Consider the following 86,499-nt stretch of genomic DNA (forward strand, 5'->3'; position numbering starts at 1 on the left):
GCTTACGCTTTTCTTATAAAAATTCACAACTATTCGGACAAGTATTGTTTCATTCCTGAAAATGTGATAAATTTAAAATACTGTTAAGTAGGTTTTATCGGGAGGTACGTCATGCATACATTTTTAACTGTTATATTAGTGATTGTCAGCATTGGGCTGATCGGAGTCGTTCTGCTTCAATCAGGTAAGAGTGCTGGTCTATCCGGTGCAATTTCCGGCGGCGCAGAGCAATTGTTCGGAAAGCAAAAAGCAAGAGGACTTGATCTGATCCTGCACCGCATCACTGTAGTTCTATCCGTTTTATTCTTTGTTATAACTATTGCCGTTACTTATTTCAAGCTATAATACACAGAACCCGGCTTCAGAAGAGGCCGGGTTTTGTTGTGCTTTGGCGCATTAACGCGCTGGGGGTCTGACCCCCAGCGCGTTAATGCAGCAGAGTGGTTTACATATTTCTCTTAATAATGGGTATTTACATATATAAAGGCTTTTTATTGGATTGTTCACTGGTGGTTTGTTAAAACTAAGGAAGATAATTTATCCATACTAAGATTCATAATATAGAGGGAGTAGGAAAATGAGAAAGTTAGTACCAAGACCTTTTACATTTAAAGCTGGAAAAAGAGCAGTTCTGCTGCTGCATGGCTTCACCGGCAATTCTGCTGATGTGCGGATGCTGGGGAGATTTTTGGAAGGAAAGGGATACACTTGCCACGCGCCCATTTTCAAAGGACATGGAGTACCGCCTGAAGAACTTATACATACTGGTCCTGAAGATTGGTGGCAGGATGCCATTGGCGGCTATGAATTCCTGAAGAACGAGGGTTACGAAGAGATTGCAGTAGCAGGTTTGTCATTGGGCGGAGTTTTCTCCCTGAAATTAGGTTATACAGTTCCTGTGATGGGAATTGTCCCAATGTGTGCACCTATGTATATCAAAACAGAGGAAATCATGTATCACGGTGTACTTGAATATGCAAAAGAGTATAAGAGGATGGAAGGAAAACCACCTGAACAGATTGAGTCTGAAGTCGATGCCTTAAGAAACGGATCCATGGTCACACTTAAAGCACTTCAGGGCTTGATTACGGAAGTCAGGGAGAATGTTGACATGATCTATGCTCCAACTTTTGTCGTCCAGGCTCGCAATGACCATATGATCAATCCAGATAGTGCGAATATCATTTACAATGCGGTAGAATCTGATAATAAAAAACTTAAATGGTATGAGGAATCTGGGCATGTGATTACTCTCGATAAAGAGCGTGACCAGCTCCACGAAGATGTTTATACGTTTTTAGAAACGCTAAATTGGAAAGAATAAAAGGATAGAAACTTTAATAAAGGGAGGGATTTTTAAATGGATGAGAATATTAAAGCCCATATAGACAGGCTTTTGCATTATATGAAAGACGAGGCTTACAAGCCGCTTACTGTCCAGGAGCTTGAAAGTGCATTCGGGATACAGGATTCTTCGACGTTTAAGGAGTTTGTAAAAGCTCTTGTTGTCATGGAAGAAAAAGGCCTGGTTGTCAGGACTCGCAGCGACAGGTACGGTCTGCCTGAAAAGATGAATCTCGTTCGCGGACGCCTGAGCGCCCATGCCAAAGGGTTTGCATTCGTCATTACCGAAGAACCTGGCATGGATGATATTTTTATACCGCCAAACGAAACTGGCAATGCAATGAACGGAGATACGGTTCTCGTAAGAGTTTCTTCTGACAGCTCCGGCCAGCGCCGTGAAGGTACTGTGGTGCGCATTTTGGAAAGGGGCGTATCACAAATCGTCGGTACATACACCGAAAGCAAACATTTCGGTTTTGTCCTTCCAGACGATAAGAAGTTCGCAAGCGATATTTTTATCCCAAAAGACGCAGGAATGGGTGCTGTGGAAGGACATAAGGTCGTTGTGAAATTGACTGCCTATCCTGAGGGACGCAAGAGTGCCGAGGGCGAGGTCATCGCTATACTGGGCCATAAAAATGACCCTGGAGTGGATATTCTTTCTGTTATCCATAAGCATGGCTTGCCGACTGAATTCCCAGAAGAAGTATTAAAACAAGCTATTGATGCTCCAGACCAAATCAATGAGAGCGAGATTGCCAACCGCCGTGACCTGCGTAATGAAGTGATCGTCACAATAGACGGCGCAGATGCAAAGGATCTGGATGATGCTGTCCAGGTGACAAGGCTTGAAAATGGCAACTACAAACTCGGAGTCCATATTGCCGATGTTACTTATTATGTTACAGAGGACTCACCAATTGACCGTGAGGCAGAGGACCGCGCTACGAGTGTGTATTTAGTTGACCGGGTCATCCCGATGATTCCGCACCGCTTGTCGAACGGAATCTGTTCTTTGAATCCTAAAGTAGACCGCCTGACATTGTCATGTAATATGGAGATTTCACCAGATGGCCAAGTAGTTAACCATGAAATCTATCAAAGCGTAATCAAGACAACAGAGCGTATGACTTATTTTGATGTGAACAGAATTCTTGTCGACAAAGACGAAGAAACACGTTCTCGTTATGAATCTCTTGTGCCAATGTTTGAAATGATGGAAGAGCTTGCTGCGATCCTTCGTAAAAAGAGGATGGATAGAGGTGCCATCGACTTTGACTTCAAGGAATCGAAGGTACTTGTTGATGAAGAAGGCCATCCAACGGAAGTAGTGCTGCGTGAACGTTCTGTAGCTGAAAAATTGATTGAGGAGTTCATGCTTGCAGCCAATGAAACAGTTGCTGAGCATTTCCACTGGCTTGATGTACCATTTATCTACCGTATCCACGAAGATCCAAAGGAAGATAAGCTAAGAAAGTTCTTCGATTTCATCACGAACTTTGGATATCTTGTCAGAGGATCTGCAAATGGAGTTCATCCTCGTGCGCTTCAGGAAATCATTGAAGAAGTCCAAGGGAAACCCGAAGAAATGGTTGTTTCCACCGTTATGCTTCGCTCCATGCAGCAGGCGAAATATTATCCTGAAAGCCTTGGTCACTTCGGACTTTCAACTGAATTCTATACGCATTTTACATCGCCAATCCGCCGTTACCCAGATTTAATTGTCCACCGGTTAATCAGGACTTATTTGATTGAGGGGAAATTGGATCAGGCAACGAAGGAAAAATGGAATGCGATGCTGCCTGATATCGCCGAGCATTCTTCAAACATGGAACGCCGCGCTGTTGAAGCTGAGCGTGAAACAGATGAACTGAAGAAAGCGGAGTATATGGAGGACAAGGTTGGGACTGAGTACGATGGTATTATCAGTTCAGTCACTAATTTTGGGATGTTCGTCGAGCTTCCGAACACGATTGAAGGTCTTGTCCATGTCAGCTACATGACGGATGATTATTACCGTTATGAAGAGCGGCAGCTGGCAATGATCGGTGAGCGGACTGGCAATGTTTTCCGCATCGGTGATGAAATCACAGTTCGTGTCATCAACGTCAATAAAGACGAGCGTTCAATCGACTTTGAGATTGTCGGCATGAAGGGAACTCCTCGCCGAGAACGTCCGGCTGCACCAAAAATCTTTAAGACAGGCAGCAACCAGAAAAAACCTCGCCACGGCAAAGAAGATGAAGGAAAATCAAGAGGCGGCAGAGGAGCCGGCAGCGGCAGGAATGGTTCCGGCTCAGGTTCAGGCTCTGGTTCTGGACCGAAACCAAAGAACAAAAAGAAGAAGTTCTTTGAAAATGCTCCAGCCGCAAAACGAAAATCAAAAAAGAGAAAATAAGCAACTCTGAAAAGAGAGCTCCTGTTAAGGGGCTCTCTTCTATCCTATAATGATCTGTCCTGATTTTAAGCCAGACTTTTAATACTGGTTTTTGCCTGAAGCAGAAATCAATCGTACAGAAACTTATAAGAAACGAACATGAAATACTTAGGTTCGGCTTGGAATTGTGGGAGATGAGGATGTTTGCTAAAATGAAAAGACAGAGAAGGGGGAAGTTTTTATGCCAAAAGGTGAGGGAAAAGTAGTCGCCCAGAATAAAAAAGCGAACCATGACTATTTTATAGAAGAAACATATGAAGCCGGTGTCGTCCTGCAGGGTACAGAAATTAAATCAATCCGCAACGGACGTGTTCAGCTGAAGGATTCTTATGCAAAGGTCCACAATGGTGAATTGTTTTTATACAATCTGCATATCAGTCCTTATGAACAAGGGAACCGATATAACCACGATCCGTTAAGGACAAGGAAATTGCTGCTTCACAAGCGCCAGATCAATCAGCTGATTGGTGAAACGAAGGAAGCAGGCTATGCCCTTGTTCCGTTGAAGATTTATTTGAAAAATGGCTTCGCCAAAGTTTTAATTGGTCTAGGTAAGGGTAAAAAGAACTATGACAAGCGTGAAACGCTGAAGAAGAAGGAAGCAGGCCGTGATATCGAGCGTGCATTCCGCGAACGTCAGAAAATGTAACCTTGTCAGCTGAGGAAGAGTGTACCAGTTGAAAAAAACACTCAATGTGATATAATAAAAACTGTCACCAGCGAGTGACAACATAACTTATGCTCGGCTTTCCGAGTTTTCCTAACGTCTGTATCACAGATACAGCAACCTTTTATATGGGGACGTTACGGATTCGACAGGGGTAGTTTGAGCTTAGGTGGCGAGTCGAGGGGATCGGCCTCGTTAAAACGTCAACGCCTATAACTGGCAAACAAAACAACAACTTCGCTTTCGCAGCTTAATACTGCATAGCGGTTCGCCCCTCCATCGCCCATGTGGTAGGGTAGCGGACTCACTTTAAGTGGGCTACGCCGGATTCCACCGCCTGAGGATGAAGGAAGAGAACAACCAGGCTAGCTGGCCGGCCGCCTGTCGGTAGGCAAAAGGACCAGCGAATCGCCAATATGCCGACTACACTCGTAGAAGCTTAAGTGCCAATATCTTTGGACGTGGGTTCGACTCCCACCGTCTCCACCAATACATATGTTGGTGGATTTTTATTTTTCTATATTAAATAAAGCATATAATTTCCGTTTGGAAATTTTATGCTTTATTATTTTTAGGAAACTTTTTGATTGATTTCAATTAATATAAAGTGGAAATAACTGTTTATCGTTGAAAATATTTAATTCTCTTGGAGACTATTAGACAGTCTGCCTTGATAAAGAGAAACCTATATGTGATAATGCAACTTCCATATTGCTCTTCACTAATACATCTGAAACCATTTGATTTGTTTCCACTAAAGTTTGGGCATGGTCTGGTTTAATACCAATTATGATAGGTGTAACTCCGATAAGTTTGAGTGTAGCAACTAATTTCCCAAGAAAATGACTCACCAGAGAATCCATTTTATGAATGCCTGATAAATCCATGATAATGGAACTAATATATTGAGATGTACACTGTGCTAGAGTCGAGTTTATTATGTAATCTACTCTATTTGTACTTATGTTACCAATAATAGGCAAAATAGCGATACCTTGAGTTAAAACTACTAAAGGTGCAGATAGTTTTTCAATTTCCCTATTTGCCAAATCCAAATCCAATACATAGCTCAAAAGGGAAGCCATTGTCCGAAAATGCTCTAAATGTTCATCGGTAAAATGGAATGGCTGGTCATCAAGTCCGCAAATTGTTCCATAGTTTTCACTGTTCCCATAATAAATGGGGATGCCAATGAATGAACCGCCACCCAAATTATGAGTAACAGCCATATCCTTTGTTAATTCATTACTAACTAAATCGTTTATTAGCAAAACTTGGTCTCCATAATCCACACTTAATTTGCAAAATGTATCTTTAAATGCTAAGGCATCTCCGCTACGTAAAAGAACTTTTCCTTTGTTAATCACCTTTTCTATTTGGTTTACCTGCTTATCATTTTTAGCAATAAATATGGTGTTTACAGGAATGACATAGTTCATAAAGGCAAGTATTTTTTCTGCTGCCTGATCAAAATTTTGAATAGAATCGTTCATGGTGACCCCTTTCCTTCAATCAATATTACTGTTGCGTTTAAAATGTTTGGAATGTAAATGGACTTTACCGCAAAGAGAATTACTCTTGATACTGAATGATAACAGTCGGGAATTTCCCACCCGTAAAGTCGGATAGACTGAAAAGAAAAGTTTCTGAAGATAAGACCATGGTAAGAAAAAAACCTTTTTAAGTCTAAAACCTATTCAGTAAAAATGTTCTGATATTGGATATGAAAACACCAGATCAACCCGCTCTTTCAACTGGACTATCTTATTGAATTGATAAGTATATCTTTTATTTTTTTACAAATGAAATACTTTTAGCCATTTTTGAACTGGGGATTCTATGACCTCTAATTTTTGCACAAAGTTTATATATACCCTTAAATGTGGTTCATAAACCCAATGACCTATACTGGAATTTAAGCGGTTAGATATGGAGATATACAGTCGCATAAATTTTGGCTCGATAGGATAAACGTTTAAATATTTTCTTTTTTATTACTACTGAAATAAGATCAGAATTATGAAGGGAAGGTTAGCTAAAAAATAAGGAAAAGGAGTTTTGGTCTGATGAAGTTTTGGAAAGCTGGGAACATTTGGTTGACATCCCCGAGACAATTTACTGGGAGATCTTAATGATCAAAAAACGTTCTTACCTTGGTATTTGAAACTGAAGGCTCCAAAACAAAGATTGCAGTAAAGTTAAGACAGCTACGTATTTTCTCAATTTTCATAGTATATTTGAGGATTAGTCTCAGGAGACCAGTTTTGACGAAAAATTATCAGTTACTTGTAGTGTGAATATGAGTAAAAAAACACTGCCAGCAGTATTAAATTACAACTGCAGGCAGTGCTTTTTCAAGGTCTACTAATACCCCAATGAAATCCTAATCAACTCATCTCCAAATTTCACTTCAATTTGCTTTTCAGGGTTTTTTGGCGTTTCAAAGCTTATGTGGTGAACGAGTACGTTTTCTTTAATTAGATCTTCGAATTGTTTTATTTTTTCTTTACTTTCATCTGTTGCTGAAATATTGATTGAGATATATTTTTCAATCGGTAGATCTAATTTTTTTCGAGTATCTTGTACAGCTCTGATTAATTCTCTAACTTGACCTTCTTCAACAAGTTGAGGTGTAAGTGTTACTTCTAAAACCACCTTAAGTTGTTCATCGCCGGCCATTTCAAAACCAGAAGATACTTCATATTCAACATTTACATGTTCCTTCTTTAATGTTACCGTTTGTTCCTTCACATTCACTTTTAGCTGCCCATGGTCTAATAATGACTTTTTATCTGTATCAGGAATTTGGTTAACATATTCCTTAACTGCGTTTACCAGTTTACCGAATGCGGCACCTGCAGTTTTAAAATTCATTGTAAAAATAGTTGATAGGTATGGTGAGAGATCTTCTGTGTAAACAACATCTTTAACATTTAGCTCGTCTTTGATGATACCTGAATAGGGATTTAAAACCCGAAGGCCTTTACTGCGCCATACAATTATTTGTTGTAAAGGCTGTTTAATCTTTAAATTCTTTGTGTTACGGATACTGCGACCAAGTTCAACTATTTTCAGGATCGTTTTCATGTCTGTTTCTAAATCTAGATTAATCAATGACTCATTCGCGATTGGGTAGTCTTGTAAATGAACACTATTTTGAGTTAACTTCAAATGAATATCCTCGGCCACATAAGGTACAAAAGGTGCTGCCAAGCGGCAAACTGTAGTAAGTGTTTCATATAGCGTGGAATAAGCTGCTCGTTTATCTTCTGAAAGTCCGAAAGCCCAGAAACGATTTCTTGAGCGCCTTACATACCAATTACTTAATTCATCAACTAAGGATGCTAGCTCACGAGTTGCTTGAGTAAATTGATACCGGTCCAAGTGATCATTAACAAGATTAACGGTACTATGCAGACGGGAAAGGATCCACTCATCCAAAATGGTTTTCTTGCCTGGCTGCTGGCCATCGTAAACAAAACCATCTATTTTTGCGTACATTGCATAAAATTTATAGGTATTATCCATTGTGTCAATCAATTTGGATTTTGCATCTTGCACAATCTTCTTTGAAAAGCGTTTTGGATTCCAGGGTGAACTATCCACTAAGAATGCCCAACGAAGCGCATCTGCACCGTATTCTCCGAGCAGTTCTACAGGTTCTAGAGCATTTCCTTTACTCTTAGACATTTTCTGGCCATTTTCGTCGAGTATATGTCCTAGTGATAAGACATTTTTATAAGAAGGTTTTCCGGTGAAAAGGGTAGAAACTGCAAGCAAGCTGTAGAAAAATCCTCTCGTTTGATCAATTCCTTCGATTACAACATCCGCTGGGAATTGCGATTCAAATTTTTCATTATTTCCGAACGGATAGTGATACTGTGCGAATGGCATCGATCCACTGTCGAACCAAACATCAATCACCTCGGACGTTCGATGCATGACCCCTTTACATTTTGGACAGGTGCACTGTACCTCATCAATATACGGTTTGTGTAACTCGATATCATTAGTAATTGGATTTGCGGCTATTTTTTGCAGCTCTGTGATACTGCCTGGAGCTTCCTCGTGATTGCAATCAGAACATACCCAAACATTTAGAGGTGTACCCCAATACCGGTTTCTGCTTATATTCCAATCGATAAGATTTTCAAGGAAATTTCCAAAGCGTCCATCTTTAATATGCTCTGGATACCAATTAACAGTTGCATTGTTTGCAAGCATTTTGTCCTTTAAAGAGGACATCTTGATAAACCAGCTATCTGTTGCGTAATAAAGTAAAGGAGAGTCGCATCTCCAGCAATGCGGATAGCTGTGTTCGTATTTTTCTTTGTTAAAAAGGATACCTTGTTCAGATAGCATTTTAATAATGTCCACGTCACAATCCTTAACAAATCTTCCAGTCAATTCAGTGACTTCGCTTGTGTAGCGACCTTGCTGATCAACCACATTGATAAAAGATAAGCCATTCTGCTGAACCGTTTTATAGTCATCTTCACCGTAAGCCGGGGCAATATGGACAAGACCCGTTCCGCTATCTTCAGTGACGTAATCTGCTAATACGATGTAATGTCCTTTCTCAACACTTACATAATTAAAAGGTGGGGCATAATGAACTCCTTCAAGTTCAGAACCAGTATGCTCACTTAAAATAGTTACATGATCACCAAGAACTTTTCCGACTAAGGATTTTGCAACAATATATATCTGATTTTCTTTTTGTGCACGAACATACGTTAAAGATGGATTCACAGCAAGTGCAACATTGGCAGGCAAGGTCCAGGGGGTTGTCGTCCAGCCTAAGAAATATTCATCATCTGCATCAAGGCGTTTAAATTTTACGGTTGCCGATAAATCTTTTACATCCTTGTAGCCTTGTGCAACTTCATGTGAACTTAAAGTGGTCTGGCAGCTAGGGCAGTAGGGAGACACACGGTGGCCTTTATACAATAGGCCATCTTTGTGGACCTTACTTAAAATGTTCCATACACTTTCGATATAATCATTACTTAAGGTCAAATATGGACTGTCCATATCTACCCAATAACCTAATTCTTCGGTAAAAGATCGCCATTTCTTCTCGTAGGTAAATACACTCTCCTTGCATTTCTTTATAAAAGGCTCCACACCATAGCGTTCAATTTCCTGTTTCCCTGAGATACCGAGCTGTTTCTCAACACCAAGCTCGACAGGAAGACCATGTGTATCCCAGCCTGCCTTTCTTTCAACCTGGAAGCCCTTCATGGTCTTGTAACGTGCGACAACATCTTTTATTGTTCGCCCGAAGGCATGGCCTACATGGGGAAGACCATTTGCGGTCGGCGGTCCTTCATAAAAAACAAACGGTTCCTTGCCTTCCCTAAGTTGTATAGATTGTTTAAATGTGTTTTCCTCTGTCCAATACTTACGGATCCGGTCCTCGCGCTGTACAACAGTTTCCTTACTCTCATCAGCCTTCATAGATATCGCTCCTATTTAACAATGATCAGTCTAAAAACATACAAAAACCCCGTCCCAAGTAAGGGACGGGGTTAACCGCGATACCACCCTAATTCTATTGATCCGGTCAATAGCACTTAGCAACGTACAATCATACGCGTTCCTTGTAACGGCGGACTCCCGTCCAAGCTTACTAAACATTCAGCCTGGCTTCTCAGAGAGGATTTTCACGTCAACACTCGAACACTGACTTGCACCAAAATGTCAGCTCTCTGTGGATCAAGAAGAAACGCTACTTTTTCTCATCAACGAATTTGTATGCTTTTATTGGAATTTATTGTAACAGAGTGAAAAATGTGCTGTCAACATATTCCTTATTGATTGTCTTTTTTCTGGGTCCTTCTATAGGAAAGTATATGTTTGGCAGCGCATTTCGCCTACGCTAATCCTTCAAACTAGGGATCGACCTCTTTGGTTATTCATTATTCTGGTTACAAATGTTATTTCGTATTAGGTGTATTTAAGACCAGCTTTGAGAGAGTCCAAGAAATCTTGGGAGTGAGTATTATTTTTTGGGGGAGAATGATCTGACTAAGTTATTTTCGCAAAGAGCCGTTATAAGAGCTAAATGAATGTTTGTAACACACGTGATACAAAAGTATGATTTAATATTATATTTATTTACAATTGTTCTATAATTACTTTACAAAATTTCTGCATTTTTTAAAAAATATTGACTTTTCAACAGAATTCTTTTTGTTAGGGTGATAATTCTTGAAATGGTAAAAAATATGCTTTATTTTTGTTCAAATTATCCTTAACATTTGTTCAATGTGTGTGATATATTTATAGTGCAATAATGATTTAGAAAATGAAAGCGTTAACGAAGTGGTGGTTAGAGAGGACGGATCAGTAGAACTTTTTGTATATCGTTCCTGCAAAAACTCATATTTATTGTAAGCCTTTTCGGATTAAAATGTTTATTTGAGTAAAGAGTAAATAGTAGCCATCAACTCACTAATATCCGCTTATGGAGGTAAAATATTATGTCTATCTTAATCGCAATTTTAGGAATCATTGCACTCATTGGTATCGCTTGGCTAATGTCAAACGATAAGAAAAACATAAACTATCGTGCAGCCGGAATCATGCTAGCTGTTCAGCTCTTTATAGCATGGTTTATGCTTAACACGGCAATCGGTAAAAAGGTTTTGCAAGCAATAGTCGATGTTTTTAACAAAGTTCTTTCTTTCGGTAATGAGGGTATCGCATTCGTATTTGGTGACTTGTCAACAAAAGGGTACTTCTTTATCAACGTACTAATGATGATTATTTTCGTATCTGCTCTACTTTCCATTTTAACTTATACAAGAATTTTACCATTAGCCATTAAATACATTGGCGGTGCAGTGGCCAAAGTTACTGGCCTTCCTAAGGTAGAATCATTCGTGGCTGTTAACTCAATGGTATTCGGGGATACAACCGCAATCCTTTCGGTTAAGTCATATTTGCACAAGCTTTCTCCAAACCGCTTGTTCATCGTTGTTACGTCATCACTTGTTGCTGTGTCTTGCTCGATCTTAGGTGCTTACATGCAAATGGTTCCTGCAGAGTTTGTATTGGTAGCATTGCCAATTAACGTATTCTCCGGCTTGATTCTTTCTTCCATCGTTTGTCCAGTAACGAAAGAAGAAGATGAGGATATTGACATCGAAGAAATGATTCCAGAAAAGTCTTTATTCGAAGCAATTGGTAACGGTGCTTTAATCGGTGGTAAAACAGCTTTAATCGTAGGCGCGATGTTAATCACATACATTGCTTTGCTTGCGATGCTGAACTTTATACTTGATAAATTAGTAGGAATGTCATTCCAGGAAATTGTCGGTTATGTGTTTGCTCCAATTGCATTCATGATGGGTATCCCTTCATCTGAAATCGTTAAAGCAGGTTCAGTGATGGGAACAAAGGTTGCTGCAAATGAGTTCGTTGCAATGATGGACTTCATGAAAATGATCCCTAAATTGGATCACAAGACAGTAGGGATCGTTTCATCATTCCTGATTTCTTTCGCTAACTTCTCTTCTATCGGAATTATCTTAGGAACTGTACAAGCGATCAATGGTGAAAAGGCAAGTCAGTTAGCTAAGGTTGGATTAAAGGTATTGTTGGTGGCTACAATGGGGTCGGTCTTAACTGGAACGATTGTAGGACTATTCCTTTAAAAAATAAAAAATCCTCTTTCTCAATTGCGAGTAAGGGGATTTTTTTAGGTTTAGACTAAGAGCAACCTTGAAGGCAGGGGCCTCCTGATTAAAAGAGGGTGGCTTGAGCAGTCGCCATTATCTTCTGACCGTGAGAAATTGTATAATCAAACGAACCTTTAGTTATAAGGCAATTACTTCTCCTCCTGAGGTAATGCCTTCTCATTTTTCTTCATACTCATCAGCCAAAAAGGAAGATACAGAATCGTAAAGGTCACCAGCGTAATTATCTCCAGAGATAGAATATACCAGGGCCAAGGGCCGAGATAATCGATGAGAGAGGGATTAACCGGTTTTTCAGAAATGTACATATAGTTTCCTTCAATCAGGAAGTTCACAATAAAGATAATCAAAGTGTACGCGTTTAACCATAAAAAAGCCCTCCAAAGCGACTTTCCCGTGGGCTTGAACCCCGCTGTGAATACCATGAACAGATTTGCTATGACCGTTCCTCCATGGGATACGAAAAAGTGAATATATCTGTAATGAGGAAAGGTGTAAAGGCTAATATCCGGAGTAATCATGGCCTGTAAAGCACTGCCTACTCCTGCAAAGTACGTAAATTCAAATAGTCGATAATTTTTTGTTAAAAGTAAGACCGCGGAGAGGATTAAGCTGATGCTGCTGAGATGTAATGGCAAGGAATATTGATAAGCCCAGTGACCGCTCCACCAATGCCAGACTTGCAGACTCACCTCGGATATGATTAAAATCAGGAATAATGCTATGCGAGCCGTTCGATTAGCATACTCCTTTCTTAATGTCTTGCGGAACAAGAACATAGACACAATCACTGCGGCAAAAACACCTAATGTCAAAAGATGTACATTTGAAAAAAGTTGAAAGACATTTTCACTGCCAGGCTCAAAGAATGCTCCCATCACCGCTCCTCACTCCCATTTTTTCACTGTTTTCCCTTACTCTAACATATTCAATAGAGGCATAGGAAAAAATTTATTTACATACATTTCATACGATTATATTTTGAGGGGGGGAGAATTTGCAATTCTATTACGGACAGCAGATGCCCTTGCGAATCTTGGATGAAGCAGAGTTCTGGAAGAGGACCTGCTAATAGAACTATGATCTGTTTTCTCGCATAACACCTTCTCATAACAACTCGACGTCCATTTTTCTGCATGAGTTGTTCTCGTATCTCCGCTCATAACAACTCGCAGTCCGTTTTTTCCGCCTGAGTTGTTCTCTGAGCTCCTCTCATAACAACTCGTAGTTCGTTTTTTCTGCCTGAGTTGTTCTCGTAGCTCCACTCATAACAAATCGACGTCCATTTTTCCGATTGAGTTGTTCTAGTAATTCCTCTCATAACAACTCGTCACGCCTTTCTTTCTTTTAACAGCCCCGCGTAAATTCTTTAACCATTATTTTCAAAAATCATGTAACAATCCATTTAAATCCTTCGTTAAAATACATAAATTATCATCACAAAAGGAGACAGCCAATGAAGTTATTCATTCATTACATAATAAGAGCTGCCTGCATTCTGGGAGGGGTTATCCTGTTCTTATCGATTCCCCGGCTTTTTTACGTTGATGGCAGTAAGCTGCTGTATGGTCCGGGATTTTTTATCCAATCAATGAGGGAAGTGAGCCAGCAAATTTATAATTTCGATGCTGCACCGATTATCAACCAGTGGCTGACGACAAGTATTGCTGATCGGTATGTGTACACACTGGATATATTGGGGCTTTCATTGCTGACGATGATCATAGGCGGAATGATGCTGACAGGGATTTTTATCATGACACCAAAAAAAGTCCAGTCGAAAGTGAAGGATTTTATTAATTTCAGTGAAGCTGTTCCTGATTTGTTGATTATTTTTGTCCTCCAGTACGTGGTCCTTTATTTATACAAAGAAACGGGGATAAAACTGTTCAGGCTTTATGGATTGAGTGAAAAATCCTATCTCATGCCTGTCGTAGCTGTTTCTCTTTTGCCGTCCTTTTTTATGGCGCAATTTTTGATCAAACAGATAGAAGAAGAGTGGGAGAAGGATTATGTGATTTTTGCAAAATCAAAGGGACTGCACAACCTGACCATCTATTTCATGCACATCTTGCGAAACATTTTTCCTTTGGCCGTCATTCAATTAAGGACCCTAATATGGGTGCTGCTATCGAATCTCGTATTGATTGAATATATTTTTGCCATGCAGGGGTTTACAAAGGATTTGAATACCATTTTTACGATGGATGCTCCTGAAGTCATCATCTTCTGCTTGCTGGTTGCGGCACCTATTCTTTTCATTGATTTGCTTGCAAGGATGACAACGAGCTTTTATCGAGGGAAAAATGGGGTCCAGCTTTGAAAAACTATAAAAAAACATTCATTGGTTTTGCGTTGATCCTGTTTCTTTTCTTTGTAAGTTTGGCGTATCCTTTATATGGCGACGAGGAATATAACGAAGAGTTTTTTCTCTATGATGAACAGGGGCAAGTCATTGGTAAGGCCCCAACACCACCAACGTTTGATCATCTTCTCGGTACAGACCGAAATGGGAATGACATGATGTACATTCATTTGTACGGTGCGAAATTCACCATTGCCGCCACATTTGTAATTACTTTATTTCGAGTAGCTACAGGAGTTCTAACGGGAATCATCATCTCTATCTGGATGCCGCGAATGAAAATATATTTTAAGGACTTTTTCCTTGGGTTCAGATATGTGCCAGCATTGATTATTGCTCTGTTCCTGATGTTTCCCGTTACCTACAAATACACAGGCATTCCAGTCTGGACAGCAGCTGCCTATCAGATTGGTGTCCTCATTTTGGTTGCCTTTCCTGCAGTAGTGCTGCTAACAATCGACTTTATTGAAGAACTGCAAAGCAAATCCTTTGTGGTGTCCTCCTATTTAATGGGAGGCAGCCGTTTTCACGTACTGAAAAAACATATATGGCCGTTCCTGAGAACAATTGGATTGTTGATGATCGTCCAGCAGATGCTCAGCACCATCATCATCATGATGCATCTTGGCATTTTCAATGTTTTTCTTGGGGGACAGACAAAGGGCGGAATCTTCAGCCCGGACCCTGGACCACCGAAGCCTGAAACGCTTTCGAATGAATGGGGAGGCCTCATTGGCCAAAATTTCAAAGTCATGATTCAATATCCATGGATTGTATTAAGTACCATGTTCTTTTTCTTTTTCCTCATTGCCGTGACGAACATGATGAAAAAAGAACTCGAGGGACATTTGGCATATAAAAGTATCGATTTTATTGGTAAAATAAAGAAAAAGAAGGAGAAGAAGACGCTTCTAAAAGAAGAGACGATTATCAATCCTTCCTTTCAATTTGTGAATAAGGAACAAAAAGAAGCTGGTTTCTGAAAGGATTCACCATGACCGTTTTAAACTATTCTTTAAAAAGAATTTTACTGGCTGTTCCGAGCTTAATCCTTACGTCGATCGTCGTTTTTTTTCTATTCATGATGATGCCGGGGATAATGGGCACAGGCTATGATCTGGCGATAATCTGGGTGGAGTATAAAAAATGGATTGTCCATTTTATTACAGGGGAGCTGGGGGTTTCCTCCTATTACCGTGTTGACGTTTCACTGATTTTAAAGGAAAAAATGTCGAATACACTTATTCTAGGGTTTACTTCCTTAATGATCACCTATGTTCTTTCATTTTTTATGGGCAAGTATGCAGGCTGCAACCCAAATAAACTCGGAGACCGTTTGATCAGCAGTGTGAATTATACTGGATTATCACTCCCAATCATTGTGGTATCCGTATATTCTATCTATCTATTTTCTTTTGAACTCAACTGGTTTCCATCCAATGGTTCAGTCGATATCACAGTTCCAGAGGGAACGCTTGACTATTGGCTTGATCGAATCCATCACCTGATCTTGCCGGCATGTGTCCTCGGTGTAGTTGGAACAGCAACCTATACGCAATTTTTGAGAGATGATATTGTTGAAAACAGCAGGAAGGAATATGTCCGCACAGCGCGTTCAATCGGCGTATCGGAAAAAAGGATCTACAATGTCCATATCCTGAAAAATTCATTGATTCCGATCGTCACCTTCCTTGGCTTTGATATGGTAAATATCGTGAATGGCGCCATCATTGTCGAGACCATTTTTACTTATCCGGGACTTGGCCAGCTCTTTATCAAGTCGATCAATATGAGAGATTTTGCGATGGTCATGAATTTGACGATGCTTTTTTCAACGATCATGATCATTGGCAACCTGATTGCAGATATTTTATATGGAGTCGTTGATCCCCGTATAAAAGTAGAATAGCAGGGTGAACTCATCCATGGTGATGGGTTTTTTACTGCTATTGTCCTAGTTTAAAATATTTAGTATACAGAATTAAAGTTTGATATGATAGAAATGAATTGAAATTAAGGAGGAATTTTCCTATGTATGATGTTGCAATTATTGGAGCAGGGCCTGCTGGAGGAAGTGCAGCCATTTTTACGGCAAAGGCAGGCAAGAAAACAGTCGTTCTTGACAGCAATAAAAGCGTAACGAAGCGTGCATGGATTGAAAATCACTACGGCACACCTGAAGTTACAGGACCAGACTTGGTTGAGACAGGAATCAGCCAGGCGAAAAAATTTGGGGCAGAGTTCGTAGAAACATCCGTAACGTCCATTACCAAGACAGACAATGGCGTTAAGATTGCAACTGAGAACGGCGAATTCGAAGCGAAGCATGTCATCCTGGCAACAGGCATGATGACCGATGTTGCGGAAGCTTCTGGCCTTTTAACAAAGGATGGCACAGAGCCAAGAATTAAGACTATTTTTGATGTCGATGCCGCGGGTAAAACAAATGTTGAAGGCGTTTGGGCAGCAGGAACATGCGCAGGCGTCAGCATGCATACGATCATCACAGCAGGCGATGGCGCCAAGGTTGCCATTAACGTCATCAGTGAACTGAATGGCGAACGTTATGTAGACCATGATGTATTAAAAGCATAAAAAGAAGCCTTGCAGTAATTGCTGCAAGGCTTCTTTAATGATAACTTTTAGCTGCGATAATTGAATTGCTTTTCGATCTTTCCGTCTTCATCATGAATGTAAGCAATCGTACCAGCTTCTTCAGCCATTCTCTTAGCTTCTGTTATAGCTTCAGACCTTGAGTCAGCAGTGAATTCTGGATTTTCTTGGCCCTCTTTTTTGACAGCCCAGCCTTCTTCATCATGGGGCACGGCGTGGAATCTTGCTTCATCCGTTCCAGCTCGGTCCTTAAAATAATCTTCCTGTTCCATTTCATTTTCGTTATTTTGTGCCATGATTTACCTCCTCTTGTACTGTGATCATTTTACATTATGAATTTACCCTTGCGTTTTTTGTAGAAACAAGAATTTTTCTTCTTTATTACCAGTTTTATCAAGTAGTTGTTTGAAATAACGACTGCCAGAAGATCACCATGAGCTTTCATGCAGATAAAAAATGAAGAGCCCATTCCTGGGCTCTAATTAAAAAGTGATTCATCATAATCGGCTGCAGATAGGTTTTCATTTTTTCGGGGGTAGGTGACCTGCACAAGCCCATCAAAGAAATGGACTTGCATATGCTGTGGATCTGTAGGTTCGGGCAGGGGAATCAGCCGTTCAAATTCACCGTAAAATCGTTCTTTTTTAATCGTCATTTCATCCGGGAAAAGTGGGACGGTCTTTCCCTTTACCACTAAAGTTGATTTCTGTCTCAAGGAAATCGAGAGATCGTTTTTGTTCATTCCAGAAATTTCGATGACTATGCAAACGGAGGATTGATTTTGATAGATATCATAGAGAGGAAATGCTTCGTCTGCTCTCAACATTTTTTCCGGAACAGAATGACTGAACAGATTCCGCCAAAATTCATTTTTCTGATATTGGTTTGTCAATTCAAGCCATTTCCTTACTTTATCAATATCCATGACGGCCCTCCGTTTTTTTAGAAATCCCTGTTTATATTTGGTTAGCTATTGGGGCAGAAGGGTTTGCGATCTGATCTTGGTCACTGAAATCAGGATCCAATATGGCAGTATTCAATAATGAGGACGATGGTGAAAAATCACCTAGTGAAAAATTGACACCAAAATTTTTACTGTTCGCGGTATGGCTATTATGGACGGTGGGGCCGATATCCAAGTTTCCATTTTGCGTTACACCATTCACCTTGATGTTGAAGACATTAATTTGAAAAGGCATCGGAAAACTCCTTAGTTTTTATAATGATGCTATCAGACATGCTGGAGGAATATTGAACCATCCGCATGCAGGATAGACAGATGCTGTTTTAAACAGCATTAAAGAATGGGTTCGTCAACTGGGATCAGGGGAACCCCTTGATAAGTAGAATCTGCAGTTGCGATGGCAGCCTGGTCATTTACATCAGGATCTATATAGATATTTTCCATCAATGCTTCAGCTGGGGAAGTATCTCCATAAGAAGAATTGATTCCTTGGGATTTATCATTGGCGGTATGACTGTTATGAATTCCATTACCTATCGTAATCGAACCATTTCCTGAGATACTGTTCACTTTGATGTAAAACAGGTTAATTGTGATTGACATGTTTTTTCATCCTTAATACGTCTTTGAAAGTACTATATGCATACCTTCGCCTATATGTTCATGCTGATGTATGGAGAAGTATCCCTGGAAGGCAGATAGACAAAACACCTGGAACTTGTGAATCAGTTGGATTTACATCGTTAGGCCGGAAGTGGGACAGCTGCTGTTTACTACGGGAAAATTAAATCAGTTATAGCCCGAGCTGTCGAAAAATAAGATGTAATAATAAAATGGTGGAGGTTATGCCATGGCAGTAGTAAAGCATACAGAGGCGGACTTGAATTTGTTGGCGCGGCTGTTGAGGGCGGAAGCCGAAGGTGAAGGCCAGCAGGGAATGCTGATGGTTGGAAATGTAGGAATTAACCGAATAAGAGCCAATTGTTCGGATTTTAAAAATTTGAGGACGATCCCGCAGATGGTATACCAGGAACACGCCTTTGAAGCGGTCCAAAAAGGATATTTTTATCAGCGGGCGAGGGAAGTCGAGAGAAGGCTCGCAAGAAGGGCGATCAGGGGCGAACGTCTGTGGCCGTCGAAATTTAGTCTCTGGTATTTCAGGCCGCCCGGTGACTGTCCGCCAACATGGTACAATCAGCCATTTGCAGGCCGCTTCAAACTTCATTGTTTTTATGAACCAACAGGTGCAGAGTGTGAAAACATTTATAATACTTTTTAAAGTTCAGGCTGCCTCAAAAGGGCAGTCTTTTCTTTTTCAAAAATATTGACACAAAAAACCAATCATATTAAAGTTAAAAAGGTTAATAGTTAAATAGTTGAACAGTTAAACGAATGAATAAGTTTTTTGCGAGGTGAATATATAAATATGTGTGAAAAATCGATCAAGGAATTAGTGGATCATTATATCAATGTTTCCTTTTCCGTTAACAAAATCGCCGAAGGCCTTGTAAAAGAGCAAATCGGTTCGGATTTAACGAATGACCAGCACTATACATTAAGGTATATCAACAAGGTTGGCACATGTACCTCATCCGAGCTTGCTGAAGTATTTGATGTAAAGAAAAGTGCGATTACAGCTATTATTACGCGAATGTGGGAAAAAGGGCTGATCCAGCGAACCCGTGATGAAAACGATCGCCGGGTGGTATATTTAACGCTGACTGACAAAGGAAATGAATTGTTCCTGAAAACAGAGGAGCGTATCCACTCACTGGTGGAATCCTTTATTTCAAAATTCGAGCAGAGCGAAATTGTCCAGTTCTTGAAGACGTATGACAAAGTGAATGAAATTTTACTAGAAAGAAAGAGTAAGGTGGAATAAACGTGAACCTCATAATAAAACAAAAATGGTTTGTGATCATCGCGTGGATATTAGTTGCCGCAGGACTGTTTATGGCAGCCCCGAACATGGCAGAATTAGTGCGTGAAAAAGGGCAGATTACCGTTCCGGATGAGTACTCATCAACGATGGCCGGCAAAATTATGGAGGACGTTCGCAAGCAGGAAGGCGGCGGGGATGAAACCAAGGTCGCACTAGTCTTTCATAATGAGAAAAAGCTTAGTGAAGATGAGGTCAAGGAAGCGGAGAAAGCAATCCGGAAGCTTGAAGAAAGTAGTGATGAGATTGGGATTACGGATATCCTTACTCATTTTAATGAAAAAAGCCTGAAGGAACAGCTAGTCTCTGAGGACGGTAAGTCGATTTTGACTCAGGTGACCGTCAGCTGGAATGACCGCGAACCAAAAGAAGTAAGCAAGCTTCTATATGACACAATTGAAGATGTGAAGGTCGATCACTACTATACTAGCCAGTGGCTGATCAACGAAGACTTGATGACCAGCTCAGAAGAAGGGGTAAAGAAAACAGAAGGAATCACGGTTGTCTTTATCCTCGTCGTACTTCTGCTCGTGTTCAGGTCGGTCATTGCGCCAGTCATTCCACTCGTGACAGTGGGATTTGCCTACCTCGTTTCTCAATCAGTAGTAGCAGTACTCGTCGATAAACTGGATTTTCCGTTATCCAACTACACCCAAATCTTCCTTGTTGCGGTGCTGTTTGGAATCGGTACAGACTACTGTATTTTGCTTTTAAGCCGTTTTAAAGAAGAGCTGGCACACCATGAAAGCGTGGGAACAGCCATTGTTGAAACCTATAAAAACGCTGGCCGCACGGTCTTCTTTAGCGGTCTGGCAGTAATGATCGGTTTCGCTGCGATTGGTTTCTCACAGTTCATTCTCTATAAATCAGCCGCAGCTGTAGCCATTGGTGTTGCGTTCCTGCTAATTGGATTATTCACCATCGTGCCGTTTTTCATGGCTGTATTAGGACAAAAGATTTTCTGGCCTTCGAAAAGCAGTGCCGAGCATGGTGAAAGTAAGCTGTGGGGCACTGTCGGCCGCTTTTCACTGGCACGCCCGTTCCTGGCATTGCTGGTTGTAGCAGCAATTTGTGTACCATTCCTGGTTGCCTATGATGGGAAGCTTAGCTACAACTCATTGGACGAAATCAGCGGCGATGTGAACTCCATCCAGGCGTTCAATGCCATTGCCGATAGCTTTGGACCAGGGGAATCCATGCCAACCCAGGTCATTTTGAAAAATGATGAAAGAATGGATTCTGCTGAATACATTGAAGTAGCAGAAAAAATCAGCCAAGAGTTAGAAAAGGTGGATTTAGTCGATACCGTGCGCTCCGTAACAAGACCGACGGGAGAACCAATTGAAGACTTCTTCGTTTCCAAGCAGGCTGAAACACTGGAGTCTGGTCTTGGTGAAGGAAAAGAAGGCCTGAATAAAATCAGTGAAGGCCTGCAGGAAGCGGAAAGCGAGCTATCCAAATCCGAGCCTGAGTTAAGCGGTGCTGCAGATGGCATCAATGAACTGATCAATGGTACAACTGAAATTAAATCAGGGCTTGGGGAAATCCAGAACAACCTTGCGAAAATTGAAAATGGCATTCGTCAAGGTTCAGCCGGATCAGACCAGCTGAAATCCGGCTTAGGTGAGGCGAAGGCTGGTGCAGAGAGACTTTTAAACGAATATAAAAAACTGCAAGCTGGATATATAGAGGCCCATGGTGGTTTAGTTTCGCTTGAAGGCCAATACGCTGGTGTGAGCAGCGGTTTGTTCGAACTATCAACAAAACTGGAAGAAACAAATAACACTTTATTTACTTATTTAGAAGCTCGGGATGAGAGCTTAAAAACCGAAGGACAATATCAAGAATTGAAAGGCGGTCTTGGTGTCCTTCAAGGAAAAGTGGGGGAAGCCTCTGAAGGTATATCCAAAATTAACACATACTTATCAAATGCAATTGATGGTATTGAAAAAGCTAACAGCGGATTCAGTGCCATCCTTGAAGAACAGAAGAAAATAGGCCCAGGACTTCAGCAGCTGATCGATGGAATCGAAAAACAGCAGCAGGGCTTGGACCAGCTGGCAAACGGCCAGGGACAGATTGTTGATAACTTCCCTAAATTGACGAATGGGTTGACAGGAATCAATGCTGGCCAGCAGCAGCTCCTTGCTGGTTTTGGAGGGCTTGGCGGCCAATTGAGCCAGCTTACTGATGGGCTCTCTCAAAGTGCTGACGGGTTGAATCAAGTATCTGAAGGTCTAGGTTCAGCGCAGGACTATCTCGCAGGCCTGTCGAACTCAGACTCAAGCAGCTTCTACTTGCCGGAAGATGCTTTAGAAAATGAAGAGTTTGCACAGGTGTTTGATGTCTATATGTCAAAGGACCGCAAAGTCATGACGATGGACGTCATATTTGAAGCGAATCCTTATTCAAATGAAGCGATTGCCCAGGTGGATGAAATCAAGGCAGCTGTAGACAGGGCAACAAAGGGGACGAAGCTTGAGAATGCTGACGTTGCCGTAGGTGGAATCACGAGCACGAATGCTGATCTTGATGCATTGTCAGATCAGGATTATTCGCGCACAGTCGTACTGATGCTGCTGGGGATCGCCATCATCCTTGTATTCCTGTTCCGTTCACTGATCATGCCGATTTACATGATTGGATCATTGATTTTAACGTATTTTACTTCAATGGCAATCAATGAGGCTATCTTCGTGAATATTCTTGGATACTCAGGAATCAGCTGGGCAGTTCCGTTCTTCGCCTTTGTTATTCTCGTTGCACTAGGCGTCGATTACAGTATCTTCCTGATGGACCGGTTCAATGAATACAAAGAGCTATCGGTATCTGATGCCATGCTACTTTCGATGAAAAAGATGGGCACGGTCATCATTTCCGCAGCCGTCATCCTTGGCGGAACATTCGCGGCAATGATGCCATCAGGAATGATGTCACTGCTCCAGATTGCCTCCATCATTCTCGTTGGCCTATTCTTATATGCGTTTGTCATGCTGCCGCTGTTTATTCCAGTATTGGTGAAAAACTTCGGGCAGGCAAACTGGTGGCCGTTTAAAAGAGCATAAGATCCAATGGAAAAAGGCTGTCCGTGTGGGCAGCCTTTTTCATGTGGATTGGAAACGATTTTACAGTATTTTTATCAAAAAGAATTTTGATGTATAAGAATTGAACTTGATTTTGAGTGAACAAGGATAACCACATGCCGAGAAGGAATAGAATAAAAGAGTAAGGAGGAGAGTCAGGATGGGGATTATACAGCTGCAAAAAGAAGAGATCAGAGAAGCTCTTGACTTAGTATGGACCGTATTCCAGGAATTCGAGGCACCGGATTACTCTGAACAAGGCATTGATGAATTCCAAAAATTCATCTTCTATCATTCTAACATTGAGCAATACAAAGATGGAAAGGTATCCTTTTGGGGCTGGAAAGAGGATGATGAACTAGCAGGAGTCATCGCAACGAAGGGAAAGAATCATATCAGTATGCTTTTTGTTAAAAAAGAATATCAACGGCAGGGTATAGCTAGAAGGTTGTTTCAAACTGTTGAGGAAGTATGCAAAAACACGAATGGTATCAGCGAGATCACAGTTAATTCATCTCAATTTGCAGTTGTTGTATATAAAAGGCTTGGTTTTGTCGAAACAGACAATGAGCAGCTTGTGAATGGCATTAGGTTTACGCCTATGTCCTATTTGATAAAATAAAAAGCCATTTTAATGTGCACATAAAAAAATAAGCGCACAAGAGCAATGAACTCTCGGCATTTAAAATACAAACTTCACTGTGAGAATTGTCCAGCTCCAACACCTATAACACCTTGAGCCGCCTCGGTCCTATCAATGAAATCAAAGCGACTTCACAGTCAGGCCTTTGCACTTTTCTTATTTTTTAAAATCTATTATCTCATTCATACTCAATAACAACCATATCCCAATAACTGAGTGAAGGGAGGGTGAAGCTTATTTCTCCTTCTTTTTGGTCAAAATATAGGGAAACAGCTTTTCTAGATTGAATGTCAGGTGAAGCGAGCCAGATTTCGTTTACCGTCTGAGGAATAAGGCAAGCATTACACCGTGACGGCAAGATTCATGACCGGATTATGATGGGAATATTGCGATCAGAATGGGGGCATAAATAGTCATTAGATTGTTGATTTGTAAACTCTATTGATTGAAGTAAAAATCAAGTTATACACAGTCATTAAACAAACAGAAGCCTGACTGCACAGTTGAAGTGCAGTCAGGCTTCTGTTTTAAAAAGCTGTGAAGAGACATTTATTATTCTGATGCGGGTTTTAAACTCTTTTTACCAAAACGGACTAAAATGAATCTTTCAAATGCCCAACCAGCAAGTCCGCCAATCAAAGCGGGCAAGAGCCAGCCGAGTCCTTCTGCATAGAGCGGCAGTGACTTTAACGTAGAGGCAAGTACTTCTGATTCGATTCCGAATGATTTAAGGCCGTCAATCACACTAACCATTCCCGCTGCGAAAACAGCTCCGATATAAACTCCTCTTGAACCATTAAAGAAACGGTCAAGGAAGGAAAGTACAACAAGCACGATCGTGATCGGATAAAGGACGATCAACACAGGTACTGAAATCGAAATGATTTGGTTAAGACCAAGGTTCGCAATCAACAAGCTGATCACTGTGATCACGAGAGTAAACGTCTTATATGAAACCTTTGGCATCATCTTGGCAAAAAACTGGCTCGTAGCCGCAACAAGGCCAACTGCCGTAGTAAAGCAGGCGAGGGTTACTATCAGTCCGAGCAGCAGCATGCCAGGAGTGCCGAACACCAATTTTGCTGCTTCTGTTAAAATGGTACCGCCATTATCGTAAGTGCCGACTGAAGCCATTTTAGCTCCAAGCATTCCAACTGTAACATAGACGAAAGCAAGTCCAATACCAGCAATCATTCCAGCCTTTAATGTTTCTCTGACCACTTGAGATCTTTCAAGTTGTTTCTTCTGCTGGACTGCGCTGATGACAATGATCCCAAAGGCGAGAGCCGCGATTGTATCCATTGTCAGGTAACCTTCAAGGAACCCGGTAACAAATGGAGCGGCTGTGTACTTTTCAGATACAGCTCCAAATGAACCATCAAGCTTAAAAATACTCGCTACTACAAGAAGGACAATCGCAGCAAGCAGGACAGGTGTCAAAATGCTGCCAATCCGTTCAACCATTTTGGAAGGGTTTAGACACACCCAATATACAAGTGCGAAGAATACAACCGTGAAGATCATGAGCATCATAGAATGTGAGCCTGATTCAGCCAGGAAGGGCTTAACAGACATTTCAAATGCCACATTGGCACTTCTCGGAATCCCGAAGAAGGGCCCAATAGATAAATAAACCGCTCCGCTGAAAATGACAGCGAATAATGGATGGACACGTGAACCGATTTCCTGGATGCCATCCTTTGCCATTGAAATGACGACAACCGTCAGTAACGGCAGTCCGACACCAGTTACAACAAAACCAAGCATTGCCGGCCAAAAATTAGCTCCAGCTTCCTGTCCTAAAAATGGGGGGAAAATCAAATTTCCTGCCCCAAAAAATAATGCAAATAACATAAGGCCGATTGTTAACGTATCTTTTCTTTTCAAGCTTCCCATCCTTTTTCTCCTCCTAATATTATGTTTTGGCACTGAGAGTTTAGGAATTTCGGAACGGAATATTATATAGAGAAAAATAAAAACTCGCCCCTGTAAATAGGGACGAGTCATGCTCGCGTTACCACCCTGATTCCGCAAAAACATGCGGCCCTCATCAACGTACCATCATACGTGTTCCATTTAACGGCGGACAGACCGGCGAAAGCTTACTGCATTTCAGCTTTGCATCTCGGAGATGATATCCTCTTATTCGCTGAACACCGGCTTGCAGCAAATCACCGGCTCTCTGTGGATCAGTTCCATAAAGGATGTGTTCTCGTCATCGATTTTATTATTCTGAAATCATTTACTAGAACTATAATAATATTCAGACAATAATATGTCAACACTTAAGATGATGTAAATTTTTACTGTGGTTAGTCCTCACTTTTAAAATAACTTGCCTAGTATTAAAATGAACATAAATAAGTCGGAAAAATTTGGAGTACTAGCCATGAATCTTAAAAAACTAGAAGCGTACATAATGGTTGTTGAAAAAAATAGCTTCTCAGAAGCAGCTGCAGCCTTGAAAAGCTCCCAGCCAACAGTCAGCCTAAAAATCAAGAGTCTTGAAGAAGATTTGGGGTTCGAGCTGCTCGATCGAGGTGCAGCGGGAATTCGGCCGACGCCTGCAGGTATGCTCGTGTATACCGCGGCAAAAGACATTTTTAGAAGATGGAGAACACTTGAGGACGAGCTAGGTGAATTTCAAGGCACACTGACCGGGACTCTCACAATCGGTGCAAGCACAATTCCCGGCACGTATCTGCTGCCAGGTTGGATCAAGAAGTTCCGGAGCCTATATCCTAAGGTAGAAGTTCGTGTGGAAATTGGTGATTCAAGGAAAGTTCTGAACAAAATTCATGCTAATCAAGTGGATGTGGGCATAATCGGATTGCATGACGATTCCAATAATATAAAGAGCAAGCCGATTGCCACTGATTCACTCGTGCTGATCACACCGGTTGACCACCCATTAGTCCAATCGCCCAGGCCAGAATTTGACCAGATTAAAAGGTACGACTTTGTTATGAGGGAAGAGGGGTCTGGCACAAGAAAGATGATGGAAGAATTCCTTGCAGTAAAAGGATTCTCAGTTGCCGATTTAAAAACTTCCATGTCCACTGGAAGCACCGAATCCGTCATTGCAGCAGTAGAAGCAGGGCTTGGCATCAGTTTCATCTCACGCCTAGCCGCACTGCCAGCATCCAAAGCCGGCCGCATCCGAATTATCGATCACTTCGAGCCATATCAAAGAGCCTTCTATATCGTCACCCATGCCGATGCAGAAACCCGTTCCATCATTAAACAATTCGTCGAAACCATAACAAAGTAACGCATTAAAGCGCTGGGGGTCTGACCCCCGGTACGGTAATGCGGTGAAGCGCTTGGGGTCTGACCCCCAATACGGTAATGCGGTGAAGCAACGTCGGCTTTCCAATATGATAGAAAGAGATAATGACATTTTGCAATTTTCATTTTATTATTAGGGTAGTAGAAAGGGGCGGTTTGGATGCAGGTTAAGGTGTTTGCGAATTTGAGGCAAATTTGCGGGGGCGTGACGGTCGAAGTGAAGCCGGATGGAGATCGCGTGATTGATGTGCTTGATAAAATGATAGAAATGTTTCCAGACTTGGATGAGGAAATATTCACGGAGGAAAAGCAGCTCAAACCGTTTGTCCATGTCTATATAAATGGCAGAAACATCGTCCATGACAATGAACTTGAGACATTTGTTAAAGATAGCGACCAATTTGCGTTATTCCCTCCGGTAGCCGGGGGTTAATATGGCTGAACGAATCCTGGAGTTTCGTGGTATCAATAGAGATCACCTCGGTACCTATTTCGAGGAATTGGGCGGAGTCCTTTCTTCGGATACCTTCCCGTTTGTTTATGTCGGAGAAGGATGGAGAGCGGAGATTTTAAGCGAGGAAGAATTATCGTTCACAAAAACATTCATTGTCAATGCCGTACATATTCGTTTTGCTGCTGATAGTTTGGCAGAGTTGGAACAACTCATTAAAAAGTACCGTTATAAGACGACCCGGGTTGGCGGGTAGATAGAGGAAAGGGTTCAGCGATACTTTAGCTGGACCTTTTTTTGTTAATGCAAAAAGCTTTGGGGCGTGACTGAACTGAATTGGAAAAAATTTCTGTTATTTTCCAATTCGCCAGATTCCATGTCGTTTTCGCCAGATTCCCCGTCATTTCCGCCATATTCAAGCCAACCGCTATCCTGGAAATCAAAATAACCATTAGTCTGAGCTCCTGTTTTAAAAGAAAACTCCTCAAACATTCATCTTGTCACCAAATTAAAATAAAAAACCAGGCAATATCGCCTGGTTTTCAATCATTCTTACAGTCAATCAGCCTCTCTCCTGAAAACAGGAGCAGATTTATCAGCTAATTAAACCTCTTCAGCAGCAGGAGTCGTTGATTCGTCAATGATTCCTAGTTCGCGAAGCTTTTGTTCAGGTACAACACCGTCTACCCAGCCGCGTACGTTATAGTAATCATCAAGCATGATGTCCATGCGGCTTACCAAGCCTAAGCTGTTTCCTGAAGCAGCTTCTTCTGTGAAGCGTTTAGGAAGGAAATCGTCCTCACGCTTGTTGAAGCCAGCCAGGTTATTGTAGTAGCGCTCAAGGTTATAGATTCTTTCACCTGCAAGCATTACTTCATCAGCAGTCATAGGAATACCAGTCATCGTGCTGTACTGCTCTGCATAGTGCTCTGCATTTTCTGAGAATGAAGAGAACTTACAGATATTCATAGAGTCTGAGAATGAAAGCAAGTTCTGGAATACATTCAGAAGCTCAGCTTTTCCTTCTGCCACAGTACGGTCAGTTGGCTCTGGAATGCCGGCGATTTCACTCGCAATCGTGTAGCCGCGAAGGTGACATGCACCACGGTTACTAGTTGCATAGCCAAGGCCGATACCCTGGATGCCGCGTGGATCGTAAGCCGGAATAGACTGGCCTTTTACAGACATCGAAAGCTCAGGAGCTCCCCATAGAGCTGTTGCGCGCGCAGGTCCTTCAGCAAGAATGCCGCCGAAACCTTCACGGAAAGCGATTTTGCGTGCGATTTCGATCATGCCGTCTGCATCGCCCCAATCAAGCTTTTCGCCAACTAGGCCTTTTTCATACGCTTCCATCGTGACAGAAATGGCGTGGCCAAGTTCGATTGTATCCATTCCGTATTCATTACAAATATCGATTAAGTATGCGATTGCTTCAGAATCGCTTAGTCCGCTGTTTGCTCCAAGCGCCCATGCAGATTCGAACTCAAAGCTCTCAACGCGAGTCTTGTATTTTCCTTCTTTTACTTCTACTTCAATCTTACAAGCAACAGGGCAAGCGTGGCATGTATTGTTCGCAACAAGCAGGTGCTCGTTTACATACTCGCCGGAGTGCTTTTCTGCTTCATCCCAGTGCGTTAACTGAGAGTTCCTAGTTGGAAGCGCTCCCACTTCATTGATCAAGTTAGTAAGTACGTTTGTACCATATACAGATAATCCGCCCTTGTTCGGAGCAGTCAATCCGCCTTCTAAAATCGCTTTTACAGCTTTTCTGTTAGCTTGATTGTAGTCATCTTTTTGTGCTGGCTCAGGCATATTGCCCTTTTGAGCTGCCTTGATGACGATTGCCTTCAATTTCTTGTATCCCGCAACCGCACCAGTGCCGCCGCGTCCAGCTGAACGGTCATGCTCGTTCATGAAGCCTGCAAAGCGAACGCCATTTTCACCAGCCTGGCCAATCGTCATGACACTAAGGTCATCCGCGCCATAGCGGTCCTTCATAGCCTGGACAGTCGCACGTGTGCTCATGCCCCAGAATTCAGAAGCATCACGAAGCTCTGCCTGGCCATTTTCGATGTAAAGGTAAACAGGCTTGTCGCTCTTCCCTTTAAAAATAACGTTATCAATGCCTGACCATTTTAAGCGAGCTGCAGTCCAGCCGCCCATATGAGAGTCAGTAACCGTACCAGTCAATGGAGACTTCGTTACGACTGCAAGGCGTCCGCTCATCGAAGAACGTGATCCTGTAACAGGTCCTGTCATGATACAAAGGATGTTTTCTTCGGATAAAGGCTCAACCTCCGGGCCATTGTCCAAAACATACTTAACACCTAAACCGCGTCCCCCGATAAACTTTCGAACATCCTCTTCATTAATGCCTCTGTAATCAATCGAACCATCCGTCAAATCAACTAAAACTTCTTTGTTTTTAAATCCTCCAAGATTCATCTTAACTAATCCACCTCTTTCTTTTTGATTATTAAGAGAATTTAGTATCTCTTAATATTTAGTATAGTTAAATTTATCTACAAAAAAAAGCATTATTTACCTTATAATCTAACTTAGAAGTGAGGGGATTTTTTTATGACAGAAATGGAGCGTTATTCACGGCAAATCTTATTCAAGCAAATTGGCAGCGAAGGCCAAGAAAAGCTGTTAAATAGCTCTGCTGTCATCGTTGGCATGGGCGCGCTCGGAACAGTTATTTCTAATCACCTTGTCCGATCGGGAGTAGGACATGTCCGGATTATTGACAGGGACCTCGTGGAACTGTCGAATCTTCAGCGCCAGACGCTTTACGATGAGGACGATGCGAAGGATAGCCTGCCGAAGGTCATCGCGGCTGAAAAGAAACTGAAGAAAATTAATTCCGGGGTAAAAGTAGAGCCCATCATCGCGGACCTGACTTTAGATAATGGCGAGGACTTGCTCACCGGATTCGATGTCATCGTCGACGGGACCGATAATTTCATGGCCCGCTATTTGATCAATGATGTCGCAGTCAAGCACGGAATTCCCTGGGTATATGGCGGCGCGGTCAGCTCAAGGGGTATGTTCGCCGTCATCAAGCCGGGTGAAACACCATGCTACCGCTGCCTGTTTCCATCAGTGCCTGCGGGTCTGGGAGAAACGTGTGACAGCATAGGAGTTCTTTCCCCAATCACAGACATTATCGGATCATTTGAAGCTGTCGAAGCGCTCAAGCTTCTAGTTGGAGCTGAGTCAAATCCAAATCTGGAGCAAATGGATATTTGGTTTAACTCCTTTTTGCAAATGGATGTAAGCCAGGGCCGCAATCCTGAATGCCCAGCCTGTGTCCATCATCAATATGAGTTCCTGGACCGTTCGTCCGAACAGCAAATTAACTATGCGTCGTTATGCGGAAGGAACACAATCCAAATCAATCCGCGGCAAAAAGCAAAGACCGATTTGGAGAAGCTCGCAGCTCGTTTGAAAAACAACGGTGTGGTAAAAGGAAATCCGTTCTTGCTCCGTTTCATGCCAGATGATGAAATCACAATGGTCATCTTCCAGGATGGAAGGGTTTTAGTCCACGGGACGAATGATACGGTAAAAGCAAAATCTTATTACGCCAGGTATCTCGGTTCCTGATACACTCAAAAATTAAATACGAAATCTTGCATCCAAACAATCAAAAGGGGAGATGAGTTTGGCAAGCTATCTTGAAGATCTTAAAAGAATGGTTGGCGCTGAGAACGTGACTATGAATGAATCGGTGCTGGAACTGCACAGCAGAGATGAATCATCGCACACACCATGCCTCCCGGATGCGGTTGCTTTTCCGCAAACGAAAGAGGATGTAAGCCGGGTACTGAAGTTTGCAAATGAAAACAGGATTCCAGTAGTTCCGTTTGGACTGGGCACGAGTCTGGAGGGTCATGTAATCCCTGTTCATGGTGGCATCTCCCTGGATTTATCACAAATGAATTCGATTCTCGAAATCAGGGAAAATGACTTTCTTGTAAAAGTGCAGCCCGGCGTGACGAGAACAGCGTTGAATAAAGAGCTGAAAAAATACGGCTTGTTTTTTTCGGTTGACCCTGGTGCAGATGCGACGCTCGGCGGGATGGCTGCAACGAATGCCAGCGGTACGACCTCGGTGCGATATGGGATAATGAGAGATCAGGTCAGGGACCTTGAAGTGGTACTGGCAAACGGGGACATTATCCATACTGGCAGCATGTCAGCCAAATCATCCTCTGGTATCCACCTGAACGGCATGTTCGTTGGTTCTGAAGGAATACTTGGCGTCATAACTGAATTAACGTTAAAGGTCTATGGAATTCCGGAAGCAATTACAGCGGCAAGGGCTGCTTTTCCGACTGTTAAAAATGCCGTTGACGCTGTAGTCGGGATTTTATCAGCTGGCATTCCTGTAGCCAGAATAGAATTTGTCGATGCTGAATCGATTAAAAAAGTAAATCAGTATATGGATACTAGTTATGAGGAAAGCACGACGCTATTTATGGAATTTCACGGTAACGAAGCTGGTCTTGCCCAGGATCTTGAATTTGCAAGCGAGATTGTCCGCGACCATGGCTGCCAGAGATTTCAATTCGAAGCCGACTCGAAAGCGCGGAACAAGCTTTGGGACGCAAGACATAATCTCTTATACGCATACAAGCATAATGCCGGCAGCAAAAAAATCATGCTCACAGATGTTAGTGTTCCCGTTTCGGAATTGACCGGCGCAATCCTCCACACGCGTGAATTGATTGACGAATCATCCGTCGAGGGAGCGATTGTCGGCCATGTCGGCGATGGGAACTATCATGTCCTGCTCTTAATTGACCAAGAGAATTCCGAAGAGGTAAAAGACGGTGAACGAATCAATAGTGCGATTGTCCATTATGCCTTGAAAAGGGGCGGCACCTGTACCGGAGAACATGGAGTAGGTCTTGGGAAGATCAAATATCAGCGACTTGAGCATGGTCAAGCATACGATGTCATGAAAATGATCAAAAAAACACTCGATCCGAACGGAATCCTAAATCCCGGAAAGATTTTTACAGATTAATAGACGGTAAAAGCGGCCCTAAAGCCGCTTTTTTGCATTTTAACCATGCTGGCAGCTTTCAATATTTGATAAACAATTCGATTTCGTTATGAATCACTGCGTTTTAGAAGCTAATATGAAATTATTAAGCCACAAGCAGTCCGGTTGAATAATATATCTCTACGAACTAAACGATAATTTCTATGAAATAACCAAAATTCTCTACGAAATAACGCATAATCTCTACGTTTACCAGCAGATGGAAGTTGGAAAGCGCTATGGCAACTGTTCCAGCACGATTTCAACATAATTTGGATACCCTCTTTGAACTGTTCCAGCACCAACCCTACATAAAAGGATATCTTTATTCATTTTGAAAACAAAAGGGTATAATGAAATCAATATTTCGTTCGGAAAAAGAGAGGGAAGACTGGTGTCGAAGAAAACCAAGCAAATCAGCCTTCATTATGAATATTTAAAATGTGTGAAACCGGGGGCGGAAACGGTTTTATTTGTGCACGGGGTGGGCATGGATATGTCGATTTGGGATGATGTCATTCCTTTGTTCCACAATGATTTCAATGTCATTCGCTGTGACTTGCCTGGACATGGGTACAGTGGTTCTGCCAATGAAGCTGCATTTACATGGGAGCTTCTAATTAATAGCATTAAAGCTCTCCTTGAAAAACTTAATATTTCATCGTTGCACTTTATTGGCCACGGGGGCGGTGGTGTACTGGGCATTGAACTTGCCAGAAGTGAGAAAGAGCTTATAAAAACTTTAACTCTTGCGGATACGCCCATTTTTATCCCGAAAGAATTCAGCAAGCAGGAATTGAATAACAGGATAGATACAGTGAGCGATTGTCTCCGTTTTGAGGAGATGATTACAGCTCTGGTAAATACGATTAGCTATAATGCACCCGAACGCAGGCTTGCAAAACTGAATTCCATTTACCGAAGAGTTACACCGTCTGATTATATAGGTTTCTTCCGTCTTGTTATTGAAACAGCACTTAAGAATTTAGTTGATGAGATCCAAAGATTAGACGTACCGATAATGATGCTGCAAGGTGAGTATGACCCATTGATGCCGCTGGAACTTCAGGTGATGAACATTCCTTATTTAAAGAAAATGCGATTTTTCATCATACCTGACAGCGGTTATGTTCCAATGATGGACCAGCCTATGATTTTCACCCAGTTTTCAAGGATGTTCATCAAAAAACAGGCAGGGTCAGAAAGTGCTGGCTTTACCTATACACAAGCGCTGAAAAAAGAAGTGAACTCCATTGTCCGATCGGGAGTGGAGAGACTCGATTCGCAAAATCTCCTGGAAATTAACTTCATCAGCCAGTTTTCGGTCTGGTTGAATGGCAGCGAAGTTCTGGGAAAATGGAATCAGCGCAAAGCAAAAGAGCTCATGACCTTTATCGCTTACCATGGCTCTGTCACGAGAGAGCAAATTTACGATTTGTTCTGGCCAGAGCTTGAGCTTAATAAAGCAAGGAATTTACTGCGCGTATCTTTAAACCATATTAAGTCGATCATTGAAGAGCACACAGGAGACCCGATTGAAAACTATGTAGCGATTGATCGAGATTCAATCCAAATGAAGATACAGTGCAAACTGGATTTGAATGAGTTATCTAATTGCATCGATGAAATAGAGCATACCTGTGATGATGAGGTGAAGGAGAATCTTGCTATCAAAAGGTTTTCAGAGCTTCCCGACACTCTGTTTCCACTTTTTTATGATGATTGGTTTCTTAAAATCAGGACGGGGCTGGAAAGCAGGATCATCAGGATAGGTGAGGACTTACTTAATGCAGCCCCTGAAAAAGAAATGGCAATTGAACTGTTGAAAGTTTTAATGAAGTTCAATCCTGGGGATGATCGATATCAGGAACAGCTTGTAGCATTGCTTCAAAAAACAAATAGACAAAAAGAAGCAAGATATTTCAGAAATAAAAGTGAATCGTCATTTATGTAATGATTCTGTAATGCTCTTGATGCTATAGTTATGAGAATGAAATTTTAGCGAGGAGCATGTGAAATGAATGACGAATTGATCTTGCACGATTTAGCAGAACAACGGCAATTCCGATCCGTCCAAAATAAAATCATGAATGATACCTATACAGATCAGGATTTTATTCTATTGCTCGGATTACTAAAAAGGCATGCTGACAAAATGGATCTGGTACAAACGAAAAAATTATGCGAGCTAGTGCAGTATTTATATTCAATTGAGCGGGAAGAACGCCTGACAAATGATTTGTTGGATATCGTAAATGGAATGTTTTATTCACGGCATTAAAATTGAAAAGCAGCCAAATTCGGAAATCCGGAATTGGCTGCTTTTATTTATGGTTAAGGAAGTATAAAATTCACTTCGAGAATTGTCCAGCTCCAGCGCCTAGCCCCTCGAGTCGCTTGTCTAGCTGCGGCTCCTAACCAGTCGCCTCCGCTTTTCGAATTGTCTAGTTTCGCCTCCTAGAAACTCCGAAACTTCAACTCCGCCGGCAGAAGCAAAAAGCGCTTCTTTGTCGGAGTCTCCAGTTTCTGCGTTTCTGGGCAGTCGGCTACACATTTCGGTTTCGGTCCGTCCAATGAAGTCAAAGAGCGACTGCACTGGCCAGCCCTTCGACGGCCACGATGTCCTAGTGCCGACGTTGCCACAGGACGTGGCGGTTTTAGTCGGCCAGCGCTTGTCGGGTCTGACCAGGGCGCTTGCGCTTTTCTTATGTCTATAGAAAAACCGTTACAAGCAAGTAACCGAATAATGATAAAAGAACGGATCCCGCCAGGCCTGCGGACAGCGCCCTGCCGCCCATCTGCCTGAACGACTTGAAATCCACACCGAGACCGAGTCCGGCCATTGCCATCCCAATCAGCAAGTAGGCAAAGCTGACGATTGCAGCGGCGGCATCTTCACTGATCATCCCGGTTGTATTCAGGGCACTGACAGCAAGAAAGCCAAGGATGAACCAGGGAATCGGCAGAGCTGATAAGGTCATTTTTTGGCCGGCACTCTGGTTTTCTTTTCTCCGGATGATAAAACCAATCAGGATCGCTACCGGAACAAGCAATGCCACGCGGGTCAATTTTACAATGATGGCAAGGTCCGAGGCCTGTTGCCCAGCCGGATCAGCAGCGGCTACCACATGTGCGATTTCATGCAATGTGCCACCCGTGAATACTCCATAATCAAGGGCATTCAAACCAAGATAGGAGAATAATAGCGTATAGATGATGGTGAAAATCGTCCCTAACACCGCGACATTTGCGGCCCCGACAGCCGTTTCCTTCTCATTTGCCTTAATAACCGGTGCGATGGCGACAACGGCGGCTGCTCCACAAATGGCAGTACCGCAAGCAGTCAGAATGCCTAGCCGCTTTTCAACTTTAAACAGTCTGCTTAATCCATAAACGACCAATAGCGCAAACATCAGGTTTGCAAAGGCAATCAAAAATACTGTCGCTCCGGCATTGTAAATATCGGAGAGGTTCAGCCTGAATCCGAGCAGGATGATGCCAAGACGGAGGAGTTTTTTACTTGAATAAGAAGCACCCTCCATAAGACCGCTGTTCACTCCTGCCGTTGCGCGCCAAACCATTCCGAACATGATGGCAATGACGAGCTGTCCCATGATGGAAAAGAATGGCAGTCCTGCTAGTAATCTAGCGGCCAGTGCCAAAGCTAATGTTAATAATATCCCTTTCATCACCGGAACAGTGAATCGGGGCAGAAAATCAGTTGTTTTCATATGTGCACTTCCTTTATATCGATCTACCTATCTATCACTTTAACGAATGAAAGGAAAATAGCAAAGCCCTGGTAAGTATTCTGAACTGAATTGGCAATATTCATAAAATAGAAAAATACTTAGAATCGTGATTCTGCCTGTAAAAGTTAATGGTGCCGCCATATTAGCTCTTTTCCTCCGGCACAAAGGAATTTTCCAATAATAATCGAATAAGCTATAGGTATAAGCCCATGTCCCGAAAAAATATGGGTGATGAACTTATGAAGGGAGCGCTGAGTCTTCCGAAGTCAAAATATTAAAAATAGTCTTTTTTTAGGGTGTTCTTTAGGAGATCGAAGTGTTAAACTATGCTTGTGTTTACAAATTTCTACAGTGGGGTTCTGTTTCTTTATCGAAAAATGTAAGCATTTACAATTTTAAAGAAAGAGGTGTTGAGTATGCTAGGATTTTTACAAAGGATCGGGAAAGCATTGATGCTGCCGATCGCAGTTCTACCTGCAGCTGCGCTATTGCTGCGCCTCGGGCAGCCGGACTTATTGAATATTTCTTTTATCTCTGCAGCAGGTGACGCAATCTTCGCTAACCTGGCGCTATTGTTCGCGATTGGGGTTGCCGTCGGAATTGCAAAGGATGGGAACGGAGCGGCCGGACTTGCCGGTGCGATTGGTTACTTCGTATTGACTAAAGGAGCAGGCGCTATTGATGAAAGCATCAATATGGCGGTACTTGGCGGTATCCTTTCCGGTGTAATTGCCGGTTTGCTTTACAATCGCTACCATGATATTAAATTGCCTGACTGGCTTGGTTTCTTCGGAGGCAGGCGATTTGTGCCAATCATCACTTCTTTGGTCATGATTATCCTGGCAGGAATTTTTGGTTATATTTGGCCGCCAATTCAGGCTGGCATCAACAATATTGGAGAATGGATAGTCGGCGCAGGTGCTCTTGGAGTAGGCGTATTCGGATTCTTGAACCGCTTATTAATTCCAATGGGCCTTCACCATGTTCTGAATGCTCTTGTCTGGTTTGAGTTTGGTTCATTTACAGATGCCGCAGGAGAAGTTGCGAAAGGTGACCTGAACCGCTTCTTCGCCGGCGACCCGAAAGCCGGTATCTTCATGAATGGTTTCTTCCCAGTCATGATGTTCGGTCTTCCGGCAGCCGCTTTCGCGATGATTGCTGCCGCGAAAAAAGAACGTAAAAAAGCTGTTACAGGTGCCCTTGTAGGTGTAGCCTTCACATCTTTCCTAACAGGGATCACTGAGCCAATCGAATTCTTGTTCATGTTCTTATCTCCATTCTTATATGGAATTCATGCCGTGTTGACTGGTTTGGCGATGTCCATCACTTACTTGCTGGATATCCACCACGGCTTCGGGTTCTCTGCCGGTGCGATTGATTTCGTCTTAAACTACGGTATTGCCCAAAAACCATTGTTATTATTGGGTGTCGGGTTGGTATATGGAGTACTTTATTTCGTAATATTCTACTTCCTGATCATCAAGCTTGATCTTAAAACGCCTGGTCGTGAAGACGAGATTGAAGGAGAGTTCACGGAAAGCGGTTCTTCAAAAGGAAATTACTCTGAGCTTGCAGACCAGTACCTAGCAGCGCTTGGAGGAAAAAGCAACCTGAAGGAGCTTGATAACTGCGTTACCCGCCTTCGTTTAAAAGTAGCTGATATGGATAAAGTAGATGAAGCAGAGCTAAAACGGCTTGGCGCAAAAGGTGTGCTGAAACTAAATAAAACAGACCTTCAAGTTATTGTTGGTACCGATGTTGAGTTTGTAGCCAATGAAATGAAGCGGAAATAAGGAATGTGCTCAAGGGACTTGGCGGTTTTTACCGCCAGGTTTTTATTTTTATTAGCGTCCATTCAAAAATGCACCTTCTTTTTTCAGGATTTTATTAAAGAAGATCCATTTCCTGCACTATTCTAAGACGGTAGTGCCTTAAAGGCTTCATTCATTCATTAATTTTTATTTTTTCACCAGTTAAACAAACTTTTTCACCAGTTGGACTAAAGAATTCACCGGTTGGAGGAGTTTTTTCACCAGTTGAAGTAAATATTTCACCAGTTGTGAATTCAAGAATCAAATCTCATCCGCTGCATCACTCATGTAATACTTTTTACATATGATAGGGAGGTAATTAACAATGAAACGTTTATTGGATTGCACAGCATCAGATTTTGAAAAAATGACAGGGCAGGATTTGAAAAAAGCAATAATCGCCTCGGAAGGAAGAACGATTTTATCAGAAGTGATTGGTGCGTTTTCGCCGCTTTACCCTGCGGTAACGAATGCTGAGATGGCCGCGGCGTTTGGGGCAGACTTGATTCTGTTGAATTTTTTCGATGTTATGAACCCAGCAATTGAGAGTCTGACGGAAACGGTACCAGAAAATGTTGTCCGTAAATTGAAGGAGCTGGCTGGTCGTCCAGTCGGTTTGAACCTTGAGCCGGTTGATCTTCAGGCGGATAAGCTAGAGGTACTCCAGCAGCTGCCACAAGGGAGGATTGCGACTGAAGCATCACTTAAGAAGGCTAAGGAGCTTGGTTTTGACTTTGTCTGTTTGACTGGAAATCCTAAGACCGGCGTGACCAATACGGAGATTACAAAGGCGATCGAAAAAGCACGTGCGGCATTTGGTCCAGAGGGATTGATCATTGCCGGGAAAATGCATGGGGCAGGGGTCGCAGGTGAGACAGGCAGTTCGATGATGACGGAAGAAACCCTTCATGCATTTGTCGAAGCAGGCGCAGATATTATCTTGATTCCTTCGCCAGGCACAGTACCTGGCTTTACGGTTGAGAAGACAGCCAAGCTTGTGGATTTGGTACATCAAAAGGGGGCCCTCGCCATCCTGACAACTGGTACAAGCCAGGAAGGAGCCGATGAGGCTACAATCAAGCAAATCGCCTTGAACAGTAAAATGGCAGGTGCTGATTTATATCATATCGGTGATGCAGGAGCAGCTGGAATTGCTTCTCCGGAAAATATTATGGCGTATTCAATCGTCGTACGCGGTAAAAGGCACACATATATAAGAATGGCGGCTTCTGTATTAAGATAGTCCAATTATTGTAAGTTCGCAGCGTCGGGAAAATGGGTAAAAGAAGACCATAATGCTGATACTAAGTTAAGGAGGGATATCACATGAATAAAGACAAGTTTGTCAACGCAGACCCAAATTTAAAGCCAGTATCATCTAGTCTTGAGAAAGAACAAATAAATACAGCAGAATGCAATATAAAGCCAAAGGATGATGAAAAGGAAGGTAATGCAGAAGACATCTCAATCATGAATAACCAATATTCCATCATGGGAGATATCGACTAAAATACTGGAGGGATAAGAGATGAAAAAAGACAGATTCGTCAATATAGACCCAAATGCCAAACCCGTATCGTCAGGTCCCGAACAGGAACAAATTGAAACGAGCGAAGCAAACATGAAACTCCAGGAAGCATTTTATGATGAAAACGAAAGCAATGGAGTGGACCCAGCAAACCTCAATAACCAGTCTGCCATTCTTACTGATATGGATTAAAAGCCGGCTAATCAATGCCGGCTTTTCTATTTGTATTCTTATCTTATTGATGACGGTCCGTCTTATCACTTTGGTCCTTGTTGCGTTTATTGCCCTTACTGTTATCCCCGCTAGTCAATTCACCAGAAAACTCAGCCATCTGGTTCCCGTTTTTAGGTGAATTTTGATTTTTGCTGCCTTTATTGAACTTTTTAGTCATGGTTAGCCCTCCTTTTAATTGTACAGGTTAGTTTTCCCGAAATAGACTGGCAGTTATGTACAAAATGTTATTCAAAACGTTTTTTTTACAAGACTGTCTCCAATGAAAAAAGACAGCTGAAATCCAGCCGCCTTGTCTACACTCAATATGAACCTTATTAGTCTCTTATTTCACCTGGGCCTTTTCATTCATCTCATCTTCACCGACAAGCTCTACCCGGGCGTACTTCTTCATTTCCTTGATCATGTCACTGGCTTCTTCGTACAGGGTATCGTCCTGGAATTCCTCTGAGTAGTAAAGGGTATTGTTTAACATAACTTTGACGCGAAGCCTTGTTCCGGATTCGGTATCCTCATCCCCCAATGTAACGGCGGATCGATTGGTTTCGTGCTGGCTGACCAGGATTTTATTGCCTTCGTTTTCTTTTTTCACAGCTTCAACTATTTCCTGTAAAGAATCAACTTGTCTCAATTACATCACCCCTTTAATTATGTATTCCATGTTTCCAGGTTTTAAAACCAGTGAAAGGACAATCGTGTGAAGATTTTCGCGAAATAGCTGCAAAGTTTTGCGAAAAGGACCTCAAAGTATGATTTCGAATGTTGATCCTGCATGCAGTTGGCTTGTGCACGTGATTTTTCCACCGTGCGCTTCAATAAGCTCCTTTACGATAGCAAGACCCAGTCCAGATCCGCCTAGTGCCTTGGATCTTGATTTATCAACGCGGTAAAAACGGTCAAATATCCAGGGTATGTCTTCTTTTGGGATACCTTTTCCTTCATCTTTTACGAGAAGATGCGTCTTCCCACTCTTTTTAAATACCTCAATTGTCGTGGTGGATCCTGCCTCCGAGTATTTTCTGGCATTATCAAGCAGGTTAAGAAGGATTTGTTCAAGGCGGACAGGGTCAGCCTCGATATATACTTCCCCATCGCAGATGATATTAAGCGTGATTTTTTTTTCGATATAAGAGGGTTGGATTTTCGTATGTATTCCTCTTAAAAAAACGCAAAACTCCAATTTTTCTTTATTGATCGTAAAAGAGTTTTCATCCATTTTGGCAAGGTCAAATAAGCCTTTTATTAACCCGGAAAGCTTTGTAGCCTCTTCATGGATGATCTGCAAGTACCTGATCCTTTCTTCAGGAGCTGTCCCGTTTTTTCCTGCGATATCGGCATATCCCTTAATATAGGTGAGCGGAGTTCTAAGCTCATGGGAAATACTCGCCAAAAATTCGTTCCGCTGCTTTTTGATATGTTTCAAATCATCTGCGAGCACCTGAATCGATTCGCCGAGCTCGCCCAATTCATCATTCCCAAGCCGGGGAAGGGCGACAGAGTAATCACCCTTGCGGATTTTAAGAGTCGCTTCATTCATTTTAATCACCGGCTTTGTGATGAAACGGGAGAGGAAAAGGGTGATGATGGCCATCGAACTAAGAAGCAAAATTCCGGCAAGCCAGAAATGCTTGTTCAGCCTGGTAATCAGGCCCTGAACCCGCTCGGTGTTCTTAAACATATATACAGCACCATTATGATCAAGCGGGCTGACAGAGGCGATATATTTCTTGTCCTGCCAATCATCTTCAAGTATCAACCCGTCTCGCGTAATATCCATCGGTGATTTTTCGATGATTTTCATTATGGTGCGGTCAACTGGAATCGAAGATGAAACGATCTCACCTTTTTTATCCGTAATCACTACATGCGTATCTGTGCGCGATTCCATCGAAGTGATATGGTGTATGGTTTCTTCGAGATAGGAGGTTTCAAGGATGTCACGGTGATTATTCCCGCGGGTTTGCAATGATGCAAGCTCCTCATCGATCCTGGAGTGGATGATGGAAGAATGAAGGAAATAAAGCGAAATCCCTTCCACTAACAATATCGTTATGAAGAAAACTGCACCAATTTTCATCGAAATACGATCCATTACAGCCACTCCTCAAATAATCTTATAATTATCATACTAAAAAACTGTTTTTGAATAAATTTCTTATTGCCCTCAGCATTATACTTGGGGTAATTTTTCGCGGATTTCCTGCGTAATTCTTATAAAAAGGAGTTTACGAGAAGAGCATATCAAAAAAGTATCCAGAAACAGAGCAGATATAAGAAAATTGAATATTTTAACAAATTCATTTATTGTAAAGGATAATCGTATTGTATATAGCAATTAATTGCGTGATTAGAAGGAGGGGAACAATGAAAAGAGATTTCTATTTTTCCAAGGCGAGGATTTTGGGACTTACAGCCTTACTGGTCTTGCTGATTATTGGCTTTATTGTGGCGGAAATTTATATGCTGGCAGACCCGGGTGAAAATGTTGCTGTCATCGTATTTATTAGTGCTGTGATTTTATTGCTGATCTGGTCCTTGTTTTTACTTGGAAGAAATTTTATGGAAAAAGAGGCGAATGTAACGGTCAGTGAAGATGGCCTGACAGTGAGGGGGACAGCAGGACCCGGCTTTATGCCCTGGGAGGACATAGAAGGGATGCTCCCATATGAAGTCCATAATAATGAATTCCTTGGGATCCTATTAAAAAATGAAGCAGACTATATAGAATCCTTGCCTAAAAACAAAAGGCGACTGGCAAAAATAAATTTGAAGACAGGATTCCCAGCCTTCAATATCGGGCTCAGTAATTTAAAAGATAAAAAGGAGCTAGTCAACCTTTTAGTTGAAATGCAAATCCCTTTCTACATCCCGACAAACAATAAAGAAACCCCAGAACAATCCAACCCGCCAAAAGACAAGAATTTACCAAGTTAACGCTTCACCGTACTGGGGGTCAGACCCCCAGTACGGTGAAGCGTTAAACCGCCGGGGGTCAGACCCCTGCCGCGGTGACGTGATAAAGTGTTGTTTTCATGGGAAAAGCGAAGGACTTTCATCCTTCGCTTTTACTATTTTTTATAGAAGGTCATTTACCTTGTATACTTTTCCGTTTTCAAGCTGACTGCCAAGAAGCAGCTTTACGAGTGCTCCTGCCACGGTTTCAGGGCTGCGAAGACTGCCGCTTTCTTTATAATTCTTGAAGGTTTTCAGGTCGGCGAATGCTTCCTCCGAGGATGAACGGATCGTTGCCTGCATATCTGTGTCCATGATTCCGGGGCTGAAGGCGATGATTTTACTGTTGCTTTCTGCCTTTTCGAGTTCGAGTCCTGCTGTCATCGTAAACATATTGATCGCAGCTTTCGTGCTGCAATAGATGCTCCATCCATGGATCGGCCGCTCGGCAGCACCAGAGGTTACATTGGCAATGACGATTTCAACCGCAGTTTTCTTAGCCTTTTGTAATATTAGATTGCAAATCAGGATCGGTGCCGTTAAATTGACTTGAACATTGTTCATGACCAGTGAGGAATCGAGTTCTCCAGCTACCTCAATCGGCTCAATCACGCCGGCGTTGTTGATCACAAAAATCTTTTCAGCATCCTTTAAGATGGTCTCAGTAATCTCCGAAAAAACATTCTGGACTTGCTCTTCAGAACCAAGATTGCATGAGTAATGACTATATCCTGTTCCAGCCTCAGCAGCAACCTGCTTTAATTCAGTGTTCTCATGTCTGGCAATTGAAATGACACTAATACCTTCAGCCAATAATTGCTGGGCCGCAGCTGCGCCTAGTCCTCTCGAAGCTCCGGTTATGACAGCATATTTCATCTTAACACCCCTCAATATTTATACTGGTATTACACCGGTGCTGACAGCATCGATATTCTTCAATAGCCAGTTTTTATTTTCTTCATTAACAATCCTCGCAGCTGTCTGAAGCGCCAATTCGAGATTTCGTTCCTGTTCAGCCAGATTGCTTTTTACTGCGTTCGCCCGTGCGAGTGCTTCATAAGCAAATCCAAGATCAAAGTCACCTAAATCGTGCTCAAGGCAGAGCTTCAATGATTTATTTGCATGATGCAGTGCGGGTTCCGCTCTACCTAGAATCGCATAAACTCTCGAAATCTGCCATTCTCCACGCGCAAAATTCAGTGGTGACCCAACAATTCCCCAATGGTATCGAGAAGCGTTCGCTGCATAAACCATCGAATCATTCTCAGCTTCTGTCCGATCCTGTTTTTCAATCAAATCCCAAGTAAGGTTAAATAAGTCGATCGCCATTTTTTTATGTGTTGTAAAATCCATATCCAGTTCCATCGTTGATGACTCCTTTAAATTGTTTTATAAAGTAACAATTTGACAAAACAATGGAATCTCCTTTTTAAAAAGATGGCTTTGTTAAATTAGACTGTTGATTTTCGCTCCAGGCACTCGCTTTCCAGGGGCATTCAGGTGAGCCTCTTGCTAAAAATAAAAATGGACCTTTAAAACAGACAAAAAAATAAAAACAGCATGGTTCCCGAAACCATGCTGCAAAAACCATCTATTTGAGAAGGCTTTTCCATTCATTTATAAACGGTGCTGCAGAAGAATTCGGGGATGAAAGCACTTCTTCTGTCGGACCGCTTTGTTTAAGTTCTCCAGCCATCAAGATCGCAAGTGTATCAGCTAAGTATTTTAGCTCCATAAGATCATGACTGACAAAGACAGTTGTCGTTTTAGTCTGCTGGATGATGGCTTTAATATCTTTCAATAATTGCACCTTCGTAGGAAAATCAAGGGCAGAGAAGGGTTCGTCCAGGAATAGGACCTCAGGCTCCAGCACCATTGCTCTGGCAAGGTTGACGCGCTGTGCCTCTCCGCCTGATAAATGATAAGCATGTTTTTTTGCAAGGTGGCTGATCTGGAATTTTTCAAGCCAGTACGAAACCTTATTTTTGATTTCCAGGCGGGGAAGCTTCCGCAGCTTCAGCCCTGCCGCAACATTGTGAAAGACTGTTGTATCAAGCAGGAGCGGCTGCTGCATCGCGACTGCGAACTTCCTCCTCATCTCAATTGTCAGGTCATTCGTAATATCTTTTTCTTTAAAAAAAATCTCACCATGTGCAGGCTGCTCCAAAAGGGAAAGGGCTTTGATAAATGTACTTTTTCCGGCACCATTAGGGCCCATGATTCCCAGGACTTCACCCTCTAGAATCTCAAAATGGGGGATGGAAAGGAGCACTTTCTTTCCGGCTCTTGCCTCTAGATTTTTAACAGTGATAAGAGGGATCATAGGCTTCGCTTCCTTTGCTGAAGATAGGTTAAGCAAAATGTAATGATGAATGCCAATGTCATCAGGATGAATGATAAGGCGAGTGCGATATCAAAATTTCCCTTTGAAACCTCCATAACAATAGAGGTAGTTAAAATCCTTGTTTCACCGCTGATGTTGCCGCCGACCATCATGGCGGCACCGACCTCGGCAATTACCCTGCCGAAACCAGCGATGATCGCCGCAAGAATCGCGAGCTTAACTTCCTTCATTAAAATCCAATAAAGCTGAAGCCTGGTCGCCCCTAATGCTTTTACCTGTAAAATCATCTTTGGATTGATCTGTTGAAAAGCCGTACTTGTCAGCGCGGTGACAATCGGCAGAGAAACTAATATTTGAGCCATGATGATGGCAGTAGGAGTGTAAAGCCAGGCAAAATCTCCAAGCGGGCCTGACCGCCACAGGAAAAGCGTAATCCATAGTCCGGCAACGACAGGAGGGAGGCCCATGCCTATATTGATCAAGGCAAGGACAAACCTCCTGCCAGGAAACCTGGCAAGTCCAAGCAACATGCCAGCTGGCAGGCCGATCAGTGTGCTAATCAGGACTGCCGTTATCGAAACCCTGAGAGTCAGCAGCGTGATTTCAAGGATTTCAAGGTCACCGGACAGGAGCATCTCTATCGCTTTTTTTAATCCTTCTAATAATAGTTCCATCTGCAATCCGCTTTCTATCTAGTTATTAATCTTCAAAAAGGAAGAAGAGTGGTTCGCCGTACTTCTCCACGCCGAATTCCTTAATTAGATTTTTAGTGTCATCATTGATCATGAACTCTACAAATGCTTTTGCACCTTCTGTATTTACTTTATCATGTTTTTCGTTGTTAACCTGCATGACGTGATAAATATTAAGAAGGCTTTCGTCTCCTTCTACCAAAATCGCTGTATCAGGCATGTTTTTTTGCTGAGCAAGGAAGGTGGCACGGTCTGTCAAAGTGTATCCTTTTTTCTCTGATGCGATCTGCAGTGTGGCGCCCATGCCTTGTCCAGCTTCAATATAGGCAGCTTCTAGGCTTTTAGGATCCAGTGATGATTTCTTCCATAGCTCAAGCTCTTTTTTATGTGTTCCGGAATCATCGGCGCGAGAAACGAATGTTGCTTTTGATTCAATCATTTTCTTTAAAGCTTCCGGAACTGTCAGGCCTTTCACTTTAGCTGGATCCTCAGCAGGACCAACGAGGATAAAATCGTTATACATGACTTTCTGGCGGTTGATCGCGTCGCCGCTGTCAACGATTTTTTGTTCTGCTTCTGGAGCGTGGACAAGCAGGACATCTGCTTCACCGCGGGTTCCCATTTCCAGAGCCTGTCCTGTTCCTACAGCAATGGTTTTAACATTGTAATTGTTGTTCTTTTCGAATTCAGGAATCAAGACATCAAGCAGTCCGCTGTCTTGCGTACTTGTTGTTGTTGCAAGAATCAAGTCTGCAGCTTTTTCTGATTTCTCAGGTGCAGCAGCTGACTTTTGTTCTGTTTCTTTTGCAGAAGAACAGCCAGTAATAAAAGCGAACATAAGTACAAGTAAAAGTGAGATAAGATGTTTGAACTTCATTTTCATGCCTCCGTCAATTGGTTTCCATAAATGATTTTTCCGAGATCTTCAGCACCATAGCCATCAAGCTCAAAAATGCTCTCTTTGAAATTAGTAAAATGGATAAGGTCAATCAAGTGCTGCAAAGCTTTTTTGTTATCCGGCGTCCAGCGGAAAACAAGGTCAAACTGTTCCTTAGTCAATGGAATGAAATCCAATCCGAGCTGGCTTGCCGCACACTTGATGCCAAAGGCAGCATCTGCAGTTCCCCTGCTAATATGGGCAGCTGCTCCGAGATGGTTCCATTCCTCATCATCATAACCCTTTACATCAGAGGGCTGCAGGTTCTCTTCTGCTAAAAAAGAGTCGAGCAGGAAGCGAGTGCCAGCACCTTTTTGCCGGTTGACAATGGTTACGTCTTTCCGGGTGAGATCTTTAATCCCGCTGATTTTCTTCGGATTTCCCTTTGCTACAATCAAGCCCTGTTCCCTTGAAGCTAATCTCATGACTGTAATCGGCTCATGGACAAACAATTGCCGAATAAAGGGAAGGTTGTACTGCTGTGATACAGGGTCGAGCAAGTGGATCGCCGCGATGTCAGCGCTGCCCCTGTATAGCATCATCAATCCTTCAAGGCTGCCTATGTATGAGGGTGTAATCGACAGGCCTGTTCCTTCGGAAGCTGTATATTTAACAAGGTGCTCGACCAGGAAATCATGGCTTCCAGCAAGCTGAATTGTCTGCTGGACAGTATTTTGTGGATCTGTCTGCCGCTTATTTGGAGCTGTCATGCTTTCTTTAAATCTGGTAAACTCGCTTTCTTCGATTCGCATTTTATTGCCGACTTTAAAAGCAACAAGATCGCCCCGCTTAATCATTTCGTAAACGGTATATTTAGAGATTTTTAACATGGAAGCGATTTCATCAGGAGTGTATATTTGCAAAAGTTTCCCTCCTTTCCTTCATAATCTAAATATAATAGAATATTTAGTAGATAGATGTGACAATTGTTTGGTTTTGTTAAGTTTTGTTTAGTTTTATCATCAGTTTATCATAACCTGTTCACAATTTAGGTAGAATATTGAAAATTTTTGGTGAAATCCACGTTTTTTCCAAATTCAACCTTCACAAAATACTCTGGGCAGTATAATGTATTTCTGCTTCATACCATGGTAAACTAAGCAATAGACAGATTTAATGAAGAAAGGACACTGGAGAATGCAAATTTCAGATAAGGCTCGCGACATTCTTAAAGAGATCCTCGCAGAGCGTAAAGCAAATGGTATTCGCGTCTACTTCGGCGGCTATGGCTGAGGAGGCCCGCAGATAGGTCTGGCTCTGGAAGAGCCGGAAGAAGATGATCATGTAGCAGTTATTAATGAGATACAAGTTGCGATTGAATCCCATATCGTCGACTATACAGAAGGTTTATCGCTGGAATACGATGAGTACCGAGAAGGATTAGTCCTGATGGGGAACGAAGGCGGCTGCTAAAGACTTCAAGAAAAAATGCACACCCATTGCGGTGTGCATTTTTATATTTCATCTTTTATTTGTTGGCGGTTGATTTTCATCTGGAAAAAATTGAATAGAATTTCCAGTTCGCCAAATTAATTCGTTTTCCGCTAATAGGTCAAGCAATTTCGCCAATAAAATAATCTCAATTAATATTATTCCTTATATCACTAACCAAAATGAATTGATCTTCAACGAAAGCTGCATCACCCTCACTAAAACTGCCCAGTGAATTGAAAATACAGCACGACAATCCCCATCAGCCAAACGTAAACAGCAAAAGGCTTCAATGAATGGCTCTTCAGATAGCCAATCATCCATTTCACCGCTATATATCCAAAAATAGCGGAGGAGAGAATTCCGATGAGCAAAGCCTGGAGGGAGATGGTCTCGCTGCCACCGCTGAATAGATCCTTTGACTGGAGGACAATGGCTCCTACTATAGCTGGTGTAGACAGCAGGAAAGAGAAATAAGCAGCGGTTTCACGGTCTAGTTTCCTCCATAACGCAGCCACAATCGTAAAGCCTGAACGGGAAATCGCTGGAAAAATTGCGGCAGCCTGGAAGGTCCCAATAATCAGAGCATCCGTATAGCTGATGTCTGCCATTTTCTTGCGGCCATTTTTAATCGAATCGGCGAACCATAAGAACGCACCCGTAATGAGGAATTCCCATCCTATCGTTACGCCTGTTTTCGATATCTCATCAAAGTAATCTTCAAACAATAACCCTACCACGACTGCTGGCAGCGTCCCGACGACAAGAAGGAAGGTCATTTTCCCAAAAGGATTTTTCAGGATCTTGATGAATTCACTTTTGTAAAAAACAAAAACAGCCAGCAGCGTTCCTACATGGAGCATCGTATCGAGAAGGAGACCGGCTTCTTCCAGTCCAAAAAGGTTCCTTCCAAGATAAAGATGCCCAGTGCTGCTAATCGGCAAAAACTCGGTCAGCCCCTGAATCAGCCCTAATATAAACGCTTCAAGTTTTGATAGCATAAAGAAATCCTCACTTTTCAAAAATTTAATTGAATACATTGCATCTCGAATATTTACTAAAAATCGTTAAAACCTATATCTGATAAAACATCAACAAAGCTCCCAAAAAAGAAACAACCTTGTCCACTACAAGGCTATGAGTCATACTGCCTGGCTATGCCCTCAAATTTTGATGCGGTGAAAAAAATCGATATTTACTGTAATTTCTAATACAATAGTAGAAAACGATATGATAAGCAGGTGGGGGAATTGAACAATCATACGCATTTGTTTTTCAATACATCGATCGGCGTGCAGAAGCCGGAGAATATTCGCAATAAAAACCAAAGCTGCCCATTTTGTGCCAGAGATGAACTGACAGGGATCATCGATGAGGAAGGGCCGATCCTGTTGCTGAAAAATAAGTTTCCTGTCCTGGAGAATGCTTTCCAGACGGTATTGGTCGAAACCGATGTTTGTGATGAAGAGTTTTCGCAGTATTCAGCAGATCATTTAAACAGGCTTTTGGACTTTGCGATTCGACATTGGATGAGGATGGAAGCATCAGGGGATTTTCGTTCGGTCATTCTTTTTAAAAACCATGGACCTCTTTCAGGAGGTACGATTGCGCATTCTCATATGCAAATAGTCGGTCTCTATGACCTGGATTACCATGATAAAATTGGCGAAGCAGATTTCAGAGGTCCTGTGATCCATGAAGACGAGGGAGTGCAGCTGAATCTTTCTGACCAGCCAAAAGTTGGTTTTTATGAATTTAACATCATTATGGATCAAGGAAGACCTTCCGCCACATTCTCATCCTATATTCAGACTGTGGTCCATTACATCATGAATTCCTACCCATATAAATGCAGCAGTTACAATCTGTTCTTTTACAGCTTGAATGGAAAATTGATCTGCAAGGTTGTCCCAAGATTTGTAACAACGCCGCTTTTCATTGGCTACCAGCTGCCACAGGTTCCAAATAATTTGGAATGGATGAGAAATGATATCCAAAGCCGGTATTTCAATGGGACGATGGAAAAGGAAGCATAATCAAATTTTCTGTGAAAATAGACCGATACAGATTATTGCATTCCGGCAGGACAACTGGTCATCAAGAACGCGCAAAAACAGGAACTGTATTGTCTGCAAAGGAATTTCAGCTTTCTCATGTCATGTGTAATAATAACCAATTAATGCGAAGAAGTTGTGATTTATTGTCGAAAAAAATATAATGAAGTATTGTACAGTCCTTCATTAAAGGGGAATAACCATGACTTCTAACCAAAAAAATAATTCCCGGCTCGATTACGGGCTGGTCACGATATTAATTTTATTATTTCTGTCGAGTTGTATTGCCATATACAGTGCCCAGACGACAGGGCAGTATGGCTCTGAAAATTTCCTGTTAAAACAAATCGTCTGGTATGTGATTGGTGCTGGTATTATCACTGCTGTCATCACGCTTGATTCCGACCAGCTCCAGAAGCTTAGCTGGTATGCATATGGCTTTGGACTTGTTTTGCTATCAGGCTTGATTGTTGCTCCGGCAAGCATCGCACCGGTAATCAATGGAGCGAAAAGCTGGTATAAGGTCCCGGGTATGGGAACACTCCAGCCGTCGGAATTAGTGAAAGTGTTCATTGTCCTGGCGCTCGCCAGGGTCATTGTCGACCACCATCAAAAATATCGCCTTAAAACGATACAAACAGATTTTTTCTTGTTGCTTAAAATTGGTTTTGTGACGATGATACCGCTCATGCTCGTCATGCAGCAGCCCGATTTAGGGACTTCACTCGTATACATTGCCATCATGCTTGGCATGATTTTTATCTCAGGCATTACATGGAAGCTGCTTGTCCCGATTTTTGGTACAGGCATGACGCTTATATCCATCATTTTTTACTTTGTCATCTGGAAGCCGCAGATTCTAGAAAAGTATCTGGGAGTAAAGGAATATCAGTTTGGCCGGATCTATTCTTGGATTGATCCTTATAATTATCAGAGCTCAACAGGATTCCAGCTGACAAGATCACTTTTGGCCATCGGTTCTGGTGAAACAGTAGGCAAGGGGTATGGGACAAGGGAAGTTTACCTGCCGGAAAGCCATACTGACTTTATTTTCAGTATCATTGGAGAAGAGTTTGGCTTTGTAGGTGCAAGCATTTTAGTCAGCCTTTTCTTCTTGCTGATCTACCAGATCACAAAGATTGGCATGGAAACGAAAAATGACTTTTACACCTACATTTGTGTAGGCGTAATCAGCATGATTACGTTCCACGTATTCCAGAACATTGGCATGACCATCGGCCTGCTTCCGATTACGGGTATCCCGCTGCCTTTCATCAGCTACGGGGGCAGCTCGTTAATGGGAAATATGCTGGCAGTAAGTCTGATTTTTTCGATCCGCTATCACTATAAAAAATATATGTTCTCAACAAACACTTAAATTTTTCAGCCGACCTAAAAAAAGAGGGTGCCAAAAAGTTTATACCTTTTGGGCACCCTCTTTCTTACAAGATAAGAAAGTATAAAATTCACTTCGAGAAATGTCTAGCTCCAGCGCCTAGCCCCTCGAGTCGGTTCGGTTCGCTCAGGTGAAGTCAAAGAACGATCACCGGTCGGCCCTCCGACGGACAGGACGACCTAGTACCGACATTGCCGCAGGACGCGGCGTTTTTAGTCGGCCAGCGCTTGTCAGGGCTGACCAAGGCGCTTGCGCTTTTCTTATTACTCAACTACACCTACCTCTGTAATTTTCACGTGGGTTTTTACATGTACTGTGATATTTTTATAGTCATCTTGCCATTTTTTAAAATCAAAGCCCCTTGTTTTGCTTTTAAGAAAATGTCCTAAACTTAGAGGATCGACTTCATGCTCCTGAAAGTCAGCAATCATGGCAGAACATTGTTCATTTACTTCTTCTTCAAGTTCTTTCTGGATTTTTTTGATAATAGGCGGCGTCAACATTTTTCCAGTATATTCACGAATAATTCCTTCGATGTTAATTTCAATTGTAACTGTATAGGGGTTTCTCTTATCAAGGATAAATTTATGTTTGGAACCGAGGTCTTTAATGGCTGCCAAATCTTTATCGACCTTTACTTGGAAGGTTCCCATGCTGAATTTATCTGTCAGCAACTTGAAAAAGAACATTTTGTCAGCGGGAATCGTATGAACCATGTGCCCGTTTTTAAATATCGCCACCCCGACAATATCAATGATATCAGTCTCCACTTTCTTCAGAATAGGCAAGTAGGGATCACTCCCTTTTTGATAATGATTGAAAAAAAACAAGTGGAGGTTTGTCTCGGGCAAATTTCGATCCTTTGTATTATGTTTAATTAAATCCGATAGATGGATAGCATTTCCCCTATTGCCATACGTTCCTGACAATATATCCTTGGCCTTTCCATCAGCCACTGCAAGATAAATCCTCGCACCGATGCTTGGATCCCTTTCAAATGAATCCATTAATTCGATGATTCCTTTCTTGGCCATTTCTTCACCAAAGACAGCGATTTCCAGTGATCCCGTTGCCACTGGCTGAGCAGATTTACGTTGGATTTCTTGCATCAAATCCCTGTTGGCTTTGGCCTTAGCTGAAAATGTGAAATTGCCAATGTTCTTATCAGGCTTGAAAACTGGAACCATGACGGTGCCTTCAATCTTATTGTCTTCTGCCAAATCATATCCAATTCCAGTTTCTATATTGACATCATCGATAATTTCTTTTTCTACACATCCTGTCAATAGGAGGGAAAGAGCAAAGAAAGGAATCATTTTTTTAGCTCTCATTTTTGTTTTTCACCTTCTTGGCAATCTTGGTTGCTATGAACAAAAAAGGGATGTAAAGATAAGTGACTGTAAAGCCAATTCTTCCTGTCCAGTCATTCAAAAAGTTTATTTTTGCCCGTGTATCGAAAAAGTTAATGGCTATTAAACAAATAATCGCCAGGATAATTACTCCTTTTCTTTGTTTGAGCTTAAACCCTCTTTTCAGGATGATGCTAGAAGACCAAAGAGCGATGCATACATTTGGAAGAATGATCAAGTTCCAGTTGGCAATGCCTATGTATTCAAATCTTTCTACGAAAGGCATGCTTACGATTTTCCACATCTCCAGGGTAGCCCAAATTGACTTAGCCAGTTGTTCTTCGGAAAAATAGGCGAAAGTAATGATCGCCAATATTGTATAGATCATGGTAGTAAGAAAGACACCGAAATGTGCCCACTTATGTGACTTTTGCGGGTCCTTGATAAAGGGGTAGAAAAAGATTGGTATTTCAAACCCAATATAGGTAAGCGACATGTTAAATGCGCCGGTGGCCATTTCTTTTAGTGAGTGATCAAAAATTGGCAGCAGGTTTCTGAACTCAGCAAATTTAAGGGCAAAGGCAAAAGTCAGCAATAGATAGCTTGGAAGCACAATGCAGAAAAAAGCGACTCCAGTGACAGTCCTGAAGCCCCCAAAGACGATGTAAACAGAGAGGAGCAAAAAACAAAAACTATACCAAAAGATGCTCAGTTCTGGAAACATCCATACTTGGATGACTTCAATATAGGTCCTGAGAACGGCCAAGGCAAAAACCAGCAAATAGACAACGAAAAGCACACTGACGATATTGCCTATTTTTTTACCAAAGACATATGCATTAGCTGCTACAATGTCACCATCAACCGTTCCACATATTTTATAAATCATCCAAATGATGACATGAATACTAAGTCCGGCTCCTAGAACCGAAATCCAGGCATCATAGCCAGCAGCCTTGGCAATGATACGCTGGTAGCCTAATACTCCAATTCCAATTTGCATGGACATAATCAAATAGAGAACAAGAAAAGGCGATACTTGCAATCTTTCAGGGACTGGCTGCTGCGTCGTCATACTTCAAATACCTCCAATGCTCATTCATCGATGTCTTTCTTTTCTTTGGCTTTTTTCTCACTGAAACGTACAGGGTTTTCTGTTCTTAGATATTGTGGACGCTTTGACTGTTTTTTAAAAGGCAGTCGAATGATCGCATCCTTGAAATCTGTAATCCGAGGGGGATATAAAGGTTCAAGGAACGGCCGGCCTAGTGAAGTAAGCCGAATTAAGTGTGTCAATAAAAACGAAAATGAAACGACAATTCCCAACAAGCCCCATAGTTCCGCAAAGAACAGAAAAGGAAAACGCAAGAGCCTGATCGTATTGCCCATACGGTATACAGGCGTTGTAAAGGATGCGAGCGCAGCCAATGCAACGATGATCAGCAGTACATTACTTGTCAAGCCTGCTTCTACAGATGCTGTTCCAATAACGATACCGCCTACGATACCAATCGTCTGGCCGACCTTGGTAGGAAGTCGGGCTCCTGCCTCACGCAAAAGCTCAATCGTTAACTCAAGGAACAAAGCTTCCAAAATAGGAGGGAGGGGAATTTCTCTCCTCGATGTGATCAATGTACTGAGCAGATCCTTTGGAATCAGCTCGTAATGATAGGAAAGCGTCGCTACGTAAATAGGTGTTATTAATATCGAGAAGGCAACCGCAAACAAACGGACCAAGCGGAAAAAAGAAGAAAGCAGATAATTTAAAAAATAATCTTCGAACGAACCGAAGAATTCTACAAGTGTTGTCGGACCAATCAACGCATGCGGCGAACCATCAACAAGGATGGCTACTTTACCTTCAGCAAGGATTGCGGCGACACGGTCTGGCCTCTCGGTATCCAGCAATTGTGGAAACGGAGAATTTTCATTATCTGATATCAATTGCACAATATAAGAGCTATCGGTGATTTCATCAAATTCTATCTCTTTGATCCTTTGCCTAACGGTGTCTATATTGTCAGTATTTGTTATGCCATCGATATATAAGACAGCGATACCACTTTGTGATAGAGTCCCAACGGTATATTTTTCAATAATCAGCTCTTTTACCGGTACCCTCTTACGAATAAGGTTGAGATTTTGATCGATCGATTCAACAAAGGATTCCTTTGGTCCAATAACGCTGAACTCAACCTCAGGCTGGGCAACGGCTCTTACAATTTCTTTTTGTGCCGCAATGAAAGCAAATTGCTTTTCTTCATTTTCCAATGTAAGGAGAACATACCCATTAAAAAGCTTCTTCTCAATATCCTCATTTTTATCGGAAACCTGTACATCGGCAATCGGAATCAGCTTTTTAACATCCTCAATATCCCTGAAATCCCCTTCTAGTAAATAGGGAAGGGCATTATTTTGCAAAAGACTTTCATCTATTAAAGTACTCATAAAGGAAAAACAAAACTTTTTTCCACTCTTTTGATTCACGTAAAATGTTTTCTTGAAGTCATGGGACCTTTTGAACAGGACCTCCCATCCATGATCGTTGAGGTAATTGTCTTGTTCTTGCCCATTATCGGCATGGGTATCTTGTTTAATTGCTTCCTTCTCAAGTTCTTTCATGCGATTTTTCCGAAATAACTGTCTCATTGAAAGTCTCCGCCATTCTGGATTTACACTTATTCTTTCCGAAAATGGGATGTTTATGAAAAAAAGAAAAAACCCACAAGAATTTGCGGGTTTCAGCTTGTCGACAAAGATAAAGTTGATAGACTAATTATTGAAACCCTGTTGATTGGAGTGGAAGGCGCGCAGACTCCTGCGGGCTCACCGCCACCCCCGCGGAAAGCGAAGCGCCTGGAACGGAAATCAACAGACCTGTTTTACTTACCAACCAAAGTAAAAAACCGTAGACAAGCTCGCTTTCATCGAGTTTGTCTACGGTCTGAAACCCGCAAAAATTAGGATTTCTCAATTAATATCGTAATATTTATTATTAGAAAAAATGCAGTTACTTCAAGAAATACTTCTCAATATCATCCAGCATCAGGTTGGCTGCTTTAACGCCTCCGGCTGTGTTCCAGATTGCATCATCTACCTTATGGACTTCACCTTTTTTGGCTGCCTCAAGGTTTTTGAATAATGGGTTTTCAATCCACTCTTTTTCAACATCTGTTGCTTTGCCGTCTCCTTCGTCATATGTGAAGTAGAAGAGGATATCTCCGTCCATTGCTGGGATTCGTTCTTGTGTTACACCTTTTTCGGCAAAGTCATCCATGTTCTGGCTTTCAGGACGGGCAAATCCGATTTGTTCAAGGATGACTCCAGAGAATGAATCTTTATGATAAATACGGACATCCCCAGCCATGAAGCGGACCATGGAAACCTCCATATTCACTTTGTCTCCTAACTTAGCTTTCAGGTCTTCAATTCTCTGATCATAGGCTGCAATCACTTCCTTGCCCTTTTCTTCCTTGTTGACTGCTTTAGCATAAAGTTCAAAGTTATTCTTCCAGTTGCCGCGCAGGTCCTCAGCAAAAACAGTAGGTGCGATCGCACTTAATTGTTCGTAAATATCTTCCTGACGCATTTTATTTCCGATAATCAGGTCTGGTTTCAACGCAGCAATTGCTTCGACGTTCACCTGGTTTTCAACTCCAACGACTTTTACATTCTTCATTTCTTCAGCGATATGGTCATACCAAGGTTCGCCAGTCCAGGATTGTACGGCACCAACTGGCGTTACGCCAAGCGCAAGAAGTGCCTCCGTTCCTTCATTTGTAAGAATCACGACTTTTTCTGGCGTTTTCTTTAAAGTGGTGGTGCCCATTGCGTGTTCGACTGTGTAACTTTCTTCTTTTTCATTTGGTTTTTCAGCTGTATCCTTTTCTTTATCCTCAGTACCACCGCAGGCTGCCAGCAGCAGAACGGTGAAGACAGTGATAAGGGACAGCATAAATTTAGACAACTTCATATGTATTTCCTCCTAAATGTTAATGATAATCGTTTTCAATTAGCGCTCTTTTATGATAAAATGATTATGTCATATGTGTCAATACCTAAATGATAATGATTTTCATAATCAATGACGAATTTGTGAAACTCGCTGCCATTATAATGAAATGGCCTTGAATATCATTTAAAGTTAAACATATTAACAGATTAGAAACTTTTTTATATAGAAAGGTAATAGAACAATGCTGCTAAAAACCAATGGTCAAAGATGTACTGGCCTAATCATTGCCATCCTATTTATTCTATTTTTAATATGCGCGAGCATCGTGTATGGATATACCGAAACCTCATGGGGAACAGCCATTAATGCGTTTACTAGCTACAATGGATCAAATGAACACATCATTATTCAGTCGGTTCGCCTTCCGAGAGCCTTAATTGCCGCTGCCGTTGGGGCAAGCCTGGCGATAGCAGGTGTGTTGATGCAAACCCTGACCAAAAACCCGCTTGCGTCACCAGGAATCTTTGGGGTGAATGCGGGAGCAGGCTTTGCTGTGGTTGTTGCCGTAACGATTTTTTCGGTTGGCAGCTTGCAAGCTTTTGCCTGGATTTCATTTCTTGGAGCTGCGGTTGCTGCCATTAGTGTTTATGTCATTGGCTCAGCTGGCCGTGAAGGTCTGACACCGATGAAATTGACACTGGCCGGAGCAGCAATGACAGCCATGTTTTCTTCTTTTACACAAGGGCTGTTAGTTCTTAACGAGGCTGCTCTTGAGCAAGTGCTTTACTGGCTGGCTGGCTCAGTACAGGGCCGAAAGCTGGAGACCCTGTCAGGTGTCATGCCTTATTTAGGGATTGGCTGGGCGGCATCCATTTTGATTTCCTCTAAAATGAATGTTCTATCCATGGGAGATGATGTTGCTAAAGGTCTTGGACTGAATACTGGGCTTGTTAAAATAGCTACAGGTGTCATCATCGTTCTTTTATCCGGCGGTGCCGTTGCTGTGGCTGGTCCAATTGGTTTTATCGGGATTGTCATTCCACATTTGACAAGAGCCGTCGTTGGTATTGATCACCGATGGGTAATTCCTTTTGCAGGGATTTTGGGAGGAATGCTCCTTCTGGCAGCTGACATAGCAGCACGTTATATTTTAATGCCCCAGGAAATTCCCGTGGGAGTCATGACGGCAATGATTGGAACTCCATTTTTCATCTACATTGCGAGAAAGGGGTTCAATGGTAAATGAGTCAATATACAAGTCTGAGACTGTTAAAAGGGAAAATATCTTTCTTGATTGATAAAAAAGCTGCTGCGATCTTCCTGGGATTACTGGCGTTGTCATTTGGAGTTTTTATCCTAAGTACTGGCCTGGGGGATATGGCAATAAGCCCTTTACATGTTATTCAAGTATTCTTTGGCGGGGGAAGTGATATGGAAAGATTAGTAGTTCAATCATTCCGTCTTCCAAGAATAATTGTCGCTTTAATGGTCGGAGTCGGCCTTGCTGTGGCTGGCGGACTGTTGCAGGGGATGATCAGGAATCCTCTCGCTTCACCCGATATTATCGGAATAACTGGCGGAGCATCTGTAGCTGTCGTCGGATTTTTAGCATATTTCAGTGATGAGAACAATGCTTTGACAGTAAGTATAAAATGGATGCCCGTATCGGCGTTTATCGGTGCGACATTTATTGCTTTTCTAGTCTACTTCCTTTCCTGGAAAAATGGTGTATCGCCTGTCCGGCTGGTTTTAATCGGTATAGGTATTTCTGCGGCGATGCAGGCACTGACAACACTTATGATGGTCATGGGGCCAATTTACCGGGCCAGCCAGGCGAATATTTGGATTACAGGTACGGTACACGGTTCTACATGGGGAAATGTTTGGGTGCTCGTTCCGTGGACTTTGATTTTGGTTTCAATAGCCTTTATCCTTTCAAGAAATGTGAATGTCCAGGAGCTTGGCGAGGAAATTGCGACAGGCGTCGGCGGCCATGTTCAGCGTCAGCGCTTTGTCCTATTGCTTGTCAGTACTGGTTTAGTAGCAAGCTCAGTTGCTTTTGCCGGGGGAATCGGTTTTGTTGGATTAATGGCTCCTCATATGGCAAGGAGGCTTGTTGGCTCTGCTTTTGGGGCTCTGTTGCCGGTTTCTGCATTAATTGGCGGAATTCTTGTCATGCTGGCGGATCTGATCGGGAGGACAATGTTCTCCCCTCTGGAAGTTCCTGCAGGCGTTTTTACAGCGAGTATTGGAGCACCTTATTTTATATATTTGCTTTTTAAGACACGAAATTCATAAGCTTAGATGTGGAAAGGGGAATGGATATGGCCCAGGCAATTGCTGCAGAAAAACTGACATTATCATATGGTGACTCTATCATTATAAAAGAATTGGATATTGAGATTCCGAGGGGTGAGATTACCGTCTTCATCGGAGGCAATGGCTGCGGGAAATCGACATTGCTCCGTTCCATTGCAAGGCTCCTTAAACCGCAGGCAGGCTCCATCTTGCTTGAAGGTGAGGCGATTTCTAAGCTTTCAACGAAAGAGATTGCAAGGAAGATGGCGATCCTTCCACAATCGCCTGCTGCTCCGGAAGGCTTGACCGTTTTACAGCTTGTAAAACAAGGCAGGTATCCTTATCAATCATGGCTGAAGCAATGGTCAGAAGAAGATGAAGAAAAAGTAACAAGTGCTCTGATGGCAACAGGGATCGACCATCTGAAGGACCGGACAGTCGACTCCTTGTCAGGCGGACAAAGACAGCGTGCCTGGATTGCCATGACACTGGCACAGGACACTGAAATTATTCTTCTGGACGAACCCACAACTTATTTGGATATGACGCATCAGATTGAAATTCTTGACCTTCTGTATGAATTGAATGAAAAAGAAGGACGGACCATTTTGATGGTTCTGCATGATTTAAATCTTGCATGCAGATATGCCCATAATATTGTGGCGATCAAAGACCAGAAAATCTTTGCACAGGGAAAACCAGAGGTGGTCATCAACTGCGGCCTTGTGAAAAATGTGTTTGGCATGGAGTGTGAGGTAACGGTTGACCCTTTATTCGGCACCCCTTTATGCATCCCTTATGGAAAGGGACGCTGTATCCTGAAGAATCGTCCGGTAAAAGCACATGAAAGCTGAGTTAACTGCTGATGAAATAAAGGAGTTGAGTAAGTTCCGCTTTGCCGCAGAGCTTCCTGATGGAGTCACTCCAATTGCGTTTACCAGCTTGCTTGAAGAATCCAGCATGAACAACCTGCTCAGGAAGCTTGAAGCGGAAATGTCCGCTCCTGACCTGAAGACCACTGCTTCGGTATGGATGAAGAGACATGCCTTTTTGGCAGTCATTTACTTATATGCGATGAGTGTCTTTAATAAACAGCTTAATGCAGCGCCGGATTCTTTGCTTTTAGTAGAAATGAAGAAAGATGGGCTATGGCTGCCGGATTTTTATTTTAAAAGTAAATCAGCGCTTATTTGTTCGGATGAGGGTCGTAATGAATGGAGAAGGGAAGCGGTACGCCACCTGTTTATGGATAATATCTTTCCTGTAATGGAGGCACTCGGAAAAGCTGCTAAAATCTCGAAGTTGATTTTGTGGGAAAACGTGGCAGTCTATATTTATTGGCTGTATGAAAAAGTAGTTGCTGAACATGCGGATGAGGCAATTAAAGCACGGGCAGCAGAGGACTTCGACTATGTCATTCAGCTCGCACCAGGCTCGTTGTTCGGCAATTATCACCAAAACCCGCTGGCAAGGTATCACGCAGAGCCGGACTATCAGGAAGATGCTGACTTCGTCAGAGTCAGAAAAACCTGCTGTTTTACCTACAAGCTAAATGCTAAAGGTTATTGCAAAACTTGCCCGAAAATTTGCGGACCCAAGAAATAAGGAGTGTTGGAAATGAACAAGACGTTTACAGACCAAATCGACGGATTGCTGGAGAAATACACAGAACTGTTGGTAGGAGAAGGATCCGCTGAAAATAAAGAAAAAGTGAAAGCATGGATTCTGTATAGCCACATCGCAAAGTCAATGCCTCCTCTTGCTAAACATTGGAACGCGGAATATCCTGAGGCAAAGGAAAAGATGAAGAATGTCATTGCAGAAGTAAAGGAACTGAATGAAAGCAAACGCCAGAACCAGAAGTAATACGGCTTATTAAGATAATGGAATTAAGAAAGAACCAACCCGTGGCGGGATGGTTCTTTTTGGCGTGGTCTTCAGCCCTTTAAGGCAGAGTTATTGAAGCTGTCCGCCGTGCGGGAACTGGTTCATATAGCCTTGGAACTGCTGATGGGACTGCTGAAGCTTTTGTGGATCGGTTGCCTCGATGGCATACCAGCCCTTTTTGAACATCAGGTTGTATAGGCTGCGCTGTGCATTCGAGGTTTCGTTGTAGATGCCTAATAAATCTTGGTACAGCTGGTCATGACTGGCTTCGTGCAGTGCCTGAGTATATGAAGTTGTCATATACTTTTCAGTTGTTAAAATATCGTTGATAAAATCACGGTCGTTCATTTGTGGTGTCTTTTGAATCTGTGTTTCTGGATTCTGGATTTTTTGCTGATTCTGATTTTGGTTCATCCGCTTTTCCTCCTGATGATTTCTATTACCATTCATTTGACTAAAGTCCAAGAGCAAGTGCTGCTAACAATTATTGCATTCCGGTATATGCCTGGTTTTGCGGGCTGTTAAGATGTGAAAGAATCGTTTGATAGTGTTTTTCATGCATATGGCAGCATTTCTCAATTTCGGCTTTCAATTCTGGATCCTGGCACTGTTGTGCAAAGAAATGTGCCTTTTTCATTGCAAGAAGATTCCATGAAAGCATATCGGTCAAATATAAAGAATCCTTTGTGGATACGACTGTAGGCGGCTGTTGCATAATTCCCTGCTGCTGCCCTTGAAAATTCATATTCTGCTGCTGCATAACTGAACCTCCTGAATAATGTTTTTATCATCGAATATTATCCTTCCCACAGCAAAATAAAGTATGCGGAACATGATTCGGCAAAAAAGAACATTTTATTACAAAAGTAATATTCAAAAATCCAAAAAAATGATAAAATGATTTTGCTAAATATATAGAGGAAGCAACTTTTTTTAAGGGGTAATGTAATCGGTTTCAATAAGGGGAGGAAAAACAATGGAACAATTAATGAGAGACTTTTTTCTTTTTTTATCAAAAAATAAATTTTTCACTGAAATGGCTAAGAAGTATGGTCTTCGTTTCGGTGCATCCCGCTTCGTAGCTGGTGAGCAAATTGACCAGACTGTCCAGGTCATAAAAGGTTTGAATCAAAAGAAATTAGCTGTCACAGTCGATTTCCTAGGCGAATTCGTTGATAACGAAAGGGAAGCCAATGAGAGGGCAGACAATTCTATTCAAGCCATAAAAGCAATCGGCCGTGAAAAATTGAATGCTCAATTAAGTGTGAAAATGACATCTTTAGGATTTGATATTTCTGAACAGGTTGTCATGAATAATATGCGTAGAATCATGGATGCAGCAAAAGAAAATAATGTCTTTGTCACAATTGATATGGAAGATTATGCGCGCTGCCAAAAAACATTGGATATCTTCAAACAGTTGAAGTCTGAATATGACAATATCGGAACGGTCATCCAGGCTTATCTTTACCGTACTGAAAAAGACATTGAAGATCTAAATCAATATTCACCAAATCTGCGTCTCGTAAAGGGAGCATATAAAGAGTCTCCTGAAGTAGCGTTCCCAGAGAAGAAAGATGTGGATGAAAACTTCAAGAAAATCATAAAAATGCATTTGATGAACGGCAACTATACTGCAATTGCCTCTCATGACGATGCAATTATCAATTTTACAAAGGAATTCACAAAGGCCAATAATATCCCTAACAGCCAATTCGAATTCCAGATGCTATATGGAATTATGCCGGAAAGGCAGCTTCAGCTAGCAAACGAGGGGTACACAATGCGGGTTTACGTACCATACGGAACAGACTGGTACGGTTACTTCATGCGCCGTCTTGCTGAACGTCCTGCAAACGTAGCATTTGTCTTAAAGGGAATGTTCAAAAAGTAAACGAGAATTAACGGCAGGCTGACATAGCAATATGTCAGCCTGTTTGTCTTTTCGAAACTATTTTTTATACTGGCTGTTCTGGCTGTTAACCTTGCCTTCGCCGCCCTGCCCCATAGAAGGACCAGCATTTCCCTTTACACTCGCAGCACTGACTCCCGCCTTCGACGGATGCTTCTTCATCCTAGCCATCATCATACCTCCATATATTAAAGCGTCAACGTACCGGGGGTCAGACCCCCAGCAGAGTAAAGCGTTAAAGCACTGGGGGTCAGACCCCCAATAGAGTAATGCGTTAATGCATTGCGGTCAGCAGGTGATCGCTTTTTTAGGTTGTCCAAACTGGAGAAATAAAATTTTGGTTAAAAAATTCAAAAAATTTTCTTTTTTCCGCACCTTATTATTGCGTAAATTTTTTAAATATTTTATAGTAGTTATTAACAGAACTCATTTATATGCATATTTTTTTTGGTGCAAAAATGAATGAGTATTCATTCAAAAAGAGTCAAAGGGGGAGACAAATTTGATGCGACAAATTCAAAAGGCAGCGGTTCTGGGATCAGGTGTCATGGGATCGGGGATTGCAGCTCATCTTGCAAACATCGGCATCCCAACATTGCTGCTGGACATAGTACCTCGGGAATTAACGGAAGAAGAAAAAACGAAGGGCCTGACGCTTGAAGACAAGCAGGTTCGCAACCGAATCAGTGCAGGTGCAGTTCAAAAGTTGTTAAAGCAAAAACCAGCACCTTTGGCCTCCAAAAAGAATCTTGCTTTGATTGAAGCGGGTAATTTTGAAGATGATATGGAAAGACTGAAGGACGTTGACTGGGTAATCGAAGTAGTCGTCGAAAACCTTGATATAAAGAAGAAAGTTTTTACTGATGTAGACAAATACCGCAAGCAGGGGAGCATCATCAGCTCGAATACTTCCGGAATTTCTGTTGAAGCAATGGCTGAAGAGCGTTCAGAGGATTTCAGGAAGCACTTCCTTGGAACTCACTTTTTTAATCCGCCGCGCTACCTGAAGCTGCTTGAAGTAATTCCTACAAAGGATACGGATCCTGAAGTCTTGTCCTTCATGAAAAACTTTGGGGAAGATAAGCTCGGCAAAGGAGTAGTTGAAGCGAAGGATACACCGAACTTCATTGCTAACAGGATTGGAACATACGGATTGCTCGTCACTGTACGTGAAATGCTTAAAGGCGGCTACAGTGTAGGTGAGGTTGATTCTGTAACGGGCCCAATGATCGGACGCCCGAAGAGTGCAACCTTCCGCACACTTGATGTAGTAGGACTGGATACATTTGCACATGTTGCGAAAAACGTATATGACCAGGTAGAAGGAGAAGAGAAAGAAGTCTTTGAAGTACCTGAATTCATGAAGAAAATGCTTGAGAACGGGTGGTTTGGAAGCAAATCCGGCCAGGGATTCTTCCTAAAGCAAGGCAAGGAAATCCTTGAGCTGGATCCGAAAAATCTTGAATACGGACCTCGTAAAAAATTAAAAACTGCTTCAACTGAAATGAGCAAGCAGGAAAAAGGACTTTCCAATAAAATGAAAGCGCTTGTGTACGCAAAGGACCGAGCAGGTGAGTTGCTTTGGAATATCTTCAGCCCAGTTCTGATTTACTCTGCTGATCTGCTTGGAACAATTGCCGATGATATTGTTGCCATTGACCGCGCAATGAAGTGGGGATTCGGATGGGAAATGGGACCATTCGAAGCATGGGATGCATTAGGCATTGAAAAAGCGATCAGCAAAATGGAAGCTGAAGGCAAATCAGTTCCGGCATGGGTTAAAGAGATGGTCGAGAAGGGCTTCACTTCCTTCTATAAAGAAGAAGACGGCAAATTAAGCTATTATCACAATGGCCAATACGTTGCGGTGGAAGAGAATCCAAAGGTCATTAACCTTAAGCTTTTGAAAAAGCAAAAAGGCGTCATTAAAAAGAATGGCGGAGCAAGCGTGATCGATCTTGGCGATGGCATTGCACTCCTTGAATTCCATTCACACAGCAACTCGATTGGTCCGGATATTCTCCAGATAATCAACTTTGCTATCGATGAAGTCGAGAAGAATTTTAAAGGCCTCGTCATCGGAAACCAGGGCAAGAACTTCTCTGTAGGAGCTAACCTGGCGATGATCCTTATGGAAGCGCAGGATGACAACATCTGGGATCTTGATATGGTCGTACGTCAGTTCCAGCAGACGACAATGAAAATCAAATATTGCTCTAAGCCAGTGGTCGCCGCTCCATTTGGAATGACACTTGGCGGAGGAGCAGAGATGTGTTTACCGGCAGCACATATTCAGGCGTCGATGGAAACTTACATGGGACTTGTTGAAGCGGGAGTTGGTTTGATTCCTGGCGGAGGCGGAAACAAAGAGCTTTATATCAAGCATCTTGAAGGCCTGCCAAACGGAGTTGAATTCGACCTACAAAAGGTTGCCAACAAAGTATTCGAAACAATTGCCATGGCGAAGGTATCAACTTCAGGCGATGAAGCACGCGAAAATAACTTCCTGAACGAAGCTGATGGAATCAGCGTAAACAGCGACCATCTTCTATATGATGCAAAACAAGCTGCTTTAAACCTTTTTGAAAGCGGTTATAAGGCTCCAGTCAGAAAGAAAGTGCCTGTAACAGGCGAACCAGGATATGCGACATTGCTGCTTGGTGCACAGACTATGCATCTATCAGGCTATATTTCTGAACACGACTTGAAGATTGCGAAGAAGCTTGCCTATGTCATTGCAGGAGGAAAGGTTCCATACGGAACAGAAGTAGATGAGCAATACTTGCTTGACCTCGAAAGGGAAGCGTTCCTAAGCCTTGTGGCTGAACCGAAATCACAGCAGCGCATGCAGCATATGCTCGTAAAAGGAAAGCCGCTGCGCAATTAATAGATTGATAATCACCTAGCTTAATATCCTTCCAGCAAATAGCGCTGGAAAATGAACATCCAAGGAAAGAGAGGGAATGAGATGAGAGAAGCGGTAATCGTCGCTGGAGCCCGGACACCAATAGGGAAAGCAAAAAAGGGAACTCTTGCAAATGTACGTCCAGATGATCTAGGTGCTCTCGTAGTAAGGGAGACGCTGAAGCGTGCAGGCAATTATGAAGGGGATATCGATGATCTAATCATTGGCTGTGCCATGCCGGAAGCAGAACAGGGGCTGAATATGGCCCGGAATATCGGTGCGCTTGCAGGACTGTCACATGAAGTACCTGGCATTACAATCAATCGCTACTGTTCTTCAGGCCTGCAGGCAATTGCCAATGCGTCTGAAAGAATCATGATCGGGCATGCAGACACCATCATCGCCGGAGGCGCAGAATCTATGAGCCTTGTGCCGATGATGGGGCATGTAGTCCGTCCGAATGCGAAACTGGCTGAAACTGCTCCGCAATATTATATGGGTATGGGACATACAGCGGAGGAAGTGGCGAAAAAGTACGGAATTTCCCGTGAGGACCAGGACGCATTTGCTGTCAGAAGCCATCAGCGCGCTGCAAAAGCAATCGCTGAAGGGAAGTTTGAGGAAGAAATCGTACCTGTTGATGTGACTCTCCGTACCGTAGGAAAAGATAACAAACTTGTAGAAAAGACTATTCAATTTAAACAGGATGAAGGCGTCCGTCCAGACACAAGCATTGAAACACTTGCCAAGCTGCGCCCTGCTTTTTCAATCAATGGAACGGTAACAGCAGGGAACTCATCACAGACAAGTGATGGTGCGGCAGCTGTCATGGTGATGGATCGTGAAAAGGCGGAATCACTTGGACTGAAGCCTCTGGCAAAATTCAGGTCGTTCGCTTTAGGTGGAGTACCGCCTGAAATCATGGGAATCGGTCCAGTTGTTGCGATTCCTAAAGCATTAAAACTAGCTGGATTGCAAGTTTCTGATATCGGCGTGTTCGAACTGAATGAGGCATTCGCATCGCAATCCATCCAGGTCATAAGAGAACTTGGGCTTGATGAGGATAAGGTCAATGTGAACGGCGGAGCGATCGCCCTGGGTCATCCACTCGGAACAACAGGTGCAAAGCTTACGTTATCCATTATCCATGAAATGAAGCGCCGCAATGAACAATTCGGAGTCGTGACAATGTGTATCGGCGGCGGTATGGGCGCTGCTGGAGTATTTGAACTTTTATAAAGCCATTAACCAACCTTTGAAATAAACCGGAGGGGCATTGCTCCTCCACAAAATAGATAGGAGGAATATTTATGGAAAAGCAAACAGAAAAGCTCGTAAAAGGCGGAGGCTTTTTAATTGATGATGTAACATATGATCAGGTTTTTACTCCTGAGGATTATACAGATGAGCAAAAAATGATCGCAAAAACAGCTGAGGACTTCGTCGTGAATGAAGTATTGCCTCAGGTGGAATATATTGAACAGCACGAATTCGACCGTACGGTTAAGCTTTTGAAGGAAGCAGGGGAGCTTGGCCTTCTTGGTGCAGACGTACCGGAAGAATATGGCGGTTTAAGCCTTGATAAAGTAAGCTCAGCTTTAATAGCTGAAAAAATGTCAATCGCAGGCGGTTTTTCGATTTCCCACGGTGCGCACGTAGGAATCGGTTCCCTGCCAATCGTTCTTTTCGGTAACGAAGAGCAGAAGCAAAAGTACCTGCCAGTGTTGGCAACTGGTGAAAAGCTTGCTGCATACGCACTTACAGAGCCAGGTTCTGGTTCAGATGCTTTAGGTGCAAGAACGACAGCTAAGCTGAATGCAGAAGGAACTCACTATGTCCTAAATGGTGAAAAGCAATGGATTACAAACGCAGGCTTTGCAGATGTATTCGTTGTTTACGCTAAAATCGACGGCGAACAATTCTCTGCATTCATCGTTGAAAGAGAATACCCAGGGGTATCAGTAGGTGCTGAAGAAAAGAAGATGGGGATCAAGAGCTCCTCTACACGTACATTGATTCTTGAAGATGCTATGGTTCCGGTTGAAAACCTGCTTGGGGAAGCTGGCAAAGGCCATATCATTGCCTTCAATATCCTGAATATCGGTCGTTATAAATTGGGTGTAGGTGCTACAGGCGGAGCAAAGCATGCATTCGGCATTACAGTGAAGTATGCTAACCAGCGCCAGCAGTTCAAGACTCCTATTTCCCAGTTCAACCTGACAAAAGAAAAGCTTGCTACAATGGCTTCCAAGATTTACGCATCTGAAAGCTCTGTGTATCGTACAGTAGGTTTATTTGAAGATCGTATGAGTAAGCTATCAGACGAACAAATCAATAACGGTAAAGCAGTAGCTGATTCTATTGCAGAGTATGCGATTGAGTGCTCAATGAATAAGGTCTTCGCTACAGAAACACTTGATTATGTTGTGGATGAAGGCGTTCAGATTCATGGTGGATACGGATTCATGCAGGAATATGAAATTGAGAGAGCATACCGTGACTCAAGGATCAACCGTATTTTTGAAGGCACAAACGAAATTAACCGTCTTCTTGTTCCAGGAACATTCCTGCGCAAAGCTATGAAGGGTGAACTTCCATTATTGCAAAAAGCTCAGCAGCTTCAGGAAGAGCTTATGATGCTGATGCCTGAAGAACCAGGCGATGAGCCGCTTGCACAGGAAAAATACCTTGTTAAGAACGCAAAGAAGATCGGCTTGCTTGCAGCTGGATTGGCTGCTCAAAAGTTTGGAAAGGCGTTGGAAAGAGAACAAGAAATCCTTGTAAACATAGCAGATATCATCTCAAATGCTTATTCTATGGAATCAGCAGTTTTGCGTACTGAAAAAGCAATCGCTAAGGATGGACTTGAAAAGAGCAAGCAAAAGCTTCTTTACACTCAAATTTTCTGTCAGGAAGCATTCAATGAAATCGAACGCGATGCAAAAGAAACTCTTGTTGCAACTGAAGAAGGCGATGCACTTCGCATGCTGACTTCCGCACTGCGCAAGTTCACAAGACACACTCCAATTAACGTAATCGCTAAGAAGCGAGAAGCTTCTGAAAAGCTGATTGAAGCTGAACGATTCCTAGTGTAATCACCAACCATAAAGCTCCTCTCCATTTCGGGGAGGAGCTTTATACTTTTCATCGCTTCTAACTATAATCAATTGGCTTTATACTTAAACGATGCATTTTCACACTTGATTTTTACACTGTTGAATGTAGGGGAAAGCGAGTGGCTGTAGTAGAAATCACCAGCCATTGATGAAAAAGAGGTTGATGAGTGACTAAAATTTTTGTTGGAGGAGGATTATTGCGAGTTTTGTTGAAATAATTAATGGATGCCGAAAAAATTGGTGAAAATTAAACACTGAATGTTAGAATTTTGTCACCCTTATATGTTACTATCCGTTTAGAGGGATTATTTAATGGGATACTAGCAAAGGGTGGTGAAAAAATGGCAAAAACGTTTTATTGGTACCCTAAATGCGGCACCTGCAAAAATGCTAAAAAATGGTTAGATCAGCATGAAGTAGCTTATAATGAAGTACATATTGTCGAAAACCCGCCTTCACGCTCTGAGCTAGAGGAAATGCTAAATAAAAGCGGCCTCGATATAAAAAAGTTCTTTAATACGAGCGGTCAGAAGTACCGCGAGCTAGGGCTAAAAGACAAGGTGAAGACAGCGTCCCGGGACGAGTTATTGGAATTGCTCGCTTCAGATGGAATGCTGATCAAGCGTCCGCTGATGACTGACGGGGAAAGAGTAACAGTAGGTTTTAAAGAAGAAGATTATGAAAAAGCATGGCTTTAATTTTGGTCCCATCGATATTTATCGATAGAGATATACAAATGGAGGGATAGTAAATGAATACACCAAAAGAGTTGCGTTATTCTGAAGAACATGAGTGGGTAAAAGTTGAAGGAGAAAAGGTTCGCGTAGGTATTACTGATTTCGCTCAATCTGAACTGGGAGACATCGTTTTCGTCGAACTACCTGAAGTAGGAGACGAGATCTCTGCTGATCAGCCTTTCGGAAGTGTTGAATCAGTTAAAACGGTTTCGGAACTTTACGCACCAGTAAGCGGTAAAGTAGTAGAAGTTAACGAAGACTTAAATGACAGCCCTGAGTTCGTTAACGAATCTCCATATGAAAAGGCTTGGATGATTGTGGTTGAACCATCTGAGAACAGTGAAGTAGACAAGCTTATGACAGCTGAACAATACGAAGAAATGACAAAAGAATAATTTTCTCCTGACGCCTTGATCTATTCAAGGCGTTTTTCCATTCATTGAATCGGCTTCACCTGATAATCTCCTGCATTTTTCCATCACTTCATTTACGGAATTCGGACAAAATAATAGCAGTGAAGATATTAGTAAAGGGTGAACAACGATGACATTAAAACAGCAAAAAATAGACATTACCGATCGTGTGACAGGCAAATTAGAAAATGGAGCAATCCAGCTTTATTTAGAAAGTGAACCAATTGGAAAGATCAAACTTCCTGAAGGTGACCACCTTGAGCTCGGGCATCACTATGAATCCGAACAGAATAGGATTTACCAGCATGTATCAGTGCCGGACCAATCAGAACCTCGGTATACTGATTGTGATGAAGGCGGCTGGTGTTAGAAAACACAGCGGCCCATGAGCCGCTGTTTTTTTGTATACTATTCCTAAACCTGTATGTTTTGGCTGTGTTAAAGGTTGATTTTTAGCACCTGTTGATTAGAGCGGAAGGCGCGCAGACTCCTGGAGGCTCACCTGCCGCCCCCCGGAAAGCGAAGCGCCTGGAGCGGAAATCAACAGACAAGTTTAACACAGCCTATCGTTTAAGGAGCTAGTTCTAAATTTTTGCAAAATAAAACAAAAACAGTGACAATAGAAATATGTACTAACCCGCACAATTCAATTAATAATGTTTATAATGTTGTAAAGTAATTATTTTCTGGTGCATAGGTGGTTATGGCGATGGACGAAAATCACAAGGTGATCATAGTGGAGGGCTCGTCAGACAAAAGAAAGGTACAGACCGTGCTAAAAGAACCGGTAGAAATTATTTGTACAAATGGAACGATTGGTGTGTCTAAGCTTGATGAGCTGATTGATTCACTTTTTGATAAGGATGTATATATTCTTGTGGATGCGGATGCTTCCGGGGAGAAGCTTCGAAAGCAATTTAAACGGGAGTTTCCAGAAGCGAGTCATTTGTACATTGATAAAATGTACAGGGAAGTGGCCACTGCACCAGAGTACCATCTGGCTACAGTTTTGATTGGAGCAAATATCGACGTTCATGCAGAGTATTTAGAAAAAGGATGACTGTAGATGAAAGAGTGGACTAAGGAAGAGATGGAAGCTTTTTTAAAGGAAAAGCAGACAGGTTTCCTGTATTTTTATACGCCTATGTGCGGAACTTGCCAGGTAGCAGGAAAAATGCTTACCGTTATAGAACAATTGCTGCCTGATATTTCTGGCGGCAAAGCAGATTTGAATTACTTGCCGGCAATGGCCGAGATATTCGAAATCGAAAGCGTTCCATGCCTGATTGTCTTAAACGAGGGAGAGATTCAGGAGAAAATATATGCCTTTCAATCCGTCCCTTATTTATATGAAAAATTGAAAACACTAGAGAATGTACAAACAAACGGCTAAGCCGTTTTTTTTGCTTAGAAGGCTTCGATATTTACCTGGGCATGAAAAATTTCTTATGTCACTGATGAATTCAAGAATCGTTAAAGGAACTTAACTACATTGCAGGATGTTTAGACATATTTCTCGGGAAATGATGGACAATGCCGAAATTCCACCTAGGCATTGTCTTTTTTTAGCTGAGTTCGCACAAAAGCAAGAATCAGGTATCAATTATTTGCTGGGATGCAGCATCAATCGACGTTCTTACCCCTGTGAACCTATTTATTGAGGGGCCCCGTAATATTTGTCGAAGGGTTATTACAGGGTTTTTCCGTAACACAAGGAATATGTAATAACAGGGGGCTGAAGGGATGGAAGAAAGAATCGAAAGCTTTATGAATGAAATTCAGAAGAAAAATCATATTATGCTATTAGTTAATAATCTGGATTTATGTCTCACGATTGAAGCAGAAAAGCAAACTTATTATTTATCGTTCAAAAAGAACAAGGTTGAATTCAGCAGAGATCGTGCATTTCCAGCTTTTCAATATGCGAAACTTTCTGGAAGGGAAGATCTTTTACTTCATTTGCTTGATGGGAACATAAAGCTGCGTGAAGGCATTAACATAGGCTATTTTAATCTTGTATGCCCATTTAGGACGATACTGGTGCTTGAATCAATCTTTTACCTAGCCAGGCCGATGCCTCTAAAAGTTTTTATCTGAAAAATTAAAAAATATTTGACCGGCAGTCTACTGCATGATATTATCACGTTAACTTGCAAGACCATTTTGAGAAAAAATTTAAAACTTAATATTCTTATCAAGAGAGGCGGAGGGACTGGCCCAATGAAGCCCGGCAACCGGTTAGTAAACACGGTGCTAATTCCATCAGAGTTATGGCTCTGAAAAGATAAGGAGAGACGATATACGACCCTCTTCTTAGGAAGAGGGTTTTTTCGTATCTTCTTTCCTAAAATTAATCGAATGGAGAGATGGAAATGGTGGAAAAACAGCGAAACTACAAAATTGAAACGTTAGGAGTACATGGAGGGCAATCTCCAGATTCGGTTACAGGGGCCAGAGCGTTGCCAATCTATTCTAGCAATGCTTTTCAATTTGAAAATACAGGCCATGCGGCTGATCTTTTTGCACTTAAAGAGTCGGGCTATATCTATTCCAGGATCCATAACCCGACAGTAACGGCTCTCGAGGAAAAAGTTGCCTTGCTTGAGGGTGGCATCGGCGCGCTGGCAGTCTCCAGCGGAATGGCAGCAATTACAATGTCCATCTTGAATATTGCTCAGGCTGGGGATGAAATAGTGGCGGCTTCCAATCTCTATGGAGGAACTTATAATCTTTTTGCCGTCACTTTGCCCAAGTATGGGATTAAGGTTCATTTTGTCGATCCTGAGAACACTGAGAATTTCAGAAAAGCGATCACGCCGAAAACAAAGGCTGTTTTTGCTGAGACGATTGGAAACCCAAGCCTTCGGGTTTTAGATATTGCTGAAGTAGCGGACATTGCCCATGAGGCAGGAGTTCCACTGATCATTGACAATACGTTCGCCACTCCATATTTATGCCGGCCAATCGAGCATGGAGCAGATATTGTCGTCCACTCAGCTACAAAATGGCTTCTTGGAAATGGGACAGTTCTAGGAGGTATCATCGTTGACGGCGGAAATTTTGACTGGAAATCAGCTAAATTCCCTGGATTTAATGAGCCAGATTCTAGCTATCATGACTTGGTCTACAGCGAAGCAATCGGTGCTGCCGCTTTTATTGTAAAAGCACGAGTGCAGCTCCTTCGAGACTTGGGGCCATCAATCAGCGCTCAGAGTGCTTTCCAATTCAATCTCGGAATTGAAACCTTGCATGTCAGGATGAAGGAACATGTGGCGAATACCTTGAAGGTCGTCGAATTCCTTGAGTCACATCCAGCCGTCACCTGGGTTGCTTATCCGGGCCATGATGCCCATCCTGATAAAAAGCTTGCCGATCAATATCTTCCTAAGGGTGCCGGGGCAGTTGTCGTTTTCGGCATCGAAGGAGGAAGGGACGCTGGAGCCAAGCTGATCAATTCAGTCAAATTATGGTCGCATGTTGCCAACGTGGGAGATGCGAAAAGCCTGATTATCCATCCGGCAAGCACAACACATCAACAGCTTGATGCCGAAGGACTTAAGGCAGCCGGCGTACCCGAGGACTTGATCAGACTATCGGTCGGCATTGAAAACATTGACGATATCTTAGAAGATTTGGAGCAGGCGATCGAAAAAGCGACGGGTGTTCCATCTGCTGCAGCAAAAGTATAAAACGTATTTTCCAGTACATTCCATTTGATATTTGAGAATAATTTTATTGACACCCTTTTTTATTCCGTGATAAAATCACACTCGTAACTTAAAACCGATTAAAAAAATGAATAGCGTGCTCTTATCAAGAGAGGTGGAGGGAAGTGCCCTATGAAACCCGGCAACCGTCAATAAGCTTGCTTATTGAAATGGTGCCAATTCACTCAAAGCGTTTTGCTTTGGTAGATGAGAGAAAGGATACAGCCTACAATTATGCCTTTCTGCTCATTAGCAGAAAGGCTTTTATTATTTTACGAACATAATTGGTCTTTGGACCCTGTGAGTTGTTTGAATTAATTTACTCAGGGAATGGGAAACTAGACTGATAAAGCTGGACAATTTAACGGTTTTAAAAAAGATATTCGGTTGTAAAGAGGGTGAGTCGATTGATCACAATAAAAAAGGCGAAAAAGATTTATGCTTCGAAAAAGGGAGAAGTAAAAGCCGTCGATGATGTAAGTCTTGAAGTCAAAGAAGGCGAGATTTACGGGGTCATCGGATACAGCGGGGCCGGTAAAAGTACATTGATCCGCATGTTGAATGGTCTTGAAATCCCTACATCAGGTTCGGTTGTCGTTGCCGGCAGGGAAGTATCCAGGATAAAAGGGGCGCAACTCAGAAAAGCGCGTCAGGAAATAAGCATGATTTTTCAGCATTTCAATTTGCTCTGGTCAAGGACAGTGGCGGAAAATATTGCTTTCCCGCTCGAAATTGCCGGTGTTTCCAAATCGGAAAGAGACATACGGGTAAAAGAGCTCATTTCACTGGTTGGCCTTGACGGCAGGGGCGATGCTTATCCAGCCCAGCTGAGCGGCGGACAAAAACAACGGGTCGGAATTGCAAGGGCTCTTGCAAATAATCCAAAGGTGCTGCTAGGAGACGAAGCAACTTCAGCACTTGATCCGGAAACAACAGATCAAATACTGGATTTGCTTGTTGATATCAATAAAAGGCTGGGACTTACGATTGTCCTGATTACACACGAAATGCATGTGATTCGGAAAATTTGTCACAGAGTAGCTGTGATGGAAGGCGGAAAAATAGTCGAAACAGGCCCGGTGCTTGAAGTGTTTAAAAATCCGCAGCAGCCAATCACGAAAAGATTCGTCCAGCAGGTTACGGAACCGGAAGAGACAAAGGAAACAGTAGACCATTTGCTTTCACTCTATCCACATGGCCGTGTAGTCCAGTTGACGTTTGTAGGTGAGGGAGCAGAACAGCCGCTTATCACTAACTTGGTACGTGAGTTCCCGATCATGGTCAATATTTTGCAAGGGAAAATATCGCAGACGCAAAATGGTTCATACGGAACCCTCTTTATCCATTTAGATGGCGAAGAAAGTGATTTGCAGCGTGCCATTGAATTTATCGGGAAGCAGGAAGTTGGCGTGGAGGTGGTTTCGAATGGCTGAGAATTTCTTTCCTAATGTGAACTGGGATCGAATGTGGGAGGCAACTGGAGAGACACTATATATGAGCGCCATTTCTGTGGCTGCAACATTCATACTTGGAGCAATCCTTGGCTTGTTACTGTTTCTGACTTCGAAGGGTAATATCTGGGAGAATAAACCAGTTAATGTAGTCTTAAGCGCCTTCGTTAATATTTTCCGGTCAATTCCATTTATCATCTTAATCGTATTGCTGATTCCTTTTACAAAATTCATCCTGAATACCATGATTGGAGAAAATGCCGCATTGCCGGCATTGATCATCGGATCTGCACCATTCTACGCAAGGATGGTTGAAATCGGCTTACGTGAAATTGATAAAGGGGTAATCGAGGCAGCAAAATCGATGGGAGCGAAGACGACAACAATCATTTGGAAAGTTCTCCTCCCTGAATCAATGCCCGCGCTTGTTTCCGGTATTACAGTGACTGCCATAGCACTCGTAAGTTACACGGCGATGGCAGGGGTAATCGGAGCGGGAGGATTAGGAAACCTGGCGTATATGGAAGGTTTCCAGCGAAGCAGGAATGATGTCACTTTGATGGCAACGATTATTATTTTGGTCATTGTATTTTTGATTCAATTCATTGGCGATATCGTCACTAGAAAATTAGACAAAAGATAAGGGGAGATTTACACATGAAAAAATGGCTTATTGTATTCATAACATTAGCACTATCCGTTACGTTGGCTGCTTGCGGTACTTCTGATAACAAAACAGAAGGCGGCAAGGAAGAAAGCAAAAAGATCGTTGTCGGTGCGTCAAATGTGCCTCACGCAGAAATCCTTGAAGTAGCAAAACCGCTTTTAAAAGAAAAAGGCTACGAGCTTGAAATCAAAACATTCAACGATTATATCGTTCCTAACCAGGCTTTAGATTCAAAAGAACTTGATGCAAACTACTTCCAGCACATTCCTTACCTTGAAGCTCAAATGGCTGAGAATAACTATAAGTTTGAAGTAGCAGGCGGAATTCATATCGAACCTATCGGCGTATACTCTAAGAAGTACAAGAGTCTTGATGACCTTCCAAAGGGAGCTCACATTATTATGAGCAGCTCAGTTGCTGACCATGGACGTATTTTGACAATGCTTGAAAAAGAGGGCTTGATCACTCTTAAAGAAGGCGTTGAAAAAGTAAAAGCGACAACAGACGATATTGCAGAGAACCCTAAGAAGCTAAACTTTGACACAGAGTACGAAGCAGCCTTGCTTCCACAAATCTTTAACAATGGTGAAGGCGATGCAGTTCTAATCAACTCTAACTACGCGATCGATGCTGGATTGAATCCAATTAAAGATTCTATCGCAATTGAAGAAAGTGATTCACCTTATGTAAACGTCATTGCGGTCCGCAAAGGCGATAAAGACAAACCAGCGATCAAAGCTCTTGTCGAAGTCCTTCATTCAAAAGAAATCCAGGATTTCATTCTAGAAAAGTATAAAGGTGCTGTCGTACCGGTAAAAGAATAATGAATGTAGATAAAAGCAGGCGGCCAGCCTGCTTTTTATTTGTTTAGGAAATTATAAAATCCTTAAGGTGCGGATAAATCAAGCCGGATTTGCTTAATCCAGCTCCAGCGCCTAGCCCCTCGAGTCGCTTGTCTAGTAAGGCGCTTCCGCTTTTTATTTTAGCTGCCAAATGAAGCACTCAACGTTTGAATAACCCACTCCGAAATCTAACATACTAACCGAGAAAAAATAAGATAGGAGTGGATACGATGGAACATCATTACGAACCACGCAACTCTACAGAAGCTGCATTGCATGAATATAAACAAGGTCTTGGCGTTTTTACACAAAAAATGCCTGAGCTTGCGAAACACTATAATGCTTTTACAGAAGTTTGCTTTCAAGAGGGAACTCTTTCACAAAAAGAGAAGCAGTTGATCGCATTAGGGATCTCTCTTTATTCTCAGGATGAGTACTGCATTATCTATCATCTAAAAGGCTGCCTTGACCAGGGAGCGAGTGAAGAGCAAATTTTAGAGACAGTTGGTGTAACGGCGGCATTTGGCGGGGGTGCTGCAATGAGTCAGGCAGTCACTCTTGTACAGGAAGCAATGGCTGAACTAAATACTTAAAAACAATAAATCACAGTGATATCAACGAAAAAAAGTACGCGAATTTCAGGATAAGCTCTTAGCGGGAGGATTATTGAAGGATTGTAAGAATGAAAGAGCTCAGAACCTCATAAGCCTCCATATTCCATCACATCCAAATATTAACGGTTTTAATCGCTTTGATAGTGGTAAACAAAAGGTGATAACATTGCACTAACAAAAAAATCGCTGTCAAAGCGAAAAACCGAAGGGATGATTCAAAATTAGTACGCTAAAGCTGAACTACACAAGTGAAATGGAAAAAGCGATGCATGGAGCCCATGGAATTAGTTATGAGGTTTACAGCACGAACCATGATGCAAGGATGGAAGTTGAGAAGAAGCGTGAAAGAGACTATATCCAGAGCCAACGGATGGTCGCAGACCTTGAGCGAAGAGTCCACTCGTAAGATGGATTATATATAATAGAAATAAATGTTTTGGGACCAGTGTGATCATCGCACTGGTTTCTTTATTATTTGTGAAGTGCAGCTCTGCTTGCTAGTACATTTTTTTCTTTTGTACGGTAAAAATAAAATGATGTAGGTGGTTGAGCTTATTAAACACGTATGGAAAATGGTTCTGTTAGAATAAGGCTGAGTACAGTTGCGGTGAAATTGTCGCCTGTCAGCTTTGCTGACAGGCGACGGGGGAGTGGAAAGAAATAAAAAAGATAGCGTGGATTTTTGGCTCATTTTGTGAAGTTAACGCTTCACAAGCTTTTCAGCTGGCGCTGAAAAGCTGCCTCGTGGAGATGAAACGCTGCGAGCAAATGAATTTGCTCGGTCGTTTCATCTCCACGAGGCATGAGCCAAAAATCAAGAGATTTCTCCAAATTTCGAAGAATTTCTTTCTACTCTTAAAGAGTTGCTAACACTTTTCATTTGTTATAAGATTGTAATGAGAATAAAATGAGAATAGAGCTAAAGACCGCAATAGTCGGCTTAAAATCTTTTCTATATTGACGGAGGTATTATTATGGCAGGATCTGTATTATCAATTAAGGACCTTCATGTTGAGATTGAAGGTAAAGAGATATTAAAAGGTGTTAACCTTGAAGTTAAGGGTGGAGAAATTCACGCGATCATGGGACCGAATGGTACAGGTAAATCTACTTTATCTTCTTCCATCATGGGACACCCTAAATATGAAGTAACAAGCGGTTCAGTTACGCTTGATAACGAGAACGTTCTTGATATGGAAGTAGATGAAAGAGCACGCGCTGGTTTGTTCCTTGCTATGCAATACCCAAGTGAAATCAGTGGTGTTACAAATGCTGACTTCTTGCGTTCTGCACTAAACAGCCGTCTTGGTGAAGGAAATGAAATTTCATTAATGAAATTCATCCGCAAAATGGATAAGCAAATGGAATTCCTTGAAATGGATTTAGATATGGCACAGCGTTACCTTAATGAAGGTTTCTCAGGCGGAGAGAAGAAGCGTAACGAAATCCTTCAGTTAATGATGCTTGAACCAAAAATCGCGATTCTTGATGAAATCGACTCAGGTCTTGATATCGATGCATTGAAGGTTGTTTCTAAAGGAATCAACGAAATGCGCGGCGAAGATTTCGGCTGCTTGATCATCACTCACTACCAGCGTCTTCTTGACTATATCACTCCTGACTTTGTGCACGTTATGATGCAGGGCCGCATCGTTAAGTCTGGCGGACCTGAGCTTGCACAGCGCTTAGAAGCAGAAGGATATGACTGGATTAAAAAAGAACTAGGCATCGAAGACGAAACAGTTGGGCAAGAAGCGTAAGCGTTGGGGGGATTTATAATGACGACGGAAACGAAATGGCCTTTTGACCAGGAGTACATTACTTCCTTCTCAAAAGAAATGAGCGAACCGGCATGGCTGACAGAACTTCGCGTTCAATCTCTTGAAAAAGCTGAAGATCTTCCAATGCCAAAACCGGATAAAACAAAGATTGATAAATGGAATTTCACACAATTTGAAAAACTTCTTGTGAAGAGTGATGTTTTTTCATCCATCGAAGAACTTCCTGAAGAAGTAAAAGCGTTAGTTGACCAGGAAGCAAAGGATAACAGCCTGTATGTACAGCGCAATAATAAGCCTGCTTATCTTCAGCTTTCCAAAGAAATGCAGGAGCAAGGCGTAGTATTTACCGATATCTTTACAGCAGCTCGTGAATACAGCGATTTGTTGAAGAAATATTTCATGTCTGCTGTTAAGTCTGATGAAAATCGTTTGACAGCTCTTCATGCAGCATTTGTTAACGGCGGAGCATTCTTATATGTTCCTAAAAACGTTCAGATCAAGAACCCGATCCAGGCGATTTTCCTACATGATGATGCAGAAGCAAACCTGTTCAACCACGTTCTTGTTGTTGCTGAAGACAACAGTTCTGTAACATACGTTGAAAACTATATCTCAACTACTGGAAAAGTGAACGGCTTAGTTAACATTGTGACAGAAGCAATTGCTGGCCAAAACGCTAAAATCCAGTATGGCGCAGTTGATACTCTGGCTGCTGGACTTACAACTTATGTAAACCGCCGCGGAAAAGCAGGAAGAGATGCTCGCATCGAGTGGGCTCTTGGATTGATGAACGATGGCAACACAATCTCTGAAAACGTGACGAATCTTGTTGGTGACGGTTCGTACGGTGATACGAAGATGGTTATGGTTGGACGTGGGGAGCAGACTCAGAACTTCACGACAAGCATCATCCACTTCGGCAAAAATTCAGAAGGCTACATTCTTAAACACGGTGTTGTTAAGGATAGCGCGACTTCTATTTTCAATGGTATCGGAAAGATCGAACATGGTGCTTCTAAATCAAACGCTGAACAAGAATCACGTGTATTGATGCTAAGCGAAAAAGCACGTGGGGACGCTAACCCAATCCTTCTAATTGATGAAGATGACGTAACTGCAGGACACGCAGCATCTGTTGGACGCGTTGATCCATTGCAGCTTTACTACTTGATGAGCCGGGGTATTCCAAAGCACGAGGCAGAACGCCTTGTCATTCACGGCTTCCTTGCGCCAGTCGTAAACGAACTTCCTATCGAGGGAGTTAAGAAGCAATTGGTGGAAGTCATCGAAAGGAAAGTAAAATAATGAACGCCCGCGAAATTCGTGAATTATTTCCGATTCTAAATCAGGAAGTCAATGGCAGCCCGCTTGTCTATCTTGACAGCGCGGCAACATCACAAAAGCCTGTGCAGGTTATTGAAGCACTGGACAAATATTATCGCGAATACAACTCCAACGTCCACCGAGGTGTCCACACACTTGGAACAAAAGCTACGGATGGTTATGAAGGAGCAAGGGAAAAGGTTCGTAAGTTCATTAATGCTAAGTCTATTGAAGAAATTATTTTCACCCGTGGAACAACGACCGCTTTGAACACCATTGCTGCAAGCTATGGCCGTGATAATCTCAAAGAAGGTGACGAAATTGTCATCTCTTATATGGAGCATCACAGCAACATCATTCCTTGGCAGCAGGTGGCGAAACAAACGGGTGCTACCTTAAAATATCTAGACCTTCAGGCAGATGGCACGATTTCTTTAGATACTGTAAGAGAAACGATTACAGAAAATACGAAAATCGTATCGATCATGCAGGTATCAAATGTTTTAGGTGTCATGAACCCAATCAAGGAAATTGCCGAAATTGCCCATCAGCATGGAGCAATCATGGTTGTGGATGGCGCTCAAAGCGCTCCGCATATGAAGATTGATGTTCAGGATCTTAATTGTGATTTCCTCGCATTTTCTGGACATAAAATGTGCGGCCCGACTGGAATCGGTGTACTATACGGCAAGAAGGCACTTTTAGAAAAAATGGAGCCAGTTGAATTTGGCGGTGAAATGATTGATTTCGTAGGACTCTATGAATCAACATGGAAAGAGCTGCCTTGGAAGTTCGAAGGCGGCACACCGATTATTGCAGGAGCAATCGGCCTTGGTGCAGCAATAGACTTCCTAAATGATATTGGACTTGATCATATCGAAAAACATGAGCATGCTTTGGCTGGTTATGCAATGGATAAAATGTCAGCGATTGAAGGTATGACAATCTATGGCACGAAGGAAGCTGGAAAGCGTGCAGGACTAGTAACCTTCAACCTTGACGATGTGCATCCTCACGATGTGGCAACTGTACTTGATGCTGAAGGAATCGCCGTTCGCGCGGGCCACCATTGTGCACAGCCGCTGATGAAATGGCTGAATGCGTCCGCGACAGCACGTGCAAGCTTCTACCTGTATAATACAGAAGAAGATATTGACAAGCTGGTTGCAGGGCTTGTCAAAACAAAGGAGTATTTCAGCGATGTCTTTTAATAATTTAGATAACCTTTATCGGCAAGTTATTATGGATCACTATAAGAACCCTCGCAATAAAGGTGTTTTGGATGAAGGCAGCCTGACAGTCAACATGAACAACCCTACTTGCGGAGACCGCATCCAGCTTACGATGAAAGTCGAAGATGGCAAGGTTGCGGATTCGAAGTTTGAAGGGGAAGGCTGTTCGATTTCCATGTCCTCTGCTTCAATGATGACACAGGCGATCAAGGGAAGAAGTGTTGAGGAAGCTCTTAAGCTTTCGAAGATTTTCTCTGACATCATGCAGGGCAATGAATATGATGAGGATGACCTGGACCTCGGAGATATTGAAGCTCTTCAAGGCGTTGCAAAGTTCCCAGCAAGGATCAAATGCGCGACTCTTGCCTGGAAGGCGATGGAGAAGGGCCTGAAGGAAGAGGAAGACAACCAATAAAAGTCATCATAGATGATTTTACAAAGAAAGACTGCAGGGGATTGGCCTGCAGCGAGTACAACTACAAAGCGGGGAACAAGTTTCGCGCTTTAAGAATGGAGGAATTCGACGATGGCTAAAAAAATGCCAGAGATCGGTGATTATAAATACGGTTTTGCCGACAAAGACGTTTCCATCTTCCGGTCTAAACGCGGTCTGACGCGTGAAATCGTTGAAGAAATTTCAAAACTTAAGGAAGAGCCGCAATGGATGCTGGACTTCCGCTTAAAGTCTCTTGAGCACTTCTACAATATGCCAATGCCACAATGGGGCGGAGACATGGCTTCATTGAACTTTGATGAAATCACATATTATGTAAAACCTTCTGAGCGCTCTGAAAAATCTTGGGATGAAGTTCCTGAAGAAATCAAGGCGACATTCGATAAGCTTGGTATCCCTGAAGCGGAGCAAAAATACCTTGCAGGTGTTTCTGCTCAGTACGAATCAGAGGTTGTTTACCATAACATGAAGGAAGAGCTTGAGGATCTTGGAATCGTCTTTAAGGACACTGATTCTGCTCTTAAAGAAAATGAAGACATCTTCCGCGAGCATTTCGGAAAAGTGATTCCGCCAACTGACAATAAATTCTCAGCATTGAACTCTGCGGTTTGGTCTGGTGGATCTTTCATCTACGTTCCAAAGGGAGTAAAAGTAGACACTCCTTTACAAGCGTATTTCCGTATCAACTCTGAAAACATGGGTCAGTTCGAGCGTACATTGATCATCGTTGATGAAGGCGCGCACGTACACTATGTTGAAGGCTGTACAGCTCCGGTGTACACCACAAACTCACTTCACAGCGCAGTTGTTGAGATCATCATCAAGAAAGACGCATATTGCCGTTACACAACAATCCAGAACTGGGCAAACAACGTCTTCAACCTTGTAACAAAGCGTGCGGTTTGTGAAGCAAACGCAACGATGGAATGGATCGATGGCAACATTGGCTCCAAACTTACAATGAAATATCCAGCAGTCATCCTTAAGGGTGAAGGCGCTCGCGGTATGACATTGTCCATCGCGATTGCTGGTAAAGGCCAGCACCAGGATGCAGGTGCGAAAATGATCCACCTTGCACCAAACACATCTTCAACAATCGTATCAAAATCAATTTCCAAGCACGGCGGAAAAGTAACATATCGTGGTATCGTCCACTTCGGACGCAAAGCCGACGGCGCCCGCTCTAACATTGAATGCGATACGTTGATCATGGATAACAAGTCAACATCAGACACAATTCCTTACAACGAAATCCTGAACGACAACATTTCTCTTGAACACGAAGCGAAGGTTTCCAAGGTATCTGAAGAGCAGCTATTCTATCTGATGAGCCGCGGAATCTCCCAAGAAGAAGCAACAGAAATGATCGTTATGGGCTTCATCGAGCCATTCACAAAAGAATTGCCAATGGAATATGCAGTTGAAATGAACCGCCTGATCAAGTTCGAAATGGAAGGTTCTATCGGTTAATAATAGTTACGGGAATCCACCTGCCTCGGCAGGTGGATTTTTTTCGTTTATTTGGAAAAAGTAGCGATTATCCTGTATATCGTAGCGATTCTGGTCAAATTCGTAGCGATTCCTTCAAAATACGTAGTGAAAACCATCAAAACTGTAGCGATTAACTGCAAAATCGTAGTGAATAACGATGAAGATTTTCAATAGTTGATAAGAAGGAATGTACAAATAGTCAAAACAAGGGAAATGATTGATTTAATAGGTGTTTCTTCTTTTATATTAGGGGGAATTAAGGTTAGATAAGGTCTTAATTTTTATTCATAAGGTAACAATATGCTATCATGAAGATATATGGAGGTGCACAGATGATCATTGTTGGCTTGACAGGTTGGGGAGACCATGACAGTTTATATGAAGGCAAGGTTGCCCCAAGGGATAAACTCAAAGAATACTCCAGCCACTTTCCCGCAGTCGAGGTCGATGCCTCTTTTTACGCTGTGCAGCCTGTAAAGAATGCGGTGAGATGGGTTGAGGACGCACCTGACAATTTTCAATTCATTGTAAAAGCTTATCAGGGAATGACCGGCCATCAGCGCGGTGAGATTCCTTTTAAAGATAAAAATGAGATGTTCAATGCCTATAAAGACTCGCTCAAACCATATTTGGAAGCGGAGAAGCATGGTATGACGTTATTTCAGTTTCCCCCCTGGTTTGATTGCCGCCGTGAGAATGTGGAGTACTTGCGTTGGTGCAGGGAGCAGATGGGTGACATTGAATGTGCGCTTGAGTTCCGAAATCAATCGTGGTTTGAGGGCGAGATGCGGGAGAAGACACTAGACTTTATGAAAAAAGATAATTGGATCCACAGCATTTGCGACGAACCCCAGGCAGGAACTGGTTCGATCCCAACCGTTCTGGCGTCTACCAGCACTGAAAAAGTGCTTGTCCGGTTCCATGGCAGGAATGTTCATGGCTGGAACAAGAAGGGGAAAGGCCAGGACTGGCGTGAAGTCAGGTATCTGTATCGATATAATGAGAACGAATTGAAGGAATGGGCCGAAAATTTAAGGCAACTTGACTTAGGCACAAAGCAAGTCTATGCTCTATTCAACAACAATTCAGGCGGAGATGCTGCTGATAATGCTAAGCAGATGCTCGACATATTAAATATTGAATACGCAGGACTGAACCCAAGGCAGCTTGATTTATTTTAGAGCGCATTTTAAAACTCCATAAAATATAACTAGACCCCTTCCGTAAATAGGCAGGGGCACTTCATTTTAAAAGAGGATGGATGGTTTGATGGAAGAAATAATTCACATATACCATACGAATGATTTACATAGCCATCTTGAGCATTGGCCGAGTATCCATAAACTCTTATCTGAGCGGAGGCGCTGGCATGAAGAGGCCGGTGATGAGGTGCTGATTTTCGATATCGGTGACCACATGGACCGCTGGCATCCCCTCTCCGACGCGACCAGGGGGAAGGCGAATTGCCGGTTGCTGAATGAAGCAGGCTACGATGCTGCAACGATCGGAAATAATGAAGGAATCACTCTTCCATTTGAGGACCTGGATTCCATGTATCTTGAAAAATCATTCGAGCTCCTCGTGGCAAATCTTTATAAGCCCGATGGAAGCAGGCCTGCATGGGCAAAGCCGTATCATGTATACATAAGTAAAAAGGGTACAAGGATTGGTGTTATCGGCGTGACAGTGAACTTTGTGCGCTTTTACGAGCAGCTTGGCTGGAAGCTGGCTGATCCGATTGATGAACTTAAAAAATGTCTGGCTGAGCTTATGGGGAAGACGGATATGATTATCCTTTTATCCCATCTTGGCATTCATGATGATGAACTCATTGCCGGTATGTTTCCGGAAATCGATGTGATTCTTGGAGGACATACGCACCACATTCTACACGAGGGAAAAGGAATGGGTTTAACTTTGCTTGCAGGAGCAGGCAAGCATGGCTATTATACCGGCCATGTAACAGTAAAGATCCATGAACACTCCAAGCAAATCATGAATAAAAGAGCGATCCTTTATGGTATGAACGAGGCTGAAAAAACTGAACATGAGCAGCAGCCGGCAGATGGGTATTACGCCGAGGGTAAAAAGCTTATGGCTAAAACAGTGGCATTCCTTCCAGAGGAATTAAAGGCAGACCCGCTGGAACACTCAGCACTTTCAAAAATGCTGACTCAAGCATTGCGCGAATGGTGTGATGCAGATTGTGCATTCATGAATGCGGGAATGCTGCTTCATGGTTTAAAAAGAGGAGAAGTTTCGCAATTCGACTTGCTTGAAATTTGCCCGCATCCGATCAATCCATGTACCATCAAGCTAACAGGAGCGGAGCTAAAAGAGGTGCTCCTCCAAACTCTTGATGAACATTGGCCGCATATGCAAATAAAAGGTCTCGGATTCCGCGGTACGGTTATGGGCGTGATGGTGTACGATGGTATCGAGTTCCGAAAAGAACGTAACGTACAGCAGATTTTGATCAATGGCGTACCAATCGAAACAAAAAAGCACTATGTTTTAGCGATACCGGATATGTTTACGTTTGGGAGGTTTTTCCCGGAAATTTATCGAGCCGAAAATAAGAGGTACTGGCTGCCGGAGTTCTTGCGGAATTTACTCGAATGGAAACTTTCAGCGATCTATAAATAAAGATTTGCTGCTTATTGGAACAACCATATGACGATTTTTCG

Annotated in this window: 85 protein-coding genes, 1 other RNA gene, 1 pseudogene, 2 riboswitches and 2 other annotated features; of the genes and pseudogenes, 58 read left to right on the top strand and 29 right to left on the bottom strand. The window is 42.4% G+C overall.

Going from position 1 to position 86,499, the window contains the following annotated elements; genetic code table 11:
* Window positions 1-111 precede the first annotated feature (111 nt).
* From secG to ssrA, 5 genes are all read left to right on the top strand, one after another.
* Entirely contained in the window at window positions 112-345 is a 234-nt protein-coding gene (gene secG / locus V7201_RS00290) for a preprotein translocase subunit SecG (protein WP_335374789.1), read from the top strand.
* A 232-nt stretch (window positions 346-577) separates the two neighbouring features.
* A complete protein-coding gene (locus V7201_RS00295; RefSeq protein ID WP_335374790.1) occupies window positions 578-1,324 on the top strand; it encodes an alpha/beta hydrolase in 747 nt (248 codons plus the stop codon).
* A 36-nt stretch (window positions 1,325-1,360) separates the two neighbouring features.
* Window positions 1,361-3,742 carry a ribonuclease R gene (rnr, locus tag V7201_RS00300; protein ID WP_335374791.1) on the top strand — a complete coding sequence of 794 codons (2,382 nt, stop codon included), beginning with the start codon at window positions 1,361-1,363 and terminating at the stop codon, window positions 3,740-3,742.
* 220 nt (window positions 3,743-3,962) lie between these two features.
* Window positions 3,963-4,430 carry an SsrA-binding protein SmpB gene (gene smpB / locus V7201_RS00305; protein ID WP_079506883.1) on the top strand — a complete coding sequence of 156 codons (468 nt, stop codon included), beginning with the start codon at window positions 3,963-3,965 and terminating at the stop codon, window positions 4,428-4,430.
* A 148-nt stretch (window positions 4,431-4,578) separates the two neighbouring features.
* Window positions 4,579-4,937: a transfer-messenger RNA gene (gene ssrA / locus V7201_RS00310) on the top strand.
* Window positions 4,938-5,104: 167 nt separating this feature from the next.
* Here ssrA and V7201_RS00315 read toward each other — a convergent pair.
* Both V7201_RS00315 and ileS read right to left on the bottom strand, forming a co-directional pair.
* On the bottom strand, window positions 5,105-5,941 hold the full coding sequence (locus V7201_RS00315) for an STAS domain-containing protein (RefSeq protein WP_335374792.1): 837 nt from the start codon (window positions 5,939-5,941) through the stop codon (window positions 5,105-5,107).
* Between the two features lie 871 nt (window positions 5,942-6,812).
* Complete coding sequence (gene ileS / locus V7201_RS00320; RefSeq protein ID WP_335374793.1) at window positions 6,813-9,908, bottom strand: isoleucine--tRNA ligase; 3,096 nt, start codon at window positions 9,906-9,908, stop codon at window positions 6,813-6,815.
* Between the two features lie 58 nt (window positions 9,909-9,966).
* Window positions 9,967-10,205, bottom strand: a binding site (T-box leader).
* 728 nt (window positions 10,206-10,933) lie between these two features.
* Between ileS and V7201_RS00325 the strand changes: the two genes are divergently transcribed.
* The gene (locus tag V7201_RS00325; RefSeq protein WP_335374794.1) at window positions 10,934-12,109 is read left to right on the top strand and encodes a NupC/NupG family nucleoside CNT transporter; all 1,176 of its coding nucleotides are present in this window, start codon (window positions 10,934-10,936) and stop codon (window positions 12,107-12,109) included.
* Window positions 12,110-12,282: 173 nt separating this feature from the next.
* On the opposite strand, the gene V7201_RS00330 is transcribed toward V7201_RS00325, so the two are convergent.
* Window positions 12,283-13,029, bottom strand: a complete 747-nt coding sequence (locus tag V7201_RS00330) for a YwaF family protein (protein WP_335375092.1) — start codon at window positions 13,027-13,029, stop codon at window positions 12,283-12,285.
* A gap of 119 nt (window positions 13,030-13,148) precedes the next feature.
* Between V7201_RS00330 and V7201_RS23135 the strand changes: the two are divergent.
* From V7201_RS23135 to V7201_RS00350, 5 genes and pseudogenes are all read left to right on the top strand, one after another.
* Window positions 13,149-13,211: pseudogene (locus V7201_RS23135) on the top strand (DUF2935 domain-containing protein); the annotation flags it as partial.
* Window positions 13,212-13,607: 396 nt separating this feature from the next.
* Window positions 13,608-14,474: an ABC transporter permease subunit gene (locus tag V7201_RS00335; RefSeq protein ID WP_335374795.1), complete on the top strand. Its 867-nt coding sequence runs from the start codon at window positions 13,608-13,610 to the stop codon at window positions 14,472-14,474.
* Window positions 14,471-15,499, top strand: a complete 1,029-nt coding sequence (locus tag V7201_RS00340; protein WP_335374796.1) for a hypothetical protein — start codon at window positions 14,471-14,473, stop codon at window positions 15,497-15,499. Before V7201_RS00335 ends, V7201_RS00340 begins: the two co-directional genes overlap by 4 nt.
* Window positions 15,500-15,510: 11 nt before the next feature.
* On the top strand, window positions 15,511-16,425 hold the full coding sequence (locus V7201_RS00345; protein WP_335374797.1) for an ABC transporter permease: 915 nt from the start codon (window positions 15,511-15,513) through the stop codon (window positions 16,423-16,425).
* Between the two features lie 122 nt (window positions 16,426-16,547).
* Complete coding sequence (locus V7201_RS00350) at window positions 16,548-17,111, top strand: FAD-dependent oxidoreductase (protein WP_335374798.1); 564 nt, start codon at window positions 16,548-16,550, stop codon at window positions 17,109-17,111.
* 47 nt (window positions 17,112-17,158) lie between these two features.
* On the opposite strand, the gene V7201_RS00355 is transcribed toward V7201_RS00350, so the two are convergent.
* The 4 genes from V7201_RS00355 to V7201_RS00370 form a co-directional block, all read right to left on the bottom strand.
* Complete coding sequence (locus V7201_RS00355) at window positions 17,159-17,425, bottom strand: DUF2188 domain-containing protein (RefSeq protein ID WP_335374799.1); 267 nt, start codon at window positions 17,423-17,425, stop codon at window positions 17,159-17,161.
* Between the two features lie 182 nt (window positions 17,426-17,607).
* Window positions 17,608-18,054, bottom strand: a complete 447-nt coding sequence (locus V7201_RS00360; protein ID WP_335374800.1) for an Hsp20/alpha crystallin family protein — start codon at window positions 18,052-18,054, stop codon at window positions 17,608-17,610.
* Window positions 18,055-18,085: 31 nt separating this feature from the next.
* Window positions 18,086-18,328, bottom strand: a complete 243-nt coding sequence (locus V7201_RS00365) for a spore germination protein (RefSeq protein ID WP_335374801.1) — start codon at window positions 18,326-18,328, stop codon at window positions 18,086-18,088.
* Between the two features lie 98 nt (window positions 18,329-18,426).
* Complete coding sequence (locus V7201_RS00370; RefSeq protein WP_335374802.1) at window positions 18,427-18,696, bottom strand: spore germination protein; 270 nt, start codon at window positions 18,694-18,696, stop codon at window positions 18,427-18,429.
* A gap of 247 nt (window positions 18,697-18,943) precedes the next feature.
* On the opposite strand from V7201_RS00370, the gene V7201_RS00375 reads away from it, so the two are divergent.
* From V7201_RS00375 to V7201_RS00390, 4 genes are all read left to right on the top strand, one after another.
* A complete protein-coding gene (locus V7201_RS00375; RefSeq protein WP_335374803.1) occupies window positions 18,944-19,372 on the top strand; it encodes a cell wall hydrolase in 429 nt (142 codons plus the stop codon).
* A 147-nt stretch (window positions 19,373-19,519) separates the two neighbouring features.
* Complete coding sequence (locus V7201_RS00380; RefSeq protein WP_335374804.1) at window positions 19,520-19,975, top strand: MarR family winged helix-turn-helix transcriptional regulator; 456 nt, start codon at window positions 19,520-19,522, stop codon at window positions 19,973-19,975.
* 2 nt (window positions 19,976-19,977) lie between these two features.
* Window positions 19,978-23,097, top strand: a complete 3,120-nt coding sequence (locus tag V7201_RS00385; protein ID WP_335374805.1) for an MMPL family transporter — start codon at window positions 19,978-19,980, stop codon at window positions 23,095-23,097.
* A 178-nt stretch (window positions 23,098-23,275) separates the two neighbouring features.
* Window positions 23,276-23,737: a GNAT family N-acetyltransferase gene (locus tag V7201_RS00390; RefSeq protein WP_335374806.1), complete on the top strand. Its 462-nt coding sequence runs from the start codon at window positions 23,276-23,278 to the stop codon at window positions 23,735-23,737.
* Window positions 23,738-23,936: 199 nt separating this feature from the next.
* Here V7201_RS00390 and V7201_RS23140 read toward each other — a convergent pair whose 3' ends face one another.
* Both V7201_RS23140 and brnQ read right to left on the bottom strand, forming a co-directional pair.
* Complete coding sequence (locus tag V7201_RS23140; RefSeq protein ID WP_438824995.1) at window positions 23,937-24,116, bottom strand: glycoside hydrolase family 66 protein; 180 nt, start codon at window positions 24,114-24,116, stop codon at window positions 23,937-23,939.
* A gap of 194 nt (window positions 24,117-24,310) precedes the next feature.
* A complete protein-coding gene (gene brnQ, locus V7201_RS00395; RefSeq protein WP_335374807.1) occupies window positions 24,311-25,654 on the bottom strand; it encodes a branched-chain amino acid transport system II carrier protein in 1,344 nt (447 codons plus the stop codon).
* A 95-nt stretch (window positions 25,655-25,749) separates the two neighbouring features.
* Window positions 25,750-25,986, bottom strand: a binding site (T-box leader).
* Window positions 25,987-26,147: 161 nt separating this feature from the next.
* Here brnQ and V7201_RS00400 point away from each other — a divergent pair.
* From V7201_RS00400 to V7201_RS00410, 3 genes are all read left to right on the top strand, one after another.
* On the top strand, window positions 26,148-27,029 hold the full coding sequence (locus tag V7201_RS00400; RefSeq protein WP_335374808.1) for a selenium metabolism-associated LysR family transcriptional regulator: 882 nt from the start codon (window positions 26,148-26,150) through the stop codon (window positions 27,027-27,029).
* A gap of 177 nt (window positions 27,030-27,206) precedes the next feature.
* Window positions 27,207-27,479, top strand: coding sequence for a ubiquitin-like small modifier protein 1 (locus V7201_RS00405; RefSeq protein ID WP_335374809.1), 273 nt, complete (start codon window positions 27,207-27,209; stop codon window positions 27,477-27,479).
* Window position 27,480: 1 nt separating this feature from the next.
* Entirely contained in the window at window positions 27,481-27,753 is a 273-nt protein-coding gene (locus V7201_RS00410; protein WP_335374810.1) for a hypothetical protein, read from the top strand.
* Window positions 27,754-28,100: 347 nt separating this feature from the next.
* Here V7201_RS00410 and V7201_RS00415 read toward each other — a convergent pair whose 3' ends face one another.
* Entirely contained in the window at window positions 28,101-29,942 is a 1,842-nt protein-coding gene (locus tag V7201_RS00415) for an aldehyde ferredoxin oxidoreductase family protein (RefSeq protein ID WP_335374811.1), read from the bottom strand.
* Between the two features lie 135 nt (window positions 29,943-30,077).
* Between V7201_RS00415 and V7201_RS00420 the strand changes: the two genes are divergently transcribed.
* From V7201_RS00420 to V7201_RS00435, 4 genes are all read left to right on the top strand, one after another.
* Window positions 30,078-31,106: a ThiF family adenylyltransferase gene (locus V7201_RS00420; RefSeq protein WP_438824996.1), complete on the top strand. Its 1,029-nt coding sequence runs from the start codon at window positions 30,078-30,080 to the stop codon at window positions 31,104-31,106.
* Between the two features lie 52 nt (window positions 31,107-31,158).
* On the top strand, window positions 31,159-32,532 hold the full coding sequence (locus V7201_RS00425; RefSeq protein WP_335374812.1) for an FAD-binding oxidoreductase: 1,374 nt from the start codon (window positions 31,159-31,161) through the stop codon (window positions 32,530-32,532).
* 412 nt (window positions 32,533-32,944) lie between these two features.
* Complete coding sequence (locus V7201_RS00430; protein WP_335374813.1) at window positions 32,945-34,504, top strand: alpha/beta fold hydrolase; 1,560 nt, start codon at window positions 32,945-32,947, stop codon at window positions 34,502-34,504.
* 63 nt (window positions 34,505-34,567) lie between these two features.
* The gene (locus tag V7201_RS00435) at window positions 34,568-34,831 is read left to right on the top strand and encodes a hypothetical protein (RefSeq protein ID WP_335374814.1); all 264 of its coding nucleotides are present in this window, start codon (window positions 34,568-34,570) and stop codon (window positions 34,829-34,831) included.
* A 430-nt stretch (window positions 34,832-35,261) separates the two neighbouring features.
* Here V7201_RS00435 and V7201_RS00440 read toward each other — a convergent pair whose 3' ends face one another.
* Window positions 35,262-36,281, bottom strand: a complete 1,020-nt coding sequence (locus tag V7201_RS00440) for a YeiH family protein (protein WP_335374815.1) — start codon at window positions 36,279-36,281, stop codon at window positions 35,262-35,264.
* A 437-nt stretch (window positions 36,282-36,718) separates the two neighbouring features.
* Here V7201_RS00440 and nagE point away from each other — a divergent pair, with 437 nt between their 5' ends.
* A complete protein-coding gene (gene nagE, locus V7201_RS00445) occupies window positions 36,719-38,095 on the top strand; it encodes an N-acetylglucosamine-specific PTS transporter subunit IIBC (RefSeq protein WP_335374816.1) in 1,377 nt (458 codons plus the stop codon).
* A gap of 151 nt (window positions 38,096-38,246) precedes the next feature.
* On the opposite strand, the gene V7201_RS00450 is transcribed toward nagE, so the two are convergent.
* A complete protein-coding gene (locus V7201_RS00450; RefSeq protein WP_335374817.1) occupies window positions 38,247-38,378 on the bottom strand; it encodes a hypothetical protein in 132 nt (43 codons plus the stop codon).
* Between the two features lie 60 nt (window positions 38,379-38,438).
* On the opposite strand from V7201_RS00450, the gene V7201_RS00455 reads away from it, so the two are divergent.
* The 3 genes from V7201_RS00455 (at window position 38,439) to V7201_RS00465 (ending at window position 39,833) form a co-directional block, all read left to right on the top strand.
* Window positions 38,439-39,356 carry a DUF7916 family protein gene (locus tag V7201_RS00455; protein ID WP_335374818.1) on the top strand — a complete coding sequence of 306 codons (918 nt, stop codon included), beginning with the start codon at window positions 38,439-38,441 and terminating at the stop codon, window positions 39,354-39,356.
* An 83-nt stretch (window positions 39,357-39,439) separates the two neighbouring features.
* Complete coding sequence (locus V7201_RS00460) at window positions 39,440-39,622, top strand: hypothetical protein (RefSeq protein ID WP_335374819.1); 183 nt, start codon at window positions 39,440-39,442, stop codon at window positions 39,620-39,622.
* Window positions 39,623-39,641: 19 nt separating this feature from the next.
* Window positions 39,642-39,833: a hypothetical protein gene (locus tag V7201_RS00465; protein WP_335374820.1), complete on the top strand. Its 192-nt coding sequence runs from the start codon at window positions 39,642-39,644 to the stop codon at window positions 39,831-39,833.
* A 43-nt stretch (window positions 39,834-39,876) separates the two neighbouring features.
* On the opposite strand, the gene V7201_RS00470 is transcribed toward V7201_RS00465, so the two are convergent.
* The 3 genes from V7201_RS00470 to V7201_RS00480 form a co-directional block, all read right to left on the bottom strand.
* Complete coding sequence (locus V7201_RS00470) at window positions 39,877-40,032, bottom strand: hypothetical protein (protein WP_207502035.1); 156 nt, start codon at window positions 40,030-40,032, stop codon at window positions 39,877-39,879.
* Window positions 40,033-40,197: 165 nt separating this feature from the next.
* Window positions 40,198-40,503, bottom strand: a complete 306-nt coding sequence (locus tag V7201_RS00475) for a hypothetical protein (protein ID WP_335374821.1) — start codon at window positions 40,501-40,503, stop codon at window positions 40,198-40,200.
* Between the two features lie 111 nt (window positions 40,504-40,614).
* Entirely contained in the window at window positions 40,615-41,964 is a 1,350-nt protein-coding gene (locus V7201_RS00480; protein WP_335374822.1) for a HAMP domain-containing sensor histidine kinase, read from the bottom strand.
* A gap of 272 nt (window positions 41,965-42,236) precedes the next feature.
* Between V7201_RS00480 and V7201_RS00485 the strand changes: the two genes are divergently transcribed.
* Entirely contained in the window at window positions 42,237-42,806 is a 570-nt protein-coding gene (locus V7201_RS00485; protein ID WP_335374823.1) for a PH domain-containing protein, read from the top strand.
* A 141-nt stretch (window positions 42,807-42,947) separates the two neighbouring features.
* Here V7201_RS00485 and V7201_RS00490 read toward each other — a convergent pair whose 3' ends face one another.
* From V7201_RS00490 to V7201_RS00520, 7 genes are all read right to left on the bottom strand, one after another.
* Window positions 42,948-43,700 (bottom strand): (S)-benzoin forming benzil reductase, encoded by a 753-nt coding sequence (locus tag V7201_RS00490; RefSeq protein WP_335374824.1) that lies wholly within the window; start codon window positions 43,698-43,700, stop codon window positions 42,948-42,950.
* Between the two features lie 18 nt (window positions 43,701-43,718).
* A complete protein-coding gene (locus V7201_RS00495; RefSeq protein WP_335374825.1) occupies window positions 43,719-44,189 on the bottom strand; it encodes a hypothetical protein in 471 nt (156 codons plus the stop codon).
* Between the two features lie 226 nt (window positions 44,190-44,415).
* A complete protein-coding gene (locus V7201_RS00500; protein ID WP_335374826.1) occupies window positions 44,416-45,147 on the bottom strand; it encodes an ABC transporter ATP-binding protein in 732 nt (243 codons plus the stop codon).
* A complete protein-coding gene (locus V7201_RS00505) occupies window positions 45,144-45,842 on the bottom strand; it encodes an ABC transporter permease (protein WP_335374827.1) in 699 nt (232 codons plus the stop codon). Before V7201_RS00505 ends, V7201_RS00500 begins: the two co-directional genes overlap by 4 nt.
* Window positions 45,843-45,867: 25 nt before the next feature.
* Window positions 45,868-46,737 carry a substrate-binding domain-containing protein gene (locus V7201_RS00510; RefSeq protein ID WP_335374828.1) on the bottom strand — a complete coding sequence of 290 codons (870 nt, stop codon included), beginning with the start codon at window positions 46,735-46,737 and terminating at the stop codon, window positions 45,868-45,870.
* Between the two features lie 2 nt (window positions 46,738-46,739).
* Window positions 46,740-47,660: a helix-turn-helix transcriptional regulator gene (locus V7201_RS00515; RefSeq protein WP_335374829.1), complete on the bottom strand. Its 921-nt coding sequence runs from the start codon at window positions 47,658-47,660 to the stop codon at window positions 46,740-46,742.
* Window positions 47,661-48,446: 786 nt separating this feature from the next.
* Window positions 48,447-49,229 carry an undecaprenyl-diphosphate phosphatase gene (locus V7201_RS00520; protein WP_335374830.1) on the bottom strand — a complete coding sequence of 261 codons (783 nt, stop codon included), beginning with the start codon at window positions 49,227-49,229 and terminating at the stop codon, window positions 48,447-48,449.
* Window positions 49,230-49,478: 249 nt separating this feature from the next.
* Here V7201_RS00520 and V7201_RS00525 point away from each other — a divergent pair, with 249 nt between their 5' ends.
* Together V7201_RS00525 and V7201_RS00530 are read left to right on the top strand one after the other, a co-directional pair.
* Window positions 49,479-50,264 (top strand): DUF4931 domain-containing protein, encoded by a 786-nt coding sequence (locus V7201_RS00525; RefSeq protein WP_438824997.1) that lies wholly within the window; start codon window positions 49,479-49,481, stop codon window positions 50,262-50,264.
* A gap of 220 nt (window positions 50,265-50,484) precedes the next feature.
* Complete coding sequence (locus V7201_RS00530; protein ID WP_335374832.1) at window positions 50,485-51,660, top strand: FtsW/RodA/SpoVE family cell cycle protein; 1,176 nt, start codon at window positions 50,485-50,487, stop codon at window positions 51,658-51,660.
* Between the two features lie 281 nt (window positions 51,661-51,941).
* Here the strand turns inward: V7201_RS00530 and V7201_RS00535 are convergent, their stop codons facing one another.
* From V7201_RS00535 to V7201_RS00550, 4 genes are all read right to left on the bottom strand, one after another.
* Window positions 51,942-53,009 (bottom strand): Ger(x)C family spore germination protein, encoded by a 1,068-nt coding sequence (locus V7201_RS00535; RefSeq protein ID WP_335374833.1) that lies wholly within the window; start codon window positions 53,007-53,009, stop codon window positions 51,942-51,944.
* Window positions 52,999-54,102 carry a GerAB/ArcD/ProY family transporter gene (locus V7201_RS00540; RefSeq protein ID WP_335374834.1) on the bottom strand — a complete coding sequence of 368 codons (1,104 nt, stop codon included), beginning with the start codon at window positions 54,100-54,102 and terminating at the stop codon, window positions 52,999-53,001. The genes V7201_RS00535 and V7201_RS00540 overlap by 11 nt, the downstream gene beginning before the upstream one ends.
* A 20-nt stretch (window positions 54,103-54,122) precedes the next feature.
* A complete protein-coding gene (locus V7201_RS00545; protein WP_335374835.1) occupies window positions 54,123-55,676 on the bottom strand; it encodes a spore germination protein in 1,554 nt (517 codons plus the stop codon).
* Window positions 55,677-56,037: 361 nt separating this feature from the next.
* Complete coding sequence (locus V7201_RS00550) at window positions 56,038-57,000, bottom strand: ABC transporter substrate-binding protein (RefSeq protein ID WP_335374836.1); 963 nt, start codon at window positions 56,998-57,000, stop codon at window positions 56,038-56,040.
* 223 nt (window positions 57,001-57,223) lie between these two features.
* Between V7201_RS00550 and V7201_RS00555 the strand changes: the two genes are divergently transcribed.
* Genes V7201_RS00555 through V7201_RS00575 form a run of 5 tightly spaced genes read left to right on the top strand, consistent with a single transcriptional unit; the run spans window position 57,224 to window position 61,146 of the window.
* Window positions 57,224-58,228 carry a FecCD family ABC transporter permease gene (locus V7201_RS00555; RefSeq protein WP_335374837.1) on the top strand — a complete coding sequence of 335 codons (1,005 nt, stop codon included), beginning with the start codon at window positions 57,224-57,226 and terminating at the stop codon, window positions 58,226-58,228.
* Complete coding sequence (locus V7201_RS00560) at window positions 58,225-59,280, top strand: FecCD family ABC transporter permease (protein ID WP_335374838.1); 1,056 nt, start codon at window positions 58,225-58,227, stop codon at window positions 59,278-59,280. The genes V7201_RS00555 and V7201_RS00560 overlap by 4 nt, the downstream gene beginning before the upstream one ends.
* Before the next feature lie 20 nt (window positions 59,281-59,300).
* Window positions 59,301-60,134, top strand: a complete 834-nt coding sequence (locus V7201_RS00565; RefSeq protein ID WP_335374839.1) for an ABC transporter ATP-binding protein — start codon at window positions 59,301-59,303, stop codon at window positions 60,132-60,134.
* Window positions 60,124-60,885: a siderophore-iron reductase FhuF gene (gene fhuF / locus V7201_RS00570; protein ID WP_335374840.1), complete on the top strand. Its 762-nt coding sequence runs from the start codon at window positions 60,124-60,126 to the stop codon at window positions 60,883-60,885. The genes V7201_RS00565 and fhuF overlap by 11 nt, the downstream gene beginning before the upstream one ends.
* A 12-nt stretch (window positions 60,886-60,897) precedes the next feature.
* Window positions 60,898-61,146, top strand: coding sequence for a YusU family protein (locus tag V7201_RS00575; RefSeq protein ID WP_335374841.1), 249 nt, complete (start codon window positions 60,898-60,900; stop codon window positions 61,144-61,146).
* A gap of 90 nt (window positions 61,147-61,236) precedes the next feature.
* On the opposite strand, the gene V7201_RS00580 is transcribed toward V7201_RS00575, so the two are convergent.
* Window positions 61,237-61,581, bottom strand: coding sequence for a spore coat protein (locus V7201_RS00580; RefSeq protein ID WP_335374842.1), 345 nt, complete (start codon window positions 61,579-61,581; stop codon window positions 61,237-61,239).
* A 70-nt stretch (window positions 61,582-61,651) separates the two neighbouring features.
* A complete protein-coding gene (locus V7201_RS00585; RefSeq protein WP_335374843.1) occupies window positions 61,652-61,927 on the bottom strand; it encodes a hypothetical protein in 276 nt (91 codons plus the stop codon).
* Window positions 61,928-62,143: 216 nt separating this feature from the next.
* Between V7201_RS00585 and V7201_RS00590 the strand changes: the two genes are divergently transcribed.
* Window positions 62,144-63,061, top strand: a complete 918-nt coding sequence (locus tag V7201_RS00590) for a proline dehydrogenase (RefSeq protein ID WP_335374844.1) — start codon at window positions 62,144-62,146, stop codon at window positions 63,059-63,061.
* 57 nt (window positions 63,062-63,118) lie between these two features.
* On the opposite strand, the gene V7201_RS00595 is transcribed toward V7201_RS00590, so the two are convergent.
* Window positions 63,119-63,250: a YuzL family protein gene (locus V7201_RS00595; protein ID WP_207502060.1), complete on the bottom strand. Its 132-nt coding sequence runs from the start codon at window positions 63,248-63,250 to the stop codon at window positions 63,119-63,121.
* Between the two features lie 334 nt (window positions 63,251-63,584).
* On the opposite strand from V7201_RS00595, the gene V7201_RS00600 reads away from it, so the two are divergent.
* The 23 genes from V7201_RS00600 to V7201_RS00710 all read left to right on the top strand — a co-directional run bounded on the left by V7201_RS00600 (window position 63,585) and on the right by V7201_RS00710 (window position 86,458).
* Entirely contained in the window at window positions 63,585-65,966 is a 2,382-nt protein-coding gene (locus V7201_RS00600) for a 3-hydroxyacyl-CoA dehydrogenase/enoyl-CoA hydratase family protein (RefSeq protein ID WP_335375094.1), read from the top strand.
* A gap of 81 nt (window positions 65,967-66,047) precedes the next feature.
* A complete protein-coding gene (locus tag V7201_RS00605; protein ID WP_335374845.1) occupies window positions 66,048-67,223 on the top strand; it encodes an acetyl-CoA C-acetyltransferase in 1,176 nt (391 codons plus the stop codon).
* A 71-nt stretch (window positions 67,224-67,294) separates the two neighbouring features.
* The gene (locus V7201_RS00610; RefSeq protein ID WP_335374846.1) at window positions 67,295-69,079 is read left to right on the top strand and encodes an acyl-CoA dehydrogenase family protein; all 1,785 of its coding nucleotides are present in this window, start codon (window positions 67,295-67,297) and stop codon (window positions 69,077-69,079) included.
* A 362-nt stretch (window positions 69,080-69,441) separates the two neighbouring features.
* A complete protein-coding gene (locus tag V7201_RS00615; protein WP_335374847.1) occupies window positions 69,442-69,798 on the top strand; it encodes an arsenate reductase family protein in 357 nt (118 codons plus the stop codon).
* A gap of 53 nt (window positions 69,799-69,851) precedes the next feature.
* Window positions 69,852-70,232, top strand: coding sequence for a glycine cleavage system protein GcvH (gene gcvH / locus V7201_RS00620; protein ID WP_335374848.1), 381 nt, complete (start codon window positions 69,852-69,854; stop codon window positions 70,230-70,232).
* 148 nt (window positions 70,233-70,380) lie between these two features.
* Window positions 70,381-70,620, top strand: coding sequence for a YusG family protein (locus V7201_RS00625; RefSeq protein WP_335374849.1), 240 nt, complete (start codon window positions 70,381-70,383; stop codon window positions 70,618-70,620).
* A gap of 339 nt (window positions 70,621-70,959) precedes the next feature.
* The gene (locus V7201_RS00630) at window positions 70,960-71,310 is read left to right on the top strand and encodes a toprim domain-containing protein (RefSeq protein WP_335374850.1); all 351 of its coding nucleotides are present in this window, start codon (window positions 70,960-70,962) and stop codon (window positions 71,308-71,310) included.
* 6 nt (window positions 71,311-71,316) lie between these two features.
* Window positions 71,317-71,643 (top strand): thioredoxin family protein, encoded by a 327-nt coding sequence (locus V7201_RS00635; RefSeq protein ID WP_335374851.1) that lies wholly within the window; start codon window positions 71,317-71,319, stop codon window positions 71,641-71,643.
* Window positions 71,644-71,993: 350 nt separating this feature from the next.
* Window positions 71,994-72,347: a hypothetical protein gene (locus tag V7201_RS00640; protein WP_335374852.1), complete on the top strand. Its 354-nt coding sequence runs from the start codon at window positions 71,994-71,996 to the stop codon at window positions 72,345-72,347.
* A gap of 91 nt (window positions 72,348-72,438) precedes the next feature.
* Window positions 72,439-72,541: riboswitch (SAM riboswitch) on the top strand.
* A gap of 81 nt (window positions 72,542-72,622) precedes the next feature.
* The gene (locus tag V7201_RS00645; protein WP_335374853.1) at window positions 72,623-73,939 is read left to right on the top strand and encodes an O-acetylhomoserine aminocarboxypropyltransferase/cysteine synthase family protein; all 1,317 of its coding nucleotides are present in this window, start codon (window positions 72,623-72,625) and stop codon (window positions 73,937-73,939) included.
* A gap of 118 nt (window positions 73,940-74,057) precedes the next feature.
* Window positions 74,058-74,171: riboswitch (SAM riboswitch) on the top strand.
* A 193-nt stretch (window positions 74,172-74,364) separates the two neighbouring features.
* A complete protein-coding gene (locus V7201_RS00650; RefSeq protein WP_335374854.1) occupies window positions 74,365-75,390 on the top strand; it encodes a methionine ABC transporter ATP-binding protein in 1,026 nt (341 codons plus the stop codon).
* On the top strand, window positions 75,383-76,051 hold the full coding sequence (locus tag V7201_RS00655; protein WP_335374855.1) for a methionine ABC transporter permease: 669 nt from the start codon (window positions 75,383-75,385) through the stop codon (window positions 76,049-76,051). The genes V7201_RS00650 and V7201_RS00655 overlap by 8 nt, the downstream gene beginning before the upstream one ends.
* Before the next feature lie 14 nt (window positions 76,052-76,065).
* On the top strand, window positions 76,066-76,899 hold the full coding sequence (locus V7201_RS00660; RefSeq protein WP_335374856.1) for a MetQ/NlpA family ABC transporter substrate-binding protein: 834 nt from the start codon (window positions 76,066-76,068) through the stop codon (window positions 76,897-76,899).
* Between the two features lie 248 nt (window positions 76,900-77,147).
* Entirely contained in the window at window positions 77,148-77,510 is a 363-nt protein-coding gene (locus V7201_RS00665; RefSeq protein WP_335374857.1) for a carboxymuconolactone decarboxylase family protein, read from the top strand.
* Window positions 77,511-77,784: 274 nt separating this feature from the next.
* A complete protein-coding gene (locus V7201_RS00670) occupies window positions 77,785-77,937 on the top strand; it encodes a hypothetical protein (protein ID WP_335374858.1) in 153 nt (50 codons plus the stop codon).
* 568 nt (window positions 77,938-78,505) lie between these two features.
* Complete coding sequence (gene sufC / locus V7201_RS00675; RefSeq protein WP_207502076.1) at window positions 78,506-79,291, top strand: Fe-S cluster assembly ATPase SufC; 786 nt, start codon at window positions 78,506-78,508, stop codon at window positions 79,289-79,291.
* 18 nt (window positions 79,292-79,309) lie between these two features.
* Entirely contained in the window at window positions 79,310-80,617 is a 1,308-nt protein-coding gene (gene sufD, locus V7201_RS00680; RefSeq protein ID WP_335374859.1) for a Fe-S cluster assembly protein SufD, read from the top strand.
* Window positions 80,617-81,846: a cysteine desulfurase gene (locus tag V7201_RS00685; RefSeq protein WP_335374860.1), complete on the top strand. Its 1,230-nt coding sequence runs from the start codon at window positions 80,617-80,619 to the stop codon at window positions 81,844-81,846. Before sufD ends, V7201_RS00685 begins: the two co-directional genes overlap by 1 nt.
* Window positions 81,836-82,282 (top strand): Fe-S cluster assembly sulfur transfer protein SufU, encoded by a 447-nt coding sequence (gene sufU / locus V7201_RS00690; protein WP_335374861.1) that lies wholly within the window; start codon window positions 81,836-81,838, stop codon window positions 82,280-82,282. Before V7201_RS00685 ends, sufU begins: the two co-directional genes overlap by 11 nt.
* A gap of 111 nt (window positions 82,283-82,393) precedes the next feature.
* On the top strand, window positions 82,394-83,791 hold the full coding sequence (gene sufB, locus V7201_RS00695; protein ID WP_335374862.1) for a Fe-S cluster assembly protein SufB: 1,398 nt from the start codon (window positions 82,394-82,396) through the stop codon (window positions 83,789-83,791).
* Window positions 83,792-83,842: 51 nt separating this feature from the next.
* The gene (locus V7201_RS00700) at window positions 83,843-83,986 is read left to right on the top strand and encodes a hypothetical protein (RefSeq protein ID WP_335374863.1); all 144 of its coding nucleotides are present in this window, start codon (window positions 83,843-83,845) and stop codon (window positions 83,984-83,986) included.
* Window positions 83,987-84,144: 158 nt separating this feature from the next.
* Window positions 84,145-84,993, top strand: coding sequence for a DUF72 domain-containing protein (locus V7201_RS00705; RefSeq protein WP_335374864.1), 849 nt, complete (start codon window positions 84,145-84,147; stop codon window positions 84,991-84,993).
* A gap of 88 nt (window positions 84,994-85,081) precedes the next feature.
* A complete protein-coding gene (locus V7201_RS00710) occupies window positions 85,082-86,458 on the top strand; it encodes a bifunctional metallophosphatase/5'-nucleotidase (RefSeq protein WP_335374865.1) in 1,377 nt (458 codons plus the stop codon).
* The last annotated feature ends 41 nt before the right edge of the window (window positions 86,459-86,499 follow it).

Source organism: Bacillus sp. JJ1122 (assembly GCF_036964885.1).
Classification (GTDB): domain Bacteria; phylum Bacillota; class Bacilli; order Bacillales; family Cytobacillaceae; genus Mesobacillus.

Coding starts and splice junctions, on each gene's coding strand:
- secG (WP_335374789.1), top strand. CDS start 112: ATGCATACATTTTTAACTGTTATATTAGTGATTGTCAGCATTGGGCTG.
- V7201_RS00295 (WP_335374790.1), top strand. CDS start 578: ATGAGAAAGTTAGTACCAAGACCTTTTACATTTAAAGCTGGAAAAAGA.
- rnr (WP_335374791.1), top strand. CDS start 1,361: ATGGATGAGAATATTAAAGCCCATATAGACAGGCTTTTGCATTATATG.
- smpB (WP_079506883.1), top strand. CDS start 3,963: ATGCCAAAAGGTGAGGGAAAAGTAGTCGCCCAGAATAAAAAAGCGAAC.
- V7201_RS00315 (WP_335374792.1), bottom strand. CDS start 5,941: ATGAACGATTCTATTCAAAATTTTGATCAGGCAGCAGAAAAAATACTT.
- ileS (WP_335374793.1), bottom strand. CDS start 9,908: ATGAAGGCTGATGAGAGTAAGGAAACTGTTGTACAGCGCGAGGACCGG.
- V7201_RS00325 (WP_335374794.1), top strand. CDS start 10,934: ATGTCTATCTTAATCGCAATTTTAGGAATCATTGCACTCATTGGTATC.
- V7201_RS00330 (WP_335375092.1), bottom strand. CDS start 13,029: ATGGGAGCATTCTTTGAGCCTGGCAGTGAAAATGTCTTTCAACTTTTT.
- V7201_RS00335 (WP_335374795.1), top strand. CDS start 13,608: ATGAAGTTATTCATTCATTACATAATAAGAGCTGCCTGCATTCTGGGA.
- V7201_RS00345 (WP_335374797.1), top strand. CDS start 15,511: ATGACCGTTTTAAACTATTCTTTAAAAAGAATTTTACTGGCTGTTCCG.
- V7201_RS00350 (WP_335374798.1), top strand. CDS start 16,548: ATGTATGATGTTGCAATTATTGGAGCAGGGCCTGCTGGAGGAAGTGCA.
- V7201_RS00355 (WP_335374799.1), bottom strand. CDS start 17,425: ATGGCACAAAATAACGAAAATGAAATGGAACAGGAAGATTATTTTAAG.
- V7201_RS00360 (WP_335374800.1), bottom strand. CDS start 18,054: ATGGATATTGATAAAGTAAGGAAATGGCTTGAATTGACAAACCAATAT.
- V7201_RS00365 (WP_335374801.1), bottom strand. CDS start 18,328: ATGCCTTTTCAAATTAATGTCTTCAACATCAAGGTGAATGGTGTAACG.
- V7201_RS00370 (WP_335374802.1), bottom strand. CDS start 18,696: ATGTCAATCACAATTAACCTGTTTTACATCAAAGTGAACAGTATCTCA.
- V7201_RS00375 (WP_335374803.1), top strand. CDS start 18,944: ATGGCAGTAGTAAAGCATACAGAGGCGGACTTGAATTTGTTGGCGCGG.
- V7201_RS00380 (WP_335374804.1), top strand. CDS start 19,520: ATGTGTGAAAAATCGATCAAGGAATTAGTGGATCATTATATCAATGTT.
- V7201_RS00390 (WP_335374806.1), top strand. CDS start 23,276: ATGGGGATTATACAGCTGCAAAAAGAAGAGATCAGAGAAGCTCTTGAC.
- brnQ (WP_335374807.1), bottom strand. CDS start 25,654: ATGGGAAGCTTGAAAAGAAAAGATACGTTAACAATCGGCCTTATGTTA.
- V7201_RS00400 (WP_335374808.1), top strand. CDS start 26,148: ATGAATCTTAAAAAACTAGAAGCGTACATAATGGTTGTTGAAAAAAAT.
- V7201_RS00405 (WP_335374809.1), top strand. CDS start 27,207: ATGCAGGTTAAGGTGTTTGCGAATTTGAGGCAAATTTGCGGGGGCGTG.
- V7201_RS00410 (WP_335374810.1), top strand. CDS start 27,481: ATGGCTGAACGAATCCTGGAGTTTCGTGGTATCAATAGAGATCACCTC.
- V7201_RS00415 (WP_335374811.1), bottom strand. CDS start 29,942: ATGAATCTTGGAGGATTTAAAAACAAAGAAGTTTTAGTTGATTTGACG.
- V7201_RS00420 (WP_438824996.1), top strand. CDS start 30,078: ATGACAGAAATGGAGCGTTATTCACGGCAAATCTTATTCAAGCAAATT.
- V7201_RS00425 (WP_335374812.1), top strand. CDS start 31,159: ATGAGTTTGGCAAGCTATCTTGAAGATCTTAAAAGAATGGTTGGCGCT.
- V7201_RS00435 (WP_335374814.1), top strand. CDS start 34,568: ATGAATGACGAATTGATCTTGCACGATTTAGCAGAACAACGGCAATTC.
- V7201_RS00440 (WP_335374815.1), bottom strand. CDS start 36,281: ATGAAAACAACTGATTTTCTGCCCCGATTCACTGTTCCGGTGATGAAA.
- nagE (WP_335374816.1), top strand. CDS start 36,719: ATGCTAGGATTTTTACAAAGGATCGGGAAAGCATTGATGCTGCCGATC.
- V7201_RS00455 (WP_335374818.1), top strand. CDS start 38,439: ATGAAACGTTTATTGGATTGCACAGCATCAGATTTTGAAAAAATGACA.
- V7201_RS00460 (WP_335374819.1), top strand. CDS start 39,440: ATGAATAAAGACAAGTTTGTCAACGCAGACCCAAATTTAAAGCCAGTA.
- V7201_RS00465 (WP_335374820.1), top strand. CDS start 39,642: ATGAAAAAAGACAGATTCGTCAATATAGACCCAAATGCCAAACCCGTA.
- V7201_RS00470 (WP_207502035.1), bottom strand. CDS start 40,032: ATGACTAAAAAGTTCAATAAAGGCAGCAAAAATCAAAATTCACCTAAA.
- V7201_RS00480 (WP_335374822.1), bottom strand. CDS start 41,964: ATGGATCGTATTTCGATGAAAATTGGTGCAGTTTTCTTCATAACGATA.
- V7201_RS00485 (WP_335374823.1), top strand. CDS start 42,237: ATGAAAAGAGATTTCTATTTTTCCAAGGCGAGGATTTTGGGACTTACA.
- V7201_RS00490 (WP_335374824.1), bottom strand. CDS start 43,700: ATGAAATATGCTGTCATAACCGGAGCTTCGAGAGGACTAGGCGCAGCT.
- V7201_RS00495 (WP_335374825.1), bottom strand. CDS start 44,189: ATGGAACTGGATATGGATTTTACAACACATAAAAAAATGGCGATCGAC.
- V7201_RS00500 (WP_335374826.1), bottom strand. CDS start 45,147: ATGATCCCTCTTATCACTGTTAAAAATCTAGAGGCAAGAGCCGGAAAG.
- V7201_RS00505 (WP_335374827.1), bottom strand. CDS start 45,842: ATGGAACTATTATTAGAAGGATTAAAAAAAGCGATAGAGATGCTCCTG.
- V7201_RS00510 (WP_335374828.1), bottom strand. CDS start 46,737: ATGAAGTTCAAACATCTTATCTCACTTTTACTTGTACTTATGTTCGCT.
- V7201_RS00520 (WP_335374830.1), bottom strand. CDS start 49,229: ATGCTATCAAAACTTGAAGCGTTTATATTAGGGCTGATTCAGGGGCTG.
- V7201_RS00530 (WP_335374832.1), top strand. CDS start 50,485: ATGACTTCTAACCAAAAAAATAATTCCCGGCTCGATTACGGGCTGGTC.
- V7201_RS00535 (WP_335374833.1), bottom strand. CDS start 53,009: ATGAGAGCTAAAAAAATGATTCCTTTCTTTGCTCTTTCCCTCCTATTG.
- V7201_RS00540 (WP_335374834.1), bottom strand. CDS start 54,102: ATGACGACGCAGCAGCCAGTCCCTGAAAGATTGCAAGTATCGCCTTTT.
- V7201_RS00545 (WP_335374835.1), bottom strand. CDS start 55,676: ATGAGACAGTTATTTCGGAAAAATCGCATGAAAGAACTTGAGAAGGAA.
- V7201_RS00550 (WP_335374836.1), bottom strand. CDS start 57,000: ATGAAGTTGTCTAAATTTATGCTGTCCCTTATCACTGTCTTCACCGTT.
- V7201_RS00555 (WP_335374837.1), top strand. CDS start 57,224: ATGCTGCTAAAAACCAATGGTCAAAGATGTACTGGCCTAATCATTGCC.
- V7201_RS00560 (WP_335374838.1), top strand. CDS start 58,225: ATGAGTCAATATACAAGTCTGAGACTGTTAAAAGGGAAAATATCTTTC.
- V7201_RS00565 (WP_335374839.1), top strand. CDS start 59,301: ATGGATATGGCCCAGGCAATTGCTGCAGAAAAACTGACATTATCATAT.
- fhuF (WP_335374840.1), top strand. CDS start 60,124: ATGAAAGCTGAGTTAACTGCTGATGAAATAAAGGAGTTGAGTAAGTTC.
- V7201_RS00575 (WP_335374841.1), top strand. CDS start 60,898: ATGAACAAGACGTTTACAGACCAAATCGACGGATTGCTGGAGAAATAC.
- V7201_RS00580 (WP_335374842.1), bottom strand. CDS start 61,581: ATGAACCAAAATCAGAATCAGCAAAAAATCCAGAATCCAGAAACACAG.
- V7201_RS00585 (WP_335374843.1), bottom strand. CDS start 61,927: ATGCAGCAGCAGAATATGAATTTTCAAGGGCAGCAGCAGGGAATTATG.
- V7201_RS00590 (WP_335374844.1), top strand. CDS start 62,144: ATGGAACAATTAATGAGAGACTTTTTTCTTTTTTTATCAAAAAATAAA.
- V7201_RS00595 (WP_207502060.1), bottom strand. CDS start 63,250: ATGGCTAGGATGAAGAAGCATCCGTCGAAGGCGGGAGTCAGTGCTGCG.
- V7201_RS00600 (WP_335375094.1), top strand. CDS start 63,585: ATGCGACAAATTCAAAAGGCAGCGGTTCTGGGATCAGGTGTCATGGGA.
- V7201_RS00605 (WP_335374845.1), top strand. CDS start 66,048: ATGAGAGAAGCGGTAATCGTCGCTGGAGCCCGGACACCAATAGGGAAA.
- V7201_RS00610 (WP_335374846.1), top strand. CDS start 67,295: ATGGAAAAGCAAACAGAAAAGCTCGTAAAAGGCGGAGGCTTTTTAATT.
- V7201_RS00615 (WP_335374847.1), top strand. CDS start 69,442: ATGGCAAAAACGTTTTATTGGTACCCTAAATGCGGCACCTGCAAAAAT.
- gcvH (WP_335374848.1), top strand. CDS start 69,852: ATGAATACACCAAAAGAGTTGCGTTATTCTGAAGAACATGAGTGGGTA.
- V7201_RS00625 (WP_335374849.1), top strand. CDS start 70,381: ATGACATTAAAACAGCAAAAAATAGACATTACCGATCGTGTGACAGGC.
- V7201_RS00630 (WP_335374850.1), top strand. CDS start 70,960: ATGGACGAAAATCACAAGGTGATCATAGTGGAGGGCTCGTCAGACAAA.
- V7201_RS00635 (WP_335374851.1), top strand. CDS start 71,317: ATGAAAGAGTGGACTAAGGAAGAGATGGAAGCTTTTTTAAAGGAAAAG.
- V7201_RS00640 (WP_335374852.1), top strand. CDS start 71,994: ATGGAAGAAAGAATCGAAAGCTTTATGAATGAAATTCAGAAGAAAAAT.
- V7201_RS00645 (WP_335374853.1), top strand. CDS start 72,623: ATGGTGGAAAAACAGCGAAACTACAAAATTGAAACGTTAGGAGTACAT.
- V7201_RS00655 (WP_335374855.1), top strand. CDS start 75,383: ATGGCTGAGAATTTCTTTCCTAATGTGAACTGGGATCGAATGTGGGAG.
- V7201_RS00660 (WP_335374856.1), top strand. CDS start 76,066: ATGAAAAAATGGCTTATTGTATTCATAACATTAGCACTATCCGTTACG.
- V7201_RS00665 (WP_335374857.1), top strand. CDS start 77,148: ATGGAACATCATTACGAACCACGCAACTCTACAGAAGCTGCATTGCAT.
- V7201_RS00670 (WP_335374858.1), top strand. CDS start 77,785: ATGGAAAAAGCGATGCATGGAGCCCATGGAATTAGTTATGAGGTTTAC.
- sufC (WP_207502076.1), top strand. CDS start 78,506: ATGGCAGGATCTGTATTATCAATTAAGGACCTTCATGTTGAGATTGAA.
- sufD (WP_335374859.1), top strand. CDS start 79,310: ATGACGACGGAAACGAAATGGCCTTTTGACCAGGAGTACATTACTTCC.
- V7201_RS00685 (WP_335374860.1), top strand. CDS start 80,617: ATGAACGCCCGCGAAATTCGTGAATTATTTCCGATTCTAAATCAGGAA.
- sufU (WP_335374861.1), top strand. CDS start 81,836: ATGTCTTTTAATAATTTAGATAACCTTTATCGGCAAGTTATTATGGAT.
- sufB (WP_335374862.1), top strand. CDS start 82,394: ATGGCTAAAAAAATGCCAGAGATCGGTGATTATAAATACGGTTTTGCC.
- V7201_RS00705 (WP_335374864.1), top strand. CDS start 84,145: ATGATCATTGTTGGCTTGACAGGTTGGGGAGACCATGACAGTTTATAT.
- V7201_RS00710 (WP_335374865.1), top strand. CDS start 85,082: ATGGAAGAAATAATTCACATATACCATACGAATGATTTACATAGCCAT.